91 protein-coding genes (1 of these 91 cut by a window edge) are annotated in these 115,343 nt (G+C 38.2%); 55 read left to right on the top strand and 36 right to left on the bottom strand.

From position 1 onward, the window contains the following. A protein-coding gene (locus ACKWBX_RS08900; RefSeq protein WP_413968323.1) for a SusC/RagA family TonB-linked outer membrane protein crosses the window boundary here: on the bottom strand, positions 1-1,943 show its 5' portion. 1,423 nt of this gene lie to the left of the window's left edge; only the first 1,943 of its 3,366 coding nucleotides appear in the window; it begins with the start codon at positions 1,941-1,943; its stop codon lies beyond the left edge, outside the window. A 410-nt stretch (positions 1,944-2,353) separates the two neighbouring features. Beyond that, a complete protein-coding gene (locus ACKWBX_RS08905) occupies positions 2,354-4,069 on the bottom strand; it encodes a transcriptional regulator (protein ID WP_413968324.1) in 1,716 nt (571 codons plus the stop codon). A 563-nt stretch (positions 4,070-4,632) separates the two neighbouring features. On the opposite strand from ACKWBX_RS08905, the gene ACKWBX_RS08910 reads away from it, so the two are divergent. From ACKWBX_RS08910 to ACKWBX_RS08945, 8 genes are all read left to right on the top strand, one after another. Beyond that, positions 4,633-7,137: a glycoside hydrolase family 2 TIM barrel-domain containing protein gene (locus tag ACKWBX_RS08910; protein WP_413968325.1), complete on the top strand. Its 2,505-nt coding sequence runs from the start codon at positions 4,633-4,635 to the stop codon at positions 7,135-7,137. Between the two features lie 134 nt (positions 7,138-7,271). Next, positions 7,272-8,366 (top strand): glycoside hydrolase family 117 protein, encoded by a 1,095-nt coding sequence (locus ACKWBX_RS08915; protein WP_413968870.1) that lies wholly within the window; start codon positions 7,272-7,274, stop codon positions 8,364-8,366. Between the two features lie 25 nt (positions 8,367-8,391). Continuing rightward, a complete protein-coding gene (locus ACKWBX_RS08920) occupies positions 8,392-9,408 on the top strand; it encodes a zinc-dependent alcohol dehydrogenase (protein ID WP_413968326.1) in 1,017 nt (338 codons plus the stop codon). Positions 9,409-9,514: 106 nt separating this feature from the next. After that, positions 9,515-10,279 carry an SDR family NAD(P)-dependent oxidoreductase gene (locus ACKWBX_RS08925; protein WP_413968871.1) on the top strand — a complete coding sequence of 255 codons (765 nt, stop codon included), beginning with the start codon at positions 9,515-9,517 and terminating at the stop codon, positions 10,277-10,279. Between the two features lie 110 nt (positions 10,280-10,389). Continuing rightward, positions 10,390-11,835, top strand: coding sequence for an aldehyde dehydrogenase (aldA, locus tag ACKWBX_RS08930; RefSeq protein WP_413968327.1), 1,446 nt, complete (start codon positions 10,390-10,392; stop codon positions 11,833-11,835). Continuing rightward, positions 11,835-12,926, top strand: a complete 1,092-nt coding sequence (locus ACKWBX_RS08935; RefSeq protein ID WP_413968328.1) for a mandelate racemase/muconate lactonizing enzyme family protein — start codon at positions 11,835-11,837, stop codon at positions 12,924-12,926. The genes aldA and ACKWBX_RS08935 overlap by 1 nt, the downstream gene beginning before the upstream one ends. A 12-nt stretch (positions 12,927-12,938) precedes the next feature. Next, positions 12,939-13,988: an aldose epimerase family protein gene (locus tag ACKWBX_RS08940; RefSeq protein ID WP_413968329.1), complete on the top strand. Its 1,050-nt coding sequence runs from the start codon at positions 12,939-12,941 to the stop codon at positions 13,986-13,988. A gap of 86 nt (positions 13,989-14,074) precedes the next feature. Then, positions 14,075-15,094 (top strand): L-rhamnose/proton symporter RhaT, encoded by a 1,020-nt coding sequence (locus tag ACKWBX_RS08945; protein ID WP_413968330.1) that lies wholly within the window; start codon positions 14,075-14,077, stop codon positions 15,092-15,094. A 284-nt stretch (positions 15,095-15,378) separates the two neighbouring features. Here the strand turns inward: ACKWBX_RS08945 and ACKWBX_RS08950 are convergent, their stop codons facing one another. Together ACKWBX_RS08950 and ACKWBX_RS08955 are read right to left on the bottom strand one after the other, a co-directional pair. Then, the gene (locus ACKWBX_RS08950; RefSeq protein WP_413968331.1) at positions 15,379-17,616 is read right to left on the bottom strand and encodes a TonB-dependent receptor; all 2,238 of its coding nucleotides are present in this window, start codon (positions 17,614-17,616) and stop codon (positions 15,379-15,381) included. A gap of 212 nt (positions 17,617-17,828) precedes the next feature. Beyond that, positions 17,829-18,239, bottom strand: a complete 411-nt coding sequence (locus ACKWBX_RS08955) for a hypothetical protein (RefSeq protein ID WP_413968332.1) — start codon at positions 18,237-18,239, stop codon at positions 17,829-17,831. A gap of 366 nt (positions 18,240-18,605) precedes the next feature. On the opposite strand from ACKWBX_RS08955, the gene ACKWBX_RS08960 reads away from it, so the two are divergent. Continuing rightward, positions 18,606-21,737, top strand: a complete 3,132-nt coding sequence (locus ACKWBX_RS08960; protein ID WP_413968333.1) for an amino acid adenylation domain-containing protein — start codon at positions 18,606-18,608, stop codon at positions 21,735-21,737. A 37-nt stretch (positions 21,738-21,774) separates the two neighbouring features. Here the strand turns inward: ACKWBX_RS08960 and ACKWBX_RS08965 are convergent, their stop codons facing one another. From ACKWBX_RS08965 to ACKWBX_RS08980, 4 genes are all read right to left on the bottom strand, one after another. Further along, positions 21,775-22,836, bottom strand: a complete 1,062-nt coding sequence (locus ACKWBX_RS08965; protein WP_413968334.1) for an acyltransferase family protein — start codon at positions 22,834-22,836, stop codon at positions 21,775-21,777. Positions 22,837-22,912: 76 nt separating this feature from the next. After that, positions 22,913-23,155, bottom strand: a complete 243-nt coding sequence (locus ACKWBX_RS08970; RefSeq protein WP_413968335.1) for an acyl carrier protein — start codon at positions 23,153-23,155, stop codon at positions 22,913-22,915. 1 nt (position 23,156) lies between these two features. Beyond that, positions 23,157-24,716, bottom strand: a complete 1,560-nt coding sequence (locus ACKWBX_RS08975; RefSeq protein WP_413968336.1) for an amino acid adenylation domain-containing protein — start codon at positions 24,714-24,716, stop codon at positions 23,157-23,159. An 11-nt stretch (positions 24,717-24,727) separates the two neighbouring features. Continuing rightward, a complete protein-coding gene (locus tag ACKWBX_RS08980) occupies positions 24,728-25,879 on the bottom strand; it encodes an acyl-CoA dehydrogenase family protein (RefSeq protein WP_413968337.1) in 1,152 nt (383 codons plus the stop codon). A 393-nt stretch (positions 25,880-26,272) separates the two neighbouring features. Between ACKWBX_RS08980 and ACKWBX_RS08985 the strand changes: the two genes are divergently transcribed. From ACKWBX_RS08985 to fsa, 9 genes are all read left to right on the top strand, one after another. Beyond that, on the top strand, positions 26,273-27,055 hold the full coding sequence (locus ACKWBX_RS08985; RefSeq protein ID WP_413968338.1) for a phytanoyl-CoA dioxygenase family protein: 783 nt from the start codon (positions 26,273-26,275) through the stop codon (positions 27,053-27,055). Between the two features lie 44 nt (positions 27,056-27,099). Then, the gene (locus tag ACKWBX_RS08990; RefSeq protein WP_413968339.1) at positions 27,100-28,344 is read left to right on the top strand and encodes a HupE/UreJ family protein; all 1,245 of its coding nucleotides are present in this window, start codon (positions 27,100-27,102) and stop codon (positions 28,342-28,344) included. Positions 28,345-28,369: 25 nt separating this feature from the next. Beyond that, positions 28,370-31,303: a non-ribosomal peptide synthetase gene (locus ACKWBX_RS08995; RefSeq protein ID WP_413968340.1), complete on the top strand. Its 2,934-nt coding sequence runs from the start codon at positions 28,370-28,372 to the stop codon at positions 31,301-31,303. Positions 31,304-31,335: 32 nt separating this feature from the next. Next, entirely contained in the window at positions 31,336-33,300 is a 1,965-nt protein-coding gene (locus ACKWBX_RS09000; RefSeq protein ID WP_413968341.1) for a condensation domain-containing protein, read from the top strand. Positions 33,301-33,306: 6 nt separating this feature from the next. Beyond that, positions 33,307-35,721, top strand: a complete 2,415-nt coding sequence (locus tag ACKWBX_RS09005; protein WP_413968342.1) for a condensation domain-containing protein — start codon at positions 33,307-33,309, stop codon at positions 35,719-35,721. A gap of 9 nt (positions 35,722-35,730) precedes the next feature. Then, positions 35,731-36,474 carry a 4'-phosphopantetheinyl transferase family protein gene (locus tag ACKWBX_RS09010; protein ID WP_413968343.1) on the top strand — a complete coding sequence of 248 codons (744 nt, stop codon included), beginning with the start codon at positions 35,731-35,733 and terminating at the stop codon, positions 36,472-36,474. Positions 36,475-36,627: 153 nt separating this feature from the next. Next, positions 36,628-37,827 (top strand): glycosyltransferase, encoded by a 1,200-nt coding sequence (locus tag ACKWBX_RS09015; RefSeq protein ID WP_413968344.1) that lies wholly within the window; start codon positions 36,628-36,630, stop codon positions 37,825-37,827. Positions 37,828-38,068: 241 nt separating this feature from the next. After that, a complete protein-coding gene (locus ACKWBX_RS09020) occupies positions 38,069-40,096 on the top strand; it encodes a transketolase family protein (protein WP_413968345.1) in 2,028 nt (675 codons plus the stop codon). Positions 40,097-40,121: 25 nt separating this feature from the next. Further along, complete coding sequence (gene fsa, locus ACKWBX_RS09025; RefSeq protein WP_413968346.1) at positions 40,122-40,775, top strand: fructose-6-phosphate aldolase; 654 nt, start codon at positions 40,122-40,124, stop codon at positions 40,773-40,775. A 266-nt stretch (positions 40,776-41,041) separates the two neighbouring features. Here the strand turns inward: fsa and ACKWBX_RS09030 are convergent, their stop codons facing one another. Both ACKWBX_RS09030 and ACKWBX_RS09035 read right to left on the bottom strand, forming a co-directional pair. Further along, on the bottom strand, positions 41,042-42,637 hold the full coding sequence (locus ACKWBX_RS09030) for an alanine/glycine:cation symporter family protein (RefSeq protein WP_413968347.1): 1,596 nt from the start codon (positions 42,635-42,637) through the stop codon (positions 41,042-41,044). A 114-nt stretch (positions 42,638-42,751) separates the two neighbouring features. Continuing rightward, on the bottom strand, positions 42,752-43,840 hold the full coding sequence (locus ACKWBX_RS09035; protein ID WP_413968348.1) for a hypothetical protein: 1,089 nt from the start codon (positions 43,838-43,840) through the stop codon (positions 42,752-42,754). A 277-nt stretch (positions 43,841-44,117) separates the two neighbouring features. On the opposite strand from ACKWBX_RS09035, the gene ACKWBX_RS09040 reads away from it, so the two are divergent. The 8 genes from ACKWBX_RS09040 to ACKWBX_RS09075 all read left to right on the top strand — a co-directional run bounded on the left by ACKWBX_RS09040 (position 44,118) and on the right by ACKWBX_RS09075 (position 58,997). Then, positions 44,118-44,762 carry a GntR family transcriptional regulator gene (locus ACKWBX_RS09040; protein ID WP_413968349.1) on the top strand — a complete coding sequence of 215 codons (645 nt, stop codon included), beginning with the start codon at positions 44,118-44,120 and terminating at the stop codon, positions 44,760-44,762. Then, positions 44,752-46,023 (top strand): MFS transporter, encoded by a 1,272-nt coding sequence (locus ACKWBX_RS09045; protein WP_413968350.1) that lies wholly within the window; start codon positions 44,752-44,754, stop codon positions 46,021-46,023. Before ACKWBX_RS09040 ends, ACKWBX_RS09045 begins: the two co-directional genes overlap by 11 nt. Before the next feature lie 10 nt (positions 46,024-46,033). Beyond that, a complete protein-coding gene (locus tag ACKWBX_RS09050; protein ID WP_413968351.1) occupies positions 46,034-46,594 on the top strand; it encodes a D-lyxose/D-mannose family sugar isomerase in 561 nt (186 codons plus the stop codon). 26 nt (positions 46,595-46,620) lie between these two features. Beyond that, positions 46,621-47,580, top strand: coding sequence for a sugar phosphate isomerase/epimerase family protein (locus ACKWBX_RS09055; RefSeq protein ID WP_413968352.1), 960 nt, complete (start codon positions 46,621-46,623; stop codon positions 47,578-47,580). A gap of 269 nt (positions 47,581-47,849) precedes the next feature. Continuing rightward, a complete protein-coding gene (locus ACKWBX_RS09060; RefSeq protein WP_413968353.1) occupies positions 47,850-50,642 on the top strand; it encodes a Kelch repeat-containing protein in 2,793 nt (930 codons plus the stop codon). A gap of 267 nt (positions 50,643-50,909) precedes the next feature. Beyond that, a complete protein-coding gene (locus ACKWBX_RS09065; RefSeq protein WP_413968354.1) occupies positions 50,910-54,062 on the top strand; it encodes a SusC/RagA family TonB-linked outer membrane protein in 3,153 nt (1,050 codons plus the stop codon). 10 nt (positions 54,063-54,072) lie between these two features. Next, entirely contained in the window at positions 54,073-55,632 is a 1,560-nt protein-coding gene (locus ACKWBX_RS09070) for a RagB/SusD family nutrient uptake outer membrane protein (RefSeq protein ID WP_413968355.1), read from the top strand. A 164-nt stretch (positions 55,633-55,796) separates the two neighbouring features. Further along, positions 55,797-58,997 (top strand): VCBS repeat-containing protein, encoded by a 3,201-nt coding sequence (locus ACKWBX_RS09075; protein WP_413968356.1) that lies wholly within the window; start codon positions 55,797-55,799, stop codon positions 58,995-58,997. A 36-nt stretch (positions 58,998-59,033) separates the two neighbouring features. Here the strand turns inward: ACKWBX_RS09075 and ACKWBX_RS09080 are convergent, their stop codons facing one another. Further along, entirely contained in the window at positions 59,034-61,199 is a 2,166-nt protein-coding gene (locus ACKWBX_RS09080) for a thioredoxin domain-containing protein (RefSeq protein WP_413968357.1), read from the bottom strand. Between the two features lie 201 nt (positions 61,200-61,400). Here ACKWBX_RS09080 and ACKWBX_RS09085 point away from each other — a divergent pair, with 201 nt between their 5' ends. Together ACKWBX_RS09085 and trxB are read left to right on the top strand one after the other, a co-directional pair. Beyond that, on the top strand, positions 61,401-62,537 hold the full coding sequence (locus ACKWBX_RS09085; protein WP_413968358.1) for a formylglycine-generating enzyme family protein: 1,137 nt from the start codon (positions 61,401-61,403) through the stop codon (positions 62,535-62,537). 102 nt (positions 62,538-62,639) lie between these two features. Further along, a complete protein-coding gene (trxB, locus tag ACKWBX_RS09090; protein WP_413968359.1) occupies positions 62,640-63,623 on the top strand; it encodes a thioredoxin-disulfide reductase in 984 nt (327 codons plus the stop codon). Between the two features lie 74 nt (positions 63,624-63,697). On the opposite strand, the gene ACKWBX_RS09095 is transcribed toward trxB, so the two are convergent. From ACKWBX_RS09095 to ACKWBX_RS09125, 7 genes are all read right to left on the bottom strand, one after another. After that, complete coding sequence (locus tag ACKWBX_RS09095) at positions 63,698-64,144, bottom strand: hypothetical protein (RefSeq protein ID WP_413968360.1); 447 nt, start codon at positions 64,142-64,144, stop codon at positions 63,698-63,700. A gap of 277 nt (positions 64,145-64,421) precedes the next feature. After that, the gene (locus ACKWBX_RS09100) at positions 64,422-64,568 is read right to left on the bottom strand and encodes a hypothetical protein (protein ID WP_413968361.1); all 147 of its coding nucleotides are present in this window, start codon (positions 64,566-64,568) and stop codon (positions 64,422-64,424) included. Continuing rightward, positions 64,568-65,578: a dipeptide epimerase gene (locus tag ACKWBX_RS09105; RefSeq protein ID WP_413968362.1), complete on the bottom strand. Its 1,011-nt coding sequence runs from the start codon at positions 65,576-65,578 to the stop codon at positions 64,568-64,570. The genes ACKWBX_RS09100 and ACKWBX_RS09105 overlap by 1 nt, the downstream gene beginning before the upstream one ends. A gap of 101 nt (positions 65,579-65,679) precedes the next feature. Beyond that, positions 65,680-66,411, bottom strand: a complete 732-nt coding sequence (locus ACKWBX_RS09110) for a head GIN domain-containing protein (RefSeq protein ID WP_413968363.1) — start codon at positions 66,409-66,411, stop codon at positions 65,680-65,682. Between the two features lie 99 nt (positions 66,412-66,510). Continuing rightward, a complete protein-coding gene (locus ACKWBX_RS09115) occupies positions 66,511-68,292 on the bottom strand; it encodes a PspC domain-containing protein (protein ID WP_413968364.1) in 1,782 nt (593 codons plus the stop codon). 2 nt (positions 68,293-68,294) lie between these two features. Further along, entirely contained in the window at positions 68,295-68,630 is a 336-nt protein-coding gene (locus ACKWBX_RS09120) for a PadR family transcriptional regulator (protein ID WP_272651664.1), read from the bottom strand. 256 nt (positions 68,631-68,886) lie between these two features. Continuing rightward, positions 68,887-69,366 carry a DUF4870 domain-containing protein gene (locus ACKWBX_RS09125; RefSeq protein WP_413968365.1) on the bottom strand — a complete coding sequence of 160 codons (480 nt, stop codon included), beginning with the start codon at positions 69,364-69,366 and terminating at the stop codon, positions 68,887-68,889. A 196-nt stretch (positions 69,367-69,562) separates the two neighbouring features. On the opposite strand from ACKWBX_RS09125, the gene ACKWBX_RS09130 reads away from it, so the two are divergent. The 5 genes from ACKWBX_RS09130 (at position 69,563) to nudK (ending at position 72,933) form a co-directional block, all read left to right on the top strand. After that, on the top strand, positions 69,563-70,018 hold the full coding sequence (locus ACKWBX_RS09130; protein WP_413968366.1) for a DUF4442 domain-containing protein: 456 nt from the start codon (positions 69,563-69,565) through the stop codon (positions 70,016-70,018). Between the two features lie 29 nt (positions 70,019-70,047). Continuing rightward, complete coding sequence (locus ACKWBX_RS09135; protein WP_413968367.1) at positions 70,048-70,500, top strand: FKBP-type peptidyl-prolyl cis-trans isomerase; 453 nt, start codon at positions 70,048-70,050, stop codon at positions 70,498-70,500. Between the two features lie 130 nt (positions 70,501-70,630). After that, positions 70,631-71,428 carry a TIGR00266 family protein gene (locus ACKWBX_RS09140; RefSeq protein ID WP_413968368.1) on the top strand — a complete coding sequence of 266 codons (798 nt, stop codon included), beginning with the start codon at positions 70,631-70,633 and terminating at the stop codon, positions 71,426-71,428. A gap of 254 nt (positions 71,429-71,682) precedes the next feature. Beyond that, positions 71,683-72,336, top strand: a complete 654-nt coding sequence (locus tag ACKWBX_RS09145) for a DUF2461 domain-containing protein (protein WP_413968369.1) — start codon at positions 71,683-71,685, stop codon at positions 72,334-72,336. 6 nt (positions 72,337-72,342) lie between these two features. After that, a complete protein-coding gene (gene nudK / locus ACKWBX_RS09150; protein ID WP_413968370.1) occupies positions 72,343-72,933 on the top strand; it encodes a GDP-mannose pyrophosphatase NudK in 591 nt (196 codons plus the stop codon). A 46-nt stretch (positions 72,934-72,979) separates the two neighbouring features. Here the strand turns inward: nudK and ACKWBX_RS09155 are convergent, their stop codons facing one another. Then, a complete protein-coding gene (locus tag ACKWBX_RS09155; protein WP_413968371.1) occupies positions 72,980-74,245 on the bottom strand; it encodes a D-alanyl-D-alanine carboxypeptidase in 1,266 nt (421 codons plus the stop codon). Between the two features lie 264 nt (positions 74,246-74,509). Between ACKWBX_RS09155 and ACKWBX_RS09160 the strand changes: the two genes are divergently transcribed. Next, complete coding sequence (locus ACKWBX_RS09160; RefSeq protein WP_413968372.1) at positions 74,510-74,644, top strand: hypothetical protein; 135 nt, start codon at positions 74,510-74,512, stop codon at positions 74,642-74,644. Positions 74,645-74,654: 10 nt separating this feature from the next. Here the strand turns inward: ACKWBX_RS09160 and ACKWBX_RS09165 are convergent, their stop codons facing one another. Next, entirely contained in the window at positions 74,655-75,593 is a 939-nt protein-coding gene (locus ACKWBX_RS09165; protein ID WP_413968373.1) for a LysR substrate-binding domain-containing protein, read from the bottom strand. Positions 75,594-76,088: 495 nt separating this feature from the next. Here ACKWBX_RS09165 and ACKWBX_RS09170 point away from each other — a divergent pair, with 495 nt between their 5' ends. Beyond that, a complete protein-coding gene (locus ACKWBX_RS09170; RefSeq protein ID WP_413968374.1) occupies positions 76,089-77,471 on the top strand; it encodes a hypothetical protein in 1,383 nt (460 codons plus the stop codon). A gap of 125 nt (positions 77,472-77,596) precedes the next feature. Here the strand turns inward: ACKWBX_RS09170 and ACKWBX_RS09175 are convergent, their stop codons facing one another. Then, positions 77,597-77,977: a hypothetical protein gene (locus tag ACKWBX_RS09175; protein ID WP_413968375.1), complete on the bottom strand. Its 381-nt coding sequence runs from the start codon at positions 77,975-77,977 to the stop codon at positions 77,597-77,599. A gap of 401 nt (positions 77,978-78,378) precedes the next feature. On the opposite strand from ACKWBX_RS09175, the gene ACKWBX_RS09180 reads away from it, so the two are divergent. From ACKWBX_RS09180 to ACKWBX_RS09190, 3 genes are all read left to right on the top strand, one after another. Continuing rightward, positions 78,379-80,538 (top strand): TonB-dependent receptor, encoded by a 2,160-nt coding sequence (locus ACKWBX_RS09180; RefSeq protein ID WP_413968376.1) that lies wholly within the window; start codon positions 78,379-78,381, stop codon positions 80,536-80,538. 325 nt (positions 80,539-80,863) lie between these two features. Then, complete coding sequence (locus ACKWBX_RS09185; protein WP_413968377.1) at positions 80,864-81,916, top strand: NAD(P)-dependent alcohol dehydrogenase; 1,053 nt, start codon at positions 80,864-80,866, stop codon at positions 81,914-81,916. 118 nt (positions 81,917-82,034) lie between these two features. Further along, positions 82,035-83,153, top strand: a complete 1,119-nt coding sequence (locus tag ACKWBX_RS09190) for a glycosyl hydrolase (protein WP_413968378.1) — start codon at positions 82,035-82,037, stop codon at positions 83,151-83,153. A gap of 245 nt (positions 83,154-83,398) precedes the next feature. On the opposite strand, the gene ACKWBX_RS09195 is transcribed toward ACKWBX_RS09190, so the two are convergent. Both ACKWBX_RS09195 and ACKWBX_RS09200 read right to left on the bottom strand, forming a co-directional pair. After that, complete coding sequence (locus tag ACKWBX_RS09195; protein WP_413968379.1) at positions 83,399-84,094, bottom strand: Type 1 glutamine amidotransferase-like domain-containing protein; 696 nt, start codon at positions 84,092-84,094, stop codon at positions 83,399-83,401. 73 nt (positions 84,095-84,167) lie between these two features. After that, positions 84,168-85,466: a DEAD/DEAH box helicase gene (locus tag ACKWBX_RS09200; RefSeq protein ID WP_413968380.1), complete on the bottom strand. Its 1,299-nt coding sequence runs from the start codon at positions 85,464-85,466 to the stop codon at positions 84,168-84,170. 259 nt (positions 85,467-85,725) lie between these two features. Between ACKWBX_RS09200 and ACKWBX_RS09205 the strand changes: the two genes are divergently transcribed. From ACKWBX_RS09205 to ACKWBX_RS09245, 9 genes are all read left to right on the top strand, one after another. Then, a complete protein-coding gene (locus ACKWBX_RS09205) occupies positions 85,726-86,349 on the top strand; it encodes a hypothetical protein (protein WP_413968381.1) in 624 nt (207 codons plus the stop codon). After that, the gene (locus ACKWBX_RS09210; protein WP_413968382.1) at positions 86,346-87,689 is read left to right on the top strand and encodes a 2TM domain-containing protein; all 1,344 of its coding nucleotides are present in this window, start codon (positions 86,346-86,348) and stop codon (positions 87,687-87,689) included. Before ACKWBX_RS09205 ends, ACKWBX_RS09210 begins: the two co-directional genes overlap by 4 nt. 380 nt (positions 87,690-88,069) lie before the next feature. After that, positions 88,070-88,348, top strand: a complete 279-nt coding sequence (locus ACKWBX_RS09215) for a 2TM domain-containing protein (protein ID WP_413968383.1) — start codon at positions 88,070-88,072, stop codon at positions 88,346-88,348. 45 nt (positions 88,349-88,393) lie between these two features. Further along, positions 88,394-88,699, top strand: coding sequence for a 2TM domain-containing protein (locus ACKWBX_RS09220; RefSeq protein ID WP_413968384.1), 306 nt, complete (start codon positions 88,394-88,396; stop codon positions 88,697-88,699). Next, on the top strand, positions 88,699-89,025 hold the full coding sequence (locus tag ACKWBX_RS09225; RefSeq protein ID WP_413968385.1) for a 2TM domain-containing protein: 327 nt from the start codon (positions 88,699-88,701) through the stop codon (positions 89,023-89,025). Before ACKWBX_RS09220 ends, ACKWBX_RS09225 begins: the two co-directional genes overlap by 1 nt. A gap of 2 nt (positions 89,026-89,027) precedes the next feature. Further along, positions 89,028-89,405, top strand: a complete 378-nt coding sequence (locus ACKWBX_RS09230) for a 2TM domain-containing protein (RefSeq protein ID WP_413968386.1) — start codon at positions 89,028-89,030, stop codon at positions 89,403-89,405. After that, positions 89,392-89,730 carry a 2TM domain-containing protein gene (locus ACKWBX_RS09235; protein WP_413968387.1) on the top strand — a complete coding sequence of 113 codons (339 nt, stop codon included), beginning with the start codon at positions 89,392-89,394 and terminating at the stop codon, positions 89,728-89,730. Before ACKWBX_RS09230 ends, ACKWBX_RS09235 begins: the two co-directional genes overlap by 14 nt. 1 nt (position 89,731) lies before the next feature. Next, positions 89,732-90,076 carry a 2TM domain-containing protein gene (locus ACKWBX_RS09240; protein WP_413968388.1) on the top strand — a complete coding sequence of 115 codons (345 nt, stop codon included), beginning with the start codon at positions 89,732-89,734 and terminating at the stop codon, positions 90,074-90,076. A gap of 81 nt (positions 90,077-90,157) precedes the next feature. Next, complete coding sequence (locus ACKWBX_RS09245) at positions 90,158-90,913, top strand: LytR/AlgR family response regulator transcription factor (protein ID WP_413968389.1); 756 nt, start codon at positions 90,158-90,160, stop codon at positions 90,911-90,913. Between the two features lie 73 nt (positions 90,914-90,986). On the opposite strand, the gene ACKWBX_RS09250 is transcribed toward ACKWBX_RS09245, so the two are convergent. Beyond that, positions 90,987-92,180, bottom strand: a complete 1,194-nt coding sequence (locus ACKWBX_RS09250; protein WP_413968390.1) for an LETM1-related biofilm-associated protein — start codon at positions 92,178-92,180, stop codon at positions 90,987-90,989. A 185-nt stretch (positions 92,181-92,365) separates the two neighbouring features. Between ACKWBX_RS09250 and ACKWBX_RS09255 the strand changes: the two genes are divergently transcribed. From ACKWBX_RS09255 to ACKWBX_RS09265, 3 genes are all read left to right on the top strand, one after another. Next, a complete protein-coding gene (locus ACKWBX_RS09255) occupies positions 92,366-93,046 on the top strand; it encodes a DUF4331 family protein (protein ID WP_413968391.1) in 681 nt (226 codons plus the stop codon). A 23-nt stretch (positions 93,047-93,069) separates the two neighbouring features. Next, the gene (locus ACKWBX_RS09260; RefSeq protein WP_413968392.1) at positions 93,070-93,705 is read left to right on the top strand and encodes a DUF4331 family protein; all 636 of its coding nucleotides are present in this window, start codon (positions 93,070-93,072) and stop codon (positions 93,703-93,705) included. Positions 93,706-93,831: 126 nt separating this feature from the next. After that, positions 93,832-95,109: a tetratricopeptide repeat protein gene (locus ACKWBX_RS09265; RefSeq protein WP_413968393.1), complete on the top strand. Its 1,278-nt coding sequence runs from the start codon at positions 93,832-93,834 to the stop codon at positions 95,107-95,109. A gap of 740 nt (positions 95,110-95,849) precedes the next feature. Here the strand turns inward: ACKWBX_RS09265 and ACKWBX_RS09270 are convergent. Beyond that, complete coding sequence (locus tag ACKWBX_RS09270) at positions 95,850-98,102, bottom strand: efflux RND transporter permease subunit (RefSeq protein WP_413968394.1); 2,253 nt, start codon at positions 98,100-98,102, stop codon at positions 95,850-95,852. Positions 98,103-98,212: 110 nt separating this feature from the next. Between ACKWBX_RS09270 and ACKWBX_RS09275 the strand changes: the two genes are divergently transcribed. Continuing rightward, positions 98,213-99,307 (top strand): BamA/TamA family outer membrane protein, encoded by a 1,095-nt coding sequence (locus tag ACKWBX_RS09275; protein ID WP_413968395.1) that lies wholly within the window; start codon positions 98,213-98,215, stop codon positions 99,305-99,307. Positions 99,308-99,312: 5 nt separating this feature from the next. Here ACKWBX_RS09275 and ACKWBX_RS09280 read toward each other — a convergent pair whose 3' ends face one another. Next, on the bottom strand, positions 99,313-100,098 hold the full coding sequence (locus ACKWBX_RS09280; protein ID WP_413968396.1) for a DUF547 domain-containing protein: 786 nt from the start codon (positions 100,096-100,098) through the stop codon (positions 99,313-99,315). 218 nt (positions 100,099-100,316) lie between these two features. On the opposite strand from ACKWBX_RS09280, the gene ACKWBX_RS09285 reads away from it, so the two are divergent. Then, positions 100,317-101,021: a TIGR04283 family arsenosugar biosynthesis glycosyltransferase gene (locus ACKWBX_RS09285; RefSeq protein ID WP_413968397.1), complete on the top strand. Its 705-nt coding sequence runs from the start codon at positions 100,317-100,319 to the stop codon at positions 101,019-101,021. Next, a complete protein-coding gene (locus ACKWBX_RS09290; RefSeq protein WP_413968398.1) occupies positions 101,014-102,066 on the top strand; it encodes a VOC family protein in 1,053 nt (350 codons plus the stop codon). The genes ACKWBX_RS09285 and ACKWBX_RS09290 overlap by 8 nt, the downstream gene beginning before the upstream one ends. An 8-nt stretch (positions 102,067-102,074) precedes the next feature. Here ACKWBX_RS09290 and ACKWBX_RS09295 read toward each other — a convergent pair whose 3' ends face one another. From ACKWBX_RS09295 to ACKWBX_RS09330, 8 genes are all read right to left on the bottom strand, one after another. Next, positions 102,075-102,260 (bottom strand): hypothetical protein, encoded by a 186-nt coding sequence (locus ACKWBX_RS09295; protein ID WP_413968399.1) that lies wholly within the window; start codon positions 102,258-102,260, stop codon positions 102,075-102,077. 51 nt (positions 102,261-102,311) lie between these two features. Continuing rightward, the gene (locus ACKWBX_RS09300) at positions 102,312-103,109 is read right to left on the bottom strand and encodes an anti-sigma factor (RefSeq protein WP_413968400.1); all 798 of its coding nucleotides are present in this window, start codon (positions 103,107-103,109) and stop codon (positions 102,312-102,314) included. Continuing rightward, positions 103,109-103,642 carry an RNA polymerase sigma factor gene (locus tag ACKWBX_RS09305; protein WP_413968401.1) on the bottom strand — a complete coding sequence of 178 codons (534 nt, stop codon included), beginning with the start codon at positions 103,640-103,642 and terminating at the stop codon, positions 103,109-103,111. The genes ACKWBX_RS09300 and ACKWBX_RS09305 overlap by 1 nt, the downstream gene beginning before the upstream one ends. Before the next feature lie 80 nt (positions 103,643-103,722). Then, positions 103,723-104,325: a superoxide dismutase family protein gene (locus ACKWBX_RS09310; protein WP_413968402.1), complete on the bottom strand. Its 603-nt coding sequence runs from the start codon at positions 104,323-104,325 to the stop codon at positions 103,723-103,725. A gap of 90 nt (positions 104,326-104,415) precedes the next feature. Next, the gene (locus ACKWBX_RS09315) at positions 104,416-104,910 is read right to left on the bottom strand and encodes a YdeI/OmpD-associated family protein (RefSeq protein ID WP_413968403.1); all 495 of its coding nucleotides are present in this window, start codon (positions 104,908-104,910) and stop codon (positions 104,416-104,418) included. A gap of 49 nt (positions 104,911-104,959) precedes the next feature. Next, positions 104,960-106,174 (bottom strand): bifunctional alpha/beta hydrolase/OsmC family protein, encoded by a 1,215-nt coding sequence (locus ACKWBX_RS09320; RefSeq protein ID WP_413968404.1) that lies wholly within the window; start codon positions 106,172-106,174, stop codon positions 104,960-104,962. 52 nt (positions 106,175-106,226) lie between these two features. After that, entirely contained in the window at positions 106,227-106,919 is a 693-nt protein-coding gene (locus ACKWBX_RS09325; RefSeq protein WP_413968405.1) for a DUF2490 domain-containing protein, read from the bottom strand. A gap of 61 nt (positions 106,920-106,980) precedes the next feature. Continuing rightward, entirely contained in the window at positions 106,981-110,217 is a 3,237-nt protein-coding gene (locus ACKWBX_RS09330; RefSeq protein WP_413968406.1) for a WD40/YVTN/BNR-like repeat-containing protein, read from the bottom strand. A 281-nt stretch (positions 110,218-110,498) separates the two neighbouring features. On the opposite strand from ACKWBX_RS09330, the gene ACKWBX_RS09335 reads away from it, so the two are divergent. Further along, entirely contained in the window at positions 110,499-111,035 is a 537-nt protein-coding gene (locus tag ACKWBX_RS09335; protein WP_413968407.1) for a hypothetical protein, read from the top strand. 2 nt (positions 111,036-111,037) lie between these two features. Here ACKWBX_RS09335 and ACKWBX_RS09340 read toward each other — a convergent pair whose 3' ends face one another. Next, positions 111,038-111,433: a class I SAM-dependent methyltransferase gene (locus ACKWBX_RS09340; RefSeq protein ID WP_413968408.1), complete on the bottom strand. Its 396-nt coding sequence runs from the start codon at positions 111,431-111,433 to the stop codon at positions 111,038-111,040. 42 nt (positions 111,434-111,475) lie between these two features. Next, complete coding sequence (locus ACKWBX_RS09345; protein ID WP_413968409.1) at positions 111,476-111,631, bottom strand: hypothetical protein; 156 nt, start codon at positions 111,629-111,631, stop codon at positions 111,476-111,478. Positions 111,632-111,785: 154 nt separating this feature from the next. Here ACKWBX_RS09345 and ACKWBX_RS09350 point away from each other — a divergent pair, with 154 nt between their 5' ends. Further along, positions 111,786-115,019 (top strand): S41 family peptidase, encoded by a 3,234-nt coding sequence (locus ACKWBX_RS09350; RefSeq protein WP_413968410.1) that lies wholly within the window; start codon positions 111,786-111,788, stop codon positions 115,017-115,019. Positions 115,020-115,343 lie beyond the last annotated feature (324 nt).

The raw sequence follows: 115,343 nt of genomic DNA on the forward strand, positions 1-115,343 counted from the left end.
TGCGTAGAACCGGGAAAGAACCTTGAAGATTTATCCGTTCTTGCGGTTACATTCAGAATGTATCTGCTATCGAAGGCATAATTAATACGCCCGAAAATACCCAGTAGCCCGTTTTCCTGCCTGTTCGTATTTACATCTATATTCGTTCCCGCACCAATATCATCCAAGTTAACGGAATCACTTTGAAATTCCGTAGCCCTTGTATTCTGTGTATGTGTTTCGCTAGATAGAACACTGGTACCTAAAACAACATTGATTTTATGTTTATCGGCGAACAATTTATCAAAGGTCAGTGTATTGTTCGATTGCCATCGCGTTTGGTCAAAAGAACTTATTGTGGCAATACCACCAGTTATTTGTCCAAAACCAAATGTTCTGGGCAGGTAGACCCTTCCTCTATTACCGTAGGAATTGAAGGAAACCGAACTTCTGAATTTTAGACCATCGGCTAATTTATACTCCAAATAGCTGGAAATATAACCAAAAAGCTCTGCGCCATTGCTAACGGTCTCGTTCACTTGCTGTACCGGATTTATTACGAACCTACCACCTACCGAAGTGACGAAACCGGACTCGTCCCTTACGATATTAGCAGCGTTAATACCATTTCTAGAACGATCAAACCGACCCTGAACCGGTGGTGCCAATGCCAAGTTGGTAATTACCCCAAAACCGCCTCTACCTCCTCCATCAGGGGCGGCGGAAACGATTCCGGAACGGGCGCTTCTTCCGCCACTGGCTTGTACCCCGATCTGTAAACGAGGGGTTATATTTGCTCCTATATTCACAGAGGCCTGTATTCTACTGTAATCCGTACTTTTTACGATACCTTCCTGATCTGTATAACTGATATTGCCGCTAAACCAAGAATTTGCGTTTCCGGTTCGTGCACTCAGACTATACTTGTTCAGAATTGCAGGTCTAAAAATTTCGTTCCTGAAATCTCTAATTCCAAAACGGGGCGTTCCGTCAGACTGCACATCGTCCAATGGCAATGGTCTTCCGTTGTTGTCCCTGAAAGCCAATTGTTCAAAAGTAGTTGTTGTATTGGACGGATTCCATGGAAAAGCTTCTCTAAATTGATCTACATATTCTTGGGCACTCAATAGGTCTATTTGATTGGAAATGGTCTGGACCCCGGTGGTAATATCTAAATCCATTGTGACTTTCTGTTCCGAACCCTTACCACTTTTTGTCTGGATAATTACAACACCGTTCGCCCCACGAGAACCATATATTGCTGTTGCATTGGCATCTTTGAGTACATCTATTGATTTAATGTTATTGGGGTCTATCAGTGATAGGGGACTTGAAACGGCAGTGGCTCCGGTTTCCTGTGCACCTCCCGTTCCTATGGGATCACCATCTATCTCAACACCATCTATAACATATAGAGGGGCACTGCTTGCATTTATAGAAGTAGCTCCCCTAATCTGAATGGTGGCTGCATCACCGGGCCCACCTTGTGAAGTGGTAATCAAAACTCCGGCCGCTTTACCTTGCAAGGCTTCTTCGAAAGAAACCGCCTGTATTTTGTTAATGTCCTCGGATTTCAAGGAAACCTGTGATCCGGTTAGTTCCTTCTTCTCTAAGGTTCCATACCCGACGACGACGACCTCGTCCAAAAGCTTGGCATCTGGTTGCAGTTGTACATCAATTTTCTTTGATGTACCTATCTTTTTTTTGATGGTGCTAAAACCGATGTAAGAAAATACCAAGGTCTCACCTTCTTTGGCCAAGATATCGTAATTTCCGTCAAAATCGGAAACTACGCCCCTAGTGGTTCCTTCTACGACTACGGCAACTCCCGGAAGAGGAACACCTTCCTCGTCCACTATTTGCCCGGTTACCTTTTCCTGCGCATACAGTTGGGGCGCGCAAAAACCGAAAAGGAAAAACAGAAACGGAAAAATTCTTTTCCAAAAATCATTGTTGTTCTTCATAAATTTGAGTTGAGCTAGTTAAAATATTAATGTTCTATAATGGTTTTTTTGTTAAAAGGATAATTCTATATGCATTAAATTGAGAATTATGCATTTTATTAACGGCAATTTAACTATTTGATATTCTCAAAACTCATAACATGACTGGATAAAAACTGAACATTTATTATTTTATAGCTAAAAAAACGCCGTAACACTGGCCAAAAAGAAGTAATTAACTAAAATTGAATCTGAACTTTATAAAATAATCTATATAACCGTTTATTGATAATCTAACATCAATTTAGAAAGAGAATTAGTCGCTGTTCGTTCTATTTTAAAATCGATTTTCGATAATTTAAAAACCATTTGTAAAAAAATGGAATAAGGCGGGCATTTAAAAAAGAGGTAGGGAAAATTGAAGAATTATATTATAGCGCAGAAATAAACTCGAATAGATTATCAGTCCTGTCAAGGTTCATTTTTTTACGTAATCTATATCTAGACGTATGAACACTTTCCAAAGAGATTCCCAATAAAGAGGACATATCTTTACTTGAAAAATTTAACTTTACCAAGGCACATATCTTTAGGTCTGTCTGACCTAAATTTGGATATTTATTTTTAATATTCTTATAAAAATCTTTATTGATAGCCGTAAACCTTGCTTCAAATTCTTTCCAATTACTGCTAGGGGAACCTTGCACTGTTTTGAGCATTCTATGAATGGTCTTTACATCTATGGTGTCTTTGTTATTTGAAAGATTTTTTTTCAACTTTTCTACAAATTCATCTTTTTCGATTAACTGCAATGCTGAAGAGGTAAGTTCTTTATTCTTTACTTCCAATATTTCATTTCGTTTTTGCAATTCTAATTGTTGTTTTTCGAATAGTGCGTTTTTTTCCAACCTATGCTTTCTTCTCATATTCTTAAATAATAGATAACCATATATAACCATTGCCACAAGTACAATACCTAATAGAACAACTTTTAATGCCCATATTTTTTCTTCGCTTTCAAGTGCTGCGATATGTTGTTCTTTGATCCGTTCTTTTTCCCTTTCTTTTTGAATTCTATAGCGATCGTTTATTTCAAACAAGTGTTGATTATTTTTACTTTTTCTACCAAAGATATTGGTGGTCAGAACCCTTGCGCTATTTGAATGGTTGAATGCCTTCTCGAATTTTTTCTCTTTGGCGTATAAGGCCGATAGCCCCTCGTGTCCCATGATTTTATAATTGGAGTGACTTTTATACATCTCTGAGAATTTCAACGAGTTCTTAAAATACATCTCGCTCTTTAAAAAATCGCCCTGTAATTGATATGCATTGCCCAACAGGTAATGGATTACTATTAAGTAAGAAGGGTCGTTTTTTTCAAAAAAGGCTTTGGAGTCCAATAATCTTTGCAATCCTTTTTTAAAATCATTATCCATTGCATCTAGGTATCCTGCCTCTGCTTCTACATAAAAGTTAGTACCGTAGTCCTCCAATGTTTCTGTCTGCACGGCATAACAACTGTCAAGATATTTTTTGGCCATTTTAAAGTTATTATTGACCCTGTAGAAATTGACCATGGAAAAATAATCGCTCAATACATACGTCGAGGCAATTTCCCCTTTTCCATAAAGTTCTTTTTTAATGGTCAAGGACAGATTAAAATATTTAAGCGCTTCATCGTCTCTTTGATAAAAACTATACAACCAACCCAATGCTTGGTACACATTTGCTTTGGAAAAATCATCCTTACTTTGATCTGCTAAAATCAAGACCTCCCAATACCCGTCATATGAATTACCATAATCCACAGTGTGTGCATATAGATTGGACAATTCATATAAGTTGTTTATCAAATTAAAAGTGTCTTTTTCGGCTACGTACTTTTCAATACTTTTTTTGAAATAAAAAATAGCACTGTCCGGTTGTGTATATCGTAAACTTTGAGCCTTTTCAAGATTGATGTTTGTTTTCGGTTCTACTTGCCCACGGCTAGTCAGCGAGCAAATACAGATGGTACAGGAAAACAAGATTTCTTTGGTGAAAATGATGTTGCCCCAATTTACAGGCAACAACCGTTTAGCGAACATTCCGAAAGTAAAAACCATATCTCTCATAGGCTTAGAAACAGATTGAATTAAATCTAACATTATCGTTAAACTCAACTAATCCATTCTTTTGATAAGATACAAGATAATTGTATTGTCTAGTTGAATTGGCTTCAAATTCTAAAAAAAAGTAGTGTTCAGTTTTTATCCAGTCTAAAATAGCTGCTGACGAGTTTGTTATCATCATATTTGTTTCATTGATAAAATAGTGACCAACATATATTTATTATATGAATTTGATAACGAAACCAATGTATAACGTGATATATTCATATTCTTGATGCGAATTTTATATTCGGGAATTTAAGAATTTAATAATCATGACATTTAAAAAGGGTGCAAACTATAATGCGGTCAAAAGTTGGGATTTAGCAATTTGTACAGTTGAAAATTTTACGGTTGCACCCCCACTGAATATAGACAAATAGGTGCTGACCGAATTGAATTTATTTTGTTGTTGAATGCTATCTAGTAAAACATATGTGCTACTAAAAAAATAGTTTAAGTAACAAATACACTAAATGAATACTTAATCTTACGGTAACACATTTTGTGGGACTATAAGCTTATTAGAAGTTCACAAAATATTAAATCATACTATATTGATGCTTTTTTTACGAATTAGTTTAATCTCTCTTTTTTTGCTAGGCTGCGGCAGTAAAGAGATTTCTTTAAAACAAACCGATTTTAATTTTGATTGGCAGTTTCGTTTGATTGATTCCACATCACATAATCAAGCTTGGAAAACCGTTAGATTACCGCATGATTGGAGTGTTGCTTCTTCTTTCGATTCTATTCATGGTGAAGGTGCTACGGGATATCTTCCGGGTGGGATCGGCGAGTATGAAAAACAGTTTCCCTTAAACCTTTCAAAAGATGAAATGGCCTTTTTACTTTTTGACGGTGTTTACAACAATGCGGAAGTATCCTTGAACGGTGAAATATTGGGCAATCACCCATATGGGTATTCTCCTTTTTATTACGATATAACTCCGCACTTAAACACAAACAAAGATGCCAATACTATAAATGTAATGGTAGATCGCACAAGGTATGCCGATAGTCGCTGGTATACGGGGTCCGGTATTTATCGTAATGTAGAACTTCTAGTAAAGAACAGATTGCATATTCCTATATGGGGAGTGTACATTACTACTCCAAAAATTACAAAAGACCAGGCTGAAGTTCAAATAGAGGTTTCAATCAATAATCACTATCCAGAAGACAAGAGGGTTACGGTCATTACCGAAATTTTCAATATGGATGGTGTAAAGGTTGGTGAAAGTTCAAATGATTTTTCGGTCGTAAAGGAAGGTAGCAAAATTGTTACAAAAAAAATATTGGTCAAAGAACCTATATTGTGGAGTGTTGATAATCCATATCTATACACTTCAAAAATTACAATTTCCGAAGGCGATAAAATTTTGGACACACAGGAAATTAAATTCGGTATACGTAGTATTCGTTTTGATGCCAATGAGGGTTTTTTCCTCAACGGGGAAAATATGAAAATAAAAGGAGTCTGTTTACATCACGATGGCGGTTTGGTAGGAGCGGCGGTACCAAAGGGAGTCTGGGAAAGGCGCTTGAAGAAACTTAAAGAAGGAGGGTGCAATGCCATTCGCATATCCCATAATCCCGGAAGCCAAGAGTTTTTGGACCTCTGTGATGAAATGGGCTTTTTGGTGCAGGATGAGTTCTTTGACGAATGGGACAATCCCAAGGACAAGCGTAACAATATGAACGAGCAAAGCGTAGACTATATAACCCGGGGCTACACGGAGCATTTTCAGGAGTGGGCGGAAAGGGATTTAAAAAATACGGTTCTTGCACATCGCAACCATCCATCCATCATACAATGGAGCATAGGCAATGAGATTGAATGGACATATCCCAGGAACGGGGATGCTACCGGATTCTTCAATAATATGCATTGGAGTGGAAACTATTTTTGGTCGCTTCCCCCTAATTCCCCTGAAAAAGTAAAGGAAGAATTAAAAACACTTCCTAAAGGCAAATATGATATCGGGGAAACTGCAAAGAAATTAGCAAATTGGACACGAGAGCTAGACACCACCCGTTACATCATTGCCAATTGTATTCTCCCTACAGCAAGCCATGAATCCGGTTATACGGATGCTTTGGATATGGTCGGTTACAGTTATCGTAGGGTATTGTATGATTATGGTCATGAAAACTATCCCGATAAACCCATTATGGGTACTGAAAATCTAGGCCAATGGCACGAATGGAAAGCGGTCATGGAACGTCCTTTTATTTCGGGTACGTTTCTATGGACCGGGATAGACTACATGGGGGAGAGCAATAATGGATGGCCCAAGAAAGGTTCCAATTCGGGCCTGTTGGATATGGGCGGATTTGAAAAACCATCATATCATATGTTCAAATCTTTGTGGAGCAGCAAACCTCACGTTTACCTGGCTACCCAGCTAGAAGATAAGTCCATATATAAAGCTGATGCCAGTGGAAATCCTGTTGAGAAAAAACCTGATGGATGGAAACAGGCACTTTGGGGCTGGCATCCGGTAAACGAACATTGGAATTATGAGGATGGAGAAACCAGCATTGTTGAAGTCTATTCCAATTGTGATGAGGTAGAATTATTTCTGAACGAAAAATCTTTAGGGACAAAAAAGCTATCCGATTTTGAAGATCATATTTATAAGTGGATTGTCCCTTTTCGAGAAGGAACGCTATTGGCAAGGGGAAAGAAAAATAGTAATTTAGTAGAGACCCAAATCGTAACGACATCCGAGCCTGTGGCAATTCAACTTATTTCGGACAAAAAAGAACTTGACGCAGACGGATACGATGTGGCACACATTACCACCCAATTGATCGATAAGAATGGTAATCCCGTAAAAACGGAAAATCACGAACTAAGTTTCAATATTGATGGTGAAGCCGAATTATTAGGGGTTGATACGGGAGCCAATGATAATGTACAGGATCTTAAAAGTAACCGTATAATAACGGATAAAGGGAGGTGCCTGTTGATTATCAGATCAAAAAAAGCGACATCTGAAATAACAATAAAAGCAACTTCAGAACAATTAACAAGCAATACAATAATCATACATTCAAAATGAAAAGACCGAACATTAACTTGATTACGATTTTATTGATAGCCTTGCTAGGCGCATGTAATACAACTACGGAATCATCGGAGAAGGCTGATAAGAAGTCCGAATCCGAAGAGGAAATCATCGTTACGGACGAACAAATGGATAAGTTGGGCATCACCAACAAAGACTATCTCAGTGCTGCATCAAAACGGGCATTACAATGGCCCAAGGATTTAGGTAATGAATGGTTTATAGAATTTAGTAGCCTGCAACCTTTAAAAGGGGACTTGGCCTATGAAGAGGGCGTCGTTCGTAGGGATCCCAGTGCCATGATTTTTGAAAATGGCAAGTACTATGTTTGGTATAGCAGGAGTACGGGACCTTCCCAAGGTTTTGGGGGTGATGTGGAGAAGGATAAGGTTTGGCCTTGGGATAGATGTGATATTTGGTATGCCACATCAGAAGATGGCATTACGTGGAAAGAAGAAGGTATTGCCGTTGCCCGAGGTGAAAAAGGAGCCTATGATGATCGTTCCGTTTTTACAACGGAAATCATGAAATATAAAGACAAATATTATCTCTGTTACCAAGCCGTAAAGTCACCCTACACCGTGCGTGTTAAAAATACAATCGGTCTCGCTTGGTCAGATTCTCCCAACGGACCGTGGACCAAAAGTAAAGAGCCTATTCTTCGCCCGGCCGATAACGGTATTTGGAAGGGCGAAGAGCAAAACCGCTTTATGGTAGAAAAGAAAGGTGATTTTGATAGTCATAAAGTACACGATCCGTGTATCCTACCTTATAAAGGAAAATTCTATCTATATTATAAAGGAGAACAAATGGGCGAGGAAATCACATTTGGCGGCAGACAGATTCGCCATGGTGTCGCCATTGCCGATACCCCGGAAGGGCCTTACGTAAAATCGCCCTATAATCCGATCAGTAACAGCGGTCATGAAATTTGTGTATGGCCCTATAATGGCGGAATTGCCGCTTTAATCACTACGGACGGCCCGGAAAAGAACACCATACAATGGTCTCCAGATGGTGTCAATTTTAATATTGTGGCATCGATCAAGGATGCTCCACATGCTATTGGGCTCAATCGCCACGCCGACAATGAGAAAGAGCCCACCGAAATTCTGCGTTGGGGATTGTCGCACATCTACAATAGTTCGGATTACAACAGTATTATGCGTTTTACGTCAAGAAGAAGAACTTCACATGTAGCAAAAGGCGAAAAAGCGAAATAAAAAAATAAAGAGAACAATCTAAACGATGAGAGCAACGGTTTACGAAGGCAATAAAACCTTTTCGGTCATAGAAAAAGGGGTTGATTCCCCCGAGCATGGAGAAGTAAGAATCAAAGTCGCTTACTCAGGGGTTTGCGGCACGGATGTGCACATCTATCATGGTATGATGGACAAGCGCGTGAACATTCCGGTAACGATAGGACATGAAATGTCCGGCACCATTGATGCCATTGGCGAGGGAGTACATGGTTATGCAATAGGTGAAAAAGTGGTCGTAAGGCCCTTGGATGATCGTGGGGTAAAACCTTCCGATAAGGGTTTTAACCATATTTGTGAGAATTTAAAATTCATCGGAATCGATAGTCCGGGTTCCATGCAGCAATACTGGAACGTACCTGCCTTTACCTTGCATAAATTAAAGACGGATACAGATTTGAAACTGGCAGCGTTAATTGAACCATTATCCGTTGCGGTTCACGATGTTCGGTTAAGTGAATTGAAAGCAGGGGAGACCGCTGTGGTTTTGGGAGGAGGACCCATTGGACTTTTAGTGGCAATGGTCGCAAAAAGAATGGGAGGGAAGGTAATCGTTTCCGAAGTCAATGAAAATAGAATCGCGAAGGCAAAGGAATTAGGATTGAACGCTGTAAATCCCACAAAACTGGATTTGGTAGCTTATGTAAAAGAACAGACCGAAGGTCGCTTGGCCGATGTAGTTTTTGAAGTAGCGGGTGTACAGCCTGCATTAGATGTCATGACCGAATTGGCAGGAATCAGAGGACGAATTTTAATGGTCGCCATCCATGGACAAAAACGGGAAGTAGACCTATTTAAATTCTTTTGGAAAGAATTGAAATTGATAGGGGCAAGGGTTTATGAGAAGGAAGACTACGAAAAAGCGATTGAACTCATTACTAAAAATGAACTCCCCTTTGAACAAATGATTACTGACGTACAACCACTCAGTAATATTCAGAAGGTTTTTGAGGATATTGATAAAAATCCGGACGGAATGAAAGTGTTGATGGATTGTCAACAATAAGTTCAAAGCGCAAAATTTTAAGTTCAAATCAATTATAAGTAAACATACCAAAGGATTTCTTTCTTTAAGGAATTACACAATAAAAAAAGCATAAGTACGAATGGGTATACTAAATCAATTTAGTCTAAAAGGAAAAACGGCTCTTGTGACCGGCTGTAAAAGAGGAATAGGGAAAGCCATGGCGATAGGTTTGGCCGAAGCGGGTGCTGATATCATCGGGGTAAGTGCCTCTTTGGAAAAATATGGCAGCATGGTAGAACAAGAAGTCAAGGGCCTTGGTAGAAAGTTCAAAGCGTATACTTGCGATTTTAGCGACCGAGAAGCCCTGTATGGTTTTGTGAAACAGGTAAAAGATGATTTTCCAAAGATTGATATTCTAGTCAATAATGCTGGGACCATTTTGCGTGCACCTGCAGTGGAACATTCGGATGAATATTGGGACAAGGTTATTGAAGTCAACCAAACGGCACAATTTGTTTTGACGCGAGAGATAGGAAAGGAAATGGTCAAAAGAGGTTCTGGAAAGATAGTTTTCACGGCTTCTTTATTGACTTTTCAAGGAGGGATAACCGTTCCCGGATATGCTGCCAGCAAAGGGGCTATTGGTCAAATGACAATGGCATTTGCCAACGAATGGGCAGGCAAGGGTGTAAATGTAAATGCCATTGCCCCTGGATACATCAATACGGATAATACGGAGGCTCTTCGGAAAAATCCGGAACGAAACGATGCCATTTTAGCCAGGATTCCCGCAAATAGATGGGGACAACCCGAAGATTTTAAAGGTCCTATTGTTTTTCTTTGTTCTGAAGCCTCTAATTATATGCATGGCGGAACCATGTTAGTGGACGGTGGTTGGATGGGACGATAGTCTTATGAAGAATGCTGTGAAACAGTCAGTTGGAACGGAGTAGGAACAATGCCTATTTAAGATGAAACGTCTCGATTACGCTCAACGGGACAATTTTAAAAAGTATCAAAATGCAAACAAACTATAAACTTTATATCAACGGTAGTTGGGTCGATTCCGAAACCGGGAATACCGATACAATTTTAAACCCTTCAAATGAAGAGGCTGTTGGCACGGTCCAAATCGCTTCTGCAAATGATGCGGTCAGTGTCCTAAAAGCTGCCGAAAAGGCTCAAATCGAATGGCGGAGACTTCCGGCAAGGACAAGAGCTGATAAGCTTCGCGCGTTTTGTGCTGAGATTCGGGCGAATGCGGAGGAACTCGCAAGACTAATTACTTCCGAACAAGGGAAACTTTTAAAAGTAGCCCGATTTGAAGTTGAGGTGACCTGTACCTTTATTGAATATGCCTGTGAGTGGGCACGGCAAATTGAAGGTGATATACTGCCTTCGGACAATCCAAATGAACAGATTTGGATCAATAAGGTCCCAAAAGGTGTTGTGGTCGCCATCACTGCCTGGAATTTTCCATTAGCCTTGGCAGGGAGAAAGTTGGGCCCTGCATTGGTCACGGGAAATACGGTGGTCTTGAAACCAACTCCTGACGCCCCCTTATCTACATTAGCCCTTTGCGACCTTGCTAAAAATGCAGGGATTCCGGATGGTGTTGTCAATATGGTAACAGGCGGTGTAGAAGTGGGGAAAACCCTTGTTGAAAGTCCGATAACCAAAATGGTGACGATGACCGGAAGTACACCAACGGGACAGGCAATTATGAAATCTGCCTCCCAAAACCTAACACATGTTCAGTTGGAACTCGGAGGAAAAGCCCCTTGCATTATTTTTGAGGATGCCAATGTGGATATAGCTGTTGCCGGAGCCTTGCACTCCCGTTTTGATAATGCCGGGCAGGTTTGCACCTGTAATGAAAGAATGTATGTTCATGAATCGATTTATGAGGTATTCATGCAGAAGTTCCTTGATAAAGTAAACGAATTGAAATTGGCCGACCCAATGGATTTGACTACGGACATTGGCCCGTTGACTACAAAAGCATCCGTAGAACATATGGAAAAAATGGTTTCGCAAACCGTTGCCTCTGGCGGAAAAATATTAACGGGAGGGAAAAGGCCAAGCAGTGGACAATTTGAGAAGGGATATTGGTTTGAGCCTACAATCATAGGAAACTGTTCCCAGGAAATGGATATTGTACATGAGGAAATATTCGGCCCTGTTTTGCCCGTAATCAAGTTCAAATCTTTTGAAGAAGTTATCGGCTATGCAAATGATTCGGATTTTGGTCTTGCCGCTATGGTTTTTACCAATGACATGAACAAAATCATGCGATTGAACGATGAACTGGAATTCGGGGAAATCTACATTAATCGTGGGCATGGAGAACAACACCAAGGTTTCCATAATGGTTTAAAACTCAGTGGAACCGGGGGAGAGGACGGTAAATACGGATTAGAGCAGTACTTGGAAAAGAAAACATCTTACGTGAAATTCAACGCTTAATGAGTACAAGAATACAAAAGGTAGATTGTAGACTATATAAAGTACCCTTACCTGAAGTAATGAATGATGCCAAGCACGGTGATCATACTCATTTTGAACTGGTTACTACAACGATCACATTGATGGACGGTAGTGAGGGAACGGGATACACCTATACGGGCGGCAAAGGGGGGCATGCTATTAAAGCGATGATAGAGCATGACCTGACCGCTCTGCTATTGGAAAAAGATGGTACCGACATAGATGGAATTTATGATGCTATGGAATGGCACATTCATTATGTAGGCCGTGGAGGAATCGCTTCTTTTGCAGTTTCGAGTATAGATATTGCTTTATGGGATATTAAATGTAAAAAAGCCAAGCAACCCTTATGGAAAATGGCCGGTGGCGAAGGAAATACATGTAAGGCCTATTGTGGCGGTATCGATTTACAATTTCCCATTTCGAAGTTGCTGAAAAATATGGAAGGTTATTTAGCTGCCGGGTTCAACGCAGTTAAAATCAAAATAGGACGTGAAAATCTGGATGAGGATATTGAGCGTATCAAAGCAGTGCGGGAATTTATTGGCCCTGAGGTGACCTTTATGGTCGATGCCAATTATTCAATGACCGTAGAAAAAGCGATTAAAGCAATCGACCGATTTAGGCAGTACGATATTACATGGTTCGAAGAGCCGATCATACCCGATAATTACAAAGGTTTTGCCAAAATCGCGGAGGTGACCAAGTTTCCCTTGGCAATGGGTGAAAATCTACACACTATCCATGAATTTGAATATGCCATGGAGCAAGCAAAACTGTCCTTTATTCAGCCTGATGCTTCTAATTGTGGTGGTATTACCGGATGGTTGGCAGCGGCAAGAATGGCAGCGAAATATAACATTCCGGCGTGTTCGCATGGCATGCAAGAGCTGCATGTAAGTCTGGTTTCTGCGCAACCGAATGCTGGTTGGTTGGAAGTACATAGTTTTCCGATTGACCAATACACCAAAAGACCCTTGGTAGTGGAAAATCAGAGGGCAGTCGCTCCGGAAACCCATGGAATTGGTGTGGAGTTTGATTGGGAAAAATTAAAAGAATTTGAAACATAACTAATCAACTAAATGGCACATATGATATCCGATTTTGCGGTTCACGAAGAAAAAAGTGTTTACCTATATACCTTGAAAAATGATAACGGTATGGTCATTAAGTTGATGAACTATGGTGCGACCATAACCTCTATACATATCCCCGATAAAAATGGAAAGGTTGAAGAAATCGTATGTGGGTTCGATACCTTTGAAAGCTACTTTTCTAAAGAGTACAAAACTAATGCGCCCTATTTTGGGGGTACTGTTGGCCGTTATACCTCACAAATAAAAGACGCAAAATTCATTTTGAACGAAAAAGAATATCGTTTGGCAAAAATTGTAGGTAATAACAACTTACACGGTGGCAAGATCGGGTTTGACAAAATGATATGGGGGGATACGGAAACCTTTGACGGTTTTGAAGAATCATGGGTGAAAATGCGGCGTAAGAGCTCACATATGGAAGAAGGTTTTCCGGGTAACGTATCGGTAGAAGTGAAATTCACTTTAAACAATAAAAATGAACTTCGGATAGATTATTCAGCGGTGTCCGATCAAGATACCCCATTTTCTATGACCAATCACACTTACTTTAATCTATCGGGTTTTGCGGATACGGTTGAAAATCATATCGTTCAGATCCAATCAGATAAAAAACAGGTTTGGGATGATTCGGGTGCTGCGACCGGTGAGAATATTTCAGTAAAAAATGCTCCCGATGATTTGCGAAACCCTAAAGTAATAGGTGAGGTACAGCAGGCTTTAGGTGATGGATTTGAACATTACTACCTTTTTGAAGATAAAGGATTTGTTTTGGATAAAGTAGCTGAAATATATGAACCGAAAAGTGGTAGAATTTTAGAAGTTGCGACTACCGAACCAGGAATGCTTTTCTATACCGGCAAATATACTTCCGATAAACTAAAGCGAGAAACGGGGTTGCAATATGGAAAATACCGTGGATTCTGTTGTGAAACGCATCGCTATCCCAACGGACCAAATATTCACGATTCCCCAAAAAGTATCCTTAAAAAAGGAGAAACATACGACAGCACCACCATTTTTAAATTCAAATGGTAACCAATAGAAACACAGCGAAAACTACTTCCATTTAAAAAAATAGGAGTTTAAGCAAAAAAGTAAACGACCAACTAAAATAAAAAGTTATGACCACAGGAATATTACTTGCCATTTTTGCAGGCCTAATGCTAGGTCTTTATGCCCTTCCGGAGAAATTCACCAAGAATTTTAAATATGAAAATACTTGGAGCCTCTTTTTTCTCCTCACGATGTTCGTGGTGCCGATTATTGCCTCGGCACTTTTGATAGACGGTTTTGAGGAAATCTTTGGAAATATGCCCATGGATATTTGGATAAAGATGGGTTTGTCCAGTTTTCTTTGGGGTATTGGTGTCATGTTATGGAGCAAGGCCATCAACCATATCGGGCTTTCTTTGGGCTTTTCAATATTTATTGGTACGGTCATTTTAGTGGGTTCGCTATTACCTTTTATCGTTGACGGACTTCCTCCCAATAATGTACTGACTTTTATTTTGTTAGGAATCGTTATTGTACTCATAGGTGTTATCCTAAACGGAAAAGCTGGGCTTATCCGCGAAAAAAATGAGGCAACACAGGAGAAAGATGTGAAAGAAACAAGAAAAAGCTCCATGACCATAGGCATTTTAATTGCAGTGCTAGGCGGTTTATTCGCAACGGGCTTTAGCTATGCGAATGCTGCGGGCGCCCCTTATTTGCAGGAAGCTTTGAAAAAATATCATAACGCAGAGTGGATTACCGGTGTAGCGGTAATGTTTCCCATTTTTATTAGTGGGGGCATTGTGATGACCGCTTATTTCCTATGGCAATTGAGTGCTAAAAAAGCCTGGGGAGATTTTAAGACTTCTTCTTTTGGCAGAAATTTCTTTTTGATTTTAATCATGGCGATTTTCCATTATGCGGCTTCGGCACTTTTCGGTTATGCGGCTTCACAACTGGGAGCATCAGGAAATACTGTTGGCTATGCTATTTTTAACACCTCGGCCGTTGTAACAGCAATCGTTAGCGGGTTGATAACCAAAGAATGGGCAAAAGCTTCCGCTAAAGCAAAAACTACATTATATTTAGGACTTGCCTGTATGATTATTGGTATAATAATTATTGCCTACAGTAAGAGTATTGTATAGGAAATAAAATATTTAAAGGTTGAAGAAAAAGTATATTCAAAAGTGTTATTGCTTCAGAGGGAATATTATTAACTAATTTATTTACAGTCAATTAGAATTCGAAAAATGAGACATTGAGTTCTTCGACTTCTTATCATTTAATGAGCATTGGAAAACAGATGATAAATGTGATGTAGGAACATATTTGGATTTTAGGACAAAAATAAAAAGCTGAAGCTCTAATACCTGTTTTTAGAACTCCAGCTTTTTAACTATTGAATATGTTACCGATTAATTGTTTCGATTTAAAAATTCACGCTCAATCTTCCTCTAAGAAAAAACGGTGTTCCTGGAGTAAAAGTAATTTCTTCAACTGGTTCGGCCTCATTGAATAACCTAGTTTCCGTGGCGAATTGTGTTTCGTTCCATTCCGTGTCAAATAGGTTTTCGATAATTATTCCGGCAGACCAATTTTTATTGAAATTGTAGTTGATATTCATATCCGTAACAAAATAACCAATAGCTACTATTGAGTTATCTTCATTGGCAGGCCTGTCATCTACATATCTATAGTTTATTCCACCGGAAAACTTACCTAAGTTTCTAACGGTCAAACCTCCGGTAGAGGTTAGGTCTGGCGCCAAGGGTATAAAGTCTTCCCCATCTGGTTCCTCAATACTTCTGGCGAGTGTATAATTGACATCCGCATTGGCAAATAGCCAATCCGTTAATTGATATCTAATACCAAAATCGACACCATATCTTCTTGATTTTCCGCTAGGTTCAACCACAGCTTCATCCCCTACGTATACAAATTCCTGCTGTAGTCCAAGGCCCCATAGTGCTCCACTGATCACCACCCTGTCGGCAGGTTTGAATACCGTTCCAATATCTACCCCGAAAGCGGAAGGCAAAGTGTCCTCTGTAGCCGTTGGGTCATTTACTACCCGACTGTCATTGGAATGGAACCCAAACCCTGATTTAAGATAAAATTGAAAATTCTGGTTTGGAGTGTATATAGCATTGAATTTTGGACTAACGATTACATCTCCTTCTTGCCTATTGGTAAAAGTAGGTTGTAGAAAATCATTATGACCAAACTTAAAGTAATCCAGTCGTACTCCAGGTACCAAACTCCATTTCTTGGTTTTATAGGTTAAACTTGCAAACCCGTATCCGTTGAACTCATCCACATCGCCAAATGCCAAACGTTCCAAGATTTCTCTTCTATTTCTAGTCCTGGATAACTGTACATCGTTGTTATCGTCATAACGAAAACCGAGACCGCTTTCCAGACTTAACTGGGCATTATGGTCTTCATTATGAAAATTTACATCATATACCGTCTCTGCACCCAATATGGTCCTACTTTCTACTTGCTGTATTTGATCCCCATCCGTTGGGTTGTTGAGGAAAAAAGTAAAGTTTGAAAATAGCTCAAAATCATATTTGGAAAGGTAGGCGGTGGTTTTAATACGTTGATGTTCATCTAACTGTTTCATATGCTTCAACCATATGTTTGAACGACTTGTGTTACCACCTTCTGTACTGTCTATAGCACCAAACCTGGTTATCAACCTTTGCTCCACAGCTCTTTGGGGAATTTGCCCCGAAGCATCCCATCTACTTTGAAAATGTGATACGGATAGGGTGAGTTCTTCATCTTCATAGTTGTTATAATTATAACGACCCATAATATTAAAGCGATTAAAATTTTGGGAAGCGTCAAAAAAACCATCGGTCAGCACTGCTTCCGAAGCAATATATGCGTTGCTATACTCCCCTTCGGATACTTTTAATAGACCAACAGCTCTAAGCGTATTAAATTGACCTGCCTCTACAGTAATGGAACTATTGTCAATTTTATCTTTGATATTTAGGTCAATGTATCCAGCAGTATTAAAGTTCCCTTTATTTGCGTAGTACGGTCCTTTACCAAAATCTATATTGTCAATCGTTTCTGGAATAAGAAAGTGCAAATCTGCATATCCTTGACCATGTGCATGGGAGGGAAGGTTAACGGGTAACCCATCAACGTTGATAGCCACGTCCGTACCATGGTCTACGTCAAAACCGCGCAAGAAGATTTGTTCGGCTTTCCCTCCGCCTGCATGCTGGCCAATAATTAGGCCTGGCACTTTACGCATGACTTCCTGAGATGATTTTACAGGATTCACTCTGACATCAACATTGACCAGTTTGGTCAAGGCATCTACTTTTGAAACCAAGGTTACTTGATCTAGAGAAACAGCTTCTTGCAAAAGCACAATTTTTATCGTTGCATCTAGCTGATTCTCATCTATTGTTAATTTTTGGTTTTGAAAACCAAGACTATTGATCATAATAACATCTCCTACAGAAATATCGTCCAGCTCAAAATAACCTGATACGTTCGTAAAGGCGTACCCGCCAGTAGTTTGGTTGATTATGGATACTCCTTCAACGGGAATGTTCGATTCATCTACAATGGTTCCTTTTAAATCGTGCGCACTGACTGCACCTGTCAATAATATAAAGAATAGGATTAAAATTTTATTTTTCATTAGTGATTTTTTAGAATGGTATGTGATACAATACCATTTATAATTAGATTTAGGTAAGCATACCGTTTCCGTACTCTTTATGGAAAACAGTATGAACCTGCATTAAACGATTCTTTTAAAATCATTTAACGATAGATTGCCTAAATTTTTATGTGTATTGGAATAAAGGGGTAGTCTTTGACTTTTCTGTTGAAGAACAGCTATATAATGTACTACCCGAGTGAATCATATTTTGGAGGTATAATCCATTTTTGAACATACCCTTCATTTAAACTATCGCCATTGTAGGCAATGATTTTTGGAAAAGTTTCAACAATGGATGCGTAAGGCATCTTGATTTGTAAGATTACGATGTGCTTGTCTATTTTTAATTTTGGTTGAGAATCATTTTCGTAAGGCCTGTTATCTTCTACATTATCGAAAAGTGAATTGAATAAATCAATCAAATCATGATGGTGGGCCAGCGAATCATGTTCTTGTCGATTGCTCAAATGAGTATCATAATCGTGTTTATGAGAATTACTATTTGAGTATTCCAAATTATTAACGGTCTCTCCGTGATGTGCTAAGTCATGAGACCATTTTGCTATCTGTGTATGTAAAGGGCCGAAGATGTAAAGCATACTTATGAGTATTGCAAGACCTCTTATTATGGCAGATTTATTTTTATTTTCTTTTATAGTGCCCATTTTATCACTACGGATATTTATAATACCCATTCCATTAACAGTACTTAATTATGGATAAAACAAGAGAATTTAAAACTCTAATAGAAAAATAATATGTTAAGAGTGAATTTTAAGGGTTGAGCGGTAGTTTTTTTATTATATATATTTCAATATTAGAATCTTTTTTCCTTTTAAAATTCACTTTTAACGAAAAAAATCTTTGATGAAGAAATTAGTTTTTATGGATTGTGATAGAAAGGTTATTTTTAGTTCACTACTAACTTGATCAAGAACGCAATACCTTTTAATAACCTAATATTTATGATGAATCCTAAATCTAACTTTGCATTGACCGGAAGCCAAATGAAAATCTGGAGCGGACAAACGTTCAATAAAAGTTCCCCCTTATACAACATGGTATTAACGTTTGAAATAAATGGAGAAATTCAAGTCCCCATATTCGAGAAGGCCATTCAAATTTTAATAAATTCAAATGATATTTTTAGACTGCATATCGTTATCAGTAATGGGATTCCTGAACAAAGAGTTTTTGATACGGTCAAAAGCCCTCTCGAATATATAGATTTTTCAGATAAAGGAGATTCTTCAAAGTTATACTCTACATGGGTGAAGGACAATAAAGCAAGGCTTTTTAAAACCGAAGAGCTATTGTATCATGCTGCCCTATGTAAAATTGATACTTATAAATTTGTTTTTTACTTTAACCAACATCACTTAATTACAGATGGTTGGTCCATGAAATACATTTATGATGAACTGAATGGAATTTATAAATCTCTTTTGGACAATAAAGAGGAGAATACCAATAAAACAGATGCTTTTGAAGTATATGCAAAAGAAAACTCTTATCGCCTTGAAGAAATAGTTACTCCTTTTTGGAAACTTAGATTGGACAACATTAATGAAGTTCCGTCATTATATGGTGTAACCGAACAACCTGTTTCCACTGCCGCCAGCAGAATTACCTTTACTTTGGGTAAAGATCGTACCAGAAAGTTAAAAGCTCTGGCTTTGGAGAAAGAATTGAGGGCCTGGACTGTAGAGCTTGCTTTATCCAATATTTTTTTAACCGTAGTAGCTACATTGATTTCAAAAATAGGGGATAATGATAAATTTTCAATTGGAGTTCCTTACCACAACAGATTCAATCCCAAGGATACCAGAATTGCCGGTTTGCTGATGGAACTCTTTCCTGTAGCCACAGAAATAACCGATGATGAAAGCTTTATCAGCTTACATGAAAAGATTAAAAAAGAATCTTTTGAAGTAATAAAGAATCTTGTTAATGCCAAGCCACCGATAGCTCTTTTAAAATCCTTTAATGTTCTTTTAAATTACATTCCAGTAGATTTTGGTGATTTCGCAGGGATGTCTACAAAAGTAGATTGGTTATTGTCGGGGCACATAGACCCTAACCACCCAATGCGAATCCAGATTCATGATTTTAATAATGAAGAGGATTTTACCTTTTTGATCGATTTGAACCATGAATTTTTTTCGGAAAAACAAATGACTTATGTACAACAGCACTTTATTAAAACAATAGACGCTTTTATAAATGACAAGAATAAAAAAATAAGAAAGTTGAATATTATCAGCGAACACGAGGTCGCTCAAATTAAAAAGTGGAATGTTACAAAAGTTCCCTATGATCAAAACGAAATTTTAATTACTAAGTTCTATCAGCAAGTTGAAAAAACACCTGATAGCCCTGCGTTGGTTTTTAATGGGAAATCAATGACCTACAATAAGCTTAACCAAAAATCCAACCAAGTTGCACACTTTCTAATTGATCATGGGGTAAAAAAAAATGATTTAATAGCGATAAGCGCGGACAGGTCATTTTCCATGATGGTCTTTATTTATGGTATTGTAAAATCTGGAGCAGCTTACTTGCCCATCGATAGGGACACCCCTGTAGAAAGAGTAAAGTTCATATTGAAAAGTGCTTCTTCCAAAATACTCTTCTACAATCATAAAAAACTGGATGTAAATAACATTGAGGGCATCAATTTATTTGATATGAACGATATCCGAAAACAAGTTTCAAGCCGTAATAACAAAAATCCTTCGGTAAATATAAATCCTAACGATTTAGCATATGTTATTTACACTTCGGGTAGTACCGGGGAACCAAAAGGGGTAAAATGCCATCATAGTGGAATTTGTAATAGATTAAATTGGATGAACAGTTACTATCCAATCACTACAGAAGATGTGTTTTTACAAAAAACACCAATAACATTTGATGTATCTGTTTGGGAATTATTTTGGCCTTTGCAGCAAGGCGCAAAATTGATTTTGGAAATACCCGACGGACATAAAGACCCGAACAAAATTGTAAAAACTATAATAGAAGAAAAGGTTACGGTTATTCATTTCGTTCCCTCAATGCTCAATATTTTCATTGAAACAAGAGAGGTACAGAATTGTACATCCTTAGAAAAAATATTTTGCAGTGGGGAAGCTTTGTCATCTACAACTGTAGCCAAAACCCATAAGATGTTAGGAGGGGAAATTTATAATTTGTACGGACCTACCGAAGCATCTATTGACGTCACCAGTTGGCATTGTAAACGGGATAGTGACGTTAAGAACATTCCCATTGGTTATCCTGTAGACAATACACAAATATATATATTGGGAGATGACCTTAATCTACTTCCAATAGGTGTTGCCGGTGAATTACATATTGGGGGTGTCCAAGTAGCTAAAGGTTATGTAGAGAGGGAAGGTTTGACCCATGAAAAATTCATAAAAAATATGTTTTCTTCAAATCCAAAAGCAAAATTGTACAAAACAGGGGATTTGGCAAGATACAGACCGGACGGCGCCATTGAGTACATAGGCAGAATGGATAATCAAGTAAAATTACGTGGTCTCAGGATAGAACTTGGGGAAATCGAAAAGAGTATTGAAAAATTAAGTAATGTAACTCAGGCAGTAGTTGTAATGCAACAACAGAATAATGGGCATGATTATCTGGTTGCCTATTACACTGGTGAAGCAATCAATGAAGAAAAGATTTCAAATGGGTTAAGGCGGTCTTTGCCAGAATATATGATTCCTTCTTTCTATGTGTATTTGGATAAATTCCCACTTTCTTCAAGTGGTAAAATCGATAGAAAAAGGATGCCCTTGTATGATATATCAGAAATTTCATTTGATGGGATCACTACACCACCTACCAATGAAATAGAGGAAATTGTTTTTTCCGTTTGGAAAGAAGTTTTACAAACCGATGCAATCGGGATTCATACAAATTTTATTCAAATAGGAGGCAACTCCCTTAATGCTATGGTAATAACCTCTAGGTTGAGGGAGGCTTTTGAGTTAGATTTATCCATTGCCAACATATTTACCTACCCCACAATTATGGAATATGCCAAATACGTGGAAGATACCATAACTAAATTATTAGATGAAAAATGATGCTAGCTTCTTCAGGACGTATTGTTTACTATCGTTTTTATAAAAAAAATCTCTTTAATAGTTTAGAACCCTTTTGTTCAATAAAAATATAGGTGAAGTAGGAGTATACTATACATACTATAATGGTTAGCAAAAAGACAAACAGGTAGGCATAATCATTATTGGGCATATTCAAAAAACGAAAAGAAAGCCTAGGTACTACGAGCACTAAAAGGTAGTGATTCAGATATAGTGAATATGATATTTTTCCTAAAAATTGAGTTTTTTTGGAATTCAACATTTTGGAGAGAGGCCCGTTGGACCAAAGAAAGACTAGAATCAGGAAAGCAAAAGTCAACGGGATGGTTACATCAAAAAAAATGCTCAAAGAACTATTCCTACTTTCAGACAACCCATAAAAGGCCATAACCAAAATAATGGGAACTATATATTCTACATATCCTATCGTTTTCTTTTTAATTAAGCTCAGTTCCCAAACAAAATAGCCCAAAAGAAAGGAAACCATCCCTCTTAAAAAACCATAATCACCAATTTTAAAAAGTGTTCCATGTTTCAGCAGAAAAGTACTAGCTAGAATTATTGTTATAAAAAATATTATTCTTCTGGTTTTCGCATTGCAGAAAATCGTTATAAGACCAAATACTATATATGAGATCATTTCTGATGAAATAGACCATGAAGGGGTGTTCATGCCAGACGAGCTGCCCAGTATTGGTGTAGAATTGGTAAACAATAAAGAATCTACCGTTTTCATTAACATGGAATCCAAACTATTATCAGAATCCAAGAGGTCTGGAAAAAGATACATGGTAAGAACCCTAAATAAAAAATAAATAGAAACCGTAAATAGAAGTAGTGGATATAACCTAATAAAACGTTTTTTTAAATAAATCCAAAGTCCCTTGTAACTGTTTAAGGAATTGTAATTGTAAGCGATAACGAAGCCACTTAAAACAAAGAAGAAGTCTACGAAAACGTAGGATTGTCTGAATATGAAAAAGTTATAAAAATAATCTGGCAAAAAATCCTTTGGATAATGATATATAAGGACCATTAGGCTAAAAATGCCCCTTAGGCCGTCCAGTTTGGTTAATCTCATTTTAGATGATTATGCATTTAAAACTCCATATACCTGATAGAAGTTCTTTTTTTGCTAAAAGAAGTGTTTTATATATTTAGGATGATATTCTTTCTTTTAAATAGGTAATGATATGATGAACCGTCATAAAATTTTCAATGGTCATGTCTTCCGGTTCTACTTTTATTTGGTACTCGTTCTCAATAAAAAATACCAGTTTCATCATTCCCAAAGAAGACACAAGACCAGATCCCAATAAGTCATCATGAATTTCTAAGTCTTCTTCCAATTCCTCATTTGCCAATTCAGTAGTAATATATTCTATTATTTTATCTTCCATTTTATGGTACTAAATTCTTTTCGATTTGTTTTCTATCAATTTTGCCGGTAGCTGTTCTAGGTAAAAAATCCACTATGACTATTTTTTCCGGTATGGCATAGCTCGGTAGGTATTTTTTGCAAAAAGAGCTTATCTCCTTTACTTCTATATCGGATTCCTCATTTAACTGTACGGCTGCCAAGAGTGATTTTTTATCATCTACCCCTAAAACGATTACAGCAGCTTCTTTAACTTGGTCTGACTTCATCAAGATATTTTCAATCTCGTCAATTTCGACCCTATGCCCCCTAATTTTTATTTGCCTGTCCTTTCTTCCTAGAAAAATCAATTCTCCTCGCTCATTCTGTTCCACAAGGTCGCCAGTGCGGTAATACACTGCTTCTACGCCTCTTGCTACAGGTTCCTTATAGAAGGATTTTTCCGTAAGTTCCTCATTGTTCCAATACCCTTTCATCATAGTTCCTGACCTGACCACTAAAAGCCCTTGATTCCCATAGGACACTTCATGGTCTTGCGCATCCAGAATTTTGAATTCGGTATTTTCCCAAACATTACCAATAGGTATGGGAGCATCTGTTGCAGGAGGTACCTCAAAATTATAATTAGTACATTGATTAAGTTCTGTAGGCCCATAAATGTTGCTGTACTTTTTATTCGGCCAAATGTTCATGAGTCTGCGTAAGTGTTTGGTCGGGAAGATTTCTCCTGAAAATAGGATCCATTTTAGGGAGTCGAAATTCCTTTTTTCCAGGTTTCTACCATTAAGTAACTGCATCAATATCAAAGGCACCGAAAACCAAACCGTAAGTTTTTCTTCCTCCATTATTTCTGCCAGACTTGCAGTTAATTTCAAGTGCATATCAGAAATGATAACAGTTGTGGCTCCAACCAATGGAGCCGAAAAATATCCAAGAGTAGAAGGATCAAAGTGTAGAGGTGCCGTTATAGCTATCTTATCATTAGAATTGAATTTATAACAATCAATGACAAGTTTCGCAAAGTTCAGCGCACTGTAATGCGTGTGCATTATTCCCTTTGGCACCCCGGTACTACCGGAGGTATAAAGAATGTAGGCCAAATCTTGATCAACCACTTTTATTGGAACGTAGTTTTCCGTGGAAATTTGGAAAATATTTTCCCAGCCTATACAAACATCTAAATTTATTGTGGAGGTTCCGATAATACTTTTAAGATTTGTATTATCGGCAATTATTTTTTTAACTTTTTTATTTTGGTTATCGGTTGTAACCAAATGGTCTATATTACAATCCTTGATAAGAAAATTAGTACGCTCCGTTGGTGCAAAAGAATCCAATGGCACATAACACCCTCCAGATTTTAAAATACCGTAAACCGCTATTGTCGTTTCCAAACAACGATTCATAAATATACCTATCCTGTCTCCTTTTTTTACTCCTTTTTGTGATAAGTAAAAAGCTAATTTGTTCGCTTTTTCATTCAGTTCTTTATAAGTGATACTTTCAGATAAAAATCTAAAAGCCTCTTTGTTTGGAAAATTTAGGGCTGCTTTCTCTAAAATATGATGTAAGGTGAATATCAAAAGTCAGTTTTTTAAAGTCCTAAAAGTTTAGCTATAATATTCCTTTGTATATCTGAAGTGCCTGCATAAATAATACCTCCTATGGCGTCTCTTAAATCTCGCTCTATTTCATTTTGCGATAAATAACCGGCACCACCATGTAACCTAATGGTATCCATGCTAGAGGATACAAAATCCTCACTTAATTGTAGTTTTAACAGTGCAGCCTCCAACATCGCCGATTTCCCCTGATTTTTTAACCAAGCGACCTTATAAAGTAATAATCTTGAAGTTTCCAATCTAAGTTTCATATTGGCAATTCTGTTGGACACCGATTGAAACTCACTTATCTTTTTGTCAAATTGTTTTCTGTTTTTAACAAAATTTATAGCCGTTTCCAGTTGCCTTTCCATAGCACCTAATTGACTTGCCAGAATGCTACATCTGTCATGTTCAAGAGAGTGATTGGTAATGGCCCAACCTCCGCCTTCTTTTCCTAGCCTACAGGCTTCCGGTATGAAACAGTCTTTAAAAAAAAGGTCACCGATCGGAACCGTTCTGAGTCCCATTTTTTCTTTGTTCTCAGAAATCTTTAAACCCTTTGTATTTCTTTTGACAAGAAAAGCCGTTATTCCCCATTTTCCCAATTTAGGATTGGTTGTGGCAAAAACCAGTAAAACGTCTGCTACGGGCGCTAACGTAATGAGACATTTTTCCCCATTTAGCAAATACCCTCCATCTACCTTTTCTGCTTTCAGTTGCATGCTGAACACATCTGAACCGGCATTTGGTTCTGTTAATGCATGGGACGCGATACATTTCCCGGAAGAAAGTGCGGGTAAATATTCTTTTTTTTGATCTATAGAACCAAATTGGGCTATTGGTAGTTGCACGGTCCACATTTGAGCACTCAATGCAAATGGTAATCCGTTATCGGTATATCCGTAACCAAGGCCCTCCATGGCCAAGGTAGCGCCAAGTATATCTATTTCTTTATTAGTTCTATTGTATTCTTTGGGGATCGCAAGATCCAATAATCCAAAATCCGCACATTTCTGCCAATCGTCCTTAGAAAAAGTACAATTCTTATCTGCCTCTGTAAAGGTGTTGCCCAACCGGGATTGCGCAAACTCTATAACTTCTTTTTTATAGTTCTCGTGTTCCTCTTTCCAAGAAAAATCCATTCTTGTTTGATTTTATAATGATTACAAAGAAATAGGTATTTCCTTAAGAATGATAAAAAACATCGTTGAAAAGGAATATTTAGAGTTAAAGACGAAAGTACAATCTTGACAATGATATGAAATTCTTCATTTGTTTTATAACGCTAGGCAGTAGGTGACCCGATAAGGTTTCTTATTTATCGAAAAAAAAGATTAATACTTAAAATATACTTTAGAAATCTATTTCTTAGTGTTTATAAAAACACGAAAGTGAATTTTAAACATGACAGCATATATACATTCCAATTCCTCTTTAAACGTCAAAATTCAGTTTTGATACTATTTTTAGCGCTACTTTTTGGATTTTGATAGTAATTTACAAAACCGTTACTAAGATTAGTTAAACTAATTATTATGTTAATAGAAAAACAAATAGCGAATTACCATCAAAATGGTTTCTTGATACTTGAAAATCTCTTGGAAGGATGGGAAATAGAAAAATTAAAGTCAGGCTTGGACAGTTTTAAATCGTTCAAGGAAGAGCCTAATGTCATTACTGAGGAAAATGGTAGCATACGCTCCATTTTTGCGCCAGAAAGGCAGGTAGCCGTTTTTAAGGATTTAATAAACGATGCACGTTTATTGAAATCAAGCGAACAGCTCATTGGGGACGATTTGTATTTATATCAATATAAATTAAATCTGAAAGAGGCATTTGTTGGCAAGTATTGGGAATGGCATCAAGATTTTCCTTATTGGCATTTTGATGACGGTATTGACAAACCGGACATGATTTCTGTAATGCTTCTTTTAGATGACGTTTCCAGTTATCAAGGCCCATTATTATTGATTCCCAATTCCCAAAAAAATGGGATAGCACAGTTTCACCCCAAGGAGCATTTAAAAAACGGTAAAGATAGTTTACTCAGTTCCCTTACCTCGGATTTAAAGTATACGGTACATAACAATTTGGTTGCCGAACAAGCAAAAGCAAATGGTATAGTCCCCTTTGAAGGTAAGGCGGGTTCAGTACTATTTTTTCATCCGAATGTATATCACGCCTCAAATATGAACGTATCACCGTTTGAGCGGAGTACGGCCATACTTACTTATAACAGTATGTCCAATGCTCCAGCAAAAAAGTCAAATAGACCTGATTATATTTGCTATAAGGAGGTTGAAAAGCTTGTTCCTTAAAATAGCCATACCATTTCTAGTTTCTAATAAATATTATTTGAAGAATGAAAAAATCAATTTTACTTTTATCTTTTGTCCTATTCGCCCTTAGCAGTTTAAAGCTATGGAGTCATGCGCCTAACCAAAGTTATGTTTTCTTGAGTATTTATGAAACGGAGGGTATAAAAGGCCGTTTTGAACTGAACGTAACCGAATTGAACAAATTATTCGGATTAAATCTTACCAATGATTTAACCGTATCGGATTTAGAGCCGCATGCCGAAAGAATCAAATCATATCTTCTCGGAAAATCTTCTTTCAGTTCCAATTTGGGGCAACACAAAGTTGTCTTTGATAATGTTACCGTATTGATAGCGGGTGCCAATAGTTTTGGACAATTTAGATTTCATCTACAAAACACCGATGTTTTACCGGATGCTCTGGAAGTTTTCTATAATGCCGTATTTGAAGTTGATGATGAGCACAGAGGGTTTTTAACCGTAGAGCAAAACTTTAAGGCAGGGGTTATTAAAAATGAATCCGTAATATCATTATACTTTACACCGTCCGATCCCAAGGATATTCTTGATTTGACAAGTAGATCTGTCTGGAAAGGTTTTGTGGCCATGGTCAAACAGGGTATATGGCATATTTGGATCGGATTGGACCATATTTTATTCTTATTGGCATTGATCTTACCTGCAGTTGTAAGAAGGCGGAGCAAGGAAGAGCTCATTGAAATAGACAATAAAAACTTTTTTTCCGCATGGAAACCAGTGGACAATTTCAAATCGGCATTTTTCTTTATTCTAAAAGTAGTCACCTTTTTCACTATAGCACATACGATTACACTGACTTTAGCTTCATTGGAATTGGTTATCCTTCCTTCTAGATTAGTAGAATCTATTATCGCCTTTTCTATCGGCTTGGCCGCTTATCATAATATTAGACCAATTTTTAAAGGCCGTGATTGGGTAATAGCTTTCATTTTTGGTTTGTTCCATGGTTTTGGTTTTGCCAGTGTGTTGAGTGACCTTGGGTTGACCAACGAAAGTTTGACCATTTCTCTCCTTGGTTTTAATGTAGGGGTAGAAATAGGTCAACTGGTTATTATAGCTATGATATTCCCTATATTATATTTAATAAGAAATAAGAAAATCTATCCCAAAATTTTGCTGTATGGTTCAATATTTCTAATTATCGTATCCCTATATTGGTGTATCGAAAGAATTTTTGATATTGATTTAGGAGTGGAATATTTTATAAAATCAAAATTGTACGACTTAGCGGTATACCTAGGATTAAAATAGATATTTAGCTCAAATTTCATAATTCATGAGTCAAGGAAAAAAGCCATTATCGTCTTTATTGAGCAGTTGGAAAAGTAAAAAGAAAGAAACAACCTCCAATGAAATTCCTAAAATTGGGAAATCTACAGATCTACTTCTTTCGCCAAGTCAACGTCGATTATGGTTTCTACAACAGCTTTTTCCAAAAAATCCCTTTTACAACTATTCTGAACGTCATAGAATAAAAGGGAATTTAAACATTGATTATCTGTTACAAAGTTTAGAGGGTATATATGCTAAACATGATGTTTTAAGAACTTCATATTATATAAGTGAAGGGGAGCCTTTTATGAAAATAAACCCTAAGACGAACATAGCCTTAAAACAATTTGATTTTTCGGGGTTGGATAGGGTTGAAGCTGAAAGCAAAGCCAACGCGCTTATAAACGAGGAGGTGAATTATCCTTTTGATTTATCAAGTGATGATTTGTCCAGATTTACATTGATTAAACTAGATGCGAAAGAATATATTTTTTTAGTAAACCTTCACCATATTTTAATGGACGAATGGTCCATGGGAATTTTCAGGAAAGAATTGGTCGAAAATTACGAATATATTTCTAGGCAGAACAAACTCCCATTGAAAGAACCGTTGCCCGTACAATATACTGATTACGCAGCTTGGAAAAACGAACAAAATATTGATGAAAAACAATTGGCATATTGGAAATCTAAACTAGGAGGTCAAATAGGCCTATTGAATTTACCAACAGATTTCAAAAGACCGCTGACACCATCTTTTAAAGGAAAAACCTTAACTAAAACGTATTCCAGGGAATTTTCCAGTTTGATTCTTGACTTGGCAAAAGAACTAGAAATAACTCCTTACAGTTTTTTTCTATCGGTATTCTATGTTTTCCTCAACAAATATACCGGTCAAAAAGATATTTTGATAGGTACACCTATTTCCAATAGAGAAAAGAGTAGTTTAGAAAAGGTTATAGGTTTCTTTAATGATACTGTTGTTTTAAGAAATACTATAGATGGGAATTCTAGTTTCGGCGATTTCTCCAAAGAAGTAGCGCAGACCGTTCTTGAGGCATTTAACAATAAAGATGTTTCTTTTGAAACCCTGGTGCAGACTTTAAACCCTCAAAGATCCTTAAGTATAAATCCTTTTTTCCAGACCATGTTTCTTTACAATGATATTCAGGATACACTCTCTTTTGGAAATGAAGTTGTTAGTGAGTATCAAGTTCTAGGGGCAGATGTTTCCAAGTTTGATCTAACGCTTTTTGTTTCAAACGAAAATGGAATCATCACAGTAAAAATGGAATATGCTACGGATTTATTTAAGGACAGGACCGTAGAAAGATTTCAAAACTATTTTGAAGTCTTAATAACCGAAATTATTGGCCAAACAAGAACATCATTAAAAGATATAGCACCATGCACAGAAGAGGAAGAAAATATTTTTTTTACTGACCCAGGTATGGTAAATCATTCATTTTTCAATTTCACAGGCATACATCAGATTATAGAAAAATGGGCCGTTGAAACACCGGAAGCTATTGCACTTACTTTTGACGACCAGCATATTACTTATTTAGAACTAGAAAATAGGGCAAACAGCATAGCCCAACAAATTTTAACAAAAACAGAATATAAGAAAGTAATTGTGGGCCTTTGCGTAGAGAGGTCTATAGCTATGATAACGGGTTTGCTTGGAATTTTGAAGGCGGGTTGTGCTTATTTGCCAATAGACCCTGATTATCCTATCGATAGGATAACATTTATGTTAATGGATTCTAATGCTCCGGTGGTTCTGACTACATCTGGATTGGAACAAATATTCAGCAAAACGAACTGCGCCATTGTAAAATTGGATTCCGGTTTTAAAAAAATCGAAAAGAAAAATTTCCCGATATCAGTCACCGAAGATACAGCGTACGTAATCTATACTTCCGGGAGCACAGGAAACCCCAAGGGTGTTCCTATAAGCCATGGCAACATCATGCAGTCTACAACGGGTAGATTGGAATATTATCCAACAAACCCATCTTCATTTCTTTTGATGTCCTCAATAAGTTTTGACAGCTCCAAAGCAGGTATTTTCTGGACTCTGTGCACAGGTGGGAATTTAGTGATAACCCCTAAAAGAATAGAACAGGATATACAGAAAATTGAATACTTGATCCAAAAATATGAAATCAGTCATATTTTGTTATTACCATCTTTGTACAAAGTGATTTTGGAGAATTGTAATTTGGCGAATTTAGGATTTTTAAATACCGTCATCGTAGCTGGAGAGGAATGTACAACGGCAATGGTCAAAACACATTTTAGCAGTATGCCAAATACTTCTCTTTTTAATGAATATGGACCTACTGAAGCTACTGTTTGGTGCATTGCGCATCACATAGAAAAAGGCGATGAAGATAGCAAGACTGTCCCCATAGGGAGACCAGTCGCGGGAGCTACAACACATATTTTAGACAATGATTTTAAGTCGGTTCCATTTGGTGCAGTTGGGGAACTTTATATAGGGGGGGGCTGTCTTTCCGCTGGATACTTGAATAATGAAGAGTTGACAAGTTCCGCTTTTATCCAAGCACCTTGGAGTGATGATATAGAGAGGATTATTTATAAGACTGGAGATTTGGCACGCTATAATGTAGATGGTGATATAGAATTCTTGGGCAGAGCGGATAATCAGTTGAAAATAAGGGGATTTCGTGTAGAACTCCATGAAATTGAAAATGTTTTGTTGAAAAATAGTATGGTAAAGAAGGCAGTTGTCCTCGCCGATCAAAGCAGTGGCGAAGAAACTTTTATCGATGAGAAAATTAGCCATGAGAAAATGTTCTCCATCTTAGAACAACGTTTGGAAAATAATGAAATTGAGGAACTCATTGAATCTGTCACCGCTTTAAAAGATTCTGAAAAAGAGTATTTGTTCAAGCAAATAAAAAATAGTTAAAAATTCGGAAGAAAATAACCGAAACGCTTCTTATGAAAAAGAAAAAAATATCTGAAATGATAATGAATTTGTCCTCTAGTGACCTGGAACTTCTTCATTTAAAATTCAGACAACTTGTGGGGAATAGCGTCTTGGAAAACAACACTAGGAAGCCTAATCGGTTAATTGCCTATATTGAGGAGAATAATGATTATGACAAGGAACGGTTAAAGAATTTTTTAAAGAGCAGATTACCGGATCATATGGTTCCCAATGATTTTATTTCGGTTGAGAAATTTCCTTATTTGCCTAATGGCAAAATAGATAGAAAAAAACTGTTAAGTGTAAAAGAAGCTATAAAGGGCGTAGATAACATACTTTCAAATAATAAACCAACCAATGAAACCGAAGAGTTATTGGTAAGGGTTTGGGAGCAGGTACTGGAATTCAGCCCTGTTGGGATTAACGACAATTTTTTTGAAATAGGAGGGGATTCTATATTAAGTATTCAAATAATTTCAAAAGCCAGAAAATTAGGTTTGGAATTGTCTCCTAACATGCTGTTTGAACATCAAAAAATAGCTGAGCTCTCTCTATTTCTGGATAAAAACATCAAGACTGCCAATGTACAAGAAACACTAGTTGGAGAAATTGATCTCAGTCCAATCCAACATTGGTTTTTTGATACACATAAAAATGCTCCGCATTATTGGAATCAAGGAATGATGATAGGCGAAATCCCTGTTAATATGGGTTCTGTTTTAAAAGTTGTCATCAAGGAAATTGTGGATAAACATGATGTGCTTCGTCAATCTTTTTTTCAGGAAAACGGACTTTGGAAATCCAAAATAACGAATTCGCAAGTTTTGGATTCTTATCTATATATTGATCTATCCCAAGAGCAAGATAAGCAAGCTGCTATAGAAAAATATTTTATAGAAGTTCAAGAAAATACTCAGTTAAAAAAAGGCAATCTTTTTAGGGCACTCCATTTTGGATTAGGAAACGAAAATAAGGACATCTGTATACTTTTCGCCCATCATCTGATTATAGACGTAGTGTCATGGCAATTGATAATGGAACAGTTGATGACCGCTCTACATGACAAAATTAATATGGGGAATTTTGAATTGCCAACAAGAACAACATCAATACGGGAATGGGTTGAACATTTAAAAAGTTTAGATTTAAGGGAAGAGAGGGAATATTGGTTAAATCAGGTCGATAAAATAAAAGAACTTCCGTTTAAAGAGATTAAAAAATCATCTATTCTATCGGAAGACATAGAAACGTATACCATTACCTTAGCGCAGGACACTACCCATTATCTATTATCCTCTGCAAACGACAGCTATCATACTAAAACGGATGAACTTTTATTAACGGCCTTAGTGGAAACTTTTTGTGCATGGTCTGGCGAAACTACTTTAAGCATAAATCTTGAGCGTCATGGCCGTGAGACTTTGGGTACCGAATATGATTTGTCCAATACGGTAGGTTGGTTTACTTCGTTCTTTCCCATAAGTCTTGAACAAGATATGGGAGGTTTGGACAGAAAAATAATGAATGTAAAGGAGCAAGTAAGAGCAATACCAAGAGGAGGCATTGGTTATGGAGTATTAAGATATTTGAGGAAAGATTTGGGTTTAGCAGCAAAAGAACCGGAAATCGTGTTCAACTATCTTGGGAGACTTATAAATGAACCTGACCATAGCAATGAAGAATTGGTCGTGACACCAATATTTGAAAATGTACATCACCAAAAAAGTGAACGCAATTATATTTTAGAACTGAATGTTTATATAATTGACGACAAGTTGACTGTGAAATGTAATTATGGGACAAATTTCATTGGGAAAAATCAACTCAAAACAATATTGGAAAGCTTTATAGATAACGTAGAAGTATTGGTAAATCACTGTATAAATCAGGAAGGTCAGCGGTATAGCCCATCGGATTTTTCGGAAGTAGATTTAAATCAAGATGATCTGGATAACCTATTATCCAGTCTAGAGTAAGATTATATGGAAAAAAGTACCATAAACAAACCAAAAATCGAGGCAATATATCCCCTTAATACAATGCAGCAGGGGTTGCTTTTTCATCATATCATTAGCGAATCTGATCAAGGGTTTTTGCAGCTACAAACCAGATTGGAAGGAGAATTAAACCAAAATCTCCTTAAACAAGCTTGGGAAGCCGCTGTTAAAAGACATGAAATTTTAAGGACAACGGTTCATTGGGACAAATTGGAGAAGCCCGTTCAAGTGGTAAGACCGGATTTAAAACTAAATTGGAATTATTATGAATGGAAAACGGTAGAGGAATCCGATCACAAAGAGGCTATTGAAAATTTCAAATCCAAAAAAGAAGAAAGAACAATAAATTTTGAAAAGGGACCATTGGCGAAAGTAAATATTATAAGTTTTTCGGAAACCGTGCATTATTTGATTTGGAACTGCCATCATTTATTGTTGGATGGGTGGTCTAGCAGTATTTTATTGAATGATATATTTGAGTATTATAATAGTTATATAAACAATTCCGAACCTGATTTAAATGCAATTCCTGCAACAAAGTCCTATTTTAAATGGTTGAACAAACAAAATCCTCATGAAGCTATCGATTTTTGGAAAGAAACGCTCATGAATTTTAATAAGGCCGTTATTTTCAATGCCAAAGAATCTCCTTTGAAAGGTTCAAATAGAAATACGGTTTTCATATTGTCCAAAGAGCAAACAGCTACTTTTAGCGCGTTTTCAAAAAAACATAAAATTACGCTGAATACATTCTTCCAAGGCGTTTGGGGATTGCTCGTTGCGAAGTTTTTTGGCGAAGAAAAAGTCTTATTTGGCACAACGGTTTCCGGGAGAAATAATTCATTTCCAAATATGGATATGCTGGCTGGCATGTTTGCCAATGTTTTGCCGGTTGCCGTGGATACCACCCAAAATCCAACGTTAGTAAATTTCTTTAAAGATTTACAGGTACAACAGCAAAAAGCAAGAAAGTTTGAGCATATTACTGTTAATGAGATAAGTTCTTTTATAGTATGGTCATCTAGTAGTCAAATGTTTGATAGCCTTTTTATTTTTGAGAATTTTCCATGGAATGTTTTGGATAAAGGAGGAATTAAAGTCCATGCCTTCGAAAGTGGTATTACAACTACTTATCCCTTCACGTTTACAATACAGTTGGATGATGATAGATTGAAAATTAATTTAATATCTGATAAGGGGATTATAAATGATGATATTGGCAACTGGTTTTTTGAAAATTTAAAAACGGTTTTGTTCAAAGTAACGGAGGAGCCATTAATGAATATATCAGGATTATACGAAAATTTGGATTCTTCAATGCATCTGATAGAAACTTTACAACCATCACAAAAGGAGGAAAAAAAGAAAAGAGAGGGCTATTTTGCTGCAAAGAACAAATTGCAACTACAATTAACGGAAATATGGGAAACCATATTCGGTCGTAAGAACATCAATATACATGATAATTTCTTTCAGATAGGCGGGAAGTCCCTAATGGCCGTAAAAATGTTGACTTTACTCGAAAAGAAACTTGGTATAAAATTACCTCCCCAAGCCATATTAAAACATCCTACTATCGCTTCATTATCCAAATTTATAGAAGGAGGGGATGCATCCGACCCTTGGAAATTTATAGTGCCCCTAAGAGCAAAAGGAACCAAAACACCGTTATTTTGTATTCATGGTGGCGGTGGTCATGTATTTTTCTATAATCCTTTAGTTGATAATCTTGACCCCGAAAGACCAGTTTACGCGCTTCAGCCTTCTGGTTTGGATGAAAAAGAGGATGTGCATAAAAGTATTGAACAAATGGCGAAGAGTTACGCAGAGGAAATTAGCCAGATATTGCCCAATGGACCGTACAACTTAATGGTGTATTGTTTTAGTACTGCCGTTGGGATAGAAATAGCGAAAATCTTTGCGCAAAAAAAAGAGATCACAAATCTCATCGTAGCGGATAGTGTTCTGGGACAGGAAGATATATTAAGCCCTGATAGGCTAAAAATCAGAATAGTAGGTTTTGCAAAAAGATTTGGTCAAAATCCATTAAAGGCAATAAAGCTCATGCTGCACACTAAGCTTATGAGATTTGTCCACCCTCCAATGATTAAATTTTTTGGTACTAAAGGAGAAAAGAATATTGAAAAAATTAGAAAAAATCTCAGAACTATTTATAACCAATATGACTGGAAAACCAAAAACGAAGGTTCGGTAACTCTAATTTTGACAGAAAAATCAGATGTAGCCATTAATAACGAATACATTGAGGGATGGAATAATATAACTATGACACCGGTAAAAGTGCTTTACAATTCAGGAAATCATCTAACACTTTTTGAAGGTGAAAATGTTGATAATTTAGCTTCGAATATTGAAAAATCTATATTAGAATCCCGATAATATATTAGTTTGAAAGTTACGCCCAACGACAATTGCATCAATGAACTACATACCGGCGAGCTCATTATCTGGACTATTGACTTATCGGAAAGCAAGAAAGGAATTAACTTTTTCAATTCTATTTTAAATAAGGCCGAAATAAATAAAGCTAATGCTTTTCGGTTTGATAAAGACAGGGATTGTTATGTAATTACAAGGGGCCTATTGAAAACGCTCCTAGGCTTTTATTGGAATAAACGTCCTGATCAAATAGAGTTGGAATACAATTCTTTTGGTAAACCGAGACTACCTTCCCGATATGGATTAAAATTTAATGTTTCACATTCCCAAAACTTCTCGGTCATCTGCTTTTTAAAAGATGCCGAGGTAGGGATTGATATCGAAAATTGCAAAAGAGATATAAATTTAATGGATTTGGCAGAAAACTTTTTCTCCAAAAAAGAAGTTGAGAATTTAAAGAAGTTGCCCTTTTTAGAAAGAGATAGAGCTTTTTATAGGTGTTGGACCAGAAAAGAAGCATTTATTAAGGCGGAAGGTAGCGGTCTTTCATTTCCTTTAAAACAATTTGCGGTAAGTTTGGACAATGATTTAGAAGCTGAACTTTTAAATACATACTGGGATGAGAAGAGTAAGGATAATTGGACCCTTAAATCCTTTGTTCCTGCTGAGGGCTATTTGGCTGCAATAGCAACAAAAGGTAAGATAGATCGGTATGTTTTTCATGAATGGAACGACTTGATTTATCAAGAATAATTCTTAAATATGGCGCATATAGCAGTTATTATGACAGGGCTTTACGGCAACCTAAATGCAAGTTTAAAGTTGTGCGCAAGACTTAAGGAGGAGGGACATCATATCACATATTTAGCCACTAGGGATGTACGGATTAAAATTGAACCATATGGTTTGGATTATTTGCAACTTCCCGAAATTCAATATGAACTTTCTCCCAAGAATCTAGGTTTTTACCAAAGAGGATTTCTTGGAAAGGTTATATATCATTTAAGAAACAAAAAATTACTTTATTTAAAATCTGTATCGCTTTTAGGGCTAGAAAAATACGAGGACTTATTATTGAACTTAAATCCAGATTGTGTAATTGTAGACAAAGAGATTCATGATCTTATTTTCGTTTCATACAAATTAAGAATACCTACTACCATTACTACTACATGGTTCAATCATATTGGAGATGGACTTAATTTACCTCCAATTCGCACAGATATTATTCCGGGTAGTGGTTTAAAGGGGAGTCGCTTCAACATTTTTCTTGTTTGGATGTTTATTAGTCTAAAAGTAAAAGGAAGAATTTTAAAGGATAAACTTTTATTCAAGGATTACAGGCGTAAATCTTTGCTGCAATATGCCAAAGATAATTGCTTCCCCATGAATAAAATAAAGCAAACCAATCTACCAACGCTATTTAGCTATCCGAATTCAAATATGCTTTCTTTTAATTTAAAAGAGTTGGAGTTTCCTCATAAGGGCAATACTGAATTTAAATATGTTGGCCCTATGGTAAGCGAATTCAGAAATGAAAGTATATCACATAAAGAGCAAGAAAGACTTCAGAAAATTTTTGAAATCAAAAGGGAATTCAATAGAAAAATAATTTTTTGTTCTCTAAGTACCTTAATACCGGGCAATCTTATTTTTATAAAAAATTTAATAAGGGCTGTAGCATCTAAATCAGAATGGATTTTGGTTATCACTTTAGGAAACAAAGTTCAAAAATCCAATTTTGACGAAGTACCAAAAAATACCTATTTATTTGATTGGGTTCCTCAACTTCAAATCCTTAAGCATACGGACTGTAATATTAATCATGGCGGTATCAACAGTATTAATGAATGTATTCATTTTAAAGTTCCAATGTTGATTTATTCGGGAGGAAATTTTGACCAGAACGGCTCTGCGGCAAGAATGGAATATCATGGCTTGGGATTAACCGGTAGCATAAAAGAGGATGGCCTCGATGAAATAAAGGCTAATATCCAAAAGGTAGTGGAAGACCCTTCTTATAAAAAGGTTATGATTAAATACAATAATGAATATTTAAGATATTTAGATAATCCTTTAACACCCTTGTTGAGTAAGCATGTTTAATCCAAATCATTCGTATATGGCTTACTTCGAGGGATAGTAGGTTTCAAGATTTTTCACAAGCTACTTTTAATTTCCATCGGATTTATGTGGGACGAGTTTTCTTGAATTATCGGGTTATCAACAATAAAGACTTGTATTGTTGGTATACATCTTTCCGATTATTTTTTCTAGCTTTCAAAATCAGGTATCTTTACCATCTAATTTTAATGTGCTACATAAGAAATACAACTGATACATAGAAATGAACAAGGAAATAGATCAATTAGCAGCGGATAACATTAGGGCTTTGGCAATCGCAATGGTCGAAAAAGCAAAATCTGGGCATCCGGGAGGACCCATGGGTGGTGCGGATTATATGCATATACTGTATTCGGAATTTTTCAATTATGACCCCACGGATATGGAGTGGCCTTTTCGTGATCGCTTTTTTATGGACGCCGGTCACTTATCTTCATTAATGTATGCACAATATTATTTGTTGGGCAACTTCAAAAAGGAAGATATTTCCAACTTTAGACAGTGGGGTTCCGTAACGCCGGGCCATCCGGAAGTAGATGTCAAACGAGGTATTGAAAATACTTCAGGGCCATTGGGACAGGGCCATACCATGGGCGTGGGAGCCGCTATAGCCGCTAAATTTTTAAAAGCTCGTTTTGGGGATTGGATGAACCATAAAATCTACGGATTTATTTCTGACGGTGGCGTACAGGAAGAAATATCACAGGGAGCAGGAAGAATAGCTGGGCATTTGGGGTTGAACAATTTTATCATGTTCTATGATTCCAATGATGTTCAATTATCTTCTAAGACCGATGAGGTTACTTCTGAGGATACTGCTAAAAAATATGAGGCTTGGGGGTGGAAGGTAGTGACAATAGATGGTCATGACCATGAGCAGATTAGAAAGGCCCTGACAGATGCAAATGCGGAAACGGAAAAACCCACGCTAATCATTGGGGAAACCATCATGGGCAAGGGTTGTGTTACTGCAGATGGGTCCATTTACGAGGGTTATACAGAACTTCACGGAAAACCAATAGGCGATACAGGCGCAGACTATCAGAAAACCATGGAGAATCTAGGAGCGGATGTCAATAATCCATTTGATGTTTATGGTAAGGTCGAAAGTTTCTACGATAATGTCCTTGAAAATAAAAAGAAGAATGCCGAAGCAAAAAAACAAGAAATTGCAGCCTGGAAAGCTTCAAATAAAGCTTTATCCAAAAAATTAGATACCTTCCTATCCGGAAAATTACCGGAACTGGATTTTGGTTCTGTGGAACATAAGAGCGGTCTAGCAACGAGGGCGGCTTCTTCCAATGTATTGGGCTATTTGGCAGAAAACGTGGAAAACATGATAGTTTCCTCAGCCGATTTATCCAATAGTGATAAAACCGATGGATTCTTAAAGAAAACAACAGTACTTAAAAAAGGAGACTTTTCCGGGGCATTTTTGCAAGCGGGTGTTGCTGAATTGACAATGGCCACGATAGCTAACGGTATTGCACTGCACGGCGGTATCATTCCGGTGGTAGCGACGTTCTTTGTATTTTCGGACTATATGAAACCAGCTATCCGTTTGAGTTGTATTCAAGAGCTACCGGTAAAATTCGTTTGGACACATGATGCCTTTAGAGTAGGTGAGGACGGTCCTACGCATCAACCTGTAGAACAAGAGGCGCAGATTCGATTATTGGAAAAACTGAAGAATCACAATCACAACCAAAGCTTTTTGGCATTACGTCCTGCTGATTCACAGGAAACCAGCGTAGCGTGGAAAATGGCAATGGAAAATACGAATACGCCAACTGGGCTTATTTTGTCAAGACAAGGTATTCAGGATGTTCCGGCAGCATCGGATAGATATGAAGCTGCTCTAGAGGCTCAAAAAGGAGGATATCTGGTCCAAGAAACTGCAGATGCGGATGTAGTATTGATAGCAAACGGCTCTGAGGTTTCCACATTGGTCGATGCCGCTAAATTGCTTCAAGATAAAGATGGCTTAAAAGTAAATATCGCCTCTATACCGTCAGAAGGAATTTTTAGGCAACAGCCCGTAGATTATCAACACAAAATCATACCTGTTGACAAGCCTATTTTTGGATTGACCGCTGGCTTGCCCGTTAACTTGGAAGCTTTGGCCGGACCTAACGGAAAAGTGTTCGGTTTGGAACATTTTGGATATTCGGCCCCGGCTAAGGTTTTGGACGAGAAATTCGGGTTTACGGGAGAGCAAGTATATAAGCAGGTCATGGAATTCTTAAAATAATCAAGAACTTAAAAAAGAAAATAAAATGAAATTTTTTATAGATACAGCTAATTTAGACGATATTAAGGAAGCCCAGGATATGGGTGTATTGGACGGGGTTACAACCAATCCATCTTTAATGGCCAAAGAAGGTATTACCGGGGCTGAAAATATTTTGGAGCACTACAAAAAAATCTGTAGTGTAGTTGATGGTCATGTGAGCGCTGAGGTTATTTCTACGGATTTTGAGGGTATGGTAGAAGAAGGCGAAAAACTTGCCGCGTTAAACCCTCAAATTGTAGTAAAGCTACCCATGATTGCGGATGGTGTAAAGGCCTGTAAATATTTCTCCGACAAAGGAATTAAAACAAATGTCACCTTGGTCTTTTCAGCGGGCCAGGCTTTATTGGCAGCCAAAGCAGGCGCAACTTATGTATCGCCATTTATTGGTCGTTTGGACGATATTTCTACGGATGGCTTGGGCTTGATCAATGATATCAGACATATTTATGATAATTACGGATTTCAAACAGAGATTCTAGCAGCTTCGGTAAGACACGTGATGCACGTAATAGATTGTGCCAAAATTGGGGCAGATGTCATGACAGGACCTTTAAGTGCTATCAAAGGACTCTTAAAGCATCCATTAACGGATAGTGGTCTGGCTAAATTTTTGGAAGACTACAAAAAAGGAAACTAGAACAATATTTTAGTAGAATTGTATATAAACACTCGATACCACATCGGGTGTTTTTTTGTTCCTTATAATGAGTGGCAGTGATAATTTCTTTGTATTAAACTTTGATAATCAATTAATTTGAATAATCTTATAGATGAGTGTTTCACTTGGCAATTAATGGAATAACAAGAACAATACTTATTAACAATAAAATTAATATCACGGTGGTTTGCTAGATTGAAATAATTCCTCAGAATCCCTTCAATTTATAAATAAGAATTTTTTGGTCAGTTCTTATTTTGAACAACCTTCAAATATTTTTTTAACTCATCTCGTACTTTAGGAAATAGAAACAAAAGCCCTATCATATTTGGGAATACCAAGGCCAAAATCATAGCATCTGAAAATTTGATGACGGCTTCTAAAGTGACCGCAGCTCCAAGAACGGTAAAAATCAAAAAAATCAGCTTGTAGGCCAAATCACTTTTTTTGCTTCTCCCAAACAGATATTTCCAAGCTTGAAGGCCATAGTAAGACCATGATAAAATGGTGGAGAATGCAAAAAGCACTACCGCCAAGGCAAGAACATATGAAGAACCCGGTATAGCATTATCAAAGGCCAATGAAGTAATATTTACTCCTCCTATTCTAGAGCCATCCGCCATTAACGCTTGTCCGTCTATGACATCTCCGTAAACAAAAGCGCCATCCATATTGAACATGATAATGACGATAGCGGTCATGGTACAGATGATCACCGTATCTATGAAAGGTTCCAATAGACCGACCAAACCTTCGGATGCCGCAAATTTTGTATTCACTGCGGAATGCGCAATAGCAGCGGAGCCCGCACCGGCTTCGTTACTAAAGGCCGCTCTTCGAAATCCTTGTATCATGACGCCAACAAACCCTCCGGTAATGGTTGCCTTAGGTGTAAAAGCATCTGATATGATGAATCCTAAAGCATCATCCAAATAACTGATATTGGTCAGAATAATGAAAAGTGCAGCAGCAACGTACAGCACCGCCATAAAGGGAACAATCTTTTCAGTGACTTTGGCAATGCGTTTGATCCCACCGATAATTACGATACCGACCAATATAGCAAATATCAATCCGATAATACTTCCGGAAGCCGCTCCTTGAATACCGAAACGTTCTATAATTTGTGCTGCTGCCTGATTGGTTTGAAAAGCATTTCCTCCCCCAAAAGAGGCACCTACGCAAAGTATGGCAAAAATCCCTGCCAGTACTTTCCCAAAAGTTTTGAATCCGTTTTCTTTTAAGCCTCTTGATAAGTAATACATTGGACCTCCGTATACGTTTCCATTTTTATCGATGTCCCTATATTTTACGCCAAGGGTACATTCTACAAATTTGGAAGACATTCCCAAGATTCCTGCCACAATCATCCAAAAGGTGGCACCCGGTCCGCCAATGGATATGGCCACGGCTACCATTGCGATATTTCCAAGACCTACCGTTCCGGATACTGCGGTAGCCAAGGCCTGAAAATGATTCACTTCACCTTGATGATCTTCAGCCTTTATAGTGCCTAGTACATCTTCTCCATTATTATAGGCTTCTTTTTCCAATTCGTCATACCTACCTCTGACAACTTTGATGGCCGTAGAAAAGTGCCGAATATTAACAAAGCCGAAGTAAAATGTGAAGAATAAAGCTCCTGATAACAATAAAATAAGGATGATAGGGATGCCATGACCTACAATGGTCACTTCCGTGAAAATTAGATTTTCCCACCATATGGCAACGGGCATAAAAGCCTCGTTTATTTTTTCATCCAATCCTTGTTCCTGCGAAAATAGTAGAAGCGGTGACAGTAAAAATAGAATAAGCGTGTAGCATCTTCGGTGTGCATTCATTTTTAGTTATTTTAAATGCAAAGTGCTAACGAGAATTTTCTTTTAGACAGAAAGTCGGAAAAAATATAAAAATGTCGGTAAGTTCAATTACCGACAGTGACCGGGAGAAGCTATTTATAGGATAATGTTTTCAGGAGGCAATGCCAGACGAATTTTCCGTTCGCGTTTTTCCGACAATTCAAAGAGTAGATTTTTTAAGGGATGTAGATGTAGTTCTAGCGTCCAATTTCCTTTTCCGAACAAACCATCCAATATCATGATGATGAGACGTTTCACTTCATTATAATCCTGTATATCATAGATTTTAGTGGATTCCGTAAAGCTTTTAGGTTTTATTTCCAACCAGTCATCGATCTTGGATTTTCGTTGTAGGGCAAACTTATATAGGAGATTGTACGCATTGGGCGTAAGTTTTATGTATTGATGGTCCTTACCGGACAGTCCAGTAATTAAAATAGTATGTTTTTGTTTGCTCTTTTTATTGGGGTCGGCAAAATTCAGTTTAAAATAATTGGCAGGAGGCAGTACGTTTTCCGATAATTCCTTTACCCAACTCAATGCCAGGGCAAAGAAAATCATAATGAGACAGGTCTTGAATATGGCAGAAAAGAGGTTAAGGTTAATGGATGCATCGGTCAATTTATAGAATTGCGCGATCAGTGCAATGAGAATAGTGGCCATGGACAACCATGCCAACAGTTTCAACCTTCTTTTTGCAAAAGATTCCCAAAGAACAAAAGCCAGAAATGCCAAAGTCAACAAGGAATAGTAGACATCTAGTTCGCTCATAATGGCTATGGTGCGCCCAAATATCATTTTGTTGATAGTGGGTAAAAGTGAGAAAACGAAAGGGAGCCCTACAATAAATTTCCAATGTTTGGAATTGATGATGGGTGCCAATGGTCCGGGCAAGAACCGAAACCAAGGCAATGCCAAAAGAATGAAAAGACTGTTGAAAAGAGATAAGATACTGCGCCATCCTTCTAAAAGTAGCCGGTTAGACTGATGTACATCATTGAAATAAACTTCGGCCAGCCCTGAGAAACTCCAACATAAAACAGATAGGGCCAACCATACCTGACCGAAATCCTGTTGTTTTTTCCCGATATGTCGCCAAATAGCGAACAAGGCCAAAAAAGCAAAAAAACACACTGAAAATTGCCACCATCCGTAAAAGGACAGTATTTCGTTTGTGGATTGCAATAACATTAGGTTGGTCAACAACAATACGATTATGGTTTCTCTTCAAATATAGGTAATGCTTCGAAATCGTATATCTTTTATTGATGACAACGAACCATAGGCATTACTGATTTAAAAGAAAGTTGTGTTAATCGTAGGATTTTGTCTAATCGACAAAAAAACAGTTTGTTATTAACAAAATCGAACAAATAGTTGCAATTGTTTAAATAATTTATATTTTTGATTTTGTATACAAAATACAGTATACAGAATATTTCACTTAAAAGTAATAATGGTTTTGAACAAAATATCTATTGATGTATTAGGTAACGTAGCGTACAAAACTGTAAAAGAGATGATTCTTACCAATGCTCTGGAACCCGGTGAGAAAATTATTCAAGACAAGCTCGCATTGGCTTTAGGCATCAGTAGAACTCCTTTGCGCAGCGCATTGAAAATGCTGGAAGCGGAATACTTGGTGGAATCGATACCACGTAGAGGTGTTTTTGTAAAAGGGTTTAGCGATAGCGAGGTCATAGAAATCTATGAATGTAGAATTGCTTTGGAGTGTACTGCGATACGTTTGTTTACTGAGAAGGCAACCGATGAAGAAATAGATGAATTGGCATCCATATTTAATCCATATCAAAACAAAAAAAAAATAAACCTCTCAAAGTATCTGAAATCGGATGTACTTTTTCATGAGACTATCATCAAAAATTGTAAAAATAATTTTCTGAACAAACTCGTACAGCAAGGAAATTTGTTGAGCTGTATAGATAGGATAGGGCTTATCCGACCGCCTCAGGAAACACTCAAAGAGCATATGAACATCATAAAGGCTATTAAAGAAAGAGATGTGGATAAGGCGGAACAATTGTGCAACTACCATTTGACCAAATCTAAAATTCTAATTAACGAAAAGTCGGAAAATGAAGAATAAATCCTTTTTTCCGGTTCGTTATCAAATGGTGGGCGGTACATTTATGTTGGCCTTAATTGTACTTTTTGATAGGGTCTTAATTTCTGTTGCCAAAGACCCGGTTTCCGAAACGCTTGATCTATCGGATAATGAAATGGGTTGGGTGTTGGCAATTTTTGCTCTGGGATACGCTTTGTTCCAGACTCCTGCCGGAATGATGGCAGATAAATTCGGTGCTCGTAAAACGCTGACCATAGTTGTCAGTTTATGGTCCATCTTCACCGCCATGACCGGAGCGGCTTTTAATTTTATTTCCATGTTGATCATTCGGTTTTTGTTCGGTGCTGGTGAAGCCGGAGCTTTTCCAGGTATGGCGAGAGCCATTTACAAATGGATTCCCATCGGAGAACGTGGATTGGTAAATGGTATTAATTTCTCTGGAGGTAGAATAGGGGCGGCCATAGCACTGCCTATAGTAGCATGGCTGATAGAGGTAACCAGTTGGCAACAAAGCTTTTTGATACTGGGTATTCTGGGAATTTTATGGGCATTGGCCTGGTATTTTTGGTTTTGTGATAACCCTGAGGACCATTTTGCAATGTCCAATGAAGAAGTGGCACATATAAAAGCAACTACGCAGCAAGAGGATACCACAGAAGAGAAACAGAAAATTTCTTTTTCAAAAATGTTCAAGTCAAAGAATATGGGTCTATTAATGGCGCAATATTTCTGTAGTAATTTCACTTTTTTCTTTGCACTTACCTGGCTTTTTCCGCACATAAAAAGCACTTATAATTTGGATGTAGTGGAGGCAGGATTTTATTCTTCCGCTCCATTGATTTTTGGAGCGTTTGGCAACTGGTTCTCAGGTTGGTTGGTAGATAGGATTTATAAAACGGGCAAGTGGTCGCTATCTAGAAAAGTACCGGCAATCATCGGTTTTTCATTGGCCGCGATCGGTATTTTTGGGAGTATCTACATGACCGAGATCAATGGAGCTATCATATTTATATCTATGGCGGTATTTGGAGCGGATATGACTTTGAGTCCGTCATGGTCTACTTGTGTGGATATTGGGAAAGAGCATTCGGGGGCAGTAAGCGGTACCATGAATATGGCAGGCAACCTGGGATCTTTTTTAACAGCGTTGGCATTTCCATATTTGGTGTCATTCACCGGTTCCGTGACACCATTTTTCATACTGGCAGCGGTTCTGAATACCTTGGCCATTTTATTCTGGATGAATATTAAATCGGATACGGTCTTGAATATCAATAAATAATTAATTATAAATGATTACTAAAGAAGATTTTAAGGAGGTCTGCGAAACATCGATAAAGATGATAGAAGATGCCGGGCTTTTGCTTACTGAAGTAGATAAATCGAAAATGACAGCAGCTGACTTTGGCTTAAATCACATAAAAAAAGAAGGAGTACAGATTTTGACGATGTTTCAAACGGAACGTATCGCCGGAAAGATTTTGGTGTTACTTCCCAACCAAACGGAGCCGGAGCATTGGCATCCAACTGTGGGCGATGATGCCGGGAAAGAAGAAGTAATTAGGGCAATAAGCGGTAATCTCCGTTTTTATATTCCCGGAAAGGATACTTTTAAGGAAGGCTTTATCGTGGATGGGAAAGAAGAATGTTATACCATGCGAAATGAAATTGTCATGAAACCGGGCGACCAGTTGGTATTACCTGCTGGGACAAAGCATTGGTTTCAAGCAGGCGAAGAAGGTGCGGTAATGTATTCATTTTCAACGACCGTAACTGATTTGAACGATCAATTTACAGACCCCGACATTGTTAGGGAAACCATTATAGAAGGAATTACAACAAACGCATATTAATAAATAGTCCCAAGAAATAAGAAGATATGAAACAAAGTATTATTACGGCATTTTTAAGTAAGACACAGGATAGGTTTTCGGAGTACCAAAAACCCACAGGACTTAGGGAAAGGTTGGAAACCGTAAAAAAGATTGATGGTGTTAGCGGTGTGGAAATTGTTTTTCCCTATGAAACTGAAGAAGCCAATGCTACAAAAGCATTAATGAACGAAATGGGACTTGAGTTTGCTGCGGTAAATGCCAACATCAAGAAAGAGACCAAATGGGTGCCCGGCGCATTATCCAGACCGGATGCGGACCTACGCAAAGATGCAGTTCAATTAATTAAAGATGCAAAAGATTATGCGATTACGGTAGGGGCTCCTTTGGTTACATGTTGCCCATTGTCAGACGGGTACGATAATTTATTTCAAGTGGATTATCAAAAAGGATGGAAGCATATGATCGATGCTTTTGCAGAAGCCGCGGATTATAAACCCGAAATGCCATTGTTCGTTGAGTATAAAATAAACGAGACCCGTGTCAATTGCTTTTTGGACAGTTGTGCCAAAACAATAGTGTTTTTGAAAGAGGTTCAAAATAACGCAACCGGAATTACCATAGATTTTGGACATTCTCTTTTAGCCAAGGAAAATCCGGCAGAAATATTGGCAATGTGCGAAAACTCCAATGTAGACTATTACTTACATACCAATGACAATGATTGGCAATTTGATTGGGACTTGATAGGGGGCTCAAGAAATTTTTTGCACACTGTGGAATTTTTCTTCTATGCAAAGGAGTTTGGTTATGATAAGTTTTTCACGGCCGATGCTTCTCCTCGTATCTTCGACATGGTCGGTTTTTTTACGGAACATGCAGAAATGAACAAGGCTATTTGGGACATTGTTGAAAATTTAGATCGGGATATGTACAGACGCCTTATGAAAGAGGAAAAGCATATGGATTTAATGAAGTTGGTAAGAAAACAGATTTATAGATTGTAATATGAATATTGAAAGCTTTAAAATAATGTTTCAAGAAATAAGAAAATTATAGAGAACTGAGCCCTTATTCACTTTTAAAAGGTTTTTAAAGACTTTACATGCTACTAAAAGGCAATTTCTTGGTCTACTATGAACGAAAAATTTTATGTGGTACTACGGTCGCCTGAATGATGGATGGGGTTGTGGTTCAATAAACACTTGTTAAATCAAGGTCGATAATTGATTTTGAATACGATATAAAAAAATTAGGGATACTAATTTCATTAATTATGATAGATGCTCTCTTTTCACGACAATACATAACAATTCTTTTTGGATTCGTTTTTCTACTTGGTTGCGAACGGCATGCCGAATGGGAAAAAATTGATGCTATAGGAGAACCCACCGCAAGACACGAAGCTGGTTTGGTAGCCTACAAGGATAAGATTGTGTTGATGGGCGGGCGTAGAATCAACCCTACCGACGTGTTTGACACAAAAACAAACACATGGACCGCCAAAGCGCCCACTCCCGTTGAGCTGCATCATTTTCAGCCTGTCGCGGTAGATGATGCCATTTATATAGTAGGTGCCATGACAGGGGAATGGCCTAACGAAAAGCCTTTGGATAAAGTTATAGTGTATTATCCTGATGAGGACAGGTATGAATACACACATGAAATACCCAAAGAAAGAAGACGTGGTGGTGCAGGTGTAGTCTATCATAACGATAAGATTTATGTAGTGGGCGGTATCGTTAATGGACATATGAACGGTTATAAATCCTGGTTGGACCAATATGACCCAAAAACTGGGGAGTGGAAGGTATTACCCGATGCTCCTGATAATCGCGATCATTTTCAAGCTGTGGTAGCCAATAATAAATTATATGCATTTGCAGGACGCAGAACTTCCAAAATTACGGATGAAGACATGGCCTTGACCAATACATACGGAAACGTCTATGATTTTGAAAAAGGAACTTGGGAAGCGGTAACCACAAAATTAAAAATACCGACCGAGAGAGCGGGTAACGGAGCGTTCGTATGGAATAATGAGATTGTTGTTGGAGGAGGGGAAAGTACAGCTCATGAAGTAGCTCACAATGAGTTGGAAGCGTATAACAATGAAACAGGAACTTGGGAGAATTGGCCTTCTCTAAAAGAGGGGCGCCATGGAACCGGTTTTGCTATTGTTGGTGATTATGTATACACGGCATCGGGTAGTGGCAATAGAGGTGGCGGGCCGGAGTTAACTACCGTAGAACGTTTGAAATTGTCTACCTCCAATACTTCAAAAAGTGATGTAGTGGTAAATGACATTTCGGTCTATAAAAAGTGGCATACGGTTACAATACCTTTTGAAGGACCTGAAACATCCGAAACCCATGAAGACAATCCATTTTTGAACTATAGGTTACATGTTGTTTTTAAAAATGGGGACAAGGAATATAAGGTAAGAGGGTTCTATGCTGCGGACGGCAATGCTGCCGAGACCAGTGCAAAATCGGGGAATATCTGGAAAGTAAAATTTACACCTGATGCGGTAGGGGAATGGAGTTATAAAGCAATTTTACATCATGGGGACAGTATCGCTTTATCCAAAGATTTAACATCGGGAGCTCAGGTGGAAATTACCAATGCGGATGGTAGTTTCATGATCGATAAGACTGATAAGGAAGGAACTGATTTCAGGGCTCACGGACGTTTGTTGGCCTCAAAAGGATATTATAAATTTCAGGATTCGGATAAATATTGGATAAAAGGGGGCGCAAACAGTCCGGAAAATATTTTAGGGTATGTAGATTTTGATGATACCTACCGTATGCAGGCACAATCCAGGGATGGGGAGGCTGTTGTGGATAGCGAGATACATTCTTATACCCCGCATTTAAAAGATTGGAAAGAGGGAGACCCTACTTGGCAAAATGGAAAGGGAAAATCTTTGATCGGGGCGTACAACTATCTATCAGATATGGGGATGAATTCATCCTATTTTTTGACCCTGAACATATTGGGTGACGGTAAAGATGTATGGCCCTATGAAAGTCCAGAAGATTTTACCCGTTTTGATGTCAGTAAACTGGAGCAATGGGAAATTGTTTTTCAGCATATGCAATCAAAAGGGATTTTGCTCCATGTGGTTCTTCAGGAGACCGAGAACGAAACCATGTTGGATAATGGTGATACAGGTGCTTTGCGGCAATTATATTTTAACGAATTAATAGCGCGTTTTGGTCATCACCTTGCATTGCAATGGAATTTGGGAGAGGAAAATGGTCCAGCGGAATGGTCGCCAAAAGGTCAAAATGACCGTCAGCGTAAGGCAATGGCCAAGTTTCTTAAAGAAACGGACCCGTATAATCATCCCGTGCTAATGCATACCCATTCCCATGACCCGTTGAGGAGTGAAATGTTGGATTCCATAGTTGGATATAAACATGTTGACGGTCTTTCGTTGCAACAAGCGGAAAGAAAGGAAGTAGTCGAAATTATTGAAAAATGGAAAAAGAAATCCAAGGAAAAAGATAATGAATGGCTCATCACTATGGATGAAATAGGTATGTGGCACACCGCGGTATTGCCGGACAATGAAGACCCAGATCATGATACCATCCGGCAATATGTATTGTGGGGCACATTTTTATCCGGAGGTGCCGGAGTAGAATGGTACTTTGGGGCCAAACATCCACATAATGACCTGACCTCCGAAGATTGGAGGCAAAGGAATAGGCTTTGGGAATTGACCGATTATGCGATTACTTTTTTTAAGGATAATATACCCTATTGGGAAATGGAACCGGAACATTCGTTGATCAATTCTCCAGATTCTTATTGTCTAAGAAAAAAAGGAGATTTATATGTTGTTTATCTTCCAAAAATAAACGAGAATACAATTGATTTGAACGGAATTGAAGGTGAATTTAGCATACAATGGTTTGACCCTCTACAAGGAGGTGAATTGAAAAATGGAACCATAGAAACAATAATTGGAGGGGGAAAGAGAAAAATAGGTCATCCAATAACGGAAAAAGGAAATTCTAAGGACCAAGATTGGGTCTGTCTCATAAAAAGGAAAGAATGAATAACCAACTAGACTTGATATTAATTCTAAAGAAAATGCCAATGAAATAAATTCGTAGAAATACTAAAAAAACGGGAAGTGCGGACACACTCCCCGAAGTAAATTAATCAACACATATAATAGTTAATTATTAAACATTTTAAATATATGAAAAACGATAGGAGTTTTGAATCTTTTTGGTTCAATTCGGTCAGATTTAGTCTAACAACAAAGCTATTTGTTTTTGTATCGATAGGTTTTTTCTTTTCGGTTCAAGCAAACACAGCTATGTCTGGTCTAGAGACATTGGGTCTAAACGTAGATGCTTTTGAACAGCAACAAGTTTCAGGGACTATAACGGATAATGACGGAGCACCTTTACCAGGTGCCAATATTGTAGTTAAAGGAACTGCAAATGGTACGCAAACGGATTTTGATGGAAATTATACATTAAGTAATGTGGAATCCGAAGCGACTTTAGTTGTTAGTTACATTGGTTTTGTAACCCAAGAAGTAGCAGTAAATGGAAGATCAACGTTAAACGTTTCCTTGGTTGAGGATTCACAAACATTGGAAGAAGTTGTTGTAGTTGCTTACGGTACGGCAAGAAAAAAAGATTTAACCGGAGCCGTTGCCATAATTGGTGCTGAAGAATTAAATGTCTTTCCGGCTACAACGGTAGATCAGGCGCTACAGGGTAAGACCGCCGGTGTTCAAATTACTTCCAACTCAGGAGCGCCCGGCGCTTCTGTATCGGTAAATATTCGAGGTGTTGGTTCGTTTGGTAGTACTACACCTTTATATATTGTAGACGGATTTCCTACTGAGGATATTTCTTTCATTAATCCAAATTCAATACAATCCCTTTCAGTATTAAAAGATGCTTCTGCAACGGCATTGTATGGAGTACGTGCAAGTAACGGTGTTGTAATTGTTCAAACAAAACAAGGAACTTCCGGAAGTGTGCAAGTTGAATTAAATTCTTTTGTAGGCTTTAGAACACAGCCAAAAGAAGTGTCCGTTTTAGACGTAAATCAGTTTTCTTCATTGGCAACTGAGCTCAGTGCAAGTTCTGATGCTAGTGTATCCGGTGTTGCTATTCCCTATTCAGGTTGGAGTAATCCTGGTTCGCTAAGAAATATTAACTGGCAAGATGAAATATTCAGCTCCGCGCTTACAAAAAGTTCAACGTTGAATGTTAGAGGCGGTGGGGAGAAATCTCGTTTTGCCTTTTCCGCTGGTGTCTTTGATGAGGAGGGTACACTTTTAGAGTCGAAATTTAAAAGATATGATTTGGGTTTCAACGCTGGGTTTGATATTCGTGATAACCTTCGTTTAAAAGCTAACGTAAAGTATATCACTTCTCAAAATTTTCAGCCTTTTGGAACAGGTCGCGGTGCATTACTGAACTTATTTTCCACAATACCACATTTAGCTCCTACAGGAGAGGCTAACCTCAATGGGGGTACTAACCCTACCGACCGTCCTGTAGATGCCAACGGTAATTTTGGTGCAGTTCCCGATGTTACCGGTGAAGCTTTCCGCGATGGCAGAAACTGGGTGGCCAGAGCGTTGGAAAACGATCAAGACAATGTGAATAATACTGTTTTGGCAAATATTGATGCTGAATGGGACATCTATGGAGGGTTGTCTACACAACTAAAAGTGGGAGGTAGAGTTGATAACTTTGCTGGAGAATTTTTTCAACCTCAATATTATCGGAGTAGTGGAAATGTAGACCTGAGAAACGATGCAATTTATACTACTAATCAAAATACAAGCAATGAGTGGCTAGCGGAATATATTTTAAAATATAAAAAGACATTCAACGAAAAACATACTATTGATATTTTAGGAGGTGTATCGGCACAGAGGAGATACAGAAAATTTTTAGAAATAGAAGGCGTAGGATTTTTGAATAATAGTATCAGAAGTATTGGAGCTGCCAATGATATACAAAACTCAAATGGTTTCTCGGACAGAAGAACACTTGCTAGTACTTTTGCTAGATTAAATTATAATTTTGACAGCAAGTACTATCTAACTGCAACTGTAAGAAGAGATGGTGTCGGGAATGTATTTAGTCCTCAAAATTTATGGGGTGTTTTTCCTTCGTTTGCCGCAGGATGGAATATTGATGAAGAGTCTTTTATGCAAGACAGTGCTTTTAATGTACTCAAGTTGCGTGCCAGTTGGGGTGAAACGGGAAACTTTGCCGGTATTGATCCTTTTGGTTTTCTTCCATTATTTGTTGGCCAAGGAGGTAGAAATGATACAAATTTTAGTTTTGACGGTACTACAAATACCCAATTGGGCCTTGCTCCTCTAGTTCTTGCCAATCAAGATTTAAGTTGGGAGACCCAAACTCAAACTAATATAGGCCTAGAAGGTGAATTGTTGAACGGTAAAATATATTTTGCAACTGATTATTTCAACCGTGAATCTGGAAACTTCTTGTTTTTTCAGACTGTTCCGGCACAAACCGGTTTTGCTACCCAACCACAAAATGGAGGTACTGTTGTAAACAAAGGTTTTGAATTTTTATTGGGGCACCGGGATACAGAAGGAGATTTCACCTATGATATCAATGCAAATTTGACCGTTATTGATAACGAGATTACGGAAATAGACAATATCTCTAAAGAAGTGGTCTTTAGTAATACCTTTTTAGATTCTTTCAATGAAGATGGCTTTTGGTTTGACGTTACTAGAGCACAGGAAGGTGGAGAGGTAGGATCCTTTTATGGCTTTGTCGCGGATGGTATATTTCAAACCCAGGCGGAGGTAGATGCCGCACCAACACAAAGTGAAAACACGTCGGCCGGTGATCGTAGGTTTAAGGATTTAAACGATGACGGCATTATCAATGGTGAGGATAGAACAGTAATTGGTAGTCCGGTTCCTGATTTTTATGGTAGTCTAAATCTAAATTTCAGCTATAAAAGTTTTGATGTAGGTTTCAATTTTTACGGCTCTTATGGAGGTGAGATATTAAATTTGGTAAAACGTGAATTAGAAAGTGCTTCCGGTTATGGAAACTCAGCTTCTTTTTCAAATGTAAGTACGGAGTTTTTTAATAATAGATGGACGCCAACAAACCCATCCAATACTTTTTCCAGAGCACTTATAGATGATGGAAATATTCAGAATAACAGGGCATCTAGTTATTTTGTCGAAGATGGTTCTTATCTAAGATTGCGAAACTTGAACATTGGGTATAGTCTTCCATCAGGCGTTGTAGATAAATTAGGAATTAACAGTTTGCGCATTTATTCGAGCATACAAAATTTATTTACAATCACGAACTATTCTGGTGTGGATCCTGAAATTGGTCAAAATACCGATATCAATGGAAATAGTAGCGTTACAACCAGGGGTATAGATGCTGGAGCTTATCCAATATCAAAGACTTTTACTTTAGGATTTAATTTGAAATTTTAAATAAACTGTTATGAAAATAAAAATAAATAAATTACGAAAAATAGGCTCGCTTGGAGCTTTGACGATAATAGTACTAATAGGTAGTTGTTCTGAAGATTTTTTGGTTGACACAAATAATCGGGACTTGACCAGCGAAGTTGTATTCAGTTCTGATGAAACAGCTCTGGCTGCTGTAACCGGCGTGTATGATGCATTTCAAAATGATTCCCAAGGAGATCCCGGTGTGCCTAACGAGTACAACGTTAAGGGGATACACAGATGGGCCAATAGTACAGGTCTTGATTTCTTGAACAATGAGAATCCGGAAACGAGCTCATATTTAAATTTTAACCCTGATCCTACTAGTAATGATGTGGTTACTAAAATTTGGCCTAATCATTATCGTCAAATAGGAAGAGCAAATATTTCTTTGGAAAATTTAAGAGCAGCTGTTGAGAATGGTAGTGTAAATAGTGATTTAGGAAATCGTTTAATAGGAGAAGTATTGGTGTTACGTGCCATTTCATATCAATATTTAGCAGAGGTATATGGAGGAGTACCATTAATGTTAAGCACAACAGATGATCCTTTTAAAGCTAGAGATACAGAGGAAGCAGTATTTCAGCAAATCGTTGTGGACGCTACTGAAGCAATTGATAAACTACCTTGGACCTATGAAAGGGATAAGGGAAGAGTGTCAAAAGCTGCGGCATATACCGTTTTAGGAAATGCTCATATGTGGTTAGGTCAATACGGCGATGCCGTAGCTGCGTACGAAGCTTTAGAGAATAGTCCTGTACTGGCATTGGAAGAAAATTTTCTTGATATCCATGCGTTGGAAAACCCAAATGGTAAGGAATCCATTTTTGAGATTCAATGGGCCGCTAATGCTGATTTGGCATGGTCAAGAAATGATGAAGTTAATATTTTACAGTTGTTCGCTATGCCTACGGATATAACTGGAGGAGGTGGATTTACAGGTATCCCTACGAAAGAACTTTATGATGCCTATGAGGAAGGTGATACAAGGAGAACGGCAACCGTTTTAGCACCTGGTGAAGAACATCCAGACCCAGCCATTAATATAATAGATTATGATGGGATTGATATTAACACAGTGGGTACTGTTGAAGAGCCATGGACTGGAGGATCTCCAGAAACAAGATCTGGATATTGGGCCGTTAAATCTTGGAGAGATCCGAATATTACTGGCTGGGGTAGAGACGTACTATTTGGAGGCCAAGGTCACATATGGATGCGTTATGGAGGTGCTTTATTAAGTTTAGCGGAAGCAGCCCTGAAAGATGGTCAAAATGCCAAAGCGCAGGCCGCTTTTGATAGGGTTAGAAATAGAGCTTGGGGCGGGGCCGCACCGGCTATAACCGTCACTATGGAAGCTATTCTTCAAGAGTACAGATTAGAACTTGCCGGAGAATTTTCTCTTTGGGGAAAAATTAGAAGATCAGGCGAAGCAATCCAATTCATTAAGGACAATTATGATTTGGATATGCCCGTTGATCGTCAGATATATCCAATACCAGCTTCCCAGATAAGTGCTAACCCTAATTTAGTGCAGAATCCAGGATATTAATAGTTTTGAGTTAGTTTGATTCAGTCGAGAGAGGGGGCTTTGAATTTTATTCAAAAGCTCCCTTTTTTATTTATTTTTAGATAATGAAAAGTAGTTATTTCATATTACCGTTGTTATTTATTTTTATTTCCTGCCAAAAAAAAGAGGTAAAACAATTTAGTTTAATGACTTCCGCTAAAACAGGTCTTTCATTTTCAAATGATATTGTGGAAACGGACAGCTTAAACTATTTCTCATACCCGTATATGTATATGGGAGGAGGTGTTTCAGCAGGGGATATCAATAATGACGATCTTGTGGATTTATTTTTTACCGCTAACATGAAATCTAATGCTCTATACTTGAATAAGGGAAACTTCGAATTTGAAGACATCACCCAAAAAGCCAATGTGACTGGTGATGACAGATGGTTTACGGGTACCACTATGGTAGATATTAACAATGACGGTTATTTGGATATCTACGTTAGCGTCTCAGGAAAAGGAGAGAACAGAACTAATCTGCTGTATGTCAATAATGGCGACGAGACCTTTACGGAAAAGGCTTCGGAATATAATTTAAATGATAACGGACATACTACGCAAAGCACTTTTTTTGATTATGACAATGATGGCGATTTAGATGTCTATTTGGCCAATTACCCTCCAACTCCTTTTAAAAGTCCTGTGATGCTTTACTATCGTAAAGCAAAAAACCCAAAGCTTGAAGAATCCGATATATTATACAGAAATAACGGAGACGGTACATTTACGGATGTTACTGTAGAATCCGGTATCCTAAATTTCGGATTGTCCTTAAGTGCTACCACTGGTGACTTTAATAATGATGGATGGCAGGATATTTATGTATCAAACGATTTTGACTCCGCAGATTATCTATATCTAAACAATAAAAACGGAACATTCAGAGAAATTGCAAAAGAAGCTGTAAATCATACCTCTCAGTACGGTATGGGTACAGATATTGCTGATTATAACAATGATAATCTACTTGATATTGGTCAGGTGGACATGACGCCCGAGGACAATAGAAGATCCAAGGCCAATATGGCAAGTATGAATCCTATCGGTTTTACGAATATGGTCAATGCGGGTCTACATCATCAATACATGCAAAATAGTCTTCAATTGAATAGAGGGGCTGATGCAGATGGAAATCCATTGTTCAGTGAAGTATCTAGAATAGCTGGTCTTGCAACTACGGATTGGAGCTGGTCCATTCTCTTTTCAGATTTGGACAATGATGGTTGGAAAGACGTGACCATATCTAATGGAACGCGTAGAGATATCAATAATAGGGACTACTTTTTGCAGTTAAAATCAAGAAATCATTTCGGAGGAGTTACATTATCGGCAGAAGAGATAAAACGGATTCCATCTGAAAAAGTATCCAATTATGTTTTCAAGAATACCAAGAACCATACATTTAAAAATGTTGTGGAAGAATGGGGCTGGGAACAAAAAACATTTTCCAATGGTGCCTTATATGCAGATTTGGACAATGATGGTGATTTGGACTACGTCGTCAATAATATTGATCAAGAAGCATCGGTTTACAGAAACAATAACATCAAAAATAACAATCATTTAAGGGTTAAATTGAATGGACCAGAAGACAACAAAAATGGTCTTGGCGCAAAAGTAAAAGTAAAGACAAAAGATTTAGAGCAGTATCAAGAACTTACCCTGACCAGAGGTTTTCAATCTTCTGTAGCGCCTGTAATACATTTTGGTTTGGGCAAGCAAGAAACTATAGACCTATTTGAGGTTGTGTGGCCTGACGGCAAAATTTCAACATTGGAAAATATAAAGGCCAACCAAGATCTTGCGATAGATTATGCTTCCGCAGCAAACATTAAAAAACAGAAAAAGAATAAGGAAATGGTTTTTCAAACTTTGCCTTTGGATTCTTTGAACATAGATTTTCGTCATACAGAAAACAAATATGATGATTACGAACATGAACCTTTATTGCCGCATCAAACATCAATGCTTGGGTCAGGTGTTACCGTAGCCGATGTAAATGGGGATACGATGGACGATTTTTATATAGGTGGTGCGTCTGGGCAATCGGGAGCGCTTTTTGTACAGACCGCACAAGGCGAATTTGAAGAAACCAATGACACGGTCTGGGAAAAAGATAAGGCCCATGAGGACATGGACGCCCTATTTTTTGACTTTGATGGTGATGGTGATAAGGATTTGTACGTGGTCAGTGGCGGGAACGAAAAAAATATCATGATATCATATTTTCAAGATCGTCTTTATATAAATGACGGTAAAGGGAATTTTAAGAAAACTACTGCCGTTCTGCCTGAAATGAAAATTAGTGGGTCTAGAGTTGTATCCGGTGATTATGATAAGGACGGCGATTTGGACTTATTTGTTGGCGGACGATTGGTGGCCGGAAAATATCCATGGCCAACCAAAAGTTTTATTTTAAATAATGATAACGGGGTTTTTAAAGATGTAACGAAGGAAATAGCACCGGACTTTGAGAATCTTGGAATGATTACCGATGCTCTTTGGACCGATTTTGACAATAACGGCACACTTGACCTAATTACAGTTGGAGAGTGGATGCCCGTATCCTTTTACAGTAATAAAGATGGAAAATTCAGAAATGTAAATAATACTACAGGCTTGAAAAACACGAGCGGTTGGTGGTTTAGCATAACGGAGGATGATTTTGATAATGACGGGGATAAAGACTACGTAGTGGGGAATCTCGGCTTAAATTATAAGTACAAAGCTACTCCAGAAGAACCTTTTGAAGTCTATGCCGATGATTTTGACAACAACAGTAGAAAAGATATTGTATTGAGTTATTATAATTTTGGAAAATTGTTTCCGGTTCGGGGCAAATCTTGCTCTTCACAACAAATTCCCGCACTGAAAAAGAAATTTGACAGTTATAATTCTTTTGCGGAAGCTGGCGTGGCCGAAGTATATGGCGAAGATGCATTGGAAAATGCGGAAATACATTACAAAGCCAAAACCTTTGCAACTAGCTATATCGAAAATTTGGGAGATGGGAATTTTCAAATTAGGGCTTTGCCAAATGAAGTTCAGTTTTCAGCAGTAAACAAAATTGTTTCCAAAGATATAGATGGTGATGGGCTAAAAGACTTGCTACTCGGCGGAAATTTGTATTCCTCTGAAATAGAGACTCCTAGAAATGATTCTAGCATGGGGAATTATTTAAAAGGAGATGGTCAAGGTAACTTTAGGATTGTTCCTAACTATACGTCTGGTCTATACATGGGAGGCGATGTCAAAGATTTGTCCTTCATTTCAATAGCTAAAAAAAATCATATTTTGGTGGTTAAAAACAATGATTATCCCCAATTTCTTAGAGTAAACTAATCAGTAAATCATAAATATTTGGAGATTTAAAGCTTACTACATGCCCAGATCAAGTACAGGACTTAACGAGTTCTTTGCATCGGGTACCAAGATATTCAAAGCGGCATTTATATTGTTTACAGGTAATTTGCAGGAATTGTCCTGACAAACATAAATAAAAGTGTCCTCGGCATCATATCTGCCCTCAAATAGAGGAAGATCACTTTCTTTACTGCTGCCTACCAATAAGGTATTGGGCACATATATTTTGCCTAAGTCTTTTAAGAAAGGTTGCGCATCATTTCCGACCACCGCAACTTCATAATAAGGGTAAGTGACATGGGACAGAAGGTTGGCCCATTTTGCATAGGAAAAAGTATTTTCTTTTAAGGCCGATACCATTGCGGATAACACTTCCTTTGATTTTTTGGTTTTTTCAGTATCGTAGTTAATATGACCTAATACAAATAAATTATGGGCCATCACCGCATTGGGAGAAGGCAGCACCCCGTCATTTGTTTTTAGTACTTTGGAAATAAGTTCGTTACCTTGGTTATAAGTGTACAGTCCAGAATTTTCATCAATGAAATCGGTTTGGGCAGTTTGTGTCAACTCTTGGGCAAGTTCTAAATAATTCTGCTTTGTACTGGCACTATATAAGGAGATTGCCGCATTAGCTAAAAAAGAATAGTCATCTAAAAAACCATCTATATATTTACTGTTGGTTTTATAGGAATGCCCAAGTTTTCCGGCAGTAAAGTTCTTAGCTTTTATAAAATCCAAAATATTCTCGCCCCTTACTAAAAATTCCTGATTACCAAATGCCGTAAAGGCATCCACATAGCCATTGATCAATAAGGCGTTCCAAGAAGTAATAATTTTATCGTCCGTTCTTGGACGGGTACGCTCACCTCTTTCCTTCAGTAATATTGTGGCCCATTGTTTTTTCTTTTCGGTCAATTCTTTTTTTGACATTTGGGAGCTGGCGGCAAACGTATCATCATTATTTAATTGATGTAGCACATATTTACCATCTTCCCAAACAGCCTCTTCCTTTATGGTATAATAGTCCGAGAACAACTTAAATTCGCTTCCTAGAACCGATTCTAATTCTGCCTTGGTCCAAACATAATATTTGCCTTCTTCCCCTTCGCTATCCGCATCCAAAGCGGCAAAATAACCACCCTCTGGATTTTTCATTTCTCGCTCTAAAAAATCGATAATGCCAAAGGCTACTTCCTTATAGCGTTCTTTTTTGAAAATTTTAAAAGCCTTGGCGTATAGGCTTAAAGCCTGCGCGTTGTCATAAAGCATTTTTTCAAAGTGGGGTACTTTCCAAAAGGAATCTGTGCTATATCTAAAAAAACCACCCCCTATGTGGTCATATAAACCGCCCATGGCCATTTTATCCAACGTTAGTTCCACTTGTTGTAAAACCGATTTGTCCTTGGTCAATAACGCATAATCCATTAAAAAAGAAAGATTTACGGGAACCATAAATTTTTCAGGTCTTTTTTCACCGCCCCATTCGGTATCCCAATAGGTTTTCCAATCCTCTACGCCATCTTGAAGCACCTCTTTGCTCAAGTTTTCAAAATCGGTAGCTGGACTAATAATATTTACCTCGTTCACACCTTCCGCTACCATATCCGAATATTTTGCAGCTTTTTGAGGGTCTTCATTGTAAAGCCTGCTAATTTCTGTCAGTACTTTTTTCCATTGCTCTTTGGTATGATACGTACCACCATATAAAGGTTTTCCGTTAGGTAAGGTAATAACGTTCAAAGGCCATCCACTGTTTCCGGTCATTAATTCTACGGCAGTTTTATACACTTCGTCAACATCCGGTCTTTCCTCTCTATCAACTTTTATGTTGATAAAGTTTTCGTTCATAATCTTTGCCACTGAGTCATTTTCAAACGTTTCTTCTTCCATGACATGGCACCAATGACAGGAAGAATAACCAATGCTCACCAATACCAATTTGTTTTCTTTTTTTGCTTCGTCCAATGCTTCGGTGCTCCATGCTCTCCAATCTACTGGGTTGTGCGCGTGCTGGAGTAAATACGGGCTGGTCTCATCGATAAGGGCATTGGTGTATTTATGGCCGTCTATTTTTGATTTGTTTCCCTCTTCCTTGCATGAGAACAGCGTCATTGCTAAAATGATAACGTAACTATATTTTTTAAAGCAATCTAACATCATATTACGGGTTGTAGTCATCTATCCAATCAATTTTAAGAAAAGCTAAGTAACTGGTTTTTTGCCATAAATATCAAACTTTAACGTCGAATTAAATTATTTGTAATCGGTCGGGGATTTAAAATGTATTTTGAAACTGATGGTACAAGAGTGAATATATGCCTCTTTCCAATCGATTTCGTAAAATAAGAAATATATTTATTCGCTCTTAATTTAATGAAGATGGAAAGATTTAATAATTGGTTTGTCGTTTGTTTGTCACTTTATTTGATGGTTATAGGCTGCAAGGAAGAGAAGAACATCAAAAAAGATGTGGAAAAGAACAAAATCTCCATGGAAAAGCCTATAATGACCCCTCTCATAGTACAAAAACCAGATAGTATCCAAACACCAGAAGGTATGGTCTGGATTTCTGGAGGGGAATTTATACAAGGTGCGGTTACTCAGGACGAGATGGCCATGGACCATGAAAAGCCTGGGATTAAAGTAGCCGTTAACGGCTTTTTTATGGATGCTACGGAAGTAACAAATGCACAATTCTCCGCATTTGTGGAAGAGACCGGTTATGTAACGGTCGCGGAGAGGCCCATAGATTGGGAAGAAATAAAAAAGCAATTGCCGGAGGGTGCCCAAAAACCACATGATTCTATTTTGCAACCCGGTGCACTGACTTTCAAAAAGGCAAAAGAGGCCTTGCCCAATCTATATGATTTTTCGCAGTGGTGGAAATGGAAAATCGGAGCCGATTGGAAACATCCCAATGGTCCGGACAGCTCTATAAAAGGACAAGGTAATTACCCAGTGGTTCAAGTGGCCTACGAAGATGCACTTGCCTATTGTGATTGGGCAGGGAGACGATTGCCAACAGAAGCGGAGTGGGAGCTCGCAGCTAGGGGAGGAAAATATGGTACCACATTTTTTTGGGGAGATGATATCGCTTTTCTCCCTGAAAAGGCCAACACCTGGGAAGGAACGTTTCCCTTAACGAACACGATTGCGGACGGTTACGAACTAAGAGCCCCTGTAAAATCATATGAACCAAACGAATACGGATTGTACGATATGGCCGGGAATGTGTGGGAATGGACCAATGACTGGTACAATACAAATTATTACAAGGAACAGGGTGCACAAAATGCCGTACAAAGAAATCCGTCAGGAGCGGTCTCGCCTTACACCAGTAATAATCCATATGCAAAAGAGAAGGTCATAAAAGGCGGCTCATTTTTATGTAGTGATTCATACTGCGCCAGTTACAGGGTCTCCGCTAGAATGGGCTCCAGCATGGATTCGGCTTTGGAACATACTGGCTTTAGAACAGTAGCTACCGTGGCAATGCTTAAAAAGCAAAATCAATAGAATAGCTATTGTTCAACGCAAAACTGTTGATAACTTAACTGTAAGGTTTTTGCTCAAAAACCTACTTTTGTATTCTATATTAAATCGAAGAAATTCAAGAAAATGTCAGAGACTGTAGAAAGAATAAAAACGTTGATCATTGGTTCTGGACCTGCGGGGTACACTGCGGCGATCTATGCGGCTAGAGCAGATTTAAAACCCATAATGTATACAGGTATGGAGCCCGGTGGACAGTTGACCACTACTACGGAAGTAGACAACTTTCCAGGGTATCCTGAAGGAATTGACGGTCCGACAATGATGGTGCAACTACAACAACAAGCAGAACGTTTTGGAACAGAGGTGCGTATTGGAATGGTAACTGCCTGCGAATTGAGTAAAGAGGTAGGTGGCATTCACAAGCTAACCGTAGATAATGATAAGCAAATTGAGGCGGAAACGGTTATTATTTCCACAGGAGCAAGTGCAAAATATTTGAACATTCCCAGTGAGCAGAGATTAAGGGGAGGTGGTGTTTCCGCTTGTGCAGTGTGCGATGGTTTTTTCTATAAAGGTCAGGACGTGGCAATAGTGGGTGCAGGAGATACGGCGGCCGAAGAGGCCTCCTATTTGGCCAATATCTGTAACAAGGTGACGATGTTGGTCCGTAAAGATTATATGAGGGCCTCAAAAGCAATGCAACATCGCGTAAACAGCCTCAAGAACATTGAGGTGCGATATAATACCGAAGTCGATGAAGTATTGGGCGATCAAGTAGTCGAGGGCCTACGAATGGTCAATAATAAAACTGGGGAAAAAGAAGATATTGCGATAACCGGACTTTTCATCGCCATTGGCCATAAACCGAATACCGATATTTTTAAAGGACAATTGGATATGGACGAAACCGGATATTTGATTACCAAGGGAAAATCTACAAAAACCAATTTACCTGGCGTTTTTGCCTCGGGCGATGCCCAGGATAAGGAGTACAGGCAAGCGGTAACGGCCGCAGGTACAGGCTGTATGGCTGCTTTGGATGCGGAACGCTATTTAGCTTCTATAGGCTCTGTTGAAGAAGCCGTAGCGGATAAGTACGATATCTAGTATTATTATTAAGATTGATGCACAAAAAAACGCGACCGGTAGGCCGCGTTTTTTGTTTTTAGTATTTTTTAGATTCAATCGATTCTCTTGTAGTTTTCCGAGGATATTCTATTGCCCTCTTCATCATGGGTAATTTGACTGTATTGATTTTTGTCCAAGATAAGTTCAAACTTAAAAACTTGAACGGTATCCTGTATTTTCATCATTTGCGCGGAACCATATTCCAATCGCTCCTCCAATTCGTTTTCAGTATTGGTATAGGAACCGTAACCGAACCATTCATTTGGGTCGTCCGGTGAATGGCGGGTCCACATCACCTTACCTTTGCTGTAAATTTTTATTTGCCGATACCCGTTAATATTCTGTAAAGTATCCGATACGCCGGATTCATCATAGTTATAACGGTTAATGAGTTCCCAAGTCCCTTCAAGGGAGGATTCCGTCTGTAGCTTTGAAGAAGTGAAATTGGTTGCCGAGACCAATATCAACATCAAAAAAACCAATCCAAGTATTTTTTTCATGGTCGTGTATTTAAGTAGTTAATAATACCATAAAAGATACGAATTATATTACTAATCCCGTAAAATAAAGAACTGAAAATTAAGGATTTAAAAATATCGATAGAATCAAAGATGTTACTGCCCTTCAAAAGAATTGAGTGCATCTACAAGTTTATCTATGTCGCTTTGCGTATGCCCTGCTGAGATGATGATACGACTTATGTTTTCGCCTTCTTCGTTTGGATATTTAAAATCGGTTACGAAAATGTTATGCTTTTTCAGATGAGAAATTAATTTGCTATTCTGAAAGGAGAAACCGACGAACAGCTTTTTGAAATTCCGGCCACTGTTGAAGGCCCAAGTAAGCGGTACCGCCAAAATACAAATAGGACTTTCCCGCAACATTAATTTTTCTTCCCGGAAAAGTATCAATATAATGTACCATTAATTACGTGTTATACCGCTTCCGCCCAATTTTGGAAATATGACTTTCCCGTCAGGAGCTAGTGCTACACCATTGGCAATATCTTCTTTCAATAGCATGGCACCATCCATGTCCACATAATCCAATTGCGGTAGTAGCTGCGCTATTGCCGAAATACCAACGGTTGATTCGGTCATACAGCCGACCATTACCTTTAGCCCCAATTCCTTTGCTTTTTGAATCATACGTAGGGCAGGGGTGAGCCCTCCACATTTGGTAAGCTTAATGTTGATTCCGTTAAAATGTAAGGCGCATTTTTCAACATCGGTTTCTACAATACAACTTTCATCTGCAATAATGGGCAGCACACAATTGTGCATTACTTTTTCCATGCCTTCCCAATCATTCGCCTTTAAGGGTTGCTCTAAAAATTCTACCCCTAATTCTTTTAATAACGGTGCATTATATATGGTCTCTTGAGCGGTCCATGCGCAATTGGCATCAATTCTAAAAATGGCATCGGTATTCTTTCTCAACGCTTTTACAATGGCTACATCGTTTTCCGTTCCCAGTTTTATTTTATAGATGGGCCATGGTTTTTCCTTCATTTTGGCGACCATTTTTTCAATGGAAGCTATTCCGATAGTATAGTTCGTTGTTGGGCAATCATCAGGATTTGTATCCCAAATTTCATAAAGTGGCTTTTCCAACAGTTTGCCGTAGAGGTCATGAGCGGCCAAATCCAAGGCGCAAATGGAAAAGTTGGTCAGTCCTTTTTCCTTTAAAAAAGAGTGAAATTCAGCAGGTTCTTTGAGTTCAAAAGCTTCAATTTCTGAACGTATGGCCTCAATTTTAGAAATCATATTTTCTACGGTGCTATTATAGTAGGGGTTGGCGGTAGCTTCTCCATAACCCGTTTTTCCATTTAGCTGTAGGCCAACAATCAAGGTATCTTGTTGGTCATGGGATTCCCTGGAAATCCCAAAAGTATGTTTTAAGGTTAGTATGTGCTTTTCTAAATATAGTTGCATACTACTAATATAACAATTAGCACTTGGTCTTAAAATGCAAAACCCGTTGAAATTTCAACGGGTTTTGAAGGTTAGGTGGTTTGATCAACCTGAAAGAAAACCTAATATTTGTGCACGCTTCCGGAAACCGATTTGTTCTTCTTTACGGTAGCATCTCCTAAATAGCTGATATTGGCACCACTGCTAGCATCTGCCGTAAGCGTTTCCGATACATTTACACTGATATTGGAACCGCTGCTACCCTCCGCTCTACATTTTTTTGCTTCTAAGTTTTTGGCTCTAATGTTAGCACCACTGCTACCATCCACATAGACTTCAACGGCCTTTCCAGAGACTTCGATATTGGCTCCGCTACTTGCATCTAGTTCCAATTCATTCGCCATGACCTCCGCGTTCAAGATAGAGCCGCTGCTGGACTCAATACTCAATTCATTGCTTTCGATTACATTTTGGGCCGTTAAATGTGCACCGCTGGATGTTTCTAAAGTGGTAACCTCCGGTAAGGAAACAAATACCTTTTTAGTAGCCCTGCCAATATTTTCTATGGCATGGATTCTTAGTTTGCCATTCTTGATATCGGTCCCTATTAAATCGATGATATTTTCGTCAGCCTCTACGGAAATTTTAAATTCATCGTCCTGGGTGACATAAACATCCAAACCTTCGGAAGCGTAAACAGCGGTGAAATCACCTGTTACTTTTCTGTTTTCCTCAACGACCACGCCGTTCCCTTTTTTACCGGAACCGAAGTCGCCTAAATTAATATCGAAGCCACAGGAGGATAAGAAGAGTGCCAGTAGCATTGCAATTGAAACTTTAACTAGTGTTGTCATGATTTTTTATTTTTAAGATTGATGTAAAATTGATTCTTTATGATTTAATATAATATTCCGTTTTTCCCAACTGTTGAAATAAGGTGCTGAATTGTCCTTTCAATTGGAATCGTTCGCTTTTACCTTCACTCCGTTCTCATCTAATTTCATTTTAAACGATTCGCCATTATCCTTGACATCGATATCGATACCGTTTTCATCAATCTTTATTTTTCCTTTTTCGCCATTCTCGTTGATGTTGATATCAATGCCGTTTTCGTTGATACGGATTCTATTTTCGCCGTTGTCTTCATATTCCATATCATCCGGGCAGTCCAAACACTCTAATTCTGAATTCAAGGACATTCTCCAAGTGTAATCGCTAAGGTCGTTCACATCTTTATCCGTATCGGCGCGCATCACCCAACTTCTGGCATTGCCTTTATCATAGGTCAATACCGTTCCGCTAGGAATGTAAAGATTCACCTTCACTTCTTGGTCTTTGAATTTATTTTGGTTCCCCGTAGTCAAGAAATCGTTCAATAACAAGGTATTGCCATCCAACACATAGCTATAGTCTATGGCCTCCGCAGTTTGTTTTGCTTTTGCAAAAGAAGGGCCGTCCGCTTCTTTTCTGATCTTGATTCTAAAAACGGAATCTTTTGATTTTTCTATTCTAAAACGCACATCTTCCGACTGCAATAGCTGATTTCCGTTTTCATCATGTACGATGAGCATCTTTCCCATGCGCATTTCATTACCGTTTTCATAAAATTCCGATGAGACCAATTGAAGGTTCAGGGTGTCCATATCAGTTTCAAAATAAAGTTCCTGTTCAGAACTTGTATTGCCGGAATATGCTCTGGAAGCCGCCTCGCGAATACCAAAAACAATCAGAAATATGATGGATATCAACCAAAGTCCCAATAGTGAAAATTTTGCAATATTCCCGATCGACTTTAAATTGGTCACTAAAATTTTCAATCCTAAATAGAGCAGGAAGAAAAATGGAATACCGATGGCAAAGAATGCAAGAATGGATATTAGCCAAACCGGCATACCGCTGGAGTTCACAACACTGTAGAAATCCAGTCCCGGAACATGTATCAAATCCATAACCCCTACCGATAAAAGTCCTATGAACAATCCTATAAGTGTTGATGCGCCGATAATGATCAACAGAATGCCAATGAATTTCCCGAATACCTTGAAAAAGAACATGATAATATCTCCCAGGGTATCAAAAAAGGTTTTACCACCGCTTTTTACTTTGTTTCCTACTTCTTCGTAGTCCACACTTTTCACTTTATCGGCTACCTCTTCAAAACCCTCTTTTACCTTTCGCTCTATATTGCTGATGTTTATAGCTTCTCCACGCATATCCAGCTTTTGAGAGGTGGTCTTGGCTTCCGGAATCAATATCCATAAAAGCCCGTATAGGAGAATAAACCCACCGCCGGAACCTATGGTCAGGAATACCCAAAGAATTCGAATCCATAATGGGTCAATACCCAGATAGTGGGCCAAGCCAGAGGAGACACCGGCTACATATTTCTGTTCCGTATCCCTGTATAATTTTTTGACCCTAGTTTGTTCCGTAGTGCTTTTTGCCCTTGGTTCGTCTTCAAAGATATCCTCATCTACCATGTAATCTTCGGGCTGTCCCATGATGGCAATGACCTCGTCCACTTGTTTTTCCGTGATGACCTGTCTTTCGTTTTCCAGTTTTTCATAGAAAAGTTCGGCAATCCTTGCTTCGATGTCGGCAAGAATCTCATCGCTTCCGGGCGTATTGGCAAAGGAACGTTTAACCGATTCCAGATACCTTCGCATTTTATTATATGCATCTTCATCTATATGGAAGAGCATGTTCGCTAGATTTATATTTACTGTCTTGTTCATTGTTAGCTGTTTTTTGTGTTGGTTACCAGGTTTGTGGCTTTTCTCAATTCGTCCCAAGTGGTATCCAGCTCTTTAAGGAAAAGTTTGCCGGTTTCTGTTAGGGTATAGTATTTACGTGGGGGTCCAGAGGTAGATTCTTCCCAACGGTAGTTTAATAGCCCCGCATTTTTTAATCGGGTCAAGAGGGGATAAATGGTACCCTCTACTACCAGCATTTTAGCGTCCTTGAGCGTGTTCAGGATTTCGGAAGCATACTTGTCCTCCCCATTGAGGATGGACAGTATGCAGTACTCCAAGACTCCCTTACGCATCTGCGCTTTTGTATTTTCTACGTTCATAACTTCTTTTTGCTTTTTATGCAGCCCCGATTTTTTTGGGGATTGCTTGCCTGTTTGTGCCGCAGGCTCTCTTTGTCCTGTAATCGTCTGCATGGGTTAACGGTTCGTTTTTTGATTGATGAATAAACATCTTGTTTGATTTGATTGATAATTAAACTCCTGAGGTATGATGAGTACCCGATTCTTTTTTACAAAGTCACCATTCCTGTAATGAAGGCCACGATGATCGCTAATATTACTTTTATGATAGTTGTCATTATTTGATGAATTTAATGGTTATAGGGTATTTAAAAATTTGTCCTTCATTGGTTCTGATAGTCCCTAAAATGGTATAGACTATGTTTACAACGAAAAGTGCTCCTTGTGCCAGCCCGGCAAATCCTATGGGCAAGATCCAATGTCCAAAACGAAAATCATCAGAATCAAAATGAAAATCAAAAGTGTTGTGACGGTTTAGATTGAACAGTCTAAAATGTTCAAAATCAAAAACATCAAAAAAATTAATAAAAAAAGGAATGGAAACAATTCCCAATATAAAAGAATAGAGGAGAAGGCTAATTTGAAAATTTAAAACCTGTTTCCCGTTATAATCTACAAACTCATATTCTTTTTTATTCGCTGTCCAAAGGACCAAGGGCAAAATAAAATTCCCAAAAGGGATAAAAAATTTGGAAAACGTACTCGCATGGATGAGTGCGGAGAGGTTTCTTTGGTGTTTTGTTACGGTTTCTGTCATGGCTCGTTCGTTACTATCTGATGATTGATTTTGGTTACTGGGTATTATACAATTATATTGATAACCTAATAACTTCTTATACAAATATATATCTAAAAGAAGGTACTATGCAACACATAGTACCATATATTAACATAATATTAACACTTTAGATTACGGAAATTAATCGATACTTTTATCAAAAATTAAAAGTAAAATGGCCGTAAGCACTAGTAAATTCAATACATTTACCTTTTTTAAGCTTCCTTCTGCTTGGTGGTGCGGAGTGCGCTTAAAATATATGGATGAGAAGAAGGCCATTGTGACGGTAAAGCACAAATGGTTCAATCAGAATCCGTTTAAAAGTATGTTTTGGGCGGTTCAGGGTATGGCAGCGGAGCTGGCTACGGGTGCCATGATGATAGATCAGATCAGAAATAGTGGAAAGAAAATTTCCATGTTGGTACAGAACAACAAAGCCAACTTTTCAAAAAAAGCTACCGGAAAAATAACCTTTACTTGTGAGGATGGTCATTTGATAAAGGCTGCTTTGGATAGAACCATTGCTACGGGAGAAGGACAAACCATTTGGATGGAGTCGGTCGGTATCAATGAAGATGGGGTAGTGGTCAGTACTTTTGATTTTGAGTGGACTGTACGGTTGAAGAAATAAATAATAAACTAATACAATTATGAATAACGATGAGAAAAAGCTTGATTCCCTTTTTAATAGTACTTTTTGTTGCATGCTCTTCCAATAATGAAGAAAAGGATTTTACCGAAGCCAATGAAACTGAAATTTTAGAGTATATAAATGCAAATAATTTAAATGCCCAAAAAAGTGCAACAGGTTTGTATTATGTTATTGATGAGGTCGGGTCTGGGGACAACCCCAATGCCAGCTCCAATGTTACGGTCGCTTACAGGGGATATTTTACCAATGGGAACGTTTTTGATGAAAGTGGTGCTGAGGGCATCTCTTTTAATTTGAATCAAGTTATTGCAGGTTGGACGGAGGGCATTACCTATTTTAAGGAAGGAGGAAGCGGAGTTTTATTGATTCCTTCGCGTTTGGCATATGGTAATGCGGGTAGAAGTGGTATTCCCGGTGGGGCTGTTTTGGTTTTTGATATTGAACTTTTGGCGATAAATTAGTTTTGGTATGGGCTGTAGAACCATTATAACGTGTAAAATTGGAACAAGTTATCACCAGTCTAAAACCATGCTGTAACAAAATTTCTTTTTTGTCAACCTATAAGCTCATCAAACATAAAACACAAAAAAAATGAACGCACACGAAATAGACTTTGAAATTTACGGAGAGGAAATGCAATATGTAGAAATAGAGCTGGACCCTCAAGAAGCCGTTGTAGCGGAAGCCGGAAGCTTTATGATGATGGACACCGACATTAAGATGGATACTATTTTTGGAGATGGTTCCAACCAAGACAGTAGCGTTTTGGGAAAGATATTCTCGGCAGGAAAACGAATGCTGACCGGAGAAAGCTTATTTATGACCGCTTTTCTAAATCAGGGACAAAGGAAAAAGAAAGTCAGTTTTGCATCGCCCTATCCCGGAAAAATACTTCCTATAGATTTATCCGAAAAAGGTGGAAAGTTCATTTGTCAGAAAGATGCATTCTTATGTGCCGCCAAAGGCGTTTCAGTAGGTATAGAATTCTCAAAAAAACTGGGAAGAGGTCTTTTTGGAGGAGAAGGCTTTATTATGCAAAAACTGGAGGGTGACGGAATGGCCTTTGTACATGCCGGAGGCACTATGGCCAAAAAAGAGTTGGGTCCTGGGGAAGTTTTAAAGGTAGATACAGGTTGTATCGTAGGATTTTCACATACAGTGGACTATGATATAGAATTTGTTGGCGGAATCAAAAATACGATTTTCGGTGGTGAAGGTTTGTTCTTCGCTACGCTCCGTGGCCCGGGAACGGTTTATATACAATCTTTACCCTTTAGTAGATTGGCAGGTAGGGTCTTGGCTTCCATCCCTAGGGGAGGAAAGGATAAAGGTGAAGGAAGTATTTTAGGAACTTTGGGAGATATTGTAGGCGGTGATAGAGGGTTTTAAGCCCCACCCCTAAATCCCTTCCCCAAAGGGTGAGGGGACTTTTATCATTTTCTAAATATCATTTCTAAAATCTAACGTCTTTAAAGGAGTTCATTCATTTCCGCAAGTGACGAAGCACTTTGTTTTTTCAATTTCTAATTAGTCTATTTAACTTTTGGACCAATTTCAATAGATTATTTCGTTGCTTGCAAAGACATTATTGTTTTAAAAATTCATTCTTTATATTCATACCTTTTATTTCGTACTCTCTACTTATGAATTTCAAAAACCAAATCAACTTCCTGAAAGAACTTCAAAAGAACAATAATAAAGAGTGGATGGATGCTAACAGGAAATGGTACAAAGAAGTCCGTGATGATTTTATTGGCTGGTTGGATAAAATGAATGCAAAGCTTGCTACAATAGATGATGACTATTATGATACTCCCGGAAAGAAAGGCATCAATCGTATTAATAACAACCTGATGTTCCATCCGAACAAACCCATTTACAAAGACCATTTTGGAGCGGGTCTGGACAAACGGCCCAATACTGGCGATTTCTATGTTGAAATTGGGATTAAACGCTGCATGTTTGCCGGTGGACTTTGGCGACCGGACCCAAAACGATTAAGAAGTATTCGAGATGCTATTGATTATAATGGTGAAGAATTACTGAAAATAATCAATAAACCATCCTTTAAAAAAACCTTTGGAGGTCTTTATGAAGATGTGAAATTAACCAACGCTCCCAAGGGTTTTTCAAATGACCATCCCTATATAGACTTGCTCAGAAACAAAACGTTCGCTGTTGCTACGGAGTTTGCTACCACAGAAGTCTTTAAGAAGGATTTTGAAAAAAAATTGATTAAAGTATATAAAGAAATGCTTCCTTTTCGTAGGTATTTGAATGAAGCAGTGACTGTTTAGATATTTATGGATAATAGAAAAGTAAGAAATATCAGAAAGGAATTGTTGTCGGATAATTGGTACACCTTAAACAAGTTTACGTTTGAATATCAAAAAAATGATGGGACTTGGGAGGAGCAACAACGTGAAGCGTATGACCGTGGTAACGGCGCTGGGATTTTACTCTACAATCGTGAAAAACAGACGATAGTATTAACCAAGCAGTTTCGAATGCCAACTTATGTAAATGGAAATGATGACGGGATGATGATAGAAGTCTGTGCCGGATTACTTGATGGGGATGATCCTGAGGATTGTATCCGAAAGGAAACCGAAGAAGAAACGGGGTATCAGATAGATAAAGTAGAACGAGTCATGGAAACATATATGTCTCCTGGTTCCGTTACTGAAATTTTATATCTGTTTATCGGTGAATATTCAGCGCGTATGAAAGTAGGGGAAGGCGGTGGAGCCGACCACGAAACGGAAAACATAGAGGTTTTGGAATATCCTTTCAAAGAAGCCTTGAAAATGGTAAAGTCAGGTGAAATTAATGATGCAAAAACAATTTTGTTGCTACAGTACGCAGCCATGAACAATATCCTATCTTATAGATAAAAATCACTTTAAATAAACGCTGGATCGTTTAGTGCGAGCTTACTTATTAATAGGTATTTCTTAAGATTTGAAAAATAGATTGCATCCGTAGTTTTACTTCTGAACTGGAATTTGTAAAGTGATTGTTCATAAAACTGAAAATCAATGTCTTCCCTGAATTGGTAATCAAATAACCGCTTAGGCAATAGTTATTGCCCAAACTGCCCGATTTAGCGTATAGATATGGCTCTTTTGTTAGGCTTGGCCAATTCGTTAGCGTGCCCGAAATCCCGGCTGAGGGGAAAATTTTAAAAAGCCGTTCTTTGGGAATTTCTTCGTATAATTTTTCCAATACATAGACCATAGATTGTGGTGTAAAAAGATTGTACCGAGAAAGCCCGGAACCATCTACCCATCTTGGCTGTTGAGGTATATCAGCTAAATAGTCTTCTAGGATTTTATTACGGGCAATGGTACTGCTTAGGGTGTCGGTCCACTGATTGGCGGAGAGGATAAGTAATTGTTCCGCAATAAAATTGTCGCTTTCATGCATTAATCGCATATAAAGCGAATCAGAAGGTATTCCATAAAATATATTTTTAGGTCCCTCGGGCATTTTATGGGTTATATCTATTTTTTTAAGTAGTGAAGCTTCTAAAAGACGATGTAACGTTTTGGAATTTGTCTTAAAAGGAACTTCTAGCGTGTCGTTTCGGGTTCCATCAAAATAAAATAAGTTTTTATGCAAGGCCCTGTTGGTCTTAAAGTTCAGCTCTAGAACGCTATCCTTAAAGTACGTTGGTAATACCTTTAGTTCAGGATTTTTGAAAATCCGGGTTATATTGCCATAAACAGGTAAGGCACTGCGCTCCGGAGCGTAGTATTGATCATAATCCTCCCAGGCCCACCCTGGTCCCAAAGGCTGATCTAGAAGTGGTTTTTCATATAAAACAATGTTCCTTTTGTTTTTTAAAAAATGATACACGGTACTATCCTTTAGATAAGGATGTAAAAATGAGGGGTCTCCCGTACCTTCAAAATAAAGGGTGTCGTTTCTATAACTATATTTTAATGCAGGAATCTTCTCCGGTAGCGCTTTTATGGATGTATATAGCGTAAAGATTTTGGTATTGCTTGCAGGAGTAAAATACTTTTTACTGTTCAGATTATAAAGCGTGTCTTTTGTTACTGGATCAATTACTAAAAGGCCCGTAAACTGATTTTGATAAAAACGGGTTTGTATGATATTTTCTATGTTTTTGTTTAACCTTTTTTTAGTTGCTGAACAACCAATAAAGATGCTGAACAAGCTATATAAAATAAGTTTTCGCATAAAAACAGTAAGTTTTATAGGCTTTTTGGGAAATAAGAGGAGTAGTATATCATATTTTTAAAAATACTAAATGTAATACGAATAGTTTAACAGTTTTTCTTTCTTTTTAACTTTTTAGAACAATATAATCCTCAATTTTCTGTTTAAATTTGAGGAACAACATAAATCCTAAAAGAATCGTACTATATGGCCAATAGCATGTTAGAGTACAGCAAAACGGTGTTAAAAAAAGTTAGTTTTGACGTTAAACTGTTTTGCAAGGAGTTGAAAAAAGCACTCCTGAACTTAATGCCCGAAGAGGCGGAGGAACTCAAAATCTGGTTACAACAGTTCATAACGGACAAGCCAGAATTACAACAAAGTTTAATGTATATCAATAATAACGAAAAGCCACTTTAAAGTGGCTTTTTTATTTGTTCAACGGGCTTATAATTTTTACATCTTGAAAGGCGATGGCACCTCTTACTACAGATGCAATGGTATCCCTTATGGCCTCTGTAATTTGAATTTTCAATTCTTTCTTATGATAAATAATACTTACCTCCCGTGCAGGGGAAGGTTCCCGAAAATATTTTAGATTCTCTTTTTTTGATGCATCAAGCTCAATGGTATTTAAAAAGGGAAGCAATGTCATCCCCAATCCTTCATTGGCCAAATTTATAAGTGTCTCAAAACTTCCGCTCTGTAATCTAAAATGTTCTTCGCCTATTTTTTTACGGGTTTTACAAAGATTCAAAACACCTTCCCTAAAACAATGTCCGTCTTGAAGTAACAAGATATCGGAAACATCTAAATTCTCAGGACTCAATTCTTTTAATTTACGCAAGCGATGGTCTTTGGGTACGTATCCTACGAACGGCTCGTAGTAAAGTGGTCTTTCGGTTATGAAGTCTACTTCCAAAGGAGTGGCGGCTATTGCAGCGTCCAGGTGCCCGTCTTGGATATTTTTTATAAGATTTTCAGTGCTCTGTTCTTTAATAATAAGATTGACCTTTGGATATTTATTTATAAAAGTTTTTAGGAACATGGGCAACAACGTAGGCATAATCGTTGGGATGATGCCCAAAGTAAAATCACCACCGATAAATCCTTTTTCCTGATCTACAATATCTTTGATGCGCTCCGCTTCGTTCACTATATTTTTGGCTTGCGCAACAATTTTTTTACCGACTTCCGTGATGGATATTGGCTTTTTGCTACGGTCAAAAATCAAGATATCCAGCTCATCTTCAAGTTTTTGGACCTGCATGCTCAAAGTAGGTTGTGTAACAAAGCTTTTCTCTGCCGCAAGTGTAAAGTTTTGATATTCGGCTACGGCAAGAACATATTGCAATTGGGTAATCGTCATAAGGAACAGATTTGTCTTATAAAATTACAAAAAACCATCAGTAAAACTTATGATAAATGTCAGTTATATTATGAAGGGGATTATTAAATGATATATAAAAGATTTTATAACGAAGGTCTTTCTTGATTTTTGGTCAATGGAGTAGACTTTCTTCAAATCTAATCCTACATTTTCTTTTAAAGCGCAATTGAAACTTGATGTGCTATACACAAAGAATGTAACAAAAGTATCAACAACCTGTTCTTTTACTATTTCATTTCTGTAAAATAATTCGCACTTTTTTAGACGTATTTTTTTTATGTTTTATTTAACATGTTAAAAATGTTCAGTTTAATCATCTGATATATAGGAATTTAAAAAAGTAAAAAATGAGTTTCAATAAATCACTTCCATCATTCCCGTAAGTAAAACAAAGTATACCAGTCTCATTCTGTAATTCACTTTTAGGCCTTTTGAATTACAAAAAACAATAATTATAATCTAAATCTAATAGAAATGAAAAAATTGAATTTATTATTTGTAGCAGTGATGTCACTGGGAGTATTTTTAACAAGTTGCGACCCCGAAGATGGTATAGACGGGGTTGATGGTGTTGATGGTGTGGACGGAGTAGATGGTCAAGATGGTGCCGATGGTCAAGATGGTCGGGATGGCGTAGACGCAATGATGGTAGATGCCGCAGGCTTATTATTGGCTAGTATTGAAGCTGATGGGGGAGTTCCCTATAATGCAGAGAATCCTGCGCTTACATTTACAGCCGAACAGAATGTTTTTATACCTAGTGTATTGGGCATTGATTTTCGTACCGATAGAAGCGTAGTACCAGCGGGTCCTACAGCTAGATTTCCTATGTTTCAAGGTTGGGAAACATTGCCTTCTGGAGAAAATAGAGAGGCACACTACGTAATAACCGAAGCCTCCGATAGAGGTCTTGCAAGGTTATTGGGAATTATTTATTCGCCAAGAATGGCGGAGGCAATAGGATCCGGTGGAGAGCAAGAATCACAGTGGACCGATGATGGTAGACTTGTTTTTGAAGGATCTGTAGATTTTTCACCTAAAAGATCTTTAACCGCTGGTGGTGCAGATGGTCAATTATTCGGATTTCCTCCAGCAGAAGTTAACCCAGGCGCAATAGCGGATGACAATTGGTCTTCTTATGTAGTATTACCAGGTACGGATGTTGTAATCAATGCACAATTGGTTGCCAACAGTACAGGTATTCATGACAGGATTCCTAATCCAAATGGGAACAGTCAAGCTGAGGAAGATGATCAAAACAATCCAAATCTGGATAGAAGCCAGGCATCTGTTGTAATGCAACTTTTGGACGGATGGCACGATGATGCCCCTTACTATTTCCATATTGTAACCGATACCTCTGATCCAGGTCCTGCTACAATAGAATTAGGGGTTTTTGCTCCAAAATTGGCAAACTTGCCAACGTTTGGCCTTTTCCCAGGAGGTTCTATGTTACCTTTTAGCCCAACGGCAAACGGAGTATTACCAGGAGCTAATAACCCTGATGGATTCCAAGGATTGAATACGGCTTCTTTGAGTGAGCGCCAAGTAAACGATCCTACGAATACTTTTCCAATTGATCCAAGGGATCCAGCATATTCACCAATGTGGGACGCTCATATTACCGAATTTACGGTCCCAGCTGAAGAACGTGTGATTTTGAAAAGTTTTGATCAAATCAATGATCTTCTTGCAGATGGTACTTTGATTCCTTTTAGAGGAAATGCAAATCCAAGCCCTTTATCAAACTCTTTATCGGATTTGTTAACGGCAACGGGCGCAATTATCAATTGTCCAGTAATCACTCAACCGGATGCAAGTGTAATCGGTACCCAAATAGGATCACCACGTAATTAATATTTTTTAAGTTATAAATAAAAGCCCGGTCGCAATGCGACCGGGCTTTCTTTTTTGTGTTTCTCAAGGTATAGGCTTAACTATTCGTCTTTTGGTGAACGCTCTTATATTTCAACAACGCATGTTCACTGCTTCTGTAAAGCTTTTGTTTCTTTTCCCAAATTTATATTTTTATATACATTTCGTATTTGTTCAAGCTCCTTTTCAAGTTGATCTATCATACGTAAAATTGCTGGGTGGGTGACCTTATTTTGGGATTGGGATGCTTCCAGTAAATACAAAAGTCTCCTATTTTTAGTATGACAGTCTTCCAGAGATTGCAAAAGGTCCCTTATTTCGTCAATAGCATATCTTTTACTCAAAAGACTAAATTTCAAGAAGATATTTTTATTCAATTTTTTGATTTTCTTTTGACGTTTTATCGTTTTTATTGCCAAATCTGTATTGGAAATCAATTGCACCGCTGTATCGGATTTCACTTGCTTAGGTCTTGTCACACCGTCCATATTACTTTTTTTTCAAATATCGAACAATGGTCATATTTGGCTTAATCCAAAAAAATAGAATACGAATGTTATCCATAGTTTATTATCTAGTTAAAGGTTAAAACCCTGCAATTTCATTGCAGCTACTTTTAGTTCCTATGAACTTTTAAGAGTATCTGTCATTTTGAACGCAGTGAGAAATCCCATGATGAATCCATACCATGGGATTCATCGTCGCCGTGCCCTGTCGGAACGACTCTCGCTCAAAAAGAATGAAATTCTTTTTCGTTTTCAGGGACTAAACCTTCTTATGGATTAAGGAAATTTCAATTCGGTCTTGAAAAAATACAATTGGGTAAAACGTTTTGGTAAACTTTTTAAAAAGGGGAGAGTTTTGTGATGTACAATCAAATAACGAACCCATGAAACGCATTACATTATTTATTTTCTTATTGATTTCCTCTTTTACATTTAGCCAAACCATAATTTCGGGCATCGTAACAGATACCAAAAACAATCCAATAGAAGGTGCCAACGTTTACTTGGAAGGTACTTATGATGGGGCCTCTACCGATGAAAAAGGAATTTTTAGTTTTGAAACCCTAGAAACCGGAACACAAAACCTAATTGTTTCTATGGTATCCTTTGAAACCTATATGCAAGCAGGGGATATTTCTTATTTAAAAGATGTAAAAATCAATTTACGGGAAGCTATCAACCAATTGAACGGAGTAACCTTGACGGCGGGTACTTTTGAGGCTGGTGACAATTCCAAGGTATCGGTTTTAAAACCTTTGGATATTGTTACTACGGCAGGAGCAGCCGGCGATTTTGTTGGGGCCTTACAAACACTTCCCGGCACTTCTAATGTGAGTGAAGATGGCAGACTCTTCGTTAGGGGTGGCCAAGCCGGGGAAACCCAAGTATTTATTGACGGACTCCGCGTTTTTCAACCTTTCAATGCCACTGCTAACAATATTCCTACGAGAGGACGGTTTTCCCCTTTTCTTTTTAAGGGAATTACCTTTAGCACAGGTGGATATTCAGCAGAATACGGACAGGCGCTCTCCAGTGTACTTTTACTGAATACCGTAGATGTACCGGACCAAGAGAAAACGGACATTTCGGTATTGTCCGTTGGGGCAGGCCTTGGACGTACCGAAATCTGGGGCAACAAATCCCTTAGCGTCAATGCACAGTATATAAATTTGGCACCCTATCAATGGTTAGTCCCAAATGAACAAGGCGCACGTTGGAACAAACCTTATGAATCCATTTCTGGCGAAGCGGTTTTTAGGAGTAAGACCGATAAAAGCATTTTTAAGTTCTATACTGGGTTTAACCAGGCAAATTTGGATTTGGACCAAGAGGATATCAATTTTGAGGATTTCGTCAATTTTAGATTGAAGAACAGTAACCTTTACGCAAATGCTTCATACAAATATTTTTTTGACAAGGAATGGACGATGACTGCCGGAGCCAGTCTTTCTTCCGATAAAAATGATATTGGTTTTGAAGCCAACAATATCAATGCAGATGAAACCGCTGGACATGTAAAAGTCAAAGTAAAGAAAAATTTCAGCAACCGTTTTCAATTGAATTTCGGAGCGGAACACTTTATTACGGATTATGAGGATAATTTAACAGCTTCAGATGGTGCTGCTTTTGATTCCGGTTATAAGGATAATCTTAGCGCAGGTTTTGCAGAAGCGGATATTTTCTTTAGTAACAAATTGGCAATGAAGCTTGGGGTACGGGGCGAATACTCCAGTTTTTTGGCTGATGCCAATGTTGCCCCAAGGATATCGTTGGCGTACAAGAGTAGTGAAAACGGACAGCTTTCTTTAGCTTACGGGGATTTTTATCAAAACCCGTTAAACGAGTCCCTAAGGTTTGATCGCAGTCTGGATTTTGAAAAGACCTCACATTATATATTGAATTATCAATACCTCTCCAACGGAAAAACCTTTAGGGCAGAGGCGTATTACAAGGATTACGATAGGCTCGTAAAATTCAATACGGAGATGCCGCAATTCAATTCGGAGTTCAACAATCTTGGAAAAGGGTATGCTACAGGTATAGATGTATTTTGGAGAGATAACAAGAGTATTAAAAACTTGGATTATTGGGCTTCCTATTCTTACTTGAGTACCAAACGTGATTTTCGAAATTTTAGGGAAAGTGCAACGCCTAATTTTGCTCCGGCGCACGGACTATCTCTTGTAACGAAATATTGGGTAGAGGATTGGCGTTCGCAAATAGGGCTTTCGTACAACTTTAGTTCTGGGAGGCCTTACGACAATCCAAACACACCGGAATTTTTAGCGGAAAAGACCAAGGCTTTTAACAGCATCAATATGAATTGGGCCTATTTAATTTCACAACAAAAAATATTGTTCTTCTCCGTTAGTAATGTTACGGGATTTAAAAATGTCAATGGTTATCAATACGCTAATACACCTAATATGAATGGTATCTTTGACAGACGCGCTATAAGGCCCACGGCCGATGCTTTCTTTGTGGTGGGTTTCTTTTGGACCATTAGTGATGATAAAAGTAGTAATCAGTTGGACAATTTGTAGCGATCTGATTCAATCCGAATAATTCCCCAGTGGCTTTTCCTTGGTCCTCTCTTTCGTAAGGTAAGATTTTGGAAATTACCTCCCTTTTGGGGAGGTCGGAATTGACTTTTTGCAATTCCGGGTGGGAAAAATATAAAATTTAGGTTTTGGCCCAGAGGTAATATGAAACTAGTAAAACCTTCCGGCCGTAGGCGGGTACCCTTGTGGCTTTCCTCGTTAAGAAATTTTATATTATCTTTTTTCTAAATGCATTCACCATTATTTTATTAAAGTCAATCCCTTATTAGGAAATAGCGGACTTTTATATTTCAAAAAGAGATATAAAATGACACAGGTAAAAGCATACGCGGCCAAAAGTGAAAAAGCGGATTTAAAACCTTTTGAAATTGAAAGAAGGGAAACCCAGGAAAATGATGTCAAAGTAGATATTCTATACTGCGGAGTATGTCATTCCGATTTACACCAAGTGCATAATGATTGGGACAATTCACAATATCCTGTGGTACCGGGTCATGAAATAATCGGTAAGGTTTTAGAGGTGGGTTCCAATGTTCAAAACTTTAAAAAAGATGACTTGGTGGGTGTGGGCTGTTTGGTAGATTCTTGCCAAGAGTGTGGTGCATGTAAGGATGATTTGGAACAGTTTTGTGATAAAGGAGCTACTTGGACCTATAACAGTAAGGACAAGCATCTAGGCGGTCATACTTTTGGCGGTTATTCCGAAAAAATTGTGGTTGATAAAGAATTTGTTTTAAGAATTCCCGATAACTTGGATGCCGCTGCGGTGGCACCTTTATTGTGTGCAGGAATTACCACATGGTCACCATTGGCCAATTGGGGCGTAAAAGAGGGAGATAAAGTGGGTGTAATAGGTTTGGGCGGTTTGGGACATATGGGAATCAAGTTTGCCCATGCATTAGGTGCCCATACCGTTATGGTGACTACTTCCCCTGATAAAAGCAAGGATGCCAAAAGCTTAGGGGCAGATGAGGTTTTAATTTCCAAGGATGAGGAACAAATGAAGAAGCATACGGGGTCTTTTGATTTTTTATTGAATACCATTCCTGTGGGCCATGATATGAATCCGTACCTAACGCTATTAAAACGTGATGCTACCATGGTTTTAGTGGGAGCCATAGAACCTTTGGACCCTTTGCACGGAGGTAGTTTGATCATGGGAAGAAAGCGTGTTGCCGGTTCTTTGATCGGTGGTATCAAAGAGACCCAAGAGATGTTGGACTTTTGTGGTGAACACGATGTGGTTTCGGAAGTGGAAATGATAGACGTTCAAAATATTAACGAAGCGTATGATCGTTTGCAGAAGTCCGATGTAAAATATCGTTTTGTTATCGATATGAAATCCTTGAAAGAATCTTAAAGGTAAGTTCGGACACTTCCTATTTATAGTGCACGGAATTATTGGAGGATAGTGCTTCTTTTGTTATTTTCGGAACAGTTCTTGTATTATATTTTATTCACCATTAATTATACAAGAAATGAGCAGAATACTTCCTTTCCTTGGGCTGCTTTTTATCTTTTCCTGTAGCCCGCAAGAACTTGTAGAGCACAATAAAGAGCTGTCCGATCTTGATGTTTCAGAGAATCGGGATACATTACATACAGTGCCTTCGAATACTATCGAAAATCGAGATAAGGCCTCTATACTCGCTTATTTTGATAGTTTAATTGATAGTCGGCAACTACTTGTTGGTCAGCATTGTGGTGACGGCCCGGATGCGACCAAAACCTACTATGACGATTATATAAACGAACTAGCGGATGTTACAGGCAGAAAGGTGGGGATAATCGGTGCGGATTTTGGTTTCTTCCCAAGTACCGATTACCCTGTACAGACTTTGATAGACCATTGGAACAACGGTGGTTTGGTCACGGTGAGTTGGCATGCGGACAATCCATTCAAAGAAGGGTATGACGTTTATTGGAATTCGGTTGAAAATAAAGAGGAAATAAAACTCACTGCACTTCTTAGCGATGCAGAGAAGACAAAAGCATGGATGAATTATAGAGCGGAACTGGATAAAGTGGCCGGTGCTTTACAAAAACTTAAAGAGGCTGGAGTAACCGTAATTTGGAGACCTTTTCATGAAATGAACGGCGATTTCTTTTGGTGGGGCATCAATACATATAACAATGAACAAACCAATACGACCGACTATAAAGCACTTTGGACAGACCTTTACAATACACTGCGGTATAGTTATGGTTTGGATAATTTGTTATGGACCTATTCCGTGATACCGCAACAGAATTGGAATGCCGATGTAAGTGCCTTTTATCCTGGGTCCGATTACGTGGATTTGGTAGGAATGGATTATTATGGAGAAACTCCTAGTTTCCCCAATTATCAGAAACTAAAATCTTTGGGAAAGATCATTGTAATGAGTGAGTCCGGCCCTTCGGATAAAAGTTACGGCAATTGGGACATGATGAAAGTGGCCGATGTCCTCGAAGGAAAAGCAGCTTATTTTTTGCAATGGCATAGCTGGAGTGGAGCCAAAGTAGCTATAAAGGATAATAAGAATACGATAGAGATGATGAACAGTGATGCGGTTATCACTTTGGACGAACTGCACATTCCGGAAAATCTACAATAAGAATTGCTTTAGTCCTTATTTTACATTACGCTTTAATTTTTTATTGGCACTATAAGAAATGCCCAATAGGATAATGACTAAAAATATGTTGAGGCTAATGGCGATATAAAACATTTATATTTCCTTTTGTTTTCTGTCCTATATACGAAGGGAAAGAAATTTGGATTTACCGTTCATCGAAAAAATGAAAGATTTCCGATTATTAAAATGTTCCGATGAGGTGTTATGCAGTAAAACTTATTGAATTAGGAAAGAACTTTGCTTGGAATAAGTTCCTCTATTATCTTACCATCACTTTTATAGACGTAATACGATTTATGTGCCGCATCAAGAGAAACCGACCGATGCACTTTTTCATTGATAAAATGAATGGCCGAACGGTCGTCACAAGCATACCCATCCGTGAGTTTACCCTTTAAGATATTGGTGTGGTATAAGGGTCTTCTTGATTTTTCGGAATTGTAATGTAGACAATGGCTCTTATCTATAAATTTCATTCCTTCAACTATACTTAATTCCGCGGGTCTGGAATCCGTTGTGCCGCCATTGAACCAACAAAGAGAGCCTGCGCTACCACCACCCATGACCACACCATTTTCGTAAGCTTTTTTCAGTGCTACATCTATTCCTTGTGCCTTCCAGATGGCCAACATGTTCAATGTGTTGCCACCGCCGACGACAATGGCATCCATCTTATTGATGATTTCTGTAAATGTCTCTTTTTGGTCGTACGAATTTATCCAGACCTTAAGAACATGCGGTTTTAAATCAATTTTTGTACATACTTCATGGAAACGTGCAATATATTCCTCATCATCTCCACTGGCAGTTGGAATAAAACAGATATTCGGTGTTTTCTTTCCGGTTAACTCGGCCATATAGTTTATGAAGGGAACAGTATGTCTTCCACTTCCATATATCAATAATTGTCTTTGAATCATAGCATAAAATTTATCGATTCAAATTAGAGTTAAAAACAAAATAGGAGAAATACATTTTAAAAAGACGTATAGATTATTCGCTTTGGTTGCGTGAGCTATTATTATTGCTATTACGGTTCCTATTGTTTTTATTTCTATGATTTGAATTCCTAGAGCGATTTCTATTGCTATTTTGATTGGGGTTACGCGGTCTTTGAGGCTGTTTGGGAGATTCTTTCTGTTGATTGGGATCCTCCTCATCCATAAATTGATGCTCGGGCATTCTGGGAACTTGTTGTTTTATCAATTTCTCAATATCCCGCAAATATGGTCTTTCTTCCTTATCACAGAACGAAAGTGCAATGCCACTGGCACTGGCACGGCCTGTTCGGCCAATACGGTGTACGTATGTCTCCGGTACGTTGGGCAGATCATAATTGATGACCAATGCCAATTCTTCCACATCAATTCCTCGCGCGGCAATATCCGTAGCTACCAATACTTTTAAGTTTCCTTCTTTAAAACTTCCCAAAGCTTTTTGTCTGGCCGCTTGGGATTTGTTGCCATGAATAGCTGCTGCCTTAATATCGGCCTGACTCAATTTTTTTACAATTTTATTCGCTCCGTGTTTGGTCCTCGAAAAAACAAGAACGGAATCCTTTCTTCTATTTTCTATGATATGTACCAATAACTTGGGCTTATTTTTTTTGCTTACAAAATGAACTCCTTGTTCCACTTTTTCTGCGGTAGCTTGTTGTGGTTTGATGGTTACTTGATCAAAATCGCCCAAAATGGTTCGGGATAAATCTACAATAGCCTTTGGCATGGTAGCCGAAAAGAAAAGTGATTGTCTTTTTTGGGGAAGCTTGGCTATGATTTTTTTGATATCGTGAATGAAGCCCATATCCAACATCTGATCGGCCTCGTCCAAAACGGCAAATTCAATATCTTGAAGTGTAATATAGCCTTGGTTCATTAAATCCAATAATCGTCCTGGCGTGGCAATCAAAATATCAACCCCGCTTTTGAGCACGTTTACCTGTTTACCTTGTTTGACCCCTCCAAAAATCACGGTGTTCCGTAAGCCGGTATGTTTACCATAAGCGGTAAAACTTTCTCCTATTTGGATGGCCAACTCGCGCGTAGGCGTAACGACTAAAGCCTTTATTTTCCTTTTGTTTTGTCGTAGGCTTATCCCCTCGTACAGATGGTGCAATATGGGGATACCGAAAGCGGCTGTTTTTCCAGTTCCGGTTTGCGCAACGCCCAAAAGGTCTTTTTTCTTTAAAAGAATGGGTATGGCCTGTTCTTGTATTGGGGTTGGATGGGTATAGCCTGCTGCTGCTAAAGCTTTTAAAATGGGTTCGGCAAGGCCGAGTTCTTTAAATGTCATGATTTTATATAAGGCGCGAAGATACAGTTATTTGGTGGTTTGCGACTTGAGTACCATTCTAAATATCAAATGAATAGGACCCTTAACACAAAAAATTCTATCCATAGGGTTTAATAGAGTCGTGCTGATGGAATTTATATCAATCCCTAAACGGTTACAATTGGGTGCGTAAATTCAACAACTCGGTCTTTCTTATTTCATTCTAAAGTACAATAGCGAGAAGTTTGATCTTATAAATCAAACATTAAAAATTATCACAATGAAAAACACGATCACTATTTTATTATTTATCGCGAGCTTATCGTTGAACGCGCAGGACCAATATACCAAAGGAATGCAGAAGGCATTTCAATTTTGGGGAGAAGGAAAAGCTATTGAAGCCTCCAATTTATTCGAACGTATCAGCAACGCGGAAATGGACAATTGGCTGCCTTTTTACTATGTGGCACAGATAAATACGATCAGTGCCTTTGGGGAGAAAGACGAAAAAAAATTGAAAGAGCTATTGGGGAAAGCACAAGAATTTATAGACTTGGCCAAAGCCATTTCCCCAAATAATCCTGAAATATTGGTACAACAAGCTATGATACACACTGCATGGATCGCTTTTGACGGTGCAACATATGGAATGACGCTCTCGGGAAAAGTAGCGGCACTGTATGCCCAAGCACTACAATTAGCTCCCGATAACCCTAGAGTGGTTTTTTCTAAAGCAGAATGGGACATGGGCAGTGCACGATATTTTGGACAGGATGTAACGCCTTATTGCAAAGACGTGGCAAAGTCGTTGGAACTTTTTGCTAACTTTAAAGCGGAAAGTCCGTTTCACCCAAATTGGGGTGCGGATAGGGCGGAGGCCGTGTCAAAACAATGTGCTAAATGATAAAAAATCGATTTTTAAAAGAATTGCTTAGGGCTTTCCTGATCAGTAATTTAATTTTTTTAGGGTTTGTCGGATATTATTATTTTTCCGACAAATCCTTTTTTGGCCTCTTTTTGGAAGATATAGGTAGGGAATATGTGCAGAGCATGATATTCTCCATGATCTTATATAGCGTAAACATGTTTTGGTTCTTGTACTTGCTCAAAAAGTATGATAACTATATATATACGGTAAAGCGTATGGCCATCGGCATTTCCGGTAATATTATACTATCCTGTATCGGGGTGTTTTTTGCTAGGTTGTTTATTATCATGGGGTTTTATGGCAGGTCTTTTCAAGAAATTTTAGCTTCCCAAAAATTGGAGAACTATATACAGCCTATTTTGATATCCCTTGGGATTTCTTTGATATTCTATTTGGTCTGGTACTATAGGTACCGCCAAGAAAGAAAGGTCAAGGAGCAGAAAATTATTGCGGGGACGGCCTCGGCCAAATTCGATGCCTTAAAAAATCAGTTAGATCCCCATTTTCTATTCAACAGTTTGAATGTTTTGACCAGTCTTATCGAGGAAGACCCCTATCAGGCACAAAAATTCACGACTTCGCTTTCCAAAGTATATCGTTACGTATTGGAGCAAAAGAACAAGGATTTGGTGTCTGTAGATGAGGAGCTTCAATTTGCTAAAACCTATGTAAGACTTTTAAAGATGCGTTTTGAGGACAGTATTGTACTGGATATTCCGGAAAGAAGTACAAATCCCGAGGCCAAAATCGTCCCTTTATCGCTCCAATTATTACTGGAAAATGCTGTGAAGCACAATGTAGTCAATTCTGTTAAACCACTTCATATTCGTATTTACGAGGAGGATGGTGCATTGTGCGTAACCAACAATCTTCAGGAAAAACAGGTAGTAAAGAAAAGTAGTGGAGTTGGACTCCAAAATATAAAGCAGCGGTATGGACTATTGAGCAATAGAACCATGGAAATAATCAAAACTAACAGTGATTTTACCGTAGAGTTACCTATGCTCACCCAACAAGTTTCCGTAGTGGAAACACAGGAAGAATTTATAGACGATAAGCGTTACCAAAAAGCAAAGGAAAAAGTTGAAGCCGTGAAAGGATTCTATGGTAATTTAATCGCATACTGTATCGTTATTCCCTGTTTGGCACTTTTGAACTATAAAACAACAAGTTTTCCTTGGGTCATATTTCCGTTACTAGGCTGGGGTTTTGGGCTCTTTTCCCATGGTATGGAAGCTTTTGGATATAACCCATTATGGGGCAAAAACTGGGAGGAAAAGAAGATTCGGGAATTAATGGAGAAGGAGGATTTTTAGATTTCAGTAAACAGTAAACAGTAAACAGTAAACAGTAAACAGTAAACAGTAAACAGTTGTCGGTATTGAGTATTTAGTACTAAGTAAGTAGTGATAAGTTTGTTTGTGTTTATGGTTTTTGAATAATTTCTTACCCTTGACCCTTGACCCTTGACCCTTGACCCTTGACCCTTGACCCTTGACCCTTGACCCTTGACCCTTGACCCTTGACCCTTGACCCTTGACCCTTGACCCTTGACCCTTGACCCTTGACCCTATCCTGAGAGGAGCCGTAGGAATCAATCCATCCTTAAAAAACAACAATTCGGTAAGGTACTTTTTAGTTCATCGCGCATATTCAGCAAATTTGAAGCGTAATCAAAAACTAAAAAAAATATATCATGGAAAATTCAAACGAACATAAATATAGAAGGGCAAAAGAAAGAGTTGTGGCAATGAAATGCTTTTATAACAATCTAATTGCCTATTGTATAGTTATCCCTTTTTTAGCGTGGGTCAATTACAATACATCAAACTTTCCATGGGTTATTTTTCCAGCTGTAGGTTGGGGAATTGGCGTTTTTGCGCACTGGGCGAACGCTTACGGGTATCATCCCATTCTAGGAAAGGACTGGGAAGAACGTAAAATCAAGGAATTAATGAACAATAACGAATTTTAAAGAATTAGTATCTTTAAAATCAGCGTGTCAAACAACTTTATCATCATGGACAACAAGGAGAGAGAAGATAAGTATTATAGAGCAAAAGAACGTGTGGATCAGATGAAGAAGTTCTACACAAGTTTAACCTCTTATGTAGTTTTCATATCACTTTTGGGAGGTTTGAACTACTGGATAGATGAGTGGCGTTACCCATGGTTTCTATGGGCCGCATTCGGATGGGGAATAGGGCTTGTATTCCAAGCGGTAAAAGCCTTTGGCTTTAATCCATTTTTTGGAAAGGATTGGGAAGACCGAAAGATAAAGGAGCTTATGCAGAAGGGCGAAGAAGAAGAAAAAAAATGGAAATAATGGAAAGCGAAAGAAAAAAACTAAAAAGAGCTAGGAGGCGTGTGGAACAGATCAAAAGTTTTTATTGGCATTTGGTGGTCTATATTGGTGTAAACTCTTTTATTTCTATATCTAAACTAATTAGAAACATGATAGATGGAGAGACCTTTACAGAAGCGTTCTTGGATTTTGGAACTTTTTCCATTTGGATTTTCTGGGGAATCGGTATTTTTTTCCATGCCGTGAAGGCATTTTCGATAAGTCCCATTTTTTCAAAGGATTGGGAAGAACGCCAAATTCAAAAATATATTGAAAAAGACAAGCAACAAGCAGAAAAATTTCGATAACAATGGAAGCAAATCAACAACCGTCCGAAAGATTTCTAAAAGCGAAAAAAAAGGTTGATAGTATGAAAAAATTCTATCATCACTTAAGGGTCTACATCATTATCAATGCTTTATTATTGGTGGTTAAACTGAATCTTTACAATTGGTTCAGGGACGATTATCAGTGGATTCAAAACCCGGAATTTGGCTATTGGTTTAATTGGAACATTATTGGAACTCCCGTTCTTTGGGGTATTGGGTTACTTATACACGGTATTTGTGTATTCAAATTTGGGGTTACGTCATGGAAAGAATTAAAACCTGAGTTTATGAAAAAATGGGAAAAAAGACAATTGGATAAATTTTTACAGGACGAAAATAAGAAGAATGGGAACAATTAATAACTATGAAAAAGCAAAGCTGGATGAAGCACGCCTCAAAGTGGCCAAAATAAAAGGTTTTTATAGCCATCTTACGGTATATTTGGTCATAAACACAACCCTTACCATAACCAAATTAATGGGAAACTCCTATTATGGCGAAACCTTCATGGGTCCTTTTTGGCACTTCAGTACATTTGCTACATGGTTTTTTTGGGGTATAGGTCTTTTTTTTCATGGTCTAAAGGTATTCTCTGCCAACTCGGCATTTATGATGAAATGGGAGGAACGTCAGATTCAAAAATTCATGGAAAATGATAGGAACGAAGTAGAAAAGTTTAAATGATATGAAAGACAATATGCCAACCCGTTTAAACGTAGCAAAGAAAAAGGTTAAGGACATCAAAGGGTTTTATAATCATTTGCTTATTTGTTTAATAATAAATGCGGTTCTTTTTCTCTTCAGGGATAAAATAACAGTAGTTCTTTTGAGCAAAAGGGTTTTTGGAAGCCCGGAATTTTTTGAAAATATCAATTGGGATGTGTTCGGTACTCCAATATTATGGGGAATTATACTCCTTTTTCATGCAGCGAACGTTTTTGGAAAAGGTTTTCTATTTGGTAGAAAATGGGAAGAAAGGCAAATAAGAAAGTTTATGGAAAAGGACCACATGGAAAAAGTAAATAAATAGGTAATGGAAACAATCATCAATATACATTTCCTTTTAGTGTTGGAATTGAAAAACTAATGAAAGAAAATAAAGCAATTTAGAATGAACGTTATCATTATAGAGGACGAAAAACCAGCCGCAAGAAGGTTGGGGAGATTATTGGCAGATTTAGATGTAGCGGTTTCTACCATGTTGCATTCCGTAGAAGAGGCCATTGCATGGTTTCAAGAGAATGAACATCCTGATCTAATATTTCTGGATATTCAGTTATCCGACGGGCTTTCCTTCGAAATATTCGATGTCATCGAAGTAAAAAGTGCCATTATATTTACGACCGCTTATGATGAATATGCATTACAGGCTTTTAAGTTGAACAGTATTGATTATTTATTAAAGCCTATTGACGATGAGGAGTTGGAAAGCGCCATAAAAAAATACCGAGATCTAAAACCACAAAGTCAAAAAATGGCTTTGGATTTTGAGGACATCAAAAAATTATTGGTAAACCCGTTGGAACGGGAATACAAAAAAAGATTTACTGCAAAAGTGGGGCAGCACCTTAAGATTATCAATGCAGACGAAGTGGAATGTTTTTATAGTGAAAACAAAGGTACCTATGCGGCAACGTTAGATGGTAGAAATTATCTTTTGGACACCACTCTTGAGAATTTGGAGACCGAGCTAGAACCAAAATTATTTTTTAGGGCAAGCCGCAAATTCTATGTGAACATCAATCACATAAAAGATATCATTTCCTATACCAATTCTCGCCTACAAATTAAGCTAAAGAGCTTTTCCGAACAAGAAATCATAGTGAGTAGGGAACGTGTAAAAGACTTTAAGTTATGGTTGGAATAAATATATTTAAATATCTGATTTAAAATATTTTAAACTTTAATATAGATTTTATCTATATTGATTAAAATGAGTTTTACGCTTCTTTTTCAACCCTGTTTTCATCAAAAGACGAGGGTAATAGTTTAGGAATTAATTTAATAAAAATAGGGAGCAAAATTGCACCGCCAGGTAGGATAAAAATAGCGAGGGAAGGAATACTTTTAAAGATATCCAATAACTGATTTTGTACTTTTTTCTTCTCCTCCGCAGAAAGGTCCCGCAAAGTGGATTTAGAAAGTAAAGCTACCAATTCCGCACTTTCCGAAAGTTCTTTTTGGAGACGTTTGCTATTTCTAAGAATAAGTTTATTGACCACTTTTCCCATGCCGTCATAAAACTGGAGCGCTAGATTTCGGTCCTTTAAAAAAGGAATTGCCTTTAAATTTTTTGCAAAAAATGTGGTTACATCTGCCAATGCTTTGGAAATATGGTCCGGTCCAAACCCTAAATCTTTTCCCACGCCAAAGATAAATTCGGATTCCGCATATTCCAGGGAACTATCTTCCCAAACCGTCAAACAGGCAATATCCAGAAAATATTGATTTTCGCAAACAGAATCATTCTCCAATAATTTTTTTCTGTAAGAACCATCAAACTTTTGAGATTCCCCGTCAATAAAGGTCAACGATGACTCAAGCAACTGTGTTAATTTTTCATCATTTCTGTTTTTGTCCTTTGAATTGAGTGCATGATATGCAATGTTAATCGCCAAATACTCCAATTTTCTAGCATGTGTCTTTATGTGATTGGATCGTTGCAAGTATTTTTTAAAAAGTAGAATATCAACAAAAAGTAACGAATTAGTAATGAAGCTATTAAAGGTTTTTCCAATAATACCCTCTTCAATATAAACTCTTGATGCTATAAGCTTTTCCAATTTGGAAGAGGTTTTGTTTCCTGTAAAGAGTTTCACCAAAAATGAGACACTATCCAGTTCTAGTGCACTATAAAATTGGAAAATCACCTCTAAAAACTCTTGAAAATCATCCTTGTTTCGTTCTAACGTAAAGGTAAAATATAGGGCACTTAACAGATTCAATTTTGCTTTTTCATCCTCAGATAGATTGTGCTCCGCAGAAATAAAATCAGGAACATCCAAGTTAAATCCATAGACGAATCCATTTACCTTTAGGTCGCTATATAGTGTATTAAAATCAGGATAAGTGTTTTTATGCCCTTCGACGAGGGAACCAAATTTTTCAATCCAACCGGACGCTGATGGGTTCATTAAAGTCAGTTGATTACAAGGCCAAAGGTAGCCATTATTGCTTATTGGAAGTGTAGGCAACTCTTCTTTTTGATGAAATAGGATTATGAGAGCCTTATCTCATTAACTATTTTTTAACATTTGAAAGCAAACCCTCAAAAATATTCCCCGTAAGTAAGGGCGATTCTAATCTAAAAAATAACATAATGAAAAAATCTAAATTATTTACAGGCCTTGGTGTAATAGTCATCACGGGGGCCTTTTTGATTGCGGCCGATCATATTGATGCACCAAGTGCTATGGGCACCACTGCGGACATTGCCGATTTTTTTGCTTTTGAACCCACAACAGGTTCGGACAATACAGTTTTTGCAGTGGACCTGCAATCCGACGTATTGGACGGTCTGGAATATGGCACTTTTGATGAAAGTGTATTGACCGAAATAAATATTGACACGGACGGGGATTTGGTTGAAGACATGGTCATACAGGCAATACCAAGAGATGGCCGCATGTACTTTTTTGGGCCGGTTGCCCCAACTACCACAGGGCTTTCAAGTCAAGTTCTAGTAGATGTACCACTAGGGGATGTAGAAATCTCTACGACCACTGCCATAACGGAAACTACCGCCTCTGGCATTTCAATTTTTGCCGGGCCAAGACAAGACCCTTTCTTTTTTGACTTTGGGCGTTTTAATGAAGTTTTGGCTCCAAGCCCAGAAGATAATTCCGGTTTCAACGTTCCCGGAACGGATACTTTTGATGGCGCCAACACCATGTCCATAGTTGTAGAAGTGCCCAATAGTCTAATTGGCGAAGCTACTGGCACAAACGTCATCGGACTAGAAGTTTATAAAACTTGGATTACAACGAACAGACTTCAATAAATACTAATCTAAAAATAAAAGAGATGAAATTAGATACTATAAAAAACATAATGCTATCACTTGGCGTCACATTCTTATTGGCATCTTGTGATACCGATGACAACGGAATACAAATGATGGAAGAAACTGTTCCGGATTTCTCTGGAACTTTCACCCAAGTTGATTATATGGGGAGACCCGGAATAAATACGGTACTAGGTGCTGATGGTGATATCAAAGATGCGCACAATCTATCCACTCCTTCAAATCAAGCAACTACTTTTCAAGCAGGGTATCAAACACGTTTGGAAGCACTGCATGATGCTTATGCCGTAGCTCTGGGGTTGACTGCTGAAGATGTAGATTATGAACCCAATATTTTAAGTGGTATTCTTGGATTTGATGTGACTGCTGAAATTCTGACATCCGTTTTAGCTTCAGATGTACTTGAGGTTGCTCCAAACGCACAGACGGTTTATTTTGATGGTAGTGTTCCAATAGGTTTTACAGGAAGACAATTGAGTGACGATGTCATAGATGTATCGTTGATCCTACTTTTTGGTGGAGAAAACGGTGATCGGTTTAACGGCCAAGAAGGTTTGCCCCAGCTGATTACGGATGGTGTTGGTATAACAGCGGATATTTCTACGACCTTCCCTTATTTGGGAGCGCCGGAATAATGGTATTTGCTAAATGATAGGTAGTAATAACTTTTTATTTCCACTTTTTAATTTGCTATGAAGAGGAATTAATGGGGAGTTGTAATGGCTCCCCTTATTAAAAATACCAAAAAAATAGTATGCAATATGAAAACAATTGTAGTATTAGTATCGATAATATTCTTTATTTCCTGTTCTCCTGAAAATGAAGGACAGATAGCCAAGAAACAGGATTATAATGCTTTTTTAAAAACTGCTCCGTCTGGAACCACTTCAAAGTATTTTGAACTTTGGAACTCTAAAATAAAGCCGGATAGTGCGCAACTATTGAGCTTAGGCAAGGTAGCAAGTGAATATGGTCGTTTTTTTAAGGAAACTGGCAATATCACGTATCTGAAAAAGGCTGAAAAAGCACTTGTAAAGGCAACTGAAATTGCAAATGTTGGAAAAGCAGGATACAGAAGGGCTTTGGCAAGAAATTATATTTCCCAACATCGATTTAAAGAAGCATTGCGTTTGGCAGAGGAAGCGCAGCAAATTGGAGGAGGCCGAGCCCAAACCAGAAATCTACTTTTTGATATTCATATGGAACTGGGGAATTATACAGTGGCCGAAAAATATCTGGATAGTATAAGAAACATGTCAGATTTTGATTATTTAATAAGACTTTCCAAGTGGAACGATTATAAGGGTGATTTGGACACGACCATAAAATTCATGGAGAGAGCCAAGACCATTGCCGAAACCTCTAAGAATAAAGGATTGATGTTATGGAGTTTTACCAACTTGGCCGATTATTATGGTCATGCAGGTAGAATAAAGGATTCATATGACCATTATTTGAAGGCCCTGGCACTGGACGAAAACAATGCCTATGCAAAAAAAGGAATCGCTTGGATTGTGTATTCCCATGATAAAAACCCAACAGAGGCACTGCGTATCTTGGATGCCATCACCAAAACCTACGATGCACCTGATTACCATTTATTAAAAGCTGAAATAGCCGATTATATGGGCAATGAACCTGTACATAAGTCCAATTTGGACAACTATTTTCTTCAAGTTGAAAAATTAGGTTATGGCGATATGTACAACGGGTATACTCTTGATTTGTATTTGGAGGAAACAAAACAATACGGTAAGGCTATGGAAATTGCGAAGCAAGAAGTCTCCAACAGACCTACGCCGGAATCCTACAGTTGGTTGGCATATACCTATTATAAGATTGGTGATATAGCTAAAGCACAAGAATTAATGGATGCCTATGTGGACGGAAAAACTTTAGAACCCGGATTGCTATATAAAGCTGCTGAGGTATATAAGGCCAACGGAAAATTTAATAAAGTAAAAGAAATTAAAGAAGAATTGATGGGAGCTCTCTATGAGTTGGGCCCTAGCATGAGAGAACAAATTCATAAATTATAGTTGTTCGGATTTGTATTAGGTTGGATTGTTTTTTAGGATGACGCCATAACGTTTGAGTTGTGGCGTTTTTAAGTCTACATTCAATAAAATAATAAATAAGAAAAATCTTACAAAAGATATAGATTTATAAGATAAAATGTTTAATTTTATCGTCCTTTTACAATCAAACATGATAAAGGACACCTTATGAAAATAGTAATTATAAATGTTCAACCCTATTAATTTGTTTGCATATGGAATATGTTTTTCTCTCCGTTTGGCTGGTAGCTATGATTTTTTTAATTGGTAAAAGTCTTATGGCTTATATCGCATTGAGACAGACAATAAATCGTATAAAGAGAGAATCTTCAAATACTGTTTTAAAGAAATACGCTTAACGGATCTGTAGTTAGAATTGTTTCCAATGCCATGAGAGGGGTTACATAGCATTGGAAATATTTGAATTAATTGAACTTTTACAATCTGTTGGTATTACGTATTTCGTCGAAAATTTAGTTAATTTTAAGATTTAACTAGATGAAATACATATATTGCTCGACCAAATGCATTTTTTTGTACTTGGTGTAGTAAGAGCGCAATAAGTTAAGTGAGTTTTTAAACCAACTGAATTAATTACTGCTTTATGGAATACCTTTTATTTACCGTATGGATTACCGCCATGGTCGTTATGATTATCAGAATTGTAATGGCACATCGTTCTCTTCAAAAAACGCTCAACGGAAAAAATAGCGTTGTTTAAATCAATTTTTCAAAAACTTTCGTACAAGTACGGGCAACAACAACAAATCCAGGATTAAAGCTGTTACCAGGGTTACGCTAATTATCACCCCAATCGTGATACTGGGTTGATGTATAGAGAACAACAGTACCAGAAACCCAAAGAATAATATTATCGTAGTCACCACAAGCGCCTTTCCCGTTTGGGTAAAGGTTTTTTTCAAAGCTTCTTCTTTGGTCAATCCTTGATCAATCCCCAATTTGTATTTGGCTAAAAAATGAATGGTGTCATCTACCGCTATTCCAAAAACAATGGCAAACACCACAGATAGGGAAGCTTCTAAAGGAATGCCTAGAAAACCAAGTACCGCTCCTGCGAAGAGAATAGGTAGGATGTTGGGTACCAAAGAGATCAAGAACATTTTAAGACTACGGAAAATGATAGCCATGATAATACCTATTAGTACGAGACCATAGAAAAGCCCTTCCAAGAGATTGCTGCGAATGTATTTCGCGTTTTTGTCCAATAACATACTTTTCCCGGTCACTTTGATCTTGATTTTGGTGGTATCCAAATGTGTAGCCCCAAAAGCATCAATACGTTGATAAACTTTTTGAAGACTGTCCGTACCCACATCTTGTAGCTTTCCATTGATCCGTGCTTTGGTTTCATCTTTGCTCACGAACTTGCTCAATTGCTTTCTGGCCAGTTTTTTTACATCTTTTTTATAGCGAAGAAAAACCGATTCTTCCTCCGGTAATTTCAAATATTCGGATTTGTTGAGGTTGTTCGCTTTATGAATTATCTTGTAAGGGAGGTTAGCGGATTGGAGGTTGCCTACACTTTTTATGGAGCTCAGGTAAACCGTCAACTTTTCTATTTCCTTTGCCACTTCAAAATCGGTTACTTTATTTTCGCCTTGTGCCAGCACGGCTATTTCCATCGGTCTAAATCCTGCATAATTTTTCTGGAAAAAATCGAAGTCTTCCGCTATCTTGCTATTATTGGGCAATGTATGCTTAAACTCATAATTAGTACTAATAAAATAAATACCTAAAAAACAAGTTATTGCAAATAAAAGCGTACCCCAAATAATTTGTTTTGGATAATTTTTCGTTATGGTGTTTACCAGTAATAAATTGGCACTCCATTTACTACTTACTTTAGCACGTTTACCGATGAGCTTTCGCTCTGGTAGACTTATTAAAAGGGAACCTGTTAAAAGAATAACGGTTATGTACGCCACTAAGACCCCGATTGCGGCATTGATGCCAAAATCCTGTATGCTGGCGAGCTTTGAGGACAATAAAGTCATAAAGCCTACTGCCGTAGTAACGGAGGTCAATAGGGTAGTGAGTCCTACTTCCCTGATGGAGGAGAGAATGGCTTCATATCTTGGAATTCCTTTTCGCAGTTTTCGAATAAAACTATCGGTAATGTGTATAACATCCGAAGTGCCAACAATGAGCATAAGAACCGGATAGAAAGCCGCCATGGCATTGAGTTCCTTACCTAAAATTGATAATAAACCAAGAAATAATAGCAAGGACATTGCTATGGAAAAGGCCGATATGGCGACCACAGGAATACTCCTATAGACAAACCAAAGAATGATAAACACCAAAATTGCAGCGATTACAGTGGTTTTCAAAACCTCTGTTTTTTGCATTTCTACAATAGCTTCATAAAAAAAGGCACGTCCCAGAATATGATAGTCGGAAAGCTTGTTTTCTTTTAAAGAGCTTCTGATTTGTTGCAATAATACTTCCGACTGTTCGTAATCTAGATTATCATCGGTCTGCAAGGCTACCACAAGGGATTTGGATTGCTTATCGATTAAAAAGTTCACAAAAAGGGAATCGCGCTGTATTTTTTGCCAATCGTTGGCATATTTGTCCGTTTCTTCTAAATGTATAATTGGCAACGTGGTGTAACCAAAACTGGTTTTTAAGGGATAGGAGAGTGTGGTAAGCGAAGCGGATTCCGTGACAAAATCAAATGTTTTACTGGCTTCGGCAAAAGCGTTGAATCTTTTTAAAAATTGTTGGTCAAATACGTCTGGTTCATTTTTAACCGCTATCAAAAGAAAATTATCGTCCGTACCAAATTCTTTTACGAAAGATTCATAAAACACCAAATCCGGGTCTTCTTCAGGGAAAAACTGACTAAAATCAAAAGAAAATTTAAGGTCGCCCAAAACGGTACTTGCCCATACACCAAGAAGAACAAAAAGGACAATGAATATCTTTTTTAAGGTGGGTAACTTTTTCTTCATAACACCTTTAGCAGGTAATTTGATAGCAATTTTTACGCAAATTAAGCAAAGCGTTAGAGTTTTATAGAAAAAAGGGAATAAATGAGTTTGGAAGTCGTTAAATTGGTATAATGACTAGAATTGTAGCAATTTTTATTGTTTTTCTTTATGTGGGCGTCATAAGTCTCCAAGCCCAAAAAAAGCCCAAAGTGGTCCAAGATTCTACAAAAAATTTTAAACTGATAGCTTTACCTGTACTATTTTACCTGCCCGAAACAGGTCTGGGATATGGTGGTCTTGGATTGGCTACGTTCAGGCTAAAGGGCGAAAGTAAAAGTTCTAGACCCTCAGCGGTGCAATTGGGCATCACTTTTACGAGTAAAAGACAATTCCTCTTTTTTATGCCTTATGAAATCTACTCCGATGATGAAAAATGGCGATTCATTGGGGAATTGGGCTATTACCAGTACTTCTATAATTTTTATGGGCGTGGTATAAATGCCAGCATTGATGATTTGGAAACCTATGATGCGGATTTTCCAAGATTCCGTTTTTCGACCTTAAGAGAGATAGCGCCTAACTTTTCCATAGGTGCAGGATATGAGTTTGATGGCTTTAATGTCATACGATTGGCTGATGGTGGATTATTGGAAAACTCCAATGAAGTCGGTAAAGAGGGAGGGACCATTTCTAATTTGGGATTATTGGCTTTTTATGATACCAGAGATAATATCTTTTTTCCTACCAAAGGTTTGTTCATTCAGGGAAGTGCTTTCACTTCTGCAAAATTTCTAGGGTCTTCTTTTTCATATCACAAGTTTGAATTGGATGCCAGGTATTATAGGCAGCTAAAAGGGAAACATATCTTGGCGGCAAATGCTTTTTTGGGAACACGCAGCAAAAACACGCCTTTTTTGGATTTGAATTTTTTGGGGTCCAAACGCACTAGAGGATATAATAATCGGCGCTTTCAAGATAACACGGAAGTAAGTTTGGCCTTGGAATATCGTTTTCCGATAAAAGGCAGATTTGCGGGAACATTGTTCGGGTCTACCGGAACCGTATCTCCTGATATTGGGGCCGCTTTTTCATCGGCCTATAAGAATGCTGCCGGAGCGGGAATCCGTTATATCTTAAACCGTAAAGAGGGCACTCGTATACGTGTGGATTATGGACTTTCTTCCGAAGGCGGCCAATTTTACTTCACTATTAATGAAGCTTTTTGATGCTGTTATAAGTCAATGAAATTATCCAGGTCTAAGGTCCAATCGTAGTTTTTATAAGTAATATCAATATCCTTTGTAGTAGGAATAAGTCCGTTTTTCTTCAATATCTTTTTTACGCCGCGCTTACAACCAAAATCGCCTCTAAACCAACTGAACAAAGAAGTTACCGCTACTTCTCTTTTCTCTTTATCATAAGTAGTTGTACGTTCCAAGTAGCGCTTTGTTCCTTCCTCGAATTGCTCATCTAAACGCTCCCATTTATAAATAGCTACTGGCGGACAATCTTTGGCACCACAGTTTAGCGCAAAGTGAATCCTGTAATCTCGCTTATCCACTCTCAATTTGCGTTCATATTTATTGGGAAACCATTTACGTATTTTTCCAAGACCATATTCCCATTGGGATTTTCGAACAATACCATGCTCTATCTTTGCAAAAGAGACCGTTTCCCCGGCTATAGGGATTTGTTCTTTTTTGAAAAAACTACCTCTGTCATTGTATAGCTCTGGATTTTCCTTTAGAATTACCTGTATGTATGCATTATAGACGTTCACCCAAAAAGCCAACCTTTTTTCATTGCTGTCCAAAGCTTTATCCAATTCTTTTACGGTTACATTGGCCAGAGTCTCCCTTATTTTTTTGGTATCCTCGTCCGCTTTAACTTTTCTCAGAAAATCTTCGGATAATTCATTAAAATCAATGGTACGCATTTTTGGTTCCTGAGCCTCAATGTTATTTCTACAGGCCATGAAAAGAACCAATAATAGTGAAAAGAAATAGTATTTTTTCATCGTTTATATGCTTTCGGTTTACAATAGTTACGTAAACTTGATTTGATAGGTTTGGTTTTATAGGTCGAAATTATATTTTAACCTTTCATATCATCTTTTATGATATTAACCGCAAAATTTTAAAACCCTTTTAAGTCTAATTCCGTAGATTTAACCAAAAAGTTCGGACAAAATTAAATCTAATTAAAACGAAACTCAAAATTCCCTATAATTATATAATGACAAGCATTATTATTCCTGCACATAATGAAAAAGATAATCTTAAAACATTGCTTTCAACGCTTTGTAAAAGTAAACAGGGTAGGGCGGTAGAGATTATTGTTGCACTTTCCCCAGAGAATAATGACAATACGGAAAAAATAGCTTGTGATATTGGAATACATTTTTTGAAATGTTCCAAAAGAGGCAGGGCGGCACAGATGAACGAAGCTTCTTTTCTAGCGAAAGGAAAAATCCTTGTTTTTTTACATGCCGATGTGGTACCCCCTCAAAATTTTCTGGACGATATTTCAAAGACCTTGTCCAACGGATATGATGCAGGTTTTTTTTCCTATAAGTTTGATAAAGAAAGTTTTTGGTTAAAAATAAACGCATCCTTTACTGGAAAGGATGGTATTTTTACAGGGGGTGGCGATCAATGTCTTTTTATTAAGAAAAGTGTTTTTGAAGAATTGAATGGGTTTGATGAGAATCAAGTACTGATGGAAGATTTTGAGTTTTTTGAAAGAATGAAATCCAATCGAGTGCCATATAAAATAGTAAAGAATGACTTGATTGTTTCTGCCAGAAAGTATGAGCATAATTCATATCTAAGGGTTAACCTTTCCAACCTTCTTTTAGTTATTTTATTTAAGTTTGGCTACCCCGGGAACAAACTAAAACACCTTCACGACAAACTACTCCGTACTGCATATAATGGGTGAAGTGATAAATGGAATACAGCAGGTAGGCATTGGAGTTTCTGATACAAAGACTGTTTTTAATTGGTATCGCAAACAATTAGGGTTTAATATACTTCTTTTCAAGGATGAGGCCACAGCGTCGTTGATGACCAAGTATACCGCTAATGTCGCACAGCGCAGGAATGCCTATTTGTCTTTAAATCTAAAAGGCGGTGGAGGGCTTGAAATTTGGCAATTTTTAGACCGCATTCCTCAAGCTTCTAAAAATGAGATAAAGTTGGGTGATTTGGGTATTAATGCCATGAAAATCAGAACAAGTGATCTTATTAAAACTCATAAGTTATTGAAAACATTGCACCTGAGTTTTCTTACCGAAATGAATACTTCACAAAAAGGTATGAACCATTTCTATTTTAAAGATCCTTGGGGGAATCTGGTACAGATTATAGAGGACGAATATCTTTTTGGCAAAACGCAATCCGATTGCGGAGGAGTTATGGGAGCGGTAATTGGCGTATCCAACATGGAAAACTCATTAGGTTTTTATCGTGATTTTCTTGGGTACACAGAACTCATTTCTGACCAAAAAGTAATTTTAGGTCATTTGGGTGATAAACAACATTATAGACAGGTAGTATTGAGGCATAAGCGAGATGTTGTGGGCGGTTTTGGAGAACTTTTGGGCCCAACACAAATAGAGTTGTTGCAGGCTTTGGATAGAAAGCCCGTAAAAGTTTTTGAGAATAGGATTTGGGGCGATTTGGGATATATTCACCTTTGTTTTGATGTACAGGGCATGGCCGCTTTACGTGATAAGGCTAAAATGCTGGGGAATCCGTTTACGGTAGATAGTTCCAATAGTTTTGATATGGGCGATGCTGCAGGCCATTTTAGTTACGTGGAAGATCCTGACGGTACCTTAATAGAATTTGTGGAAACCCATAAGGTACCCGTTTTAAAGTCGTTGGGAATTTATCTAAATCTCAAGAAAAGAAACCCAAAGAAACCGTTGCCGAAGTGGTTGGTGAAAACCTTAGGTTTTCATAGAGTGAAAAATGATCTTTAGTCGGTATTTTATTCTTTAGCTTTTGTATTTCTGATAAGGCCTATTCCAGAAAAGAAAAAGATAGCGCCCAAAACGGCGTATACGATTAGGGCCTTGGTAGTGCCCGTACCATTACCGAATAAAATTGCTGCATATATCAAACCTCCTATACCAAGAAGCGTTAATACCGTTCCAAATAATTTCTTTAAATCCATGGCGGAAAAATAAGAAAAATTTCCATTAACATTTAGAAAATATAAAAGGTATTATGATGCAGAAACCGCTCCTAAGGTATATAATTGTTCCAAGTTTGGAGATTCGCTACCTCCCGCAGGTTCTAAGGTAATTCCAAAAGCTTCGGAATCGTTGGGATTGTTCAATGCGAATATCTTGTTTTCATCTGTCGAAAAATCTTCCAATAACCCCATACTCGTGGGGGTAAGAGGGGATAATTTTAGAGACCATACTTGATATACGAATCCGTCTGGAGGCTCTGGCAAGCCTTGGGCATCTATAAATACTTTTTGGTTTTCTTTGTTCCAATAGACTTTCGCATACGATTCCGGGGATACGGCTTGCCCTCCTAAATCAACCACCGAAATGTCCTTATCCCTAATGGTAGTTAAAAGCGTTTTGGTTTTTTCCATAGAAGCCTTAGATGCCGCTATTTGCTCTTCTAATAGGATGCTTTGTTGTTCCACAATTTCCAACTCCGATTTCAATTTTTGATTCTGGTTATATATCCAGAACAGGCCAATAGCTAAAAGAATAGAGGCCGCCCAACCCAGATATTGAGCCCAGCGGGTACTATTCTTGTTTATTGGGATTACTTTGGATTCGGAAGAAAGATCAATTTTATTTTTTATAGACTGAAACGGAAGTGGGGACATGGTTGAAGCTTTACCGGACAGTTTAAGTATAGCAGCTTCAATAGCTATAATTTCATTATTGATTTCCGGATACTCTTTCGCATAAGTACTTATCTCCAGATTCTCTTTTTCTGAAAGTGCGCCTGCAACATACAATTCCAGGATTCCTGACGCTATGTACTTATCAATATCCATTATTTATCGTTCATATTTTCCCGTAATTGGGAAATACAACTTCTATTTCTTGTTTTTACCGTACCAACGGGTATGTCCAATTCTTCGGCGGCTTCTTTTTGGGTATATCCCCTAAAATATAAGAGTTCAATTAATTGAACACACTTCTCCTTGAGGTTGCTCAGCATTTTTTTGAGTCTCGATGTATCCACCGTAGAAGCGTTTTCCTCCCTGTTTTCCAAAATACCTACGAAGAAGTCCGCGGAAAGGTTCCTTTTTTGATCTTTATACGACCTACTGCGAATTTCATCGATAGCGGTGTTGCGGGCAATATTTAAGATCCATGTAAAAAAGCGACCCTTGGAAGAATTGTAGTTAGCTGCATTCTTCCATATTTTAATGAATACATCTTGGCACAACTCTTGTGCCAAAGCGTCGTCCTTTACAATAGTATTGATGACACCACAAATATTTTCTGAATACATATCATACAACTTCTCAAATGCCATAGCATCTTTTTTTTGAAATCGTTCTACGAGTATGTCTAATTGCATCAATTTGTTTCTCTTTCTAAAAATAAACGGGTAAAGCTGCTTTTGGTCAAGCAGCTTTACCCGTTTATTTTTTCTAATATTTATTGGATGATTCCCGTGCAGCTTACCCTTTTACCGGCGGCGCCACTAGGTTGTGATGTGAAATCGTCTACTCCTTGGTGCACGATAACTGCCTTACCGACAATATTTTTGTTGTCATCATCGCATCCAATACACCATTGGTCCGTTGAGAATTCTACTGTTGCGTTCCCTTCAGCATTCGCCGTGAAATTACCAATGTCCCCTTTGTGATAGCCTTCCGTAGCACCCCACTTTCCATGCGGCTCGTTAGTGGGATTCCAGTGTCCTCCGGTAGATTTCCCATCAGTTGATGAACAATCTGCAGTTTGGTGAATGTGTATGGCATGCTCACCCTCGGTCAATCCGGTCAGCTCGGCCATCATTTTAACTTCTTCTCCTTCTTGCGTAAAGGTTACTTCTCCGGTAACTTCGCTATCGCTTTTGGGCTCCATCATAAATTTGATGGTTTCCGACTGTATTTCTTCCATCATTTCTTTTTTGGTCTCTTCCGCCTCTTTTTCGACGGCTTCCATCCCATCTTTCATTTCTTTTTTAGCGTTTTTACAGCTAAAAATGGTCAAGAGGGCTAACAATAATAAAGGCAGTTTAATTATTTTTTTCATTTTGATATGTTTTTCAAGATTTTTGTTCAAAAAGTGTTTTTTTATTTCACTATAAAGTTAAACAAAATTATAGGTCATATCAAGTAGGGCTCAAAAGGATTTTAACAATTCTTGTGGATCACGAATCCCTTTTTTAAGATTTTCGCAAAGATTTAGATACTTATCTATCCGCGTTTGCGAATTTTTGTATCGGTCTATGGCATAGATCAATCCTCTTTTTCTACCGTCGGTCAGGGTCTCGAACAATTCTGATGCTACAGGGTCACTAGTCATTACCGCTTCAAATTCCTCTGATGTTTCCACACCGTACTTGGAAGTATCCTCAAAGAATTGCATTTGGAAATAATCGTTGAGAAAAATGCCCAAGGTCTTTTGATGCTTTTTCCCGAACATCATTACATAATTCCCGTTTCGCTTTTGAATGGCGGCATGGAATTCAATTTCCTTTCCTTTAAAAGAGGCCTTGACTTTTACACGTCTTTCGTTCTTCTCTAAAAAGGGTTGGACAATATGTTCGGGCAGCAAAAGGGAATAATACTTTCCGGTCAAGGTTATTTCAAAAGGTTCGCTCTGTAATACCGCCAAAATCTGATTTTTTAAAATCGGAATCATTACATGGAAAACACTACCATCATCAGGTGATTAGCTTGGTGATTACCTGAGTTTGGCTATGTAACGTTCTATGAACGGGACACTTGTCCGCTATTTGCATAATTCTGTTCTTCTGCTTTTCGTCCAAATTCCCGGTTAATCTTATTTCCCTGTGAAAAGTGTCTATTTTGGCGCTATCCGTTTCACAGTCCTGACAATCCTGTGCGTGGGATTTGCTGTAAGAAGTATGTACCTGAACATTTTCAACAGACCATCCTTTTCTTTTGGCATACATTTGAATGGTCATTGCCGTGCATGCAGATAACCCTGCCGAGACCAACTCATATGGTGAAGGTCCATAATCGTTACCGCCAACATCCAAAGGTTCGTCCGCCGTTAAAAAGTGATTGCCTACTTTCATTGGCGTAGTAAAACCGTCCGTTTCATCTAAACTGGCAACTACGTCATATTTAGTCCTTAACGTTGTTGTTTGCGGAATATCCATATAACGTTGCGACCACCCCGCAATTACTTTACCAACATACCGCGAATCTTCTTTGTTCATCAAAAGGTGATCGGCACCGTCCAAGGAAACAAAACTTTTAGGATGATGGGCCGCAATATATATTTCTTCGGCATTTTTTATGCCTACCGTATCATCCTGAGGAGAGTGGAGCAATAATAGTGGTTTTCTAAGATTTTTTGCAACGGATGGAAGGGATTTATGTTGCAAATCCTCTAAAAATTGTTTTTTGATAGTAAAATCACGACCGCTGAGGTTTACAACCGCTTCTCCCGAAGATTCGATTTCCTCTATGCTACTTTTAAACAAGTGCTGCACGTGAACCGGATTGGATGGTGCTCCAATGGTAGCTACAGCTTTGATGCTTGCTATTTGCGCTGCAGCAAAAATAGCTGCTGCGCCACCCAAGGAATGCCCTATCAAAAGGGTAGGCGGTTGGTGCTCCATTTCCAAATAATCGGCCGCAGCGATTAAATCTTCAATATTTCCGGAAAAGTTGGTGTTCTCAAAATCCCCTTCGCTTTCTCCAAGCCCGGTAAAATCAAAACGGAGCACCGCGAAACCATTGGCCGTCAATGCTTTTCCGATGTTCTTAACGGCCAATAAATTTTTATTGCACGTAAAACAATGCGCAAAAATGGCATAGTTATGGGGATGTTGATCGGCCGGCATCTCCAACCTGCCCACTAAAGTTTTACCTTCGGAATTCTTGAATGTTACTTTTTGAAGATTCATGTATTTACGATTTATGAGTGAAGTAAAGACTTCGTTTTCAATAAATAAATCATCATTTCTTTTTTCTGAAGTCGGGGTTATAAAACACCGCAATCTGTAACCTATCAAAATTTGCCGTCGGGAAATGGTTTTTGAGATAACCTGCCTGAACACTCAGGTTATTGGTCACGTTTACACCTAAGGCACCATAAAGTCTATTTTGACCATATACGGAACCTTGTAGGTTCAGAAAAATCTCATCATAGAAATTCAAAAAAAAGATATCCGTTAACGGGAGGGTTACCTGCAAGCGATATCGCGCCCTGTGTTCCGTACTTTTACTGTAAGAAGCACTTCCTTGTTCCCCTGTTTCAATAAAGCGTTGCTCTAAACGATACCGGTGTTCAAAAAGGAATTCACCTACTTTATTTTTTAGGATAAGCTGTTCAAAAATACGATGCTCTATGCTGTTATCATCTTCGGTACCATCTAAAAAAGAAGGGTCGGTATCAATAAATGCATATCCTCCAGTGACAATTGCATCGGGATTGATATGATAATTAAGACCGGTCCTCAGTAGTAATTGATTAAAGTTCTCAGCCTGCTCAAAATATCGTAATTGCCCTTCGGTATGAATACTTAACTTATCCGAAATTCTATTCATCCCAAAATACATATGCCAAGACCCTAGATCATTTTCGCCATTTTCTTGCGCATTTGTTACTAATGAAGAGAAGAAAAGTACCGCTATGAAGAGTTTTCTCATAAATCTAAATTCTTTTGGATTTGTTTATCCTACTTGATTATAATTGAATTGCGCCTATCGATTATTTTAAGCTGAACGTTTTTGTTTCCTTGAACGGGGAAACCTCCAACTTCTCAATTTCCTCTCTGTAGGCTTTCCATTTTTCAGTAAAGAAAGTATTGGTTTTATTTAAGGCCGATTTCAAATCCTGTTCCGCATATTTTATGAGATCGCGCTCTGTTTGGGTGATACCATTTTTTCTGGTTGCGGTATAATAACTGGCGGTCTGAATACGCTGCATGACATTGATTTCAGGATTTCTGGTAATCCCCTGTCTTTTGTCTTCCTTGCCTATATAGCGTGCTATGACAGAATCTATTTGTTTTACAATGTCTTTTGAAGCTTTGATCTGATCTTTGAACTTCTCTTTGTCCTTTTCCTTTAATTCTTTTTGGAATTCGGTGGCAATGTTCTTGCTTTCTACCAATTGTTTTACTGCGTCTGCGGCCGTTTGCGTCATTTCTTGGATAGTTTTACCGGTCTCATATACTTCATTGATAGAAGCCATATTCTCATCTAATCTTGGGTCCGATTTAACCGTAATCATGGTTTCGTCCGTATTTTCCCCAAAACTCATTTTTACTTTATAAGTGCCCGGTTTAACGCTAATACCGCCCGATTCGTTTTTGTCTTTGTTGATTTTTCGCGAGGGTCTATCCGGTCCTTTTTCATCCATTTGCCAATAAATTCTATGGAACCCGGCTTTTTCAGGAGTTTTAAATTTTAAAGTTCTGATGAGTCTATCCCCATCATAAAAATCGAATTGAACCGAATCTTTCTTCTGAACCCCGTTGCGATCGGGTGAGGCGGTCTCCCCATCGACTTCACTTTCCTTAACAGTAGCATCACCCTCATCGTCTTCCATCTTTTTATCTGCGACTTTCTTTTTACCCTCTTTCAAATAATAGGTAATCATGGCTCCCTCTTTTCTGTTTTCCGCATTGTACAAGGCATCCGCTCCAAACCTGCTTCCGGTAGGTTGTTGATAGGCCGCTTGGTATGCTGTAGGTGGTGTAAAAAGTTTTGCTTCCTGATTCAATATCGATTTATTCGAAGCCAAAGCACGCAACGGACGAATATCGTCCAATACCCATGCGGCACGGCCAAAAGTGCCGATGACCAGATCATGTTCACGAGGTTGAATGACCAAATCCTTAGTGGAAACGGTAGGGAAACCTTCCGTCCATTTTTGCCACGATACAGCTGCGTCAAAAGAGACATAAAGTCCATCATCCGTTCCCAAAAACATTAGATTTGGATTTTCAATATCCTCAACGATACTCAATGTGTAGCTGTTGACATCAGTAGCATCTACAATTCGTTCCCATGTTTTTCCGTAGTTTTTCGTTCGGTAAGCATAAGGGGTGTAATTAAACCTTCTGTAGTCATTGGCGACCAATAATGCTTCTCCTTTATTTTTATTGGATGCCTTGATTTGCGTTATCCAACTGCCCTTTGGAAGTCCTTTTATGTTTTGGGTAACCTCGATCCAACTACCACCACCGTTTTGTGTGTAGTGTACACGACCATCATCGGAAGCGGTCCACAGCATATCTTTTTCAAGGGTTGACGGTTCAATGACCAATAATGTCGTATGGTTTTCGGCTCCGGTCGCATCCATAGTGAGGCCACCACTTTCACTTTGTTTTTGCTTTTCCGGGTCGTTCGTGGTCAAATCTGGTGAAATGACCTCCCAAGTAAGTCCTTTGTTCGTGCTTTTATGAACAAACTGACTCCCAAAATAAACGGTGCTATTGTCAAAAGGGTCTTGGCCAATAGCTGCGTTCCAATTAAATCTGAGTTTTGTTTCCGCATCCGGTGGGGTAGGGCGCACAATATAATTGTTGCCGGTTTTCCAATCGTAGCGAGATACGAAACCTTGTTGGCTCATTGCGTACCCATATCGGGAGTCATCCAAGTCCGGCACCACATCAAAACCATCCCCAAAAGCAATTTCCTGCCAGTAACTGTTACGTATACCTTGCGCTCTCCAAACATATGCCGGGCCTCTCCAAGAACCATTGTCCTGCATGCCACCATATATATTATAAGGATACTCGTTATCTACATTGATATGATAAAATTGGGCCACGGGCAAATTCCCTATAAAACGCCACGAAGCCCCGCCATCTCTTGTAATATTTAATCCGCCATCGTTTCCGTTCAGCATAAAATCTCCATTTTCGGGATGAATCCACCAAGCATGGTGGTCCGGATGTACGCCGTTGTCCACATTATATGCGGGCATTAATTCCTTAAAGTTTTTACCGCCATCTTGAGAAACGTTCACATAGGTAAATACGGAATACACGCGATTCTCATTCTGTGGGTCTACGTAAATTTCCGAGTAATAAAATGGTCGGTTTCCGATATCGTCCTTATCATTTATTTTTTTCCATTTAAAACCGCCATCCTCGGATTTGTACAGTGCATTTTTCTTGGCTTCAATTAGCGCATATACCACGTTAGGTTTGCTTGGAGCCATGGCCACCCCAATTCTACCCAATTCTCCTTTTGGGAGTCCGTCTTCTTCCGTTAATTTTTTCCAGTTTTCACCTCCATCATGGGTCATGTACAATCCACTGCCTTTACCACCGGATTTAAAAAACCAAGGATTACGCTTGTGTTCCCACATGGCGGCAATCAGTTTATTTGGGTTCGTGGGGTCCATGATTAAATCGGCCACCCCGGTCTTATTGTTTACAAAAAGTACTTTTTTCCACGTTTCGCCACCATCCGTTGTTTTGAATACGCCACGTTCGGCATGTTCGCCCCATGGGGAACCAATAGCTCCCACATAGACTGTATTGGGATTCATTGGGTCTATCTTAATACGATGGATATGCCTTGTTTTTTCCAATCCCATGGATTTCCACGTTTTACCGCCGTCCAGGGATTTGTAGACTCCATAACCGCCGTTTAAGCTATTTCTGGGGTTTCCTTCCCCGGTACCTACCCAAATCACGGACGGATTGGATTGTTGTATGGCCACTGCGCCTACGGAAGCCGTAACTTCTTTATCAAAAATGGGGTCCCATTTAACACCACCGGAAGTAGATTTCCATAGACCGCCCGAAGCGGTGCCCACGTACATGACATCTGGATTGTCATGTACCACATCAATAGTGGTAACACGCCCGCTCATACCCCCTGGCCCAATATTCCTGGGTTTCAGGTCTTGAACCAAGTCCATTTTAAATTCTTGCGCAACAAGGGAAAACGATGCAAAAAGCATCAAAAGGAAAGTAATTTTTTTCATTTTTCGAGTCAGTTAATTAGTCGGCTAAATATAGGGGAAAAGGACGGGGAGATTTCTTAAAAACGTGTTAAGAAGATGGTTGTTTATCGTGCGGTGTACGTTAATAGTTTTCGATATATATTTAAATTGGCAAATAGGGGATAACGGAAAAAACTTTAAACGAAAAGACCCGCCAATGCAGTATCCCGCATTTCGCTACATGGGATTAATGAAATTAGAAAAGTTTCAGGCAACCTTTTTTTTGAAAATTGCGTCTATCAGAATGTAAACGACTTTCCAATATGGCCAATACTCTAAAAATCGATTTTAAATTCCGTTTATTTTTGACCCTAATTTTTACATTTATAATCTGGTCCCATATTGGCTGGGATTATCATAATGGCGGGGTACCTGTACATTATTTGTTTCAAAGTGATGAAATGCCGGGTATATCCAACTTTTGGGGAGCTATATTGTTTCCGTTTTTTTCATTTTATCTATTGTCCCGTATTCAAAAACGCATAGATGAATCTGCAATAGAGAATCTTAAGAAAGTAGGGTTGCGTTTCTTGATATCATTATGTTGCTCGGGAGCGATATCATTTTTCTTTTTAAACAATGTTGATGTCATTGATTATATTATGGTAGCTATTTTACTATTGGCTTTTATTTTTCCTTTATATAAATCAGAATATCTTTTGGGCTGGGTGGTAGGTTCCATGTTTACCTTTGGAGCGGTCATTCCAATGGTTTTTGGAAGTATATTGACTCTGCTGTTTTTTGGGTTTTACCAATTAAAGAAACTTGTTGTAGGTCTGTTTCGTTACAAGAACGTATAATTTTATTTCTTCTGAAATATCCCGAACAATTCATTTCCCTGTCGGGGTGGGATGGAATTATAACACCTTTCAAAGGTTATGGTTTTAAAATAAGGTGCCAAGTACTTTAAATAGTCTGCTTTATTTCCACCGAAAGGACGTTTCTCCATATCTCCGGTCAACGGAATATCGAACCAAACACCTACCAGTTTCCCATGGGGTTTCAGTAGGTTGGACATTTGTTGGGCATAAGCATTCCTATTCTTGTCCGTAGGTATAAAAGAACAGAAAAAAGTCTGTTCTAAAATAAGGTCGTACAGTTCCTTGTGTTCAAAAAAATTGGTCTGTTTTAATTGCTTTTTAGGGAATGAAGGATTTCGGTCTTGGAAAGCCTCCAACGGCACTTTGGAAATATCCAAAATAATCACATTTTTAAAGCCCAGTTCCCAAAGGTATTCAGCTTAATAGGCATTTCCAGCTCCGGGAATAAGAATGCTTATCATTTTATCTTCCAATTGGTCAATATACGCTTTCAACGGAGTGGAAGGGTAGCCAATATCCCATCCCGTTTCTTCCTCGTGATACCGTTTGGTCCAATAATTCTCTTCGTTTTGCAAAGTATACCATGTTCGGATTCGCAAATAAAACTAGCATAAAATTGAAGATTACGATAGGTTTTGAACCAATAAATTAAGAAGCTATTATTTTCATAAAATGAATTATCCTTTTGTTCAATTTTCCTATCTTCCGCGCACTAAACTATCTTAAATAATGAAGAATTACGCATGGGCAATTGTTTTGTTCGTAGCTGTGCAGTTCTGCCAAGCTCAAACAACGCCCCAATGGTTACGTTACCCTTCCATTTCTCCGGACGGCAATACTATCGCATTTACCTATAAAGGCAATCTCTATCGTGTGCCCACTTTGGGGGGAGAGGCAAAACAACTTACATTTCATAAAGCCCATGATTATAATGTAATATGGAGCAAGGATGGTAAAACGTTGGCGTTCGCTTCTAACAGATACGGAAATTTTGATGTTTTCTCAATGGATGCCCAGGGAGGCCCTACCACTAGGCTCACATTTCATAGCACGGATGAAACTCCGTATACTTTTACCGCGGACAGCCAAAAAGTACTTTTTGGTGCAGCACGGCTAGATGTTGCGAGCCATAGGCAATATCCAATGTCCAGACAGCCGGAACTCTACAGTGTTCCCGTTACGGGAGGTCGCGTAGGTCAGGTGTTCACCGTTCCCGCGGAAGACGTTCAGGTAAATGCGCAGGGTACGGAATTGCTGTATCATGATAAAAAAGGTTATGAGGATACCTTTAGAAAACACCATACTTCTGCCATCACCAGAGATGTATGGAAATACGATATGGCTTCCGGAGAACATACCCAATTGACTTCTTTTAAGGGCGAGGATAGAAATCCGGTATATGCCAAAGACCAAAAAACGGTGTATTATTTAAGTGAATCCAGCGGATTTTTCAATGTACATAAATTGAATTTGGACAACCCTGCCGAAACCGAACAGTTAACGCAATTCAAGACACATCCCGTACGCTTTTTGAGTATCGGCAATAATACCATGGCATTCAGCTATGATGGGGAAATTTATACGCTGCAAGAAGGTTCCGCACCCCAAAAGGTAAATGTGGTCATTCGTACGCAGGCGGGTGCCAACACTGACGAATTTGTTTCCGTAAACGGAGAGGTTCAGGAGATGGATATTTCGCCCAATGGAAAAGAAATTGCTTTCATAAGTCGCGGTGAGGTTTTCGTGACCGCAGTGGAAGGTGCCATGACCAAACGATTGACCAACACTCCCGAACAGGAGCGTTTCGTTAAGTTCACCCATGATGGCGAAGGTGTTGTTTATGCTAGCGAAAGAGATGGTAAATGGTCAATCTATCAAACTAAAAAAGAACGTAAGGAAGAACCTTATTTTTTCGCTTCTACCTTGGTTAAGGAGAACGTTCTGATCAATTCGGATACCGATGTTTATTTGCCCGAGTTTTCACCAGATGGAAACTACATCGCTTATATTGAAGACCGCAGGACCTTGAAGGTCATGAACCTAAAAACGAAAGTCGTAGATACACTGTTGACACCCAATGATCTGTACCATTTTCAAGACGGCGATCAATATTTTCAATGGAGTCCGGATAGCAAATGGTTATTGATAGATTGGGGCGTAACACTAAGCAACAACGAAATTTTACTGATTTCTGCCGATGGCAAAAAGCGTGTTAACCTTACGGAAAGCGGGTACTATGATATTTCGCCCAAATGGGTGAACGGCGGCAAGCAAATGTTATGGTTTGCCAATAGGGAAGGGCTAAAGAGTTATGCCACGAGCGGCCAGTCGGAATTTGATGTCTATAGCATGTTTTTGACCAAAGATGCGTGGGACAAATTCAATATGAGTAAGGAGGAGTATGATTTAATGAAATTGATTGAAAAGGGCGATGAAAAGGAAAAGAAAGACGACGACGAAAAGAAGAAAAAGAAAAAGGGGGATGATTCAGCAAAGAAAGAAAATATAAAACCGTTGAAGTTCGATTTTGACGATGTCCAAGAACGTAAGGCGCGTTTGACCATACACTCTTCCAAACTGGAAGACGCCGTACTTTCCAAAGATGGCGAAAAACTGTACTATTTAACGCGGTTCGAGAAAGACCTGAACCTATGGGAAACGGAAATCCGTACCAAGAGTACCAAAATGTTGATTGCACTAGGTGCCGATTCAGGGAGCTTGGCATGGGATAAAAAACAGGAAAACCTCTTTTTGCTAGCAGATGGAAAAATTTCCAAGATAGATGTAAAAGAGGGTAAAAAAGAAGCGGTAAAATTGAAATCGGAAATGGTATTGGATGCCGATGCGGAACGAAAATATATGTTCGATCATATTTGGCTGCGAACCAACGGTATTTTTTATCATTCTAATTTTCATGGTATTGATTGGAAAATGATGCGTACCGAATATGAAAAATACCTTCCTCACATTGGAAATTCCTATGAATTTTCTGAAATGATCTCGGAATTGTTAGGAGAACTCAATGTTTCACATGCCGGAGGCAGGTTCAATGACGACATTTCCAATGGGGATGCTACAGCATCGCTAGGTATTTTTATGGATTATGATTATCAAGGAAACGGGATAAAAATCACTGAAGTCATCAAAGACGGTCCTTTGGATAAAGCCGCTTTTACGGTAAGACCAGGGATGGTGATCGAGAAAATAGACGGGGAGACGATAACGCCGGATAAGGATATTGCCAGTTACTTGAACAGAAAAGCGGACAAATTTATGCTACTGGATATTTTGGACGAGAAAAATATACGCAAGCAAATTACGGTAAAGCCTATTTCACTGAATGAGGAAGGAAGACTTTTGTATGACCGTTGGGTGAAAAAGAACGAAAAAGAAGTACTGGAAAAAAGTGATGGTAAATTGGGTTATGTTCATATTCCCGGAATGGGAGACGGTCCTTACCGAACTATTTATGACCGTATGATGGGTAAATTTATTGATAAAGAGGGCGTTATCGTAGATACCCGTTTCAACGGTGGTGGCGATTTGGTCGCGGATTTGGCCATGTTCTTTACCGGTGTTCCTTTCCTTTCCTATGAAACAGAAGATAGGAAAGTTGGTGGGGAGCCTACTTCACGTTGGACGAAACCGACCTTGGCCATGTACAATGAATCTATGTATAGTGATGGGTCCTGCTTCGCCAGCGGCTATACTGAACTTAAAATAGGTAAAACAGTGGGTATGCCCGTACCGGGGACCTGCAGTTTTGCAGGTTGGGAACGTTTGCCCAATGGTGGCGTTTGGGGTGTTGTACCTGTTAGTGCGAAAAATAAAGCTGGTGAATGGATGGAAAACAATGAAACCGACCCGGATATTTTGGTGAAAAATCAACCAGAGGTAATCGCCAAAGGTCGTGATGAGCAGTTAGAACGTTCCATTCAGGTATTGCTAAAGGAGGTGGAATAAAGCCAGTTTCATTGTGTTTAGCTAGTGATTTCTAAAGAAGTCGATATGGATGTTTTATTGTTATGCTATAGAAAAAACATTTTGATTTAATCTTAATAATTCCCCGATGGCTCTGCCTCGGGGTTTCCGATACACCTCTCCTTTGGAGAGGTCGGAACTGCGGTTCCGGGTGAGGCAAAATATAAAATTTCGGTTTTTGGCTTTTTCGGCCAAAATGAAACTGGCGAAATACCCCTACGACTTGCCTCGGGGATAGTCGGTTTTTAAGAAATTTTTTATTACCGACAAAAAACCGTACAAGTAATAGCTAAAAACAATATAAAG

The organism is Maribacter algae (assembly GCF_047345745.1).
In the GTDB taxonomy this organism is placed as follows: Bacteria; Bacteroidota; Bacteroidia; order Flavobacteriales; family Flavobacteriaceae; genus Maribacter.

Coding starts and splice junctions, on each gene's coding strand:
- ACKWBX_RS09330 (WP_413968406.1), bottom strand. CDS start 110,217: ATGAAAAAAATTACTTTCCTTTTGATGCTTTTTGCATCGTTTTCCCTT.
- ACKWBX_RS09145 (WP_413968369.1), top strand. CDS start 71,683: ATGAATTTCAAAAACCAAATCAACTTCCTGAAAGAACTTCAAAAGAAC.
- ACKWBX_RS09215 (WP_413968383.1), top strand. CDS start 88,070: ATGGAAAATTCAAACGAACATAAATATAGAAGGGCAAAAGAAAGAGTT.
- ACKWBX_RS09205 (WP_413968381.1), top strand. CDS start 85,726: ATGAAAAACACGATCACTATTTTATTATTTATCGCGAGCTTATCGTTG.
- ACKWBX_RS09240 (WP_413968388.1), top strand. CDS start 89,732: ATGAAAGACAATATGCCAACCCGTTTAAACGTAGCAAAGAAAAAGGTT.
- ACKWBX_RS09140 (WP_413968368.1), top strand. CDS start 70,631: ATGAACGCACACGAAATAGACTTTGAAATTTACGGAGAGGAAATGCAA.
- ACKWBX_RS09045 (WP_413968350.1), top strand. CDS start 44,752: ATGAAGAATAAATCCTTTTTTCCGGTTCGTTATCAAATGGTGGGCGGT.
- ACKWBX_RS09065 (WP_413968354.1), top strand. CDS start 50,910: ATGTCTGGTCTAGAGACATTGGGTCTAAACGTAGATGCTTTTGAACAG.
- ACKWBX_RS09165 (WP_413968373.1), bottom strand. CDS start 75,593: ATGACGATTACCCAATTGCAATATGTTCTTGCCGTAGCCGAATATCAA.
- ACKWBX_RS08955 (WP_413968332.1), bottom strand. CDS start 18,239: ATGCTTTACATCTTCGGCCCTTTACATACACAGATAGCAAAATGGTCT.
- ACKWBX_RS09050 (WP_413968351.1), top strand. CDS start 46,034: ATGATTACTAAAGAAGATTTTAAGGAGGTCTGCGAAACATCGATAAAG.
- ACKWBX_RS09225 (WP_413968385.1), top strand. CDS start 88,699: ATGGAAAGCGAAAGAAAAAAACTAAAAAGAGCTAGGAGGCGTGTGGAA.
- ACKWBX_RS09290 (WP_413968398.1), top strand. CDS start 101,014: ATGGGTGAAGTGATAAATGGAATACAGCAGGTAGGCATTGGAGTTTCT.
- ACKWBX_RS08935 (WP_413968328.1), top strand. CDS start 11,835: ATGAGTACAAGAATACAAAAGGTAGATTGTAGACTATATAAAGTACCC.
- ACKWBX_RS09130 (WP_413968366.1), top strand. CDS start 69,563: ATGGCCGTAAGCACTAGTAAATTCAATACATTTACCTTTTTTAAGCTT.
- ACKWBX_RS09105 (WP_413968362.1), bottom strand. CDS start 65,578: ATGCAACTATATTTAGAAAAGCACATACTAACCTTAAAACATACTTTT.
- ACKWBX_RS09110 (WP_413968363.1), bottom strand. CDS start 66,411: ATGACAACACTAGTTAAAGTTTCAATTGCAATGCTACTGGCACTCTTC.
- ACKWBX_RS09085 (WP_413968358.1), top strand. CDS start 61,401: ATGGAAAGATTTAATAATTGGTTTGTCGTTTGTTTGTCACTTTATTTG.
- ACKWBX_RS08950 (WP_413968331.1), bottom strand. CDS start 17,616: ATGAAAAATAAAATTTTAATCCTATTCTTTATATTATTGACAGGTGCA.
- ACKWBX_RS08940 (WP_413968329.1), top strand. CDS start 12,939: ATGGCACATATGATATCCGATTTTGCGGTTCACGAAGAAAAAAGTGTT.
- ACKWBX_RS08980 (WP_413968337.1), bottom strand. CDS start 25,879: ATGGATTTTTCTTGGAAAGAGGAACACGAGAACTATAAAAAAGAAGTT.
- ACKWBX_RS09265 (WP_413968393.1), top strand. CDS start 93,832: ATGAAAACAATTGTAGTATTAGTATCGATAATATTCTTTATTTCCTGT.
- ACKWBX_RS09075 (WP_413968356.1), top strand. CDS start 55,797: ATGACTTCCGCTAAAACAGGTCTTTCATTTTCAAATGATATTGTGGAA.
- ACKWBX_RS09180 (WP_413968376.1), top strand. CDS start 78,379: ATGAAACGCATTACATTATTTATTTTCTTATTGATTTCCTCTTTTACA.
- ACKWBX_RS09255 (WP_413968391.1), top strand. CDS start 92,366: ATGAAAAAATCTAAATTATTTACAGGCCTTGGTGTAATAGTCATCACG.
- ACKWBX_RS09155 (WP_413968371.1), bottom strand. CDS start 74,245: ATGCGAAAACTTATTTTATATAGCTTGTTCAGCATCTTTATTGGTTGT.
- ACKWBX_RS08905 (WP_413968324.1), bottom strand. CDS start 4,069: ATGTTAGATTTAATTCAATCTGTTTCTAAGCCTATGAGAGATATGGTT.
- ACKWBX_RS09120 (WP_272651664.1), bottom strand. CDS start 68,630: ATGAACGTAGAAAATACAAAAGCGCAGATGCGTAAGGGAGTCTTGGAG.
- ACKWBX_RS09190 (WP_413968378.1), top strand. CDS start 82,035: ATGAGCAGAATACTTCCTTTCCTTGGGCTGCTTTTTATCTTTTCCTGT.
- ACKWBX_RS08990 (WP_413968339.1), top strand. CDS start 27,100: ATGAAAAAATCAATTTTACTTTTATCTTTTGTCCTATTCGCCCTTAGC.
- nudK (WP_413968370.1), top strand. CDS start 72,343: ATGGATAATAGAAAAGTAAGAAATATCAGAAAGGAATTGTTGTCGGAT.
- ACKWBX_RS09125 (WP_413968365.1), bottom strand. CDS start 69,366: ATGACAGAAACCGTAACAAAACACCAAAGAAACCTCTCCGCACTCATC.
- ACKWBX_RS08915 (WP_413968870.1), top strand. CDS start 7,272: ATGGATAAGTTGGGCATCACCAACAAAGACTATCTCAGTGCTGCATCA.
- ACKWBX_RS09280 (WP_413968396.1), bottom strand. CDS start 100,098: ATGAAAAAATACTATTTCTTTTCACTATTATTGGTTCTTTTCATGGCC.
- ACKWBX_RS08920 (WP_413968326.1), top strand. CDS start 8,392: ATGAGAGCAACGGTTTACGAAGGCAATAAAACCTTTTCGGTCATAGAA.
- ACKWBX_RS09325 (WP_413968405.1), bottom strand. CDS start 106,919: ATGAGAAAACTCTTCATAGCGGTACTTTTCTTCTCTTCATTAGTAACA.
- ACKWBX_RS09270 (WP_413968394.1), bottom strand. CDS start 98,102: ATGAAGAAAAAGTTACCCACCTTAAAAAAGATATTCATTGTCCTTTTT.
- ACKWBX_RS09095 (WP_413968360.1), bottom strand. CDS start 64,144: ATGAAAAAAATACTTGGATTGGTTTTTTTGATGTTGATATTGGTCTCG.
- ACKWBX_RS09305 (WP_413968401.1), bottom strand. CDS start 103,642: ATGCAATTAGACATACTCGTAGAACGATTTCAAAAAAAAGATGCTATG.
- ACKWBX_RS08995 (WP_413968340.1), top strand. CDS start 28,370: ATGAGTCAAGGAAAAAAGCCATTATCGTCTTTATTGAGCAGTTGGAAA.
- ACKWBX_RS09320 (WP_413968404.1), bottom strand. CDS start 106,174: ATGAATCTTCAAAAAGTAACATTCAAGAATTCCGAAGGTAAAACTTTA.
- fsa (WP_413968346.1), top strand. CDS start 40,122: ATGAAATTTTTTATAGATACAGCTAATTTAGACGATATTAAGGAAGCC.
- ACKWBX_RS09210 (WP_413968382.1), top strand. CDS start 86,346: ATGATAAAAAATCGATTTTTAAAAGAATTGCTTAGGGCTTTCCTGATC.
- ACKWBX_RS09185 (WP_413968377.1), top strand. CDS start 80,864: ATGACACAGGTAAAAGCATACGCGGCCAAAAGTGAAAAAGCGGATTTA.
- ACKWBX_RS08970 (WP_413968335.1), bottom strand. CDS start 23,155: ATGGAAGATAAAATAATAGAATATATTACTACTGAATTGGCAAATGAG.
- ACKWBX_RS08965 (WP_413968334.1), bottom strand. CDS start 22,836: ATGAGATTAACCAAACTGGACGGCCTAAGGGGCATTTTTAGCCTAATG.
- ACKWBX_RS09030 (WP_413968347.1), bottom strand. CDS start 42,637: ATGAATGCACACCGAAGATGCTACACGCTTATTCTATTTTTACTGTCA.
- ACKWBX_RS09000 (WP_413968341.1), top strand. CDS start 31,336: ATGAAAAAGAAAAAAATATCTGAAATGATAATGAATTTGTCCTCTAGT.
- ACKWBX_RS09175 (WP_413968375.1), bottom strand. CDS start 77,977: ATGGACGGTGTGACAAGACCTAAGCAAGTGAAATCCGATACAGCGGTG.
- ACKWBX_RS09220 (WP_413968384.1), top strand. CDS start 88,394: ATGGACAACAAGGAGAGAGAAGATAAGTATTATAGAGCAAAAGAACGT.
- ACKWBX_RS09195 (WP_413968379.1), bottom strand. CDS start 84,094: ATGATTCAAAGACAATTATTGATATATGGAAGTGGAAGACATACTGTT.
- ACKWBX_RS09245 (WP_413968389.1), top strand. CDS start 90,158: ATGAACGTTATCATTATAGAGGACGAAAAACCAGCCGCAAGAAGGTTG.
- ACKWBX_RS09170 (WP_413968374.1), top strand. CDS start 76,089: ATGAAAAAATTGAATTTATTATTTGTAGCAGTGATGTCACTGGGAGTA.
- ACKWBX_RS09300 (WP_413968400.1), bottom strand. CDS start 103,109: ATGGATATTGATAAGTACATAGCGTCAGGAATCCTGGAATTGTATGTT.
- ACKWBX_RS08910 (WP_413968325.1), top strand. CDS start 4,633: ATGCTTTTTTTACGAATTAGTTTAATCTCTCTTTTTTTGCTAGGCTGC.
- ACKWBX_RS09005 (WP_413968342.1), top strand. CDS start 33,307: ATGGAAAAAAGTACCATAAACAAACCAAAAATCGAGGCAATATATCCC.
- ACKWBX_RS08945 (WP_413968330.1), top strand. CDS start 14,075: ATGACCACAGGAATATTACTTGCCATTTTTGCAGGCCTAATGCTAGGT.
- ACKWBX_RS09310 (WP_413968402.1), bottom strand. CDS start 104,325: ATGAAAAAAATAATTAAACTGCCTTTATTATTGTTAGCCCTCTTGACC.
- ACKWBX_RS09115 (WP_413968364.1), bottom strand. CDS start 68,292: ATGAACAAGACAGTAAATATAAATCTAGCGAACATGCTCTTCCATATA.
- ACKWBX_RS09135 (WP_413968367.1), top strand. CDS start 70,048: ATGAGAAAAAGCTTGATTCCCTTTTTAATAGTACTTTTTGTTGCATGC.
- ACKWBX_RS09070 (WP_413968355.1), top strand. CDS start 54,073: ATGAAAATAAAAATAAATAAATTACGAAAAATAGGCTCGCTTGGAGCT.
- trxB (WP_413968359.1), top strand. CDS start 62,640: ATGTCAGAGACTGTAGAAAGAATAAAAACGTTGATCATTGGTTCTGGA.
- ACKWBX_RS09250 (WP_413968390.1), bottom strand. CDS start 92,180: ATGAACCCATCAGCGTCCGGTTGGATTGAAAAATTTGGTTCCCTCGTC.
- aldA (WP_413968327.1), top strand. CDS start 10,390: ATGCAAACAAACTATAAACTTTATATCAACGGTAGTTGGGTCGATTCC.
- ACKWBX_RS09275 (WP_413968395.1), top strand. CDS start 98,213: ATGACTAGAATTGTAGCAATTTTTATTGTTTTTCTTTATGTGGGCGTC.
- ACKWBX_RS09055 (WP_413968352.1), top strand. CDS start 46,621: ATGAAACAAAGTATTATTACGGCATTTTTAAGTAAGACACAGGATAGG.
- ACKWBX_RS09350 (WP_413968410.1), top strand. CDS start 111,786: ATGAAGAATTACGCATGGGCAATTGTTTTGTTCGTAGCTGTGCAGTTC.
- ACKWBX_RS09020 (WP_413968345.1), top strand. CDS start 38,069: ATGAACAAGGAAATAGATCAATTAGCAGCGGATAACATTAGGGCTTTG.
- ACKWBX_RS08960 (WP_413968333.1), top strand. CDS start 18,606: ATGATGAATCCTAAATCTAACTTTGCATTGACCGGAAGCCAAATGAAA.
- ACKWBX_RS09235 (WP_413968387.1), top strand. CDS start 89,392: ATGGGAACAATTAATAACTATGAAAAAGCAAAGCTGGATGAAGCACGC.
- ACKWBX_RS09230 (WP_413968386.1), top strand. CDS start 89,028: ATGGAAGCAAATCAACAACCGTCCGAAAGATTTCTAAAAGCGAAAAAA.
- ACKWBX_RS09080 (WP_413968357.1), bottom strand. CDS start 61,199: ATGACTACAACCCGTAATATGATGTTAGATTGCTTTAAAAAATATAGT.
- ACKWBX_RS08985 (WP_413968338.1), top strand. CDS start 26,273: ATGTTAATAGAAAAACAAATAGCGAATTACCATCAAAATGGTTTCTTG.
- ACKWBX_RS09100 (WP_413968361.1), bottom strand. CDS start 64,568: ATGGTACATTATATTGATACTTTTCCGGGAAGAAAAATTAATGTTGCG.
- ACKWBX_RS09200 (WP_413968380.1), bottom strand. CDS start 85,466: ATGACATTTAAAGAACTCGGCCTTGCCGAACCCATTTTAAAAGCTTTA.
- ACKWBX_RS09260 (WP_413968392.1), top strand. CDS start 93,070: ATGAAATTAGATACTATAAAAAACATAATGCTATCACTTGGCGTCACA.
- ACKWBX_RS09335 (WP_413968407.1), top strand. CDS start 110,499: ATGGCCAATACTCTAAAAATCGATTTTAAATTCCGTTTATTTTTGACC.
- ACKWBX_RS09060 (WP_413968353.1), top strand. CDS start 47,850: ATGATAGATGCTCTCTTTTCACGACAATACATAACAATTCTTTTTGGA.
- ACKWBX_RS09295 (WP_413968399.1), bottom strand. CDS start 102,260: ATGGATTTAAAGAAATTATTTGGAACGGTATTAACGCTTCTTGGTATA.
- ACKWBX_RS09285 (WP_413968397.1), top strand. CDS start 100,317: ATGACAAGCATTATTATTCCTGCACATAATGAAAAAGATAATCTTAAA.